Source organism: Neptunicoccus cionae, from assembly GCF_014643735.1.
Classification (GTDB): domain Bacteria; phylum Pseudomonadota; class Alphaproteobacteria; order Rhodobacterales; family Rhodobacteraceae; genus Amylibacter; species Amylibacter cionae.
On sequence record NZ_BMKA01000002.1, the window covers coordinates 620,841 to 736,183 of the forward strand.

Below are 115,343 nucleotides of genomic sequence, written 5' to 3' on the forward strand. Positions count from 1 at the left end.
GCTGGGTGTTCTGGAAAAACCGCTGCCACAACCTGAAACCATCGAAGCTGATTTCGATGCCCATTATCCGCCAAAAGACGCCAAAGCGTCTGCGGCCGAATAAGAGAGCTAAGGAGAGACAAAATGAAAAAGATACTTCTTTCCATCGCTGTCGCATTTGGCCTGTCCAGCGGCGCAGCCTTTGCCGCTGGCGACAGTGGCGGCCACATCGAGAACATCCCGTTCTCGTTTGATGGTCCGTTCGGCAAGTTCGACCAGAACCAGCTGCAACGGGGCCTTCAGGTTTACACCGAAGTCTGCGCAGCTTGTCACGGCCTACGTCAGGTGGCGTTCCGCACACTGGCGGATGAGGGTGGTCCTCACTATTCTGAAGATCAGGTCAAAGCCTATGCGTCCAACTATGACGTGTTTGATCCGGAACTGGACGACACCCGCTCTGCCATTCCTTCGGACAAGTTCCCAGCGAACACTGCTGTTGGCGCACCGGATCTGTCCCTGATGGCCAAAGCACGTGCCGGTTTTCACGGCCCGTCCGGTCTTGGGATCAACCAGCTGCTCTACGGCATCGGGGGCCCTGAATACATCGTGGCGGTCCTGACCGGCTACACCGGCGAAGAGAAAACCCAAGCCGGCGTGACGCTCTATGAAAACACCGCCTTCCCGGGTGGCTGGATTTCTATGGGGCCACCCCTGGAAGACGGCCTGCTGGAATTTGCAGACGGTCATCAGAACGACACGCAACATATGTCCGAGGACGTTGCCGCCTTCCTGATGTGGGCTGCAGAACCCAAGATGATGGCACGGAAATGGCTGGGCTTTGTGTCCTTGTTCTTCCTCGGCCTGCTGGCGGTGCTGCTGTACCTGACCAACAAAAAACTCTGGGCGCCGATCAAGCGCAAAGAAAAGACGGTCTGATCGGGCTGACCACAGATAGAAAAAGGGCGGGGATTTCCCCGCCCTTTTTTTGTTTGAATTCGTGGCCGGCTTAAGCGTCTTTTGGCATCGTTTCTACCATCGACTCGCGCTTGGCAAACTCTGCTTCCCATGCGGCCAGCCCGTCGCGACCCTTGCGCCAGTCGCGGTTCCCGTGACGGAAATCAAGATAGGCCAGCGCACAGCCGACAGCGATCTGGGCCGCATCCAGCGGGCCGGACAGATGGCTTAGCCAGCGGGCCTCCAGCGCATCCAGCGCCCGTTCAACTTTGGCCCATTGCGCCTCTACCCAATCCGGAAAACGCAGTTCTTCGGGGCGCACACGACCTTCGTAAATCATAAGGATCGCCGCCTCCATGATGCCATCGGCGGTTGCTTCCAGCGTCAGCACCTCCCAGTTGCGCGCTACCGGATACAGCGAGCCGCCGCCCTGCGCGTTAATAAACTGGGTGATGACGCGGCTGTCATAAAGTGCTGGACCGTCGGCCCGCTCCAGTGTGGGGATCTTTCCAAGCGGATTTTGTTCAAGCGGCATATTGTCGGTCATCAGGGGCGTGCCCCCCCGTGCGATCAATTCCAGTTCAACGCCGGTCTCTTTTGCACAAACGAGGCATTTGCGAGCGAAAGGACTGGCCGAGGCCCAATGCAATTTCATGTCTAAGTCTTTCCTTTGGTGCACAGGGCCGCAGCCCTCGCACGGGTTGATCCCACAGGCCGGTGCCTGCTTGGGCTAAGCCTTGCGCAGTGCGGCAGTTGCGTCAACCGTTCTTCGGAAACGTGCCTAGCAGGGCGGCTCTTTCATCAAGCCAGCCAGCGCACCGATTTCCTGACCGAGGCCGTGATCTGCGACCTGACCGGCGGCAGCGACGCGTACATCTTCGGGCTTGTTCTGGCCCAACTTCCACGTTCCGTCTACCCGCGTTACATCCATCGCAACGGGTGCAATCATCCGCATCATTCGCTCTGCAATGCCTTCGCCCATCTTGTCCATGGTCCAAACAGGTTTCGGAGCCAGACGCATCTCCATCGCCGCCGAGAGCCGTCGCAGTATGCCTTCCAGCTCCTCCTGCGGTAAAGCTCGCAATGTGCCCCTCAGATGCACCGCCACATAATTCCAAGTGGGCACCTGATCGTCGATCCCGTACCAGTCGGACGAGATGTAGCTGTCAGCCCCGCCAACGGCGATTACCGCTTGCTGCGACCCCTCTTGCAGCAAGCGCCACACAGGGTTGGAGCGCACCAGATGGGCCTCCAACCGCGTTCCATCTTCGGACAGTTGAAAAGGAATATGCGCCAGCAAAGGCCCATCAGGACCGTTTACCGCCAACGCCCCGAAACTGCGCTGCCGTGCGAAGGCGAGATTGGCGTCTTGGTCCGCTTTACGAAAAGCCGGATTGGGATGCATTGCTAAGACCTTTCAGGTTAGGAAACGGGGAACAGCGTTTCGGCATCCCCTTCCTCCCATTTGGGGTATTTGTTCATGATGGACTGGAACCGGTCGCTATTGATGAAACCATCCAGCCAGCGGATCAGGTTCGGCCAGTCCTGCCCGTCAAACCATGCGCGATCCGTATTGGCAAACTGGCGCACAAACGGGGCAATGCCAATATCCGCAAAGCCGATCCGCTCGCCAAACAGATATTCCTGCCCGTCAAGCCGCCGATCCAGTTCCCGCAGATAGACCGAGGCCAGTTTGCGTTCCTCTTCGCGGTCCACATCGTCATAGCGCACAGCGTATTTGAACCGGTCGAGATGGCCCTTGAACTCGGACTCGCAACGCAGCACCAGTTCCCGCGCCTCTGGTCCGGCATAGAGCAAACCCTGCGGGTCGCTCTGGCCCAGTGCCCACTCCATCACATCAAGCGATTCTTCGATCACAGTGTCCCCGTTGACCACCACCGGCACTGTCCCCTTAGGAGAGGCCGCCAGAAACGCGGGTGCCTTGTCACGGAGCAGGATTTCCCGCAGCTCTACCTGCAAGCCGCTGGCAACAATCGACAGCCGCGCGCGCATGGCATAGGGGCATCGGCGGAAGGAATATAGGATAGGTCGTGTCATGGGGGTAATGAAGCGCCCGATGCGGGCAGGGTCAAGGCCGATACGCCCTGCCCTAGCCTGCAAGCAGGGTTTTCTCGGTGTGACCGGTGATTGTCGCTGAAACGATCTGGCCTTCGGGCTGGTCACTATCAAAGACGACTTCAGTGAAGCCTTCGGTCCGCCCCATACGCGGGTTCTCCATCAGGATCGCATGGGTCTTGCCAAGCTGGGCCGCCAAATGGTCCTGCACTCGCTGTGTTCCGGCCTCGCGCAGACGTTTGGCCCGCGCCTTGATCACGCTCTTCTCAAGCTGGGGCATCCGCGCGGCCGGAGTGCCGTGACGGGGCGAGAATGGAAACACATGCAGCCACGTCAGGCCGCAATCCTCGACCAGTTTAAGCGAGTTCTCAAACATCTCTTCGGTTTCAGTCGGAAAGCCTGCGATAATATCCGCGCCGTAAACAATATCAGGCCGCGCCTTGCGCATATCACTGCAAAAGGCGATGGCATCCTCGCGCAGATGGCGGCGTTTCATCCGCTTCAGAATCATGTTGTCACCCGCCTGTAAGGACAGATGCAGATGGGGCATCAAACGGTGTTCATCCGCAATGGCATCCACCAGCGCGCTGTCAGCTTCAACCGAATCGATGCTGGAAATCCGCAGGCGCGGCAGGTCCGGCACCAGTTTCAGGATACGCTGTACCAGATCACCGAGCGGCGGGTTCCCCGGCAAGTCATCGCCCCAGCTGGTGATGTCCACGCCCGTTAGAACCACTTCGTTATAGCCGCTGGTCACAAGGCGTTTGATCTGCTCCACCACCACTCCTGCAGGGACAGATCGGGAATTGCCACGACCATAGGGGATAATGCAGAAAGTGCAGCGGTGGTCACAGCCGTTTTGCACCTGCACATAGGCGCGGCTGCGGCTGCCGAACCCGTCGATCAGATGTCCGGCAGTCTGTTTCACCGACATGATGTCATCCACCAGCACGCCTTCGGTCTCACCGATGAAATCCGCGCCCTGCCCCAGCTTCTGCCAGGTCTCGGCCTGCATCTTTTCGGTGTTGCCCATCACCAGATCCACCTCATCCATTGCGGAGTATGTGGCTGGTTCGGTTTGGGCGGCGCACCCTGTCACGATGATGCGCGCTTCGGGATGTTCGCGGCGCAGCTTGCGAATGGATTGCTTGGACTGGCGCACAGCTTCGGCGGTCACAGCGCAGGTGTTCACCACCACAGCGTTTTCCAGACCGCCCGCAGCGGTCAGCTCTTTCATGGCCTCTGTTTCATAGGTGTTCAACCGACAGCCGAAAGTGGCGAACACGGGAGGTTTGCTCATTTGATTTTGTCCAGAAAATCGGTGGATAACACACCGGAAAACACCAGTTGGGTCGGGCCTGTCATCCAGACGCCATCATCGCGCCAGTCGATTTGCAGATCGCCACCGTCCAGTTTGATCGTCACATTCCGTTCGGTCAGCCCTTTACGATGGGCCACAACCGCACTGGCACAGGCACCCGACCCGCAGGCAAGGGTCGGCAACCCGCCCCGCTCCCACACGCGCATTCGCATTGTGTTGCGGTCGATGATTTGTAGAAACTCTACATTGGTGCGTTCGGGGTAAAGTTCATGATGTTCGTAAATCGGGCCAAGCTTGTGCAGATCGAGCGATTCGACATCTTCAACCACAAACACACAATGAGGATTGCCCATACCCGCAGCCCCCGGCGCGCCTTCGATCGGCAGCTCCACAAGGTCCACTTCCCGTGCAAGCGGCACATCCTGCCAGTCCAGTTGCGGTTGGCCCATGTTCACACTGACCAGACCGCCGCCTGCTTCAGTGACAGACAAAAGCCCCCGTCCGGTGCGCAGGGTAAGGTCGGTTTTACCCGTCTCGTCCAAAATGAGCCTTGCAACACAACGGGTTGCATTACCACACGCCCCCGCGGTGGAGCCATCCGTGTTCCAGAACGTGATATCAACATCCGCATCATCGCAGTCCGCCAGCACAACAAGCTGGTCAAAGCCCACACCAAAATAGCGGTGCCCGATGGCCTGCGCCATCGCCGCTGTCATGGGTACATCCGCCTTACGTGCATCCAGAATGACGAAATCATTCCCCAGCCCGTGCATCTTCAGAAACGGCAACCCGTTATCAAGTGAGTCCAAGATTTTCATCCCCGCCATATAGCCCTTCATGCACAATCATTCCAGCCGTGTCATTATTTCGAAATTTCTCTCTTGACCATGCCCGCCAGCAGCCTTAAGACGCCCCCACAGCACGGTGAGGGCCCTTAGCTCAGCTGGTAGAGCAACTGACTTTTAATCAGTAGGTCGATGGTTCGAACCCATCAGGGCTCACCAAAATTCCAAAAGGTCTGGCAGTATTGCCAGACCTTTTTGGTTTTTAGCCCACAATGCCCGAAACACGGAACACAGACACGTGCCCACTGTCGGAATTTGCGCTTTGAATCTGGCGATTCCCACTCCGCAACGCGCGGGTCAAAAAAATATCGACAATTTGGAAGGAAAAGTGACCAAATTATGTCAATTCAGTGTGGCATTTCTGCACGATAAAAATGCAACCCAAGGATGCATTGGCGAAATTTTATTCTATTTTAATACGTTATGATTTTGCGCCTCAGTCACACGTTGATCCGTTTCAAAAACACACTGTCAACAAATTCAATCAATATTTTAAGGGGGTGAACAACAAATTTGGCGTCAAGAATATCAATTTAAGATCAATACCCAACTGACGCCGAGTGTGACTAAGTAAAGGGAAAAATGATGAAACGTTTTAACAAATTCATTAGCGCAGCAACAGTCGGCCTGGCAATTGTGGCATCACCGGTGGTCTCTGCTACAAAATCAGCAGTTCTTGCAGTCTCCGCAACTGTGGACGATACCTGCATTATCGCCGCCGCTCCGGGGCTGGGCTTTGGCACGGTAGACGGCGCAACAGTTACGAACGAAACCGTGGCAGGTGAAATCACGGTGTCCTGTACGACTGCTAAGACCGGTCTGACACTTACGATGGGTGGCAGCGTCAACAAAGACGGTACACAGCGCCGTATGTACAACGGCGTCTCCGGTTATCTGCCTTACAACATCCACACCGATAGCGGCCACACAACCGAAGTGGGAATCGACGAACAGTTCGGCGATGCATTCAATGTATTGGCAGGCGCACCACAAAGCTTCAGCGTCTACGGCCAGGTTCCGGCAGGTAGCTATGTACAGGGCGTCTATGCGGACACCATCACCGTAACTTTGACATATTAAACCCGGGTTAACCGGTGCAAACAGCGAGCAGTAAAATGATAAAATCAAACCTGATACTGGCGGGGGCGTTTGCCGCGCTTCTGCCGGGGATCGTCGCGGCACAATCGCTGTCCGTTTCCCCAACCAAACTGGAGGTTGCCAATGGTGCCCGCCAGACCACACTGACTGTTAAAGCCAACAGCCGTGGAAGCTCTGTCCTGCAAATGCGCGTAATGGCTTGGAAAGAAGGCAGCGATCCGTCACGGCTAAAGGCGACCCGTGACGTGGTAATCAGTCCACCTGCGGCCAAGCTCAGACCCCGACAAGAACTGACAGTCCGGATCGTGCGGACCAAGAAGCGCGCCGTTCGCAAGCGGGAATGCTACCGCGTGCTTGTGGATCGCCTGCCCGACCGCAAAGCCAAGGGCCAAGTGGTCAAACTACAGGTGCGCCACTCGCTTCCGTTGTGTTTCTCCTCCTAGACGGAACACAACGCCATTTGTCACCTCAATATAGGATGGCTCTTACCCCGATATGCAACTTTTGCGTAAATTGTTACTGACCGGCGTAGCCCTGAGTTTTTCAGGGGGCTTTGCAATGACCCAGCAGATTTCAGCGGACATCGAAGTGTCAGCAGAGATCAGTGCGTCCAAAGCCCCTTACGAACTGGTGCCGCCGGTACAGGACACTCCTCTGTTTCTTGAGGTCTATGTTAACAGCAAGACCACCCAACTTATCGCAGAGTTCACCCATCACACCGACAACCGTTTCTCCTCTCCCCGTTCGGAACTGGAAGAGATCGGCATCCGCCCTCCGCTTGGTGTGTCCAAGACTGTTTACCTTGACACCATCGAAGGCCTGACCTTCCGGTACAACATGGAAGCGCAAGCCATCTACATAAGTGCGCCATTCAGATCGCTGTTGCCAATCGTGTCTTCCGCCCGCCGCAAACCCGAGATGATAGCGCCCGAACGCAGCTTTGGTGCAGTGGTAAACTATGCCTTAACCGCAAATCTGGGCCCGAACTCCAGCGGTTCCGGTATGCACTTCAGGGGGTATTCCGGGTCGTTAAACGGTTGGGTCTTTGCCCCCTTCGGCGCCCTGTCCAGTTCCGGCTTTTTCAATTCGCCCGGCGGTTCGCTTGGCACGCCAGATTTCATTCGGCAGGAAACCAAATTGGAATTCAACAACACCAAACACGCACTCAGCCTGTCATTCGGCGATTTGCAAAGTTCCTCGGTATCATGGAGCCGCCCGATCCGGATGGGCGGCATCCAGTTCCGCCGCGACTTTAGCCTGCGGTCCGATATTGTCACAGAGCAGCTTTTCTCTTTCGAAGGCGCCGCAGCTGTGCCGTCCACCGTCGATGTATTCATTGAAAACAACCGTGCGTATTCAGGCACGGTGGATCAGGGACGCTTCCGGTTAGAGGATGTGCCCTTCTTTACCGGCTCCGGTGATGCCGTAGTGGTCATCCGCGATGCAAACGGCAACGAACGCCTGCAGGAAATCTCTTTTTTTGCGGCGCAGAACCTCCTTAAGGCAGGCACTTTCGACTTTTCTGTAGAAGTGGGAAAACCGCGGGAAGCTTATGGCTTGCAAAGCAACGAATACTCGTCAGACACTGCATATTCCGGCAGTTTCAAATACGGGCTGAACCAAAAACTGACCCTCGAAGCCCATCTGGAAGGTAAAAGCGATCTGATCATGGGGGGGATCGGGTTTACCACGGTTCCTTTCGATCTGGCAGAGTTCAGCCTGTCCGCAGGACTAAGCCGGTACAAAAACAACACCGCCGCCTTTGCCCAGACCAGCCTGCGTACGAAAATTCGCAACGTGGACGTGCACCTTAACGTTTTGCGCTCTGAACCGGGGTTTGCGGATCTGGCCTATGCCACAGGAGTTGATTATCTGGGCGCAAGCACCATCGCCACAGGGGCTTCGCTGCTGGAGTTCCCGATCGCAAGCGAAGTGCTGTCTCTTGGCATGCCTTTGTTCAACACGGATCAAGACATCGGGCTAAGCCTCGTGCGTTCGGAACGGGCCAGTTCGGAGGATCTGATTGTGTCCGCGTCTTACGCCCGCAGTCTGGATTTCAACGACAGTTCGATCAGTCTATTCGGGTCCCATAACGTTAAAAACGATAGGACGCGGCTTGCGATAAATTTCGCCATGCCGCTGCACAAAAAGAACCAGATCCGCACCTCTGCTGTCAGCGATTCCGATGGCGACCTGAACATGGCAGTTTCCCTGTCACGTCCGCTTGGCGACCGTGTGGGCGATTACGGGTATCAGGCCCAGATCGACGACAACGGCGACAACCGGTTTGCCAATGTGCGCGGATCCTACAGAACACGGTTCGCCAAGGTCAGCGGAGAGCTTTTCCGAACCGGCTCCTCTGATTTTGCACGGTTTACCGCCGAAGGCTCTTTGGTACTGGCAGACGGGAAAGTGGCTGCAGGCAATGTCATCAACGACAGTTTCGCCATCGTCGATGTTGGCGTGCCGAATGTGGATGTAAACCTGCAGAACCGTCCGGTGACAAAAACCGGTCGCTTCGGTCGGGCGCTGGTAACGGGACTGGCGTCGTACCGGCGCAACCGCGTTTCTGTGGACACAGAGCACCTGCCCCAAGATGCAGTGCTCAATGCCTCCGCTATGGAAGTGGTTCCGGCCCGACGCTCGGGCACTTTGGTCAGTTTTGCCAGTGGTGGGGGTGACGCGGCGCTGATCACGTTGGTCGATCAAGCAGGCCGTTACGTGACTGCTGGGTCCGCAGCCTATCTGAACGGGTCAAAATCCGAGTATTACGTTGGCTACGACGGGCTGGTCTGGGTCGAAAACATCAAATCCAGTAACAGACTGCGCGTCACGACCGAAGGGCGCGATTGCACCGTTGCCTTTGACTATCAACCCACCGATGCGGTGCAACAGTCGCTCGGTCCGTTCAGGTGTCAATGATGCTGCGTTTCAACATGAAAACCTTAGCGCTACTGGTCGGGCTCTTACTCCAGACAACCACCGCCAATGCCGCGACTTGCAGCGCTGCAATCTCGGACATTAACTTTGGATCGATCTCTGTGCGTGCAGGCGCTGCGAACGAAACGTCCGGTTCTGTAAATATCACCTGTAGCGGTGTCGTCGGCGCGCTGATCGGTGTTTGTATCAAGATCGGTCCGGGCGGTGGTGGTGCCGCTTCAAGCAATTCCCCCCGGTACATGCGCAATGGCTTGGGTGGGAACCTGAACTATGAACTACGCCCGATCGGAAGCAGCGCAACCAACGGAACCTGGAACGAGGTCTACGTTAATATTCCCGTTGTGCTAGGCAGCGCGACGGTTAGCATCCCGATCTATGCCAGCATCACTTCCAACAGCGTCGCTGTGGACACCGGCGCCTATTCCTCCGTCTTTTCCGGCGTATCGGATGCGTCGATCACCTATGGTCTTTTGTCCTGCGGGTTGCTCGGGACCGAAGTGGATATTCCTGAGTTCGAAGTCGCCGCCGAAGTGGTGCCAAGCTGCGAGCTTGATGTGACGGCGATGGATTTCGGCAGCTTGCCCACACCAATGGCAACTGCTGTCGACGAAACAGCAACCGTAAACGTGCGCTGCACCAACAGCACCAATTATTCGGTTACTTTAGATCAGGGATTGAACGGGGGCAGCGGTCCGGCGGACCGGCGGATGAAAAATAGCAGTTATGAATTAAGCTACGGGCTTTACCGTGATGTTGCCCGCTCGGCACCTTGGGGGGCTTTGGCGACAAACGATGTGGATTCCACAGGCATCGGCGCAAACCAGTCCTTCACGATTTACGGCCGCATCCCTGCGGGTCAATCCGCCTATTACGGTACCTACTCCGACAGTGTTGTGGTTACAGTGAACTATTAGGGCGGTTTTCGGCCCCGCCTTGGTAATCCCGCGGACGCAACCCATGACGCGCTAAACGGTCGTAAAGTGTCTTTCGCGGCAGGCCAAGGTATTCGGCAGCCACCGCGGCCTTACCCTGAAAGTTACGAAGCGTGGTTTCCAGAACCAGCCTTTCATGCGCCTCCATCTGCGCCGCCAGCGTGCGGCTGGCCAAAGCGCCGTCTTGGGGATCGTCCATAAATCTGTTCGCATAGTCGCGCAGCTCTGCCAGATTGCCGGGCCACTCCCGCGCCTTGATCTCTGCCAGCGTGGCAGCGGGGATATCCGGCATTTCGGCATTGGCGTAGCGCACCGCATGACGCAAGAGCACCTCAAAGATCACCCCGAGATCGTTACGCCGTGCCGCCAGATCAGGCACCGCCACGGTGATACAGTTCAACCGGTCCGCCACCTCGGGAACCGCATATTCGGCGGACCCGATGAACCGCAATTCGGGGCGTTGTTCCACCTGAGAGATTACACAGTCCAGCTGGCTACCAGAGGCCAGATGCACCCGTTTCACCGACAGATCCACCGCGCCCTGCTCAATCACAAATCCCTCCGGATCAATTTCCGGCGTGCGCACCAGCACAAAGGAATCGCGCCCCTCGGACATAGCAAAAATCGTGTGTGCGGCCAGTTTTTTGCCCGCCCCTTCCGGCCCGATCAGCAAGATGTGGCGGCCACTGTCCGCCGCACGGCGCAGCGCTTCGCGGAAATCACGGCTTGCGGGGCTGTCGCCTGGAAAATGCACCGAGGCCGGATCGCTGCGGCGCATTTTCTGTTCCATCCGCCGCGTGTGCAGAACCAGTTCGCGGTGCGCGAGCGCACGGTTTAGAACGCCTACTAGATGGGAGGTTTCACACGGTTTTTCCAGAAAGTCGTAAGCCCCCTCTTTCATCGCGCGAATGGCCATCGGCACATCACCTTCGCCGGTCAGCATCACCACTGGCAAATCCGCGTCGATGCTTTGGGCGAGCGCAAGAATTTCGAACCCGTCCTTATCAGGCATGCGAATATCCGTCAGGACCACGCCGGCGAAGTTAGCGCGCAGAGTGCGACGGGCTTGCACAAAATGGGCGGTAGAGATCACATCAATCCCCTCCAGATCCAACGTCTGCGCCAAAGAGGCCCGCAGCGCATCGTCGTCCTCGATCAACAGAACCTGACGTTTCATCCCGCCCCCTCAGCCTTTTTTAATTCCACACAAAATTCCGCCCCGCCTTCTGGGCGGTTCCGGCAGCTCAGCTCTCCGCCAAAGGTGCCGACGATCCCGTAGGAAATCGAAAGGCCCAACCCGAGCCCCTTGCTCGCGCCCACATCTTTGGTGGTGTAAAACGGTTCAAACACACGGTCCGGTTCTTTCAGTCCGGTGCCGCTATCTGCCACCTTCAGGCGCACCCGATCACTGCCGTCATCGGGATCAATTTTCAGCGACAGGTGTTTTTTGGGCTGGTCACGCATGGCATCCATCGCGTTGCCCATCAGGTTCACGATGACCTGCTGCAAGCGCACCGGACCACCCGAGACCATCACCGGATGTTCCGGCAGATCAAGCGCGACCGTTATGCCTTCATCGCGTAAACGCCGTTCTGCCAGCCTCAGGGCGTCCTGCACCACAGCGACCAGATCAACTGGCTCCACAGGTTCGGATTCGTTACGGGCAAAGCCGCGCAGGTTCTTGATAATCCGGTTGATCCGGTCCACCTGCACGGTGATTTGGTCCAGATTGTCCTGCGCCTCTGGCACACGATCCCGTTCGATCAGCTTGATCCCGTTGGCGGCGAAATTGCGGATCGCGGCGAGCGGCTGATTCACTTCGTGGCTGATCCCCGCTGACATTTGGCCAAGCGCCGTCAGCTTGCCCGCCTGCACCAGTTGGTCCTGCGCCTGTCGCAACTGAGCGGTGCGTTCTTCCACCCGCGCCTCCAACCGCGCGTTGGCGGCAGCCTCAACCACCAACCGTTCTGCCAGCCTGCGCCGCCGCTGGCCAAGCGCGATCAACCCCGCGCCGATTAATCCCATGATCGCCAACGCCAGATACCCGAGCACACGGGCGTTCTGGGCTGCATCTTTCACGTTCAGATACACCCGCGTGGTCAAATCCAGTCGGGGCAGGAACTCCGACAGCACCATCGCCTGTTCCGGCATCACGCCAGTCGTGCCAAAGCGCTGCAACCGGTGCCCGAACCAGTTGTTTTCCTTGTAGTCGTAAAAGGGATGCACCACGGAGCGGGGGTATATCCGCGCAGCCGACGGCGGAAACTCTCCCTGCCCGTCACGGCGCAACACTAGTTCTACGCGGTTGGACAGAAAGACCACATTGTAAGCGTCCAGAAACGCCACAACGGTTTCATCCACTTCCCACTCGAACTCCAGCTGTTCGACATCTGCGCGCACGACCACCACGCCGCTGGGCGGTGCCGTGCCGTTAATGATGCCACGGGCAAAGAAAAAGTCCCGTCCGCCGTCTTTGGGTTCAAACGCATGATCCACGCCAAGCCCGCCCGTCAACGCACGGCGCACATGGGCGGTCTGGCCAAGATCATCCCCGACCCGCGCGCCGTTTTCCTCCAGATCGGAGGCGGCGAGCACCCTTCCCGCTTGATCGAGCACAAGGATTTCCTCAGCGCCGACCGTCAGCGCGGTTGTCTCCAGAAAGTCATGGGCCCGCGCCGGATCGGTCTCGCCCGTCAGCACGCCCACAACCACCGGATGGCGGGCCAGAAGGTTGGGCAGTTGCTGGAACCGCGCCAATTGCGCCAGCACGCGGTCCGATGCCTGATCAAGCTGCACCGCCCCCGTGCGCGACAGTTGGTTCAGGTTCGCACGGTAAGCCAGCGTAAACACGCCAGCCGCCACAAGGACCGCGACGACGCAGAACGCCAGCACCGGAAATAATCGTCTCAAAGCGGACCTCTTGATTGGCGTTTACAGGTTGATGAATCGCCACCCCTGACGCGCCGCACGGTAAAACCGGCGCAGCGCGAGGCTGTCCGAAATTTCGCACAAATCCACAGACAGTCAAAGCGTTAATTCGCAACCCCCTAAAAATAAAACATTTTTCAGGTACTAAAAAAAACCTTTGCGCAAACATCCGCTGATCGTTTCTTTACTGTTGGCCGGATCACGGTCCGAAAAATATCCATTGGGAGGAAACCATGAAGACTTTCTTGAAAGCGGCCTGCATTGCAGCCGTTGCTTTTGTGCCATCCATCGCCGCCGCTGCCTGCGAAGAGGGCGAAGTGGTCGTAAAATTTGCACACGTCACCAACAGTGACAAACACCCAAAGGGGATCGCCGCATCCCTTCTGGAAAAACGTGTGAACGAAGAAATGAACGGCAAAATGTGTATGGAGGTCTTCCCGAACTCCACGCTCTATGATGACAACAAGGTGCTTGAGGCGATGCTTCAGGGCGATGTGCAACTTGCTGCTCCGTCCCTGTCCAAGTTTGAGAAATTCACCAAACAGTTCCGCATTTTCGATCTGCCCTTCATGTTTAACGACATGAACGCTGTGAACGCCTATCAGGCGTCTGATGCTGGTCAGGCAATGCTTGATTCCATGCAAAAGCGCGGCCTGCAAGGTCTGGCGTACTGGCACAACGGCATGAAACAGATGTCCGCAAGCAAGCCACTGCTGCTGCCGACAGATGCAAACGGGCTGAAATTCCGCGTGCAATCTTCTGACGTTCTGGTTGCGCAAATGGAGGCCATCGGTGGCTCCCCACAGAAGATGAAATTCGCCGAGGTTTACGGCGCGCTGCAAACCGGCGTTGTGGACGGTCAGGAAAACACCTGGTCCAACATCTATGGCAAAAAGTTCTTTGAGGTTCAGGACGGTATTACCGAGACCAACCACGGCATCATCGACTATCTGCTGGTGGCATCCGTTGACTGGCTGGATGGTCTGGACGCCGAAGTGCGCGACCAGTTCCTAAGCATCGTTGGAGAAGTGACCGAAGCCCGCAACTCCGAAGCCTATGCAGTGAACCAAGGCGCAAAACAGTCCGTGATTGATGCCGGTGGCACCGTACGCGAACTGACAGCCGAGCAACGCGCAGCATGGGTTGAAGCGATGAAGCCGGTTTGGACCAAGTTCGAAGGCGACGTGGGTGCGGATAACATCGAAGCTGCACAAAAAATCAACATGTCCATGAGCAACTAAGCTCTGGTTTGGGACGGACCAGCACAGGTCCGTCCCCCCTTTTCCTAAAAATCGCGGGAGGATTTGCAAATGTCACAGAAGGCAGAAAGCTGGACGGACCGCCTGGAGGAGACGCTGATCGCGTCGATCCTTGGCCTTATGACAGTGGTGACATTTGCTAATGTTGTCGCGCGCTACGGGTTCAATTCAAACATCTTATGGGCGGTGGAATTTACCGTCTTCCTGTTCGGCTGGATGGTGCTGCTGGGCGCGTCCTATGCGGTGAAAATCAACGCCCATCTGGGGGTTGATGCGATCCTGAACATTGTGTCCCCAAAATCAAGCAAGACCCTTGGCATGATTTCTGTGGCGGTCTGCATTATCTTTTCGTTTCTCCTGCTGAAAGGCGCTTGGGACTACTGGGCCAATTTCGCCAACCTCCCTGCCACCACAGGCCGCTGGTTCCCCACGGGGTTTGAAGAAAACTTCCGCGGCAAGGGCTGGTATGAAACGGACGATGTGCCGATGCCCGCAATTCTGGGGTTTATGGAAGGCATGTTCAACGACGGCGACGAATACGAAAAACTGCCACGCCTGCTGCCGTATATGGTGCTGCCGATCTCGATGGCACTGCTGTTGTTCCGCTTTTGTCAGGCCGGTCTCAAACTCTGGCGGGGTGAGATTTCAATGCTGATCGTCAGCCACGAAGCCGAGGATTCTATCGAAGAAGCTGCCCAATACGTGAAGGATAATTAATCATGGAAGTCATCCTTCTTTTTGCCATGGTGATTGGCCTTTTGCTGATCGGCGTGCCAATCGCTGTGTCTCTCGGGTTTTCGTCAGTGCTGTTCCTGTTGTGGTTCTCTGACAGCTCTCTCGCCTCGGTCGCGCAGACGTTGTTCAACGCCTTTGAAGGGCATTACACGCTGCTTGCGATTCCCTTCTTCATCCTTGCTTCATCCTTCATGTCGACGGGCGGTGTGGCGCGGCGGATCATCCGGTTCTCCATTGCCTGTGTCGGGCATTTCCACGGCGGTCTGGCCATTGCGGGTGTGTTTGCCTGCATGATGTTCGCCGCCCTCTCCGGTTCTTCGCCTGCAACTGTGGTTGCCATTGGGTCAATCGTGATCGCAGGGATGCGGCAGGTGGGCTACACCAAGGAATTCGCCGCTGGCGTGATCTGTAATGCTGGCACGCTTGGCATCCTAATCCCGCCCTCTATCGTGATGGTGGTCTATGCCGCCGCGGTAGAGGTATCGGTCGGCCGCATGTTCCTCGCCGGTGTTATTCCCGGCCTGTTGGCAGGCACGATGCTGATGATCGGCATCTACGTTATGGCCCGTGTTAAGGGCCTGCCCAAGGGCGACCGCGCTCCGTGGTCCGAACGCTTTGCCGCCGCGCGAGAAGCCGGCTGGGGCCTGTTCCTGATCGTTATCATTCTTGGCGGCATCTACGGTGGTATCTTCACCCCGACCGAGGCCGCAGCCGTCGCCGCAATCTACGCATGGTTTATCGCAAGCTTTGTGTACCGTGACATGGGACCACTGGCCACGGCTGAAGGGCAAAGCAACACCTCGATATTGAAGAAACCGCAGGCGCTGTTCACGGCAATCTGGCACAGGGATACGGTGGATACGCTGTTTGAAGCGGGAAAACTGACCGTTACGCTGCTGTTTGTGATCGCCTGTGCGCTGATCCTGAAACACGTCCTGACCGATGAACAAATCCCCCAGCAGATCACCAAAGCGATGTTGGCCGCTGGCCTTGGTCCAATCGCCTTCCTTGTGGTGGTTAACGTCATCCTGCTGATCGGGGGCCAGTTCATGGAACCCTCCGGCCTGCTGGTGATCGTGGCGCCGCTGGTGTTCCCGATTGCAATCGAGCTTGGCATCGACCCGATCCACCTGGGAATCATCATGGTGGTGAATATGGAAATCGGCATGATCACACCGCCTGTGGGGCTCAACCTGTTTGTGACCTCTGGTGTAGCTGGCATGCCGATGATGGCCGTGGTGCGGGCTGCGCTGCCGTTCCTTGCCATCCTCTTTGTGTTCCTGATCATGATCACCTACATCCCGATCATATCCACCTTCCTGCCCAACATGATAATGGGGCCGGAGATGATCACAAAATAGCTGCCGCGACGGCAAGCTTGCCCAAACGCGCCCTGCGCGGCTAAGCCTCCGGCCACCCAAACCGGAGGCTTAATCATGTCCGCAGTCCTGCAAGAGTTTTTGGAACACCTGTCCCCCCGCGTCACCGGCACCCTGCACGGCAGCGCAAAACTGGTGATCCGTGACCACGGCAGCGTCCATCTGACAGATCAGGGCGCGACCCTGTCTGACGATGAAGCAGACGTTACACTGACCGCCACCGAACAGACCTTTCGCAATATCCTTGATGGCAGCCAGAACCCTGCGATGGCGTTCATGTCGGGTAAGCTGAAAGTGGACGGATCGAATATGCGTGCGCTGAAAGTCTCCGAAATCCTGACCAAAGCCTGAAACCTTCCGGCTCCATTCCCCCCAAATATCCCCGCGCGGAGCGCATTTCCGCGCATGCCGCATCAAAACCTGTCCATTTGGTCAGAAAAACTGAAAATAATACTAGAGATGCTGCATCAAACCCGCTAGCGTTGCTCTTTATCTTCGATCCAACTGGGACAATACCAAAATAAATGATCCTGAATTTCGGCTCTATAAACCTCGATCTCGTCTACCGTGTGCCCCATCTTCCGGCTGCGGGAGAGACGCTCGCCTCCAGTTCGTTTGAGAAATACCTCGGCGGCAAAGGCATCAACCAGTCCATCGCAGCGCACCGCTCTGGGGCGCAGACCCTGCATCTGGGGTGTGTTGGACCGGACGGGGACTGGCTGCGCGAACAGATCGCCGGTTTTGGCCTGTCCCTCGACGGGTTGCGCACCGTCACGACACCCACAGGCCATGCGGTCATTTTTGTGGATGACAGCGCGGAAAACCAGATTGTTCTGTTTGGTGGGTCTAATCAGGCCTTCACAACGGACCAGTTCGAAGCCGCGCTGGCGCAGGCCGATCCCGCGACAGACTGGGTCTTGTGCCAGAATGAAACCAACAATGTGCCGAAAATGGCACAACTGGCCAAAGCCAAAGGGCTGCGCGTGGCCTATTCCGCAGCGCCGTTTGATGCGGATCACGCGATTCCGTTGCTGGATCATATTGACCTGCTTGCAGTCAACGAAGGTGAAGCCGCCGCACTGCAATCTGCGCTTGGCAAAGACATCCAAAGCCTCGGCTTGCCCTATCTGCTGATCACCAAAGGCAGCAAGGGCGCGACGCTTTATGCGGGGGGACAGCAGTTCGATCAGGACAGTTTCACCGTCACTCCAAAAGATACGACGGGTGCAGGGGATACATTCCTCGGGGCATTTGTGGCTGAACTCTCTGCCAGTGACGATCCCGCCAAAGCCCTGCAATTCGCCGCCGCCGCCGCCGCGGTTCAGGTAACGCGGGCTGGCGCCGCCCCTGCAATCCCAACCCGCGAAGACACCCTGTCCTTCCTGAAAGCCAATACATGACCCACAAGCTGATCATCGACACGGACCCCGGCATCGACGATGCCATGGCGATCTTTTACGCAGCCCTGCACCCCGAGATCGAGATCCTCGGCATGACCAGTGTATTTGGCAATGTCACCACCGAAATCGCCGCCCGCAATGCGATTGTGCTGGCGGAACGGGCCGGACAGACTATTCCCGTTGCCAAAGGCGCAGCCAAACCGCTGGTGCAACCGCCCAATCCGGTGTCCGATTACGTCCACGGTATCGAAGGCTTCGGCGACGTTCCAGCACAGGACACGATCGCGCGGCCAGTCGATGAACCCGCCCATGAATTTATCTGCCGCCTGATCAATGAGAATCCGGGCGAAATCACGCTCTGCCCCATCGGCCCGCTGACCAATATAGCGTTGGCGCTGCGCCACGATCCGTCGATTGCCGGTAAGGTTAAGTCCGTGGTGATCATGGGGGGCGGTCTGGAACGGGGCAATGTGACGGCCCATGCCGAAGCCAACATCTGGAACGACCCCCATTCTGCGGACGAGGTCTTTGCCGCAGAATGGGAGGTCACGATGGTCGGGCTGGATGTCACCACACAGGTTGTCTGCCAGTCACAGGATTTTGCGCGCATCGCCGAGACCAATCCGAAACTTGGCGGCTTTTTGAACGATGCGGTTCAGTATTACCTCAAATTCTACGAGACCCACGTCGGGGTTCAGGGTTCCCAGATGCATGACCCTACGGCAGTGATTGCCATTACAGACCCCCAGTATTTTACCATTGAAAACCACGCGCTAGAAGTTATCGTGGAGGGTGATCGCATAGGCCAGACAATACGTTCTACCGATCCGTCCCGACCAAAACACAAAGTGCCTATGGGCGTGGATATTGATGGTGTGAAACGCCGGTTCATAACAATGTTTGAAACCGGCTCTTAAAACAGGAGAACTCCCATGACAGAATTCGCCGTACTCGCCGTCAGCCCGTCCGATCCGGATGCACCGGAAAAATTCGCCAAATCCCTGCGCGAAACCGGTTTTGCAGTGATCAAGGACCATGACATCGACATGTCCGAGATCGAAGCCATGTATGACGTCTGGCCCGATTATTTCGCCAGCGAAGACAAACAGAACGACGCAACCGATATGGGCGATCCGTCCGGTTACTTCGGCTATAAATCCGAAAACGCCAAAGGCGCGGCCCAAAAGGATCTTAAGGAATTTTACCACGTTTACCAAAAGAACGACCTGCCGGAAGGCGTGTCCGAGGTAACGAAGAATTTCCACAACAAGATGGTCGGCATGGGCAAGATGCTGCTCGGCTGGTTGGATCAGGTCACACCGGACGATGTGAAAGACCAGCTTTCCATGCCGTTTCAGGATATGATCAAAGACAGCGACAGCCACCTTTTGCGGGTTCTGCACTATCCGCCCCTGCCCGATGATGTGCAACCGGGCGAAGTGCGCGCGGCGGCCCATGGCGACATTAACCTGATTACCCTGCTGGTGACAGGATCGGAGCCCGGCCTTCAGGCGCAGGATGTGAACGGCAACTGGCACGACATTCCCTGTGGCACCGGCTATATCAATGTGAATGCGGGCGATATGCTGGAGCGGGCGTCCCGCCAATATTACCCCTCTACCATCCACCGCGTGGTAAACCCGCCGAAACAGGAAAACAAATCCCGTTACTCCCTGCCCCTGTTCATGCACCCGCGCCCAGACGTGCAGCTTGATCACCAGACAGCCGGAGAGTTTCTGGAGGAAAGACTAAAAGAGATCGGCCAGCGCGGTTAACCCCGCGCCCAAGGCCGTTACAAACCCAAAGGCACCTCTGCGGTGCCGCCAACAAGGAGACTTCAATGAAAAAAGTACTTACTACGGTACTGGCTGGTGCATTCACAGCCGTATCCTCTTTCGCAGTGGCCGAAAGCCACAGTGATTTCAAACCAGCTGTTATCTACGATATGGGCGGTAAATTCGACAAATCCTTCAACGAAGGCGTTTATGCCGGCATCAAAAAGTTTCAGGACGAAACCGGCGTTGAAGTGATGGAATTTGAAGTCACCAACGAAGCCCAGCGCCAGCAAGCAATGGAAAAAATGGTCCAGCGCGGCGCGACAATCGTTTTGGGTGTAGGCTTTGCACAGGCTGATGCGATTTCTGCTGTGGCCGAAGCAAACCCTGATGTGAACTTCTCGATCATCGACGTATCATGGCTCGATCACCCGAACCTGCGCCAATACGCATTTAAAGAGCAAGAAGGCTCTTATCTGGTTGGTGTTGCAGCGGCGATGGCCTCTGAAACCGGCACAGTCGGCTTTGTCGGCGGCATGGACATCCCCCTGATCCGCGCTTTTGCATGTGGGTATGAACAAGGCGTTATGGCCACCAAAGACGATGCAAAAGTTCTGCAAAACATGACCGGCACAACACCTGCCGCTTGGAATGACCCGACCAAAGGGTCCGAACTGACCCAAGCCCAGATTGACCGTGGTGCGGATGTTGTCTTCCAAGCTGCTGGCGGCACTGGCGTTGGCGTTATCCAAGCTGCTGCGGATGCCGGTAAGATGGCCATCGGCGTTGACTCCAACCAGAACTACATGGCGCCTGGCAACGTTCTGACCTCCATGCTGAAACGTGTGGATGTGGCTGCTTACGAAACCATGAAAGACGCGATGTCTGGTGATTTTGAAACCGGCGTTCGTCTGCTGGGCGTTGCTGAAGGTGGCGTTGGCTGGGCACTGGACGAATACAATGCCGATCTGATCACACCGGAAATGAAATCCGCGATTGATCAAGCCGCTGCACGGATCACTTCGGGTGAAATCGAAGTCCACGACTACCGTTCCGACAACAGCTGCAAGATGTAATCTGACAGTAAATCCGGGGGTGGCCCAAGGGCCGCCCCTTCCCCGTTGCAGGTTTCCGTTTAAGCTTTGACGTCAAAGCCTAAACGCAAGTCGGGCAAAACAACGATCCGGACCAACAACAGGCCTTCAACAGGGTGAGGGACACACATGAACACTGCGCTGGAACTGAAAAACGTCAGCAAGTCATTCGGCTTGGTAAAAGCCAACAAGAACATCAATCTTGCTGTCGAGGCCGGTTCCATTCACGGCATCATCGGTGAAAACGGCGCGGGCAAATCTACGCTGATGAACATCATCTACGGGATGCACCGTGCGGACAGTGGCGAAATCCACTTTGGCGGGCAGAAAGTTGACGTGCGCTCTTCGGCGGATGCTATCGAACACGGCATCGGCATGGTGCATCAGCACTTTATGCTGGTTCCCACCTTTACGGTTCTCGAAAATGTCATGCTTGGCACCGAGGGTGGTTTGATGCTGCGCGACGGTCGAGGCGCAGCGCTCGAACGGTTGCTGCATCTTTCCGAAACCTACAATCTGCAAGTGAACCCCCACGCGCTGGTCTCTGATCTGAACGTGGGCCAGCGCCAGCGGGTAGAGATCATCAAGGCGCTGAAAGGCGGCGCCAAGGTTTTGATCCTTGATGAACCGACCGGCGTTCTGACACCACAAGAAGCGGACCAGCTGTTCGAAATCCTCAAGGTCCTGCGCGATGACGGGGTTTCTGTCCTGCTGATCACCCACAAACTGTCCGAGATCATGGACATCACGGACACCGTGTCCATCATGCGTCAGGGTGAGATGGTCGGGCATCGCAAGACGTCCGAAACCTCTCCGCAGGAACTGGCCGAACTGATGGTTGGACGCGAAGTGCTGCTGGAAGTGGACCGAAAACCCGCAACGCCAGCCGAAGTGCGGTTCTCGGCCACTAACCTTGGCTACACCAACGCGCAGGGCGTGTTGGAACTGGACGACATCAACTTTGAAGTCCGTGCCGGTGAAATCCTCGGGGTGGCGGGTGTGTCTGGCAATGGACAAACCCAACTGATGGAGACCCTTGCAGGGATGCGCCACCTGACCAGCGGCAGCCTGAACATCCTTGGCACCGAAGTGACCGCAGCCGATCAGACCGACCCGCGCATCATCCGCGATTTGGGCGTTGGTCATATCCCCGAAGACCGCCACACCCACGGGCTGGTCCTGAATTTCGAAGCGCGGGAGAACATGATCCTCGGCTTTCATGATACCGAACTGGCTGGCAGCGGGACCCTGTTTGACTACAAGGCGATCCAGCAGAACTGCGAAGACAAGATGGCACATTACGATGTGCGCCCCGCAAATCCGCGCCTGAACGCCAAGAACTTCTCCGGCGGGAACCAACAGAAAATCGTCATCGCGCGGGAATTTTCCGCCAACCCCGGTGTGCTTCTGGTGGGCCAACCGACCCGCGGCGTCGATGTGGGTGCGATCGAATTTATCCACAAACAGCTTCTGGAACTGCGAGACGCGGGCTGCGCGATCCTGCTGGTGTCCGTTGAACTGGACGAGATTATGTCCCTGTCAGACCGCATTATGGTGCTGTGTGGCGGACAGAACGTCGGCATTATCGACAGCGCAGACGCTGACAGACAAACCCTTGGCCTGATGATGGCCGGTCAACGACAAGAGGCCGCCGCATGAGCACGCCAACTCCCCCCCTTCCCCGCTGGGCAGACCTTATCCTGCTTCCGATTATCAACCTCTTCGCCGCGTTCTTTATCTGCGGGTTGATCGTACTCGCCATCGGGGAAAACCCGATAGAGGCGATGGGCGTGATGATCAAAGGCGCATTCGTCTACTCCGGCGGGCTGGGCTATACGCTGTTTTACACCACGAACTACATCTTCACCGGCCTCGCCGTGGCGCTGGCTTTCCACTGCATGATGTTCAACATCGGCGGCGAAGGGCAGGCCCTGATCGGTGGCCTTGGCGCGGCGCTGGCCTCTTTTGGCATCGGGCTTTATCTGCCTGCACCACTGGCCATTCCGCTCGCAGTGCTCGGCGCTTTCATCGCAGGGGGCATCTGGGGGGTGATACCGGGGTATCTACAGGCGAAACGAGGCAGCCATATCGTGATTACCACGATCATGTTCAACTTCCTCGCAGCATCCCTGATGGTCTACCTGCTGGCCGGTCCCATGCTGGAAGCCGGACAACAGTCCCCACAAACCGCCAAACTGGCCGAGAGCACGCTGCTCCCTAAAATGGCAGATATCCTAAGCCCTTTGGGTTTTGACATCGCCAGCACGCCGCTGAACGCCTCTTTCCTGATCGCCCTTGGCGCGATGGCGGTGTTTTATGTGCTGGTCTGGCACACGCGACTTGGGTTTAACATCCGCTCCGTCGGGCAAAATCAGGAAGCCGCCCATTATGCTGGGATCAACGTGGCGCGGACGATCATCATCACAATGGCCATTTCCGGCGGCTTTGCCGGATTGCTCGCCACCAATGAAATCCTCGGGTTTAATCACAAGGTGGTGCTGAACTTCACGGCAGGTTACGGGTTCACTGGCATCGCCGTAGCCTTGATGGGCCGCAACCACCCCATCGGCATCTTCCTTGCAGCCCTGCTGTTTGGCGCGCTGACACAGGGCGGCGGCGAGCTGGACTTTGAATTCCAGTCCATAACCCGCGAAATGGTGTTGCTGATACAGGGGATGATCATCCTGTTTTCCGGTGCGCTGGCCTATATGTTCAACCCGCCACTGGCGCGGATGATTGCGAAATTTGTTGCACCGAAGGATCCTGCAAATGGCTGATTTCCTGTACCAACTGCTGCTCTCCTTTGACGCAACCCTGCGGATTGCAACGCCCCTGATGCTCTGCGCGATGGCAGGGATATTCTCTGAACGCTCCGGCATCGTGGACATCTCGCTCGAAGGCAAATTGCTCTCCGGTGCCTTTGTTGCCGCCGCCGTCGCTGCGGTGACCGGATCTGCATGGCTGGGCCTCGGCTGTGCCATGCTGGCGGGGATTTTCATGTCCCTGATCCACGGTTTTGCCTGTATCACCCACAAGGGCGATCAGGTGGTGTCCGGTGTCGCCATCAACATCTTGGCCAGCGGGTTAACCATTGTGCTGGGCATTGCGCTGTTCAAACGGGGTGGACAGACGCCCTCCCTGCCGCGCGATGACCGTTTCACCCCGATTGAATGGTGGGGCGTGGATATGATGGACAGCGTTCCTGTTATCGGCACCATCTACCGGCAACTGATTTCGGGCCACAACATGCTGGTCTATGTGGCACTGCTCGCCGTGCCGTTGACTGCTTTTATCCTCTACCGCTCCCGCTTTGGCCTGCGCCTGCGCGCCGTTGGCGAAGTTCCCGAGGCTGTGGATTCCGCTGGTATTTCCGTCACATGGCTGCGCTACCGTGCCTTGATCGTAGGCGGCGCCCTCTGCGGTATTGCCGGCGCGTATCTGTCCATCGCACAGGGCGGCAATTTTGTACGCGAGATGTCCGCAGGCAAAGGCTATATCGCGCTGGCTGCTGTTATCTTTGGCAACTGGAAACCGCTCAGCGCCTTTATGGCCTGCCTGATGTTCGGCTTCCTAGAGGCCGCGACAACCCGTCTGGAAGGCGTAGACCTGCCCCTGATCGGCGAAGTGCCGACGCAACTGATGCTCGCGATGCCCTATGTGCTGACCGTGCTTTTGCTGGCAGGTTTCATCGGCAAACCGCGCCCGCCTGCGGCCATCGGCAAGCCCTACCACAAATAGGCCGCGACCTGCGGCCTATCCCTTCATCCTTGCGCGGGTCTTTTCATCAAGCAACGGCCGCAGCGTCTGTAACAACGGGTGGCCGTCCATATAGCGCTGCCCGTACTTCAGATTAAAGCCATAGTCGAAATCCGCCGGATTGCGCCCCTGCGTGTGCTGTAAAATCGTCTCCAGCTTATCGAGCCCTTTGATAAGACGCGCCTCGGGACTGGCGGCGTTTTCGTATTCGTCCCACAGCTCCAGCAAGCCGTCGATCTGTTCGCGCGGCAACCCTTCCAGCAGACTGACAAAATCTGCCCGCTCCCCGGCCCCTTTATCGCTGGTTTGTTCAGTCGCGGGAATATCGCCCGAAACGGCTTCGCCCAGATCATGCAGCACCGACAGCTTCAGCAGTCGCGCGATATCCAGCCCGTCGCATTGATCCTCAAACACCAGAACCCAAAGACACAACCGCCAAGTATGGGCAGCCGTGCTTTCCGGCCGCCCCTTCGCGGTAAAGCCCGAACGGAACACATCCTTCAGCGCCTCCGCCCGCTCCAGTACCGCCAACCGCGCCTCTGCTTCAATGTTCCACAAATACTCAGACATGCCGGACATTCGGATCAATCGGCCCCTTTGGCAGGTTCAAAGCCCGCTCCAGCGCCAAGCCAACCTGCAACACCAAAGCATCCCCTTTGGGCGGCCCAACCAGTTGAATTCCAATCGGCATACCGGATTTGGTAAAGCCTGCAGGCATCGCCAGCGCAGGCAAGGCTGCGGTGGTGGCGAGGAAAGAAAAACGCAGCCAATCGACATAATCTGTCAGTTCCTGACCGTCGACGACCGTTGGGTATTCCTGCTCTACCAGCGTTGGCTCCAATCCGACAACCGGAATGGCCAGCACGTCATGGTCCTGTAGGAACTCGCGCATCTGGTGATAAACCTCGGTACGCCCGCGCTGTGCCAGATAGATGTCATGGCTGGACTGGTTTACGCCCACCGCGATGTTTTCTTGCAAGGTGCGTTTGAAATGTTTCTTCACCTCGTCAGGCACAAAGTTGTTCACAGCGCCATAGTGCATCCCCCGCAAAGCCACGTAACTGTCATAGAGCGCGGGTGTTTCCGGACAGCCTTCCTCCACCCGCATACCAGCCCTTTCGGCCGTTTTCATCGCGCCCTCCAGAATATCGCGGATCTCTCGCTCTACCGGTGCAAAGCCCCCCTGATCGGCACTGAACGCGATACGGATGTCATTCTTTTCCTGCTTTACGGCCTCCTGAAAAGAAACTTCCGGCGCATGAAGGCTGATCGGCATGCGCGGGTCAAACCCAGTCATCGCATCCAGAAACAGCGCCACATCTTCTACATCCCGCGCCATCGGCCCGTTGATCCCTTCGTTCAGGAAACCCGCAGGACCCGGACCACCGCCCGCCCGTCCCGGTGTCGGGCGAAACCCGCAAACACCACAGTACCCCGCAGGGGTGCGCAGCGAACCGGCCAGATCAGACCCCGAACTCAGCCATGTTTCCCCCGCTGCCAAGGATGCCGCCGCACCGCCGGATGAGCCACCTGCATTCTTGCGCGTGTCCCACGGGTTGCGGGTATAGCCGAACACCTCGTTGAAGGTATTCCCACCCGCCCCAAATTCTGGCGTGTTGGTCTTGCCGGTAATCACCGCGCCGCGGTTTTCCATCATTTCAACCAGCGGGCTGCTGACAGGCGAAACATAATCCTTCATCCCCAAGGATCCCATCGTGGTCACAACGCCGCCCACTTCGTTCAAATCCTTGATCCCCACGGGCAAACCACCCAGCCAACCCGGATCGCTTTGATCTGCGTTGCTGGCGGTTTCGGCCTGCGCATACGCCCGCCCGCGGCACTGGGTTACGGTGGCATTGATCGCTGGCCCCACCGCATCTATCCGCGTGTAGGCCGCGTCGAGCAGTTCTTTTGAAGATACCTCCCTACGCTTCAACAGGCCCACCACCTCGCGTGCGGTTTTTCCACAAAGCTCCGGTCCGGTAAATTCAGCCATAGTTCGTTCCTTTCAATTGTTTTGACCAACTGTGCGAAGCCTGATGAAACCTGTCCACCGCAAAATGCGATTTCCCGTCTGAGTGGACTTACAGCCCGCAATCTGCATTCGATTGCATTATTCTTTTGCCCTTACGGGCCGACCCGCCGTAGGCTCGGTTGCGAACCTAAGGTCCGACTACGAAAAGTCCGGCGCAGAAAGGAGCGAACATGCGACACACCCCAAAATCCATGTGGTCCCTTGAAACACTAGGGCGCACGCGGCTGTCCCGTTATTTTTTCCTGCGCGATTTCATGCATTCCGAAATCAGTGCGTTTCACGGCATTCCCAATATTCCGGATAATCCCGATGCCGTGATCACGGCGGGTCAGGCACTGGCGCAAAACCTGCTTGATCCCCTAGTGGAAACATTCGGGCCCATCACGATCCGCTCCGGCTACCGCTCTGCGCTTTTGAATAAATTCGGTAACGACAACAAGCTGAATTGCTCGCGCAATGAAGTCAACGGCGCCTCGCGGATTTGGGAGCGAACCGACCCACACGGCAACAGCGGCGCTTGTGCAACGATCGTGATCCCTTGGTTTGCCGATCAATACGATCAGGGCCGTGACTGGCGCGATATGGCTTATTGGATCCACGATCATCTGGACTATCACGAACAGTATTTCTTCCCCAAACTCGCCGCCCTGAACCTGACGTGGCGGGACAACCCTGCGCGCCGCGTTCTCAGCTACATTTCCCCCAAAGGCACACTGGTGGCCAGCGGTGCAGAGCCTTCAGAGACGCTCAACGAACGGCGCAACCGTTACGCCGACTTTCCTCCATTCCGCGCTATAAAATATCCGCCTCTGCCAGCGCTACTAAACCGATCGACCTAAAGAAGGATCACCCGATGACATTGCCCCGCACCCCGTGCTTCCGTCTTGACGGCAAACGCGCCCTTGTCACGGGCGGCACCTCCGGCATCGGGCTCGGCTGCGCTGTAGCACTCGCCGAGCACGGCGCGGAAGTAACTCTTGGCGCGCGAGATGCCGCACGAATGGAAGGTGCCGCGGCTGAAATGCGTGCGCACGACTGGCAGGTTAAGACCCTGTCACTGGATGTGTCAGACGTCGCAACGACCCAAGCGCAAGTTGCAGAGCACGGCCCGTTTGACATACTGGTGAACTCCGCCGGTTTCGCACGCCATGCCCCCGCACTCGATACAACCGAAGCGGATTTCGACGCGATGACAGACCTGAACGCGAAGGGGGCCTATTTTCTGGCGCAAGCCGTCGCAAAGGGATTAATCGCCGCCGGAAAACCCGGCTCCATCATCCAGATCTCATCGCAAATGGCCCATGTGGGTGGACAGGAACGGGCGGTCTATTGCGGTTCGAAACATGCGGTCGAAGGGTACACCAAGGCGCAAGCGATCGAATGGGGCCCCCATGGTATCCGCGTCAATACCATCTGTCCGACCTTCATCCGCACCCCGCTCACCGAACAAACTTTCAAAAGACCCGAGCTGGTCGCATGGATCGAAGACAAAATCAAACTTGGCAGGATCGGCGAAGTGGAAGACATCATGGGCGCTACCGTTTTCCTCGCCTCCGAAGCTTCCGCCCTGATCACCGGCAGTTCCTTGTTGATAGACGGGGGCTGGACCGCCGACTGACCTGCACGCTTCAATGTTCCACAAATACTCATAAAGAGGTCCGCGCATGCCAAACGACAAGATTACATCCCTTGATGTCGCAAAACGTGCCGGCGTGTCCCAATCCGCCGTCAGCCGCGTGTTTACCAAAGGGGCTTCGGCCAGCCAGAAGACGATTGATAAGGTCAGGAAGGCGGCCAAGGAACTGGGGTACCGCCCCAATGTTCTGGCACGTTCGCTGATTACTGGTCGCTCGCGGATCATCGGGCTGGTGGTCGCCTATCTGGATAACTATTTCTATCCCGTCGCGCTGCAAAAACTGTCCAACGCACTGAAGGAGGAAGGCTATCACGTGATGGTTTTCATGGCCTCTGACACCACTAAGGATATTGAACGGGTGGTGGATGAAATGCTGGATTATCAGGTGGATGCCATCGTCGCAGCCTCGGTTCCTTTGTCATCGGATCTTGCGGGGCGCTGCCGCGATGAAGGCATCCCGCTGGTATTTTTCAACCGCTCGCAAGACGGCGACAACTTGACCAGCGTTACTGCGGACAATTTCGCCGGAGGCCGAGAGATTGCAAGGTTTCTGGCAGCCCACCGGCCTGAACGGATCGGCTATATTGCAGGGTTTGAAGGGGCCTCGACACAACGGGACCGCGAAGCCGGTTTTCTGCGCGGTCTGGAGGAAGCCGGACGCGAGGTATCGAGCCGGACCGTTGGTAATTTCTGCTCGGACGGGGCGCGGGCGGCGGCGCTGGCGATGTTTTCAGCACCCCAACATCCCGACGCTGTTTTTGTGGCGAATGACCACATGGCTTTCGCGGTGATGGACGTGTTGCGGAGCGATTTGCACCTTTCCGTTCCCGGGGATGTGATCCTTGTAAGCTACGACGATGTGCCCCCGGCGGTTTGGGCGGGTTACAGTCTGACCACAGTACGCCAAAGGACGAGCCGTATGGTTGAGGAGACAGTCAGGGTACTGATGAATGCCATCGAAACCGGAGAAGCGCCTCCGGTGAACATCAAGATCGCGGGCCCCTTGATTGTCCGAGGGTCTGCCCCTGCACCGCTTGGATGGACAAATTGGGCGCAGGTTTAGCGCGCAAGCGAAAACCTTTCCAAATCCTTAACCTTGAAGCTTCATATATCACGCGTCTTGTATGACGCTTCATATTTGCAGGGTCATCGCTTTTACCGTTTCCATTCAGACCCTTGCAAAATCCCATCTCACTCCACCATCCAACTCACACAAAAAAGACGCCCCGAATTCCTTCGGAGCGTCTTTAATCTTTAACGGCTTTTAACCATTAATGCCGTGATCAGTTCGGGGAACCAGCCAACGGAGTGTTCAGGTACGGGAACACATTCTGCAATTCCGCAGCACTGATCGGTGCTCCATCCGTAAACGGAGCGTTTCCGACAGGCGCATCTTCCGGATCACACAGACCCAGATTGATCAGATCGCTTTCTTCGTCTTCAACCGCGCCATCGACGCCCAATTCGGCACCCAGCGGCACAGGATGACACAAGGCACCCATCACCACGCGCAGCGCGATATCCACGACATCGTCGCCAGGGCGACGGCCATTTGGAAAGCCAGCCAGATCCTCGGCAACAACACCGTAAGGATGCTGACGGTTCCGCCATGTCGGCTCTACTGCTGTGTTCAGACGCAGCATTTCGGACCCGACGACGCCCGCAGGTTGGTTAAAACCCGGAAAACCTGTCAAGAAAGCGGTTACCAGATCCTGACGTGGGAAATTCGACGGCGCAATGTCACTATCCGCACCGACTGCATCGCGAAACAATGCGTCCAGCAGATAGGGCAAGGACGGATTGGTCACGTATTTCGCAAACTGGCTGTCGTGCTTGGGTTTGGAACCGTTGAATTTGTCCTTGTCCGGCAGGCCGATTACTACTTCGTTAACCAGCGGGTTGGACAGACGGGATACCTGCTGCATGTTCCCTTTGCCTTTACCCTTGCCGTTGCCTGGAACGCTGGCAGTGGTCCAGGCGCCGATCACCACTTCGTCGTCAGTCGTGATACATTTGGTAGGCAGTTCAATCGCCAGGGACGTCACGTTCGCCTTGCCGACCAGATCATCGTTTTCACGGGACTGCTCGATACCACCAGGAAACGCGTCTCCGTCCAGCGGAACAAGGTTCACCAGATCAAAAATCTCACCCAAATTCACCGCGAAGGCTTCAGCACGTTGACCGGCAAACACCCGGCCATCCTGCTTGCAGCCCGGAATTTTTACGTCGTAAATGTAGCTGTTCGCATAGGCTGCATAATCGGGAATTGTCTTGTTCCCCACATTATCCAGCGGCTTGGTGAACTCGGTCATCCCAGAGGCAGAGCGCAGCGTTTTGGTTTTACCGCCGTTGCGATGCCCTTTCTTAAGGGTCAGGGAATAAGCTTCGTGTTCGCCCAGATTGCTTGTGCTTGCAGCACTGATTGGCCCAACCGCCCGCAAAGGTACGGCGATTTTCTTGTCACCGACTGGCACACGGATATGCTTGCCATTCTTGACCAACGTATTGGTAAAGCGGAACTGAAAGCTCAGGTCTTCCTTGGCGTCGCCGTCGTTGTCGATGTGAATTTCATAAACAGCATCTTCATCCATTGTGAAGTAATTTGGGCCTCCGTAGGGCGCTTGCAACGGCTGGTAGTTGGCTATGAATGTCACATAGTCCTTGCGACCACGCTCATAGGAACGGAACACATAGAAATCTGTGGCGTCCACTTTGGGCATCTTCGCGATCTGCGGCGCCTCTCTGTGGGAAGCAGCATTTACGCCGAACCCGACAGAAGCTGCAAGTGCCGTTGCGGCCAGCCCCTTAGCAATTAGGTATGTATTGAATTTCATTTTTCCCTCCCAAATCTCACCTCCCCGGAAGTAGGAAGGTGGCGGCGCGGCGAGCTAACTCTACGTCAACCGCATGAGAGAGATACGGGGCATGGATCAAATCGGATCAAATCGGTTCCATCACGAAACCGTGACCCATGTAATCCAGCACATTCTGCCTGTGCCGCGGACCGATCGCAAGAGAGGCAACTTTCGCTGCCTCCCCTGCTTCACTACCGTCGTTACAGCGGGTTAAGCGCCACCATATCCACCCGGTGTCGGGGTTGTCACGATCACCGCCTCACCCGATTTCAACACAGTCTGGTCACAGCCGTTCAGCACCTCGATGCTGCCATCCTGACGGCGCACTTCGGTTCTGCCGCTTAGACCGTCCTCGCCGCCTTCGATGCCTTTGGGACGGTTCTGCCGATTGCCCGACAGGATCGCCATTTCCATTTCTTCAAGGAAACGCACCGTGCGGCGTGTCCCGCTGCCGCCGTTCCATTTGCCCTTGCCACCAGTGCCTTCGCGAATGACAAATTCCTCCAGATGCACAGGGAAGCGGAACTCCAGAATTTCGGGATCAGTCATCCGGCTGTTGGTCATATGAACCTGCACTGCATCCGTACCGTTGAACCCATCCCCCGCAGGCGCGCCCGAACAGATGGTTTCGTAGTACTGGTATTCGTCGTTGCCAAAGGTCAGATTGTTCATCGTCCCCTGACTGTTGGACATCACGCCAAGTGCAGCCATCAGCGTGTTTGTCACCCCTTGCGAGGTTTCCACATTCCCAGCCACCACAGCCGCCGGATATTTCGGGCGCAGCATACAGTTGTCTGGAATGATGATGTTGATAGGGCGCAGACAGCCCGCGTTCATCGGAATGTTGCCCTGCACCATCACGCGGAAAGCATATAGCACCGCCGCACGGGTCACAGGTTCCGGCGCGTTAAAGTTGGTGCATTGTTGGGGGGAGGTTCCGGTGAAATCCACCGTGGCCTCGCGCTTTTCCTTATCAACGGAGATCGCCACTTTGATCACCGCACCCTGATCGGTGTGGGTTTCAAAACTGCTGTCATGCAGCGCGTCGATCACACGGCGCACGCTTTCCTCGGCATTGTCCTGCACGTGCTTCATATAGGCCTGCACCACGTCCAAACCAAAGTGTTTCACCATCTTGCGCAATTCCCGCGCGCCCATCTGTTCGGACGCAATCTGCGCCTTCAGGTCGGCCACGTTCTGATAGGGATTGCGGCAGGGGTATTTGTGATCCGTCAGCAGATGCAGCAAAGCCTCTTCGCGGAATTCGCCCTGATCCACGATCAGGAAGTTGTCGAACAACACGCCTTCCTCATCCACATTGGTGGCGAGCGGTGTCATGGAACCGGGTGCTGTGCCCCCCACATCCGCGTGATGCCCGCGCGAGGCTGTGTAGAACAGGATTTCCTTGCCCGCGTCGTCAAACACCGGCGTCACTGTGGTGATGTCAGGCAAGTGCGTGCCGCCATTGTAGGGCGCGTTCAGGCAGAACACATCGCCGGGGCGAATCTTGCCTTTGTTCTGTTTGATGATGCTTTCAACCGAACGATCCATCGACCCCAGATGCACAGGCATATGGGGCGCGTTGGCCACCAGTGACCCGTCCGCTGCAAACACCGCGCAAGAAAAGTCGAGCCGTTCCTTGATGTTCACCGAATACGCGGTGTTTTGCAGAGTCAGCCCCATTTGTTCGGCAATGGACATGAACAGGTTGTTGAACACTTCCAACATCACTGGATCAGCGGTGGTGCCGATGGCATGGGCTGACGGCAGCGCCTCCACCCGTTTCAGCACGATGTGATCGTGACGGGTGATCCGCCCTTCCCAACCGGGTTCGACGACGATGGTCTGGTGCGGTTCCACAATAAGCGCCGGACCGGGAATAACCTGCCCCGGCTTCAGCGCGGCGCGGTCTTTATAGACGCCCGCATCATGCCAATCCGCGCCCGAAAACAGCCGTGTCTGGCCGCTGGCGTCAGCCTGCGCTTTTGTTTCTTGCTGTGCAGGTTCGTCAATCGCGGCCCCGCCACCAGCACTTTCCACTTCGATCGCCTCAACCACGATTTGCTTGTCAGGATACACAAAACCGAACTGGGATTTATGAGCCGCTTCAAATTCGGCCTTCATGGACTCCACATCGCCCAGCAATGCCTGCAACGGCGTGTCGGTCCCGTCATAACGCAGATGCACGCGCTTTACCGTCTCGGGCGCATCCACGCCCTGATCGCGCAACTCCGCCTCAGTCGCTGTGGCCAGTGCCTCGGCTTCGGCCTGCACCGCACCCAAATTTTCCGCCAGCATCGGCTTCACGATAGAAGCCGTGCGCGTGCTGCGAATATCCGCCAGCCCCATACCATAGGCGCTGAGAATGCCGGAATGGGGATGCACATGCACGGTTGTCATGCCGAGCGCATCCGCTACGGAACAGGCATGCTGTCCGCCCGCACCACCAAAACAGGTCAGCGCATAGGGCGTCACGTCATAGCCACGCTGTACCGAAATTTTCTTGATCGCATTGGCCATGTTTTCCACTGCAATCGCCAGAAACCCAGCGGCGACCTCTTCGGCACTGCGGCCGTCACCGATTTCTTCGGTCAGAGCGGTGAACTTTTGCTTCACCACATCCACGTCCAGCGGTTGATCCTGTTTCGGACCAAAGATCGCGGGGAAGTTCTGTGCTTGCAGCTTACCCACCATTACGTTGGCATCGGTCACCGTCAGCGGCCCGCCACGGCGGTAACACGCAGGGCCGGGGTTCGCGCCTGCGCTGTCCGGCCCCACAACATAGCGGTTGTTTTCATAGTGCAGGATAGAGCCGCCGCCCGCTGCAACCGTATGAATCCGCATCATCGGGGCGCGCATCCGCACGCCTGCGACCTCTGTATCAAAGGCCCGTTCCAGATCACCCGCATAGTGGGACACGTCGGTCGAAGTGCCGCCCATGTCAAAGCCGATGATCTCGTTAAATCCGGCAAGGCGCGAGGTTTCAACCGCGCCGACCACGCCACCCGCAGGACCGGACAGAATGGCGTCTTTACCCTGAAAACGATCCGCCGCTGTCAGCCCGCCAGAGGACATCATAAACATCAGACGTGTCTCGCTGGTCTCATCCAGCCCCAGTTCATCCGCCACCTGCTGCACATAGCGACGCAGGATCGGGGACAGATAGGCATCGACCACAGTAGTATCGCCGCGCCCGACGAATTTCATCAGCGGTGAGACTTCGTGGCTGGTGGACACTTGGGTAAAACCAACCTCACGCGCGATTTTCGCGGCCTGCTCTTCGTGCTGGGGATAGGCATAGGCGTGCATGAACACAATCGCCACAGCGCGGATGCCACTGTCATAAATCTTTTGCAGGGCGGCGCGAATATCGTCATCCTGCGCGGCGGTTTCAACTGTACCGTCTGCGCGAATACGTTCGTTCACCTCTTCCACTTGGGTATAGAGCAGTTCGGGTTTGATGATGTTCTGCGCAAAAATATCCTTGCGGCCCTGATCCCCGATGGCCAGCGCATCACGAAAGCCTTTGGTCGTCAGCAGACCCGTTGCATCGCCCTTACGCTCCAGCAGGGCGTTGGTGGCAACGGTCGTTCCCATCTTTACGGTGTTGATCTTTTCGTTGGGGATACGCTCCCCCTGCGACACATCCAGAAAATCGCGGATGCCCTGAATCGCCGCATCAGGGTAGGCTTCGGGGTTTTCCGACAACAGTTTGTGGGTGGAGATCACACCTTCGGGGTTGCGTGCCACCAGATCGGTAAAGGTGCCGCCGCGATCAATCCAGAAATCCCATTTACCTTGTGTCATTTCGAAACCCTTTTTGATTCTGCAAATTATAAACTTGCAAAACATCAACATTTTGTAGATAATTTGTCAACGTTATTTAAGAGTGTCCCCATGTCAAACCTCGGCCCCGTCGTATCTTCCGCCCACCTCGCCCAAGGCAGCTTCCCCGAACTGTCAGAGCTGGAGTTCGGCCTGACCATCGCCAGCAACGCCTTTCAACGCTGGGCCGTGCGCGGCATGGCAGCAGCAGGGACACCCGATCTATCGCCCCTTGAGGTGCAGGTGCTGCACTCCGTCCACCACCGCGAGCGGCCTAAAACGCTGGCCGATATTTGTTTGGTGCTGAACATCGAAGACACCCACACCGTGAATTATGCGATCAAGAAACTGGCCAAGGCCGGACTGGTGCGGGCCGGAAAGCAAGGCAAAGAAAAGACGGTGGAAGCAACAGACCAAGGGGCAGAGGCCTGTCGCGAATACGCCAAGACCCGCGAAAAACTGTTGCTGACAGCCCTGCAGGATTTGGGGATCGAACCGGATCAAATCAGCCGTCTGGCCGCGTTGTTACGCCTGATGTCAGGCCATTACGATCAGGCCGCCCGCGCCGCAGCCGCCTATTAAGGCGCCTCTGCCAGCCCCAATATATGCACGCAGGTATCACCGTATTTGCGCATGTCGTATTGTTCGAACCCGTCTGGCGTAGGCTGCGGGGCGTTTTCTTCCCAGACGATCAACGCCTCTGGTGCGATCCAGCCACCGTCCAGCGCAGCTGACAACGCCTTTTGCCCCATCGCCTTGCCATAGGGCGGGTCCAGAAACACCAGATCAAAAGGCGCACCTTCCAACGGACCCAGCTTGCGGGCATCGCGGCGGTAGAGCTTCGTTTCCGATTGCACCCGCAACAACGAGATGTTGTCACGGATCAGCCGTTGCGCTTTGGTGCCGTCATCCACGAACTGGGCAAAGGCTGCACCGCGGGACAAGGCCTCTAGCCCGAGCGCACCGGTGCCCGCAAACAGGTCAAGCACCCTTGCACCCGTTATAGGGTCACCGTAGCCACCGTTGACCAGCAGGTTAAAGATGCTCTCGCGCACGCGGTCCGTGGTGGGGCGCAAATGCGCGCCCGCGTCCCCCTTACCAACCGAGGTTAGCGCCGTGCCTTTGAACCGCCCCGAAACGATTCTCATTTCAGCAGGGTTTTTAACGCAACCTCAGTATCTGCGATAAGGTCTTTTGAGGGGGATTTCCCAGCCTCGATCAGGCGCTTGCCGACCATAAAGGCACGAGGCTCGTTGGCGGCGTCCACTGCCAGCAATTCATCCCCTTTATAATACCAGTAAGACGCATCGCCTTCCTTGTCGCCCGCGCGGGTGATCACACTGTCATAGCCCACGTTCAGGCCCGCGATCTGAAGTTTTACAGTGTATTGATCGGACCAGAACCACGGCTTTGCCACGTAATCCTTGTCCGCGCCCATAATATTTTCCGCCACCAATTCTGCCTGATCGATGGCATTTGGCACGCTCTCCAGCCTGATGCGTCCGCCGCGATACGGAAAGGATGCGCAATCCCCTGCGGCCCAGATGCCGTCCACACTGGTACGCCCCTGCGCATCGGTGCTGATCCCGTTATCGATGGTGCATCCCGCCATTTCAGCAAGCTCTGTCGCGGGGGTGATCCCGACCCCGACAATGGCAAAATCCACTTCCAGTTCGCGCCCGTCGGTCAGTAAAGCACCGGTGACACGATCCTCGCCCGTCAAACGATCAAGCCCGACGCCCTCGACAATATCGACGCCGTGGGATTGGTGCAGCTTGCGGAAAAAATCCGAGGTCTCGGGGCAGGCGACCCGTTGCAGGATGCGGTCGGCCATCTCAACCAGTGTGACCTGCAAGCCCTTCTTGGCGGCGACTGCGGCGGCTTCCAGCCCGATATAGCCGCCACCGATAATCAGCACGCGCTTTCCTTCGTCAAATTCGGGCGCCATGCTGTCCACATCTTTAAGGGTACGGACCACATAGACACCGCCCAATTCGCCGCCGACACTGGCAGGCAGACGCCGCGGATGTGATCCGGTGGCAAGCACCAGATCGTCATAGGCCAGATCATCGCCATTTACCGAGATCGTCTTCGCCGTTGGATTAACCGCCTCAACGGTTGCGCCAAGTTTCACGTCGATATTCTGATCTTGGTAGAAAGACAGCGGACGCAGATAGAGCCGGTCCAGTTCCATCTCTCCGAGCAGATAGGCTTTGGACAAGGGCGGGCGTTGATAGGGCGGTGCGGTTTCAGACCCGATGAGTGTGATGCGGCCCTCAAACCCCGAATTCCGCAACTTGGCCACACAGGAACTGCCCGCCTGCCCCGCACCCACTACAACCACATGACTCATGACAAACCTCCAAATCGGGCTGGCACCTTGGCGCCACCGCTCTATAGTCAGATCAAAGATAAACCGAACTGGAAAGGAAACTGCAATGGCTATCGGACCCGGAGATACACTTCCCGAAGCAAAACTGGCCAAGATGGGCGCAGATGGACCCGAGGTGGTTGACCTGAACGAAATGGGCAAGGGTAAGAAACTGGTGGTGTTCGCACTGCCCGGCGCCTTTACCGGAACTTGTTCAACTGCCCACGTGCCAAGCTTCATTCGCACGATCGGTGATTTGAAAGCCAAAGGCGTGGACGAAGTGGTTTGCGTCGCGGTAAACGATGTGTTCGTCATGCAGGCTTGGGGTGAACAAACCGGCGCAACCGAGGCAGGCATCAAGATGCTCGTCGATGGGGACGGATCATTTACAGAAGCGATGGGCCGCCAATTTACCGCAGCACCCGTCGGGCTGGTCAACCGTTCCAAACGCTACGCGATGGTGGTTGATGACGGCAAGATCGTGACCTTGCAGGAAGAAGATAACCCGGGCGAGTGTGACGTATCCGGCGGTGAGGCTATTCTCGCCACGCTTTAAAACAAAAACGCGCGCGTTTTATATATTATTGAAAAGGCCCCGCCGGATGGACGGGGCCTTTCTTAATTTCATAGCCTCCGGCGGGGATATTTCACCCAAAAAGAGCAGCGCTTTTAATTGGATTAATTCTCTGCCTGCACGATGGTTCGGGTTGGGAAAGGAATGTCGATACCGGCTTCATCAAAGGCATCTTTTGCTTTACGTGTGAGATCAAATTTTACATCCCAGAAATCTGCCGCATCCGTCCAGGCGCGGATGGTGAAATCAACCGAACTATCGCCGAGGTTGGTGACTTTGACGAAGGGGGCCGGAAGATCGTTGATCCGCTCGTCAGCTTCCACCAGTCCTTTGATCACGCTCTCTGCCTTCTTCAGGTCGGTATTATAAGACACCCCGAGCACCAGATCCACGCGCCGTGTATCGTGATAAGAATAGTTCTTGATCGCCGTGCCAAACACCTCGCCATTGGGGAGGATGATCTGCACATTGTCCGTGGTGGCCAGTTCGGTTGTGAACAGGCTGACATCTACCACAGTACCGGAGAACCCGCCAATTTCCACGAAATCTCCAATTTTAAAGGGCCGGAACACTACCAGCATCACACCGGCGGCAAGATTGGCGAGCGTCCCTTGCAGCGCCAGACCGATCGCAAGACCGGCGGCACCGATAACAGCGACAAGCGAGGCCGTCTGGATACCAAACCGTGCCAACACAAAGATAACTGCGAAGGCCAGCAACGCATAGCGCGCCACGCTTCCCAGAAACGAGAACAACATATCGTCGATTTTCTCGTGTTTCTTGGCATAACTAGCGATGTAGCGCTGGAGCACTCCGCCAAACCAAATGGCCGCTGCCAGAATAAGCCCCGCGTAGAGCACGTTCAGCAGCAGTGCGACAATCCATTCCATAGTCTTACCTCATTTTCATTCGCCAGCGAGGGCATTCATCTTCCGCGCGAGCTTTACATCCAGATCGGACAGCCCGTCCACATCATGTGTCGTCAAAGTTACGTCAACTCGATTGTAGACATTGAACCATTCCGGATGGTGGTTCCATTTCTCGGCCCACATAGCCGCACGCGTCATGAAACCGAAGGCTTCAATGAAGTTCTTGAACTTAAATGTTTTTGCAATCGCCTCGCGGGAGTCATCTTTCGACCAACCGGTGTCAAACAGCTCTGCGAGAGGGGCGTCGTCTTGCAGCTTCTCAGCCATTGTACTCTCCTTTTTCTTTACGAAACGGCCCGTAAGCCGTCATTACTTCGATTTCCTCGTCAATGGCATCCCGCTCTGCATCCAGATAGCGCGCCACCGCGTCCTTAAAGCCCGGATCCGCGATCCAGTGCAGGGAGTTAACCTGCGTTGGCAGATATCCCCTTGCCAGCTTGTGTGGCCCCTGCGCACCTGCTTCTACCCGCACCAGCCCGTGCTGGATGGCATAGTCGATGGCGCGGTAATAGCACACTTCGAAATGCAGGCAGGGGTGGTCTTCAAGGCAGCCCCAATAGCGGCCATAAAGCGTGTCACGCCCGATGAAGTTCAGCGCACCCGCAACCCAGCGCCCGTCCCGTTCGCACATTATCAGCAGAATGTCGTTGCGCAGGTGTTCCTGCGCGAGGTCAAAAAAGCCGCGTGTCAGATAGGGCGTTCCCCATTTCCGCATGCCGGTGTCCTGATAGAACCTCCAAAACGCGTCCCAATGTTCCGGTTGGATCTGGTCACCGGTGAAACTGTGGATGGTGCCGCCGAAACCCTGCGCGGTGCGGCGTTCCTTGCGGATGTTCTTGCGCTTGCGGGACGACAGCGCGGCGAGAAAGCCGTCAAAATCATCGTAGCTGTCATTGTACCAGTGAAATTGCTGGCCCGTGCGACGCAGCAAGCCCATCTGCTCCCCTGCAAGGGCTTCCTCTTCAGTGCAAAAGGTCACGTGAAGCGAGGACAGATCATTCTGCGCGGCCAGTTGAACCGCACCTTGGACCAGCGCCCCCATTCCCAGATCATCCTGCCCCGGCGCCGTCAGAAACCGGCGTCCAGTCACAGGCGTGAACGGCACAGCCGCCTGTAGCTTGGGATAATAAGCACCACCGGCGTTTTCGTAGGCATGGGCCCAATTGTAATCAAAGATATATTCACCCTGACTGTGGGTCTTGGCATAAGCGGGCATCACCCCGATCAGCTCCCCCCGTTGGCGGGCGATCAGATGGCGGGGCATCCAGCCGCTGTCTTCACCCACTGATCCGCTTTGTTCCAGCGCCAATAAAAACCGGTGGCTGGTGAACGGATCGAGCGGACGCTGGCCTGCCCCATCGGGGTTGGCGCAGCTGTCCCACTCTTCCGCCGCGATCTGGTCGAGACCGGAGACAACGCTAATCTCTACCGGTGCGGGGTCTGTTGTGTCATCTGAGGGTGTCTGATTGTCCATATCAGCATCCACATGGGTGCCAGCGCCGACAGGTCAAGCCAGATACCCCTCAAAGGTGATGTTCTGCGCCACTTTGCGCGCCTCGCGCTCCTGCGCGGCGGATTTGACGGTCCAGCACAGCACGGTAGCGCCCTGCGCAATCAGATTTTGCAAGGCTGCATTATGAAGATCACTGACCTGATGGGACACGAAACAGGCGCCGACCCGCGCGTAATCAGGAATTGTAGCAAGCTCTGCACAGCGCTCTATCGGCACATCGGGCCACTCCGCAGGATCGAAAGGGTCCGTCACCAGCCCACGAGGTATATCCGGCGCATATTCAGCACATTTCGCCACGGAATGGGGATTGAAAGACATCAAAGCCACCGGCCCCTGATAGCTTTTCAAAATCTCACAAACCGAACGCTCGATTTCGCCGGTCTCCGGCCCGAGCGCGCCGTCCTGATCTTTAATCTCAACCAGCAGAGGCACCTGCCCTGCAACCACTTCCAGAAATTGTTCCAACGTGGGAACCGGCTCGTCCCCGTGGGTAAGCCGCATGGCCCCCAACTCGGCAGCGGTGTGTTCACGCAGCGCCCCGAAATGGCGGGTCAATCGTTGCAGATGATCGTCGTGAAACACCATCGGCACGCCGTCAGAGGACAATTGCAGATCGATCTCAATCCCGTACCCCGCCGCAATCGCAGCACGGGCACCAATGAGCGAATTTTCAGGCCGGCCCGCGCGCACATCATGCAACGTGCGGTGGGCCAGCGGAGCTTTCAGAAATGCGTCCAGCATCAGGAAATCTGAAAGATGCCTTCGATCTCCACCGCCACGTTGAACGGCAAAGAAGAAGTTCCCACGGCCGCCCGCGCGTGGGTACCGGCCTCTCCGAACACTGCGCCCATGAAATCAGAGGCGCCGTTGATCACTGCCGGATGGTCTTCAAAATCGGGCGTGCAATTCACAAAGCCGCCCAGCTTGACCACCCGTGTTACCCGGTCGAGATCACCGTCACAGGCCGCTTTCAACTGGGCAATCAGATTTAGCGCACAGGTTTTTGCCGCATCCTGACCCGCCGCAACGTCCAGATCCGCGCCCAGTTTACCACAGATCAGCCCATCGGGGCCTTTGGCAATCTGACCGGACACATAAACCATGTCGCCCACAACAACATAGGGCACATAATTGGCCGCAGGGGCCGGTGCTTCGGGCAAGGTCTCGCCAAGGTCCGCCAGAACCGCGTCTATTTTTCCAACCATCTTAATCTCCAAAACAGGTTGCTGCCAAGCTACCTCACAGAAACGCACCCGCAACAGGAAAGATGCCTGTTGCGCTTCAATGTTCCAAAAATACTCAACCGCGCTGCCGGTTTACTCCCGGAAGGCGCGGTTGAAATAATCGGTAAAGGGCTTGGTCAGATAGCTGATCGGCGAACGCTCTTCGGTTTTGATGAAAGCTTCTACAGGCATACCGGGCAAAAGCTCTACATCGCCCAGCCTGTCCATTTCGCCTTCGTTCGGAACGATTTCGGCCGAATAATAAGACATGCCGGTGGTGTCATCCTGAAACACATCAGCCGAAACTTTGGCTACGGTGCCGAAAATTTCCGGCGTGGTGCGTTGATCAAAGGTAGAAAACCGCAGGCTGGCGTCCTGCCCCACATGAACCTGATCCACATTGATTGCTGAAATACGGGTCGTGATAACCAGCGGGCTGTCTGTCGGCACAACGTAAAGGATCGCATCGGCCGGACGCACCACAGAGCGGATGGCGTGGACGGTCAGACCGTGAATCACACCCGACATTGGCGCGCGCACATCCATCCGGCTAAGCGTTTCACGCAAGCTCAGCTTGCGTTCCATCATCTCGATTTCCGAATAGCTGAGATCGCGCAGCGTAGAGATTGCCTCCTCGCGGCGCTGGTTGCGCAGTTGAAGGATCTGGATGTCCGTCTCGACAATCTGTGCCCCGCCCCGTGCAGCAGAGCTTTCAAGCTCCCCGATGGATCCCTTCAGCCGCGCGGCTTCCCGTTCCAGCGACAGCACACGACTCGCCTGCGCCAGCCCTTTTGCCAACAGACCCTGCTGGTCAATCAGTTCTTTGGTGATCAGCTCCACCTGTTGTTTAGAGGATTCCAGTTGTGCCTCCACACCGCGGATCTGGAGTTTGATCTGCTGCTTGCGTTCATTCAACTGTTCGACCTGCTTGTCGAGCGACTCTCGCCGAGCCTCGAACAGACGGGATTGCCCTTCGATCAGAGCCGTCACATCCGGCGAGGTTTTCGCCACCTCCAGCAAATCGGGATCAAAGGTCAGCGTTTCGGCATCGTCCCGCTCTGCGATCAGTCGCGCGCGACGGGACTGGATTTCGTTCAACTGCCCGTTCACCGTCGACAGTTCGGACCGGAGCAATGTATCGTCGAAACGGATCAGAACATCGCCCGCTTCAACGCGGTCGCCCTCTTTCACCATGATCTGGCCCACAACGCCCCCTTGGGGGTGCTGCACCACCTGACGCAGACTTTCGACCTGTATCATACCACTGGAAATCACCGCGCCAGAGATCGTTGCGAAGCTGCCCCAGACGCCAAGCACACCCACCAGCACAGCCACCGCCAGCATCCCAAGGAACAGCGGTTTTCTGGCTGACCAATGCGCCCGCGCAGGTGCAGGGGCCACGCCGCCGGGCATTCCGGCCATCGATAATTGTTGCACGCTCATGAAGCCCGTCCTTTTTGCAGCGCATCTGTAATTTGCGCGACATTACGCACCTGTTCTTTTAGGACCTCGTCGCGCGGACCAAAGGCCTTGCGCATACCGTTCTCCAGAACCAGCAGATTTTCACATTCCGCAATCGCAGCGGGGCGGTGTGCCATAATAATCACCGATTTACCCTCGGCTTTCATTGTTCGGATCGCATCGTTCAGCGCGTTAGAGCCGACCGAGTCCAGATTGGAGTTCGGTTCGTCCAGCACAAGGATCAGAGGATCACCATAAAGCGCACGGGCCAGGCCAAGCCGTTGCCGCTGCCCACCAGATAAACGCCCGCCGAAATTGCCAATCGGCGTATCGTAACCTTCGGGTTGTTCGAGGATCATTTCATGCGCCCCGGCCTTTTTCGCCGCAGACACCACAGCCGCCGCATCGGGGGTTTCTGACATGCGGGCGATGTTTTCAGCAATCGTCGCATCAAAGAGCGTCACCGTTTGCGGCAGATAGCCGATATACTGCCCCAGCACATCCGGGTCGTAATTATCCAGCGATGCACCGTCCAGACGGATACGCCCGGAGGCCGGTTTCCAGATGCCACAGATCACCCGGGCCAAAGAGGATTTGCCCGCCGCGCTTGGCCCGATCACGCCAAGGGCTGTACCCGGCTGCACTTCAAAGCTGACCATCTTAAGGCTGGCTTGGGATTCACCGGGTGGAACCGCTGTCAGATTTTGCGCGCTCAGGTGCGCTTTGGGCCGTGGCAGCGCAGTGCGCGGGGTTTCGTCCGGCACAATTTCCAGCAGTTTGGACAGATTGAACCAGCCGCTGCTGGCCCGCTGCACCAGTGGCCACTGACCGATAGCCATTTCGATTGGCGCCAGCGCGCGGCCCATCAAGATGGAACCGGCAATCATTGCACCCGGTGTCAGTTCGTTTTGCAGCACCAAATAGGCACCAAGCGCCAGCATCGCAGATTGCAGGAACAGGCGGAACGCTTTGGTAAAGGACGAAAACGCGCCGGTCACATCGCTGGACTGCATATTCGAGGACAGGGATTTATTGCGCGTTTTGCGCCAGCGCGACATCACCGCACCGCGCATCCCCAGCCCCTGAACCACTTCGCGGTCGTCACGCACGTTTTCGGCAAAGCTGTCGGCCCGTGTGCTTTGAATTTGGGCGTCGATCACGCCTTTTTTTGACACCTTCTGGTTGATGATGGTGGTGATAATCAACAGCCCCCCACCCGCAAGGGCAAGATAACCCAGCATCGGGTGGAAAAGGAAAATCGCACAGGCAAAGATCGGGGTCCAAGGCATGTCGCAAATCGCGAACAACGCCGGAGACGTCATCAGTTTTTGCACCGATTCCAGATCCCGAAGTCCGCTCTGGATTTTGTCGCCACGCCCCGGTTGGGACGGCACCTTCAACAGGGCCTTGAACACCCGCTCATCCAGATCGGACTGAAATTGCGCACCTGCCCGCGCCAATACGCGGCCCCGCGCCCAATCAAGCACGCCAAAGAGAATATACAGCAACGCCACCAGCACCGAGAGCGCAACCAGTGTCGCCTCGGAACGGCTGCCGAGCACGCGGTCATACACCTGCAGCATGAACAATGGGCCAGTCAGCATAAGCAGGTTTACGAAAATACTGAAGAACCCCACGGACAAGAACAATCCACGACTGCGGCTGCGCACATCGCGCAATTCCGCCAGCCCGACAGGATAGTGCATTTTTTCGCCGGCCATTGTTAAATCCCAATCTTTTTTGCGCCAATCAATTATCCAAATACTTATAAACGACTTAGGATTAAAAAAAACATTAAAGCATGTGTCGCTAACCAAATGTTTGATGTAAATATGTTCCAATTGACACACGCATTCTAAAGACTAAGTGCTCAAAAAGCACAAACACGCCGATTTTACTCACCTTTGGTCGACACTCCGAAGGGATGCCCGTAAAAGACCCACTCGACTGAATGATCCTTAACTTGTTGATAAATTCGATATGAAAATTCGTATGCCACTCAGCCTCCTTCCCCTGATCGGCGCTGTTGCCCTGACAGCCTGCACGGCGGGGCCACCGGATCAGGAAATCTACGATCCGGACGAGGCCGCAAACCGCAAGGTTCACGCCTTCAACAAAGCGCTTGACCGCAACCTTGTGGCCCCTGTCGCACGGGGCTATGGCAAGGCTGTTCCGGTGCGCGCGGACAAGGCGATTAATAACCTTGCGAACCATCTCGCGATTCCGGGTGAAATCGTGAACAGCACCCTGCAACTGAACTTTGAAGACGTGGTGATCAACACGATCCGTTTCGCCACAAACACGGTTTTCGGTCTTGGCGGCCTGTTCGACTTTGCAACCGCTGCGGGCATGGAAGAAGACGTGGACACGGATTTCGGCAAGACACTTGCGGTCTATGGCATTCCGGAAGGACGCTACCTCGAAGTGCCGGTTTTCGGGCCGCGCACCGAACGGGAGACCTACGGGATTGTCGTGGACTATCTGCTTGATCCGCTCGGCAGCTTCCTGCCTGCAAGCGCGCAGAAAGTGACCTACCCGCTCTATGTTGTGGACAAGCTTGGCGACCGAAACGAGTATGACGATGCAATCAGCGGTGTGCTGTATGAATCCGAAGACAGCTACGCCACGGCGCGTTCCATCTACCTGCAAAACCGCAGATTTGACATCGGCGGCACCGTAAATCTAGACGATCTGGAGGATCCTTATGCGAATTAAATCTCTACTCTCCCGTCGCAGCCTTCTCGGCTTGATCGTCGGCCTGTTTCTGGCCGGCCCCGCTGCGGCCCTGTCTCAGGCGCAAGCTGAAAAACTGATTGGCGCTCTGACCAATGATATTTTCCGCACGATCAACTCGGGCAAGTCCGAAGGGGCGATGTATCGCGATTTTGAGAAAATTTTCTCGAAATACGCTGATGTTCCAACCATCGCCAGCTCTTCGCTCGGCGTGGCACGACGCAGTGCATCACCCGCCCAAATGAAAGCCTACACCAGTGCATTTCAGGGCTACGTCTCGCGCAAGTACGGCCAACGTTTCCGCGAGTTTATCGGAGCCAAAATTGAGGTTAAGGGCGCGCGCAAAACCAAACGCGGTTACCTTGTCAGCAGCGATGTAACCTTCAAGGGTAAGAAACCTTTCGTCGTTGAATGGCAGGTGTCCGACGCCTCCGGTCGCGACAAAATGTTCGACATTATCATCGAAGGCATTTCCATGCTGCGGCTGGAACGCGAAGAAATCGGTTCCATGCTGGACCGGCGCGGCGGCAATATCGACAAACTGATCGCCCATCTGAAAACGGCGTCCTGATCGGGCGCCAATAAGGCCGAAACACAGAAAAACGGCACCGGATCCACATCCGGTGCCGTTTTTTGTGGGGTTGTACCACGCTGCCTGCTTTTGTGGGGGCCGGTTTGCCCCGCTTATCGCTGGCCGCCGGTCCTACTAGTTCCTGCCGCCAAAGATACCCGTTATCACTTTCTTAAGCACGTTCTCCGCCTCTTTATCGAGCCGTTTGACGTCCCTTTCAATCTGCTCCGCCAGATCCCGCAGCGTGTCATTTCCTCTGCGCTGCTTATTCTCTTGGGCCACTTGCGGGGCAACCGGTTGTTTTGCAGGCACATCCATCGGCAGCGGTGCCGGCACCTTGCCATCAAGAACGCGCACCATCGTTTCGCGCCAGATTTCTGCGGGCAGACCGCCACCAGTCACGCCGGTCAGTTTGGAATTGTCGTCATACCCCATCCACACGCCAATCACGTAATCAGAGTTGAACCCGATATACCACGCATCCCGCGCCCCTTGGGTCGTGCCGGTTTTCCCTGCGTTTTCCACACCCTCAATCCGCGAACGCCCGCCGGTGCCCCCTTCAACCACTTGGTTCATCATATAGATCAACTGACGCGCGGCTTTCGGCGATATCACCTGTTTAGGTTCCTCGTCAGTCTTTACAAACAGAGGCTTGCTGTCGCCCTGAAGGGTCAGCTCCTCAATTCCGTAGGGCTCCACAGCGACGCCCTGATTGAGAATACCCGCGTAGGCTCCGGTCATTTCCAGCAGGGTTGATTCCGAAGCACCCAGCGCCATAGCCGGACCATTTGACAGTTCATTTTGAATGCCAAACCCGCGGGCCGTTTCGCGCACCCGCTCCAGCCCGACCGCCACAGCGACTTTTACCGCGACAGTATTAATCGACTTGGACAGCGCGGTTGTCAGTGAAATCTCTCCAAGGTGGTTTTTGGTGTAGTTCTTTGGCGTGTAAGGCCCCGAACCAGGCACGTTAATGGTAAACTGTTCATCCACAACACGGGTATCCCAGCGCCAACCGTCCTGTAGCGCGGTGGCATAAACGAAGGGCTTGAAAGAAGATCCAGTTTGCCGGATCGCCTGTGTTGCACGGTTAAATTCACCTGCATTGCCGGATTTCTTTCCCCCGACAATGGCCCGCACAGCCCCGTTCGGTGACAATACAATAATTGCAGCTTGCGCTTTAGAACCTTCACGCACCTTGGTTTCAAACACATTGGTCAGCGCATCTTCTGCCGCCTTTTGCACCTGTTTATCAAAGGTTGTCCGGATCACCAGATCTTCGGTGCTGTCTTTCAGGATGAACTCCGGTCCGCTTTCCATGATCCAGTCCGCGAAGTAACCACCCGCCCGTGCTTTGGCCACTTCAGACAGTTGCGCCGGATTGGCGTGGGCCTGTGCTGCTTCCTGATCGGTCAAATATCCCTGATCTTTCATTAGATCGATAATCAGGTCTGCACGATCCTGCGCCCGCCCGATACTACGGGTTGGCGCGTTGGCTGAAGGTGCTTTTAGCAGCCCTGCCAGCATCGCGGCTTCCGGCACGCTGACTTCTGCCGCGGATTTGCTGAAATAGCGCTGGCTGGCGGCTTCGAAACCGTGACTGCCCGCCCCGAGATAGGCGCGATTCATGTAGATCGTCATGATCTCGTCTTTGGTGTATTTGATCTCCATCGCCAGCGACATGGGGACTTCTTTCAGCTTGCGCTCGATTGAGCCCATCTCTGAGAAGAACACCCGTTTGGCCACCTGCTGCGTAATGGTAGAGCCGCCGTGCCCCTTCAATGGATGCCGCCCCTCGCGCATATTGGTGCGGATCGCCCCAAGGATACCCCGTGGCGACAGCCCGAAGTGGCGGTAAAAACGTTTATCCTCGGTCGCGATAACAGCATTGCGCAGCTGTGGCGCAACGGATTTCGCATGCACCAGCCCGCCGAACTGATCCCCGCGCCATGCAAACACCTGCCCTGTGTCGTCTTCCAGTGTCACAGAGCCCTTTTGCCGGTCGTCCATCAGCGCGGTCGCATCGGGCAGCTTGGCGTAATAAAACATCGTGGTTGTGCCGATAATAATCCCAAGCACGACGGCCACGCGGAACGTGATCCACCAGATAATCCGCAGGATACCGCCAACGACCCATTTTACGGCACGAGTCAGGATATTACCCGTGGGTTTCTTGCGCGGTGCTTTGATTTTGGGTTTGGACCTGCGGAACGAAGGCAAAAGCCCCGTCAGAAATCCGGACTTTGCCCCAGACGCCTTGCTGGTCGCCTTGCCAGACCTTGCTTTGGCAGGTTTTGCCTTTGCAGGTTTGTAATCCCGTTTGGGCGCCACCAAAGGACGCCTTTTACCATTATCCGCCATAACCGCTCGTGCCTGTTTTAGGTCATTCCCTGCAAGATAGTGTGGTTAATGCCATTTGTGGAGAGCCAAGACACTTCAAGGACCAGATTCTTTTTCGCCTATATTTAGGTCAGACATCGTTACGTGATTAAATTTTAAGCATATCTCACTTTTTCTGCACCGCAGAAATTGCCTAAACTTGTATCACCCCGACAGAAACGGCTTGTCTGAGCCAACGGCCGGGCGATCCGGTTGATACAACCTACGAGGGACAGATGAAGCTTATTATAGCGACAATTAAACCTTTCAAACTGGAAGAAGTCCGCACTGCGCTGACCGAAATCGGCGTGAAAGGTATGATGGTCACGGAAATCAAGGGCTACGGCGTTCAATCCGGCCACACAGAGATTTATCGCGGCGCGGAATACGCAATTAACTACGTGCCCAAGATGAAACTGGAAATCGTTGTCACAGCCGATATGGCCGAACAAGCCGTCAGTGCGATCGAAGACAGCGCCAAGACCGGCAAGATCGGCGACGGCAAGATCTTCGTACTGGACGTAGAACAAGCGGTTCGCGTGCGCACCGGTGAAATTGGCGACGACGCGATTTAATCGCCGCAAAATGATGATGAACGAGGATAAAGTCATGACCTATTCCCTGAAAACCCCGCTTCTGGCGCTGGCGGCAACCGCCCTGCCGGTGGCCGCGATGGCCCAAGACGCCACGCCGACCGCTGTACCCACCGAAGTTAATTTCATCCTGACCACGCTGCTGTTTCTGATCGGCGGCTTTCTGGTGTTCTTTATGGCAGCCGGTTTTGCCATGCTGGAGGCGGGTCTTGTCCGCTCCAAGAACGTGACCATGCAGCTGACCAAGAACATGGCGTTGTTCGGTCTGGCCTGTATCTTTTACTACCTGATCGGCTTTAACCTGATGTACCCGGGCGACGCCTGGATCGTGCCGAACGTCATCGGCGCGCTGAGCCCGACAAGCCTTGAGCCAGTTGGCCTTGCCGCAGCAGATGCTGATCTGTCTTATGCTTCTGTTGGCTCGGACTTCTTCTTCCAGCTGATGTTCTGTGCTGCAACAGCTTCCATCGTATCCGGCGCGCTCGCCGAACGGATCAAACTCTGGCCGTTCCTGATCTTCGTTGTCATCCTGACAGCCGTAATCTATCCGGTTCAGGCTTCGTGGAAATGGGGCGCAGGCTTCCTTGACCAAGCAGGTTTCCTTGATTTTGCAGGTTCCACAGTTGTTCACTCCGTCGGCGGCTGGGCTGCTCTGACAGGCGCGATCATACTTGGCCCACGGATCGGCAAATACCGCGATGGTCGCGTCACACCGATGCTCGGCTCCAACCTGACACTTGCAACTCTGGGGACTTTCATCCTGTGGCTCGGCTGGTTCGGCTTCAACGGTGGTTCGCAACTGGCAATGGGTACTGTTGGCGATGTTGCTGATGTCTCCCGCATCTTTGTGAACACAAATGCTGCCGCTGCCGGTGGTGTGGTTGTCGCGCTAATCCTGACACAGGTGCTTTATAAAAAGCCTGACCTGACCATGATCCTGAACGGCGCACTTGCCGGTCTTGTCTCCATCACAGCCGAGCCGCTGACACCTTCCATCGGTGCAGCAACCCTGATCGGTGCTGTGGGCGGTGTAATCGTTGTCTTCACGGTTCCCCTGCTGGACAAATTCCGCATCGACGATGTGGTTGGCGCCATCCCTGTACACCTTGTTGCGGGTATCTGGGGCACAATCGCAGTGATCTTCACCAACAGCGACGCATCCCTTGGCGCACAGCTTTACGGGATCATCACAGTCGCCATTTTCGTGATCGTCAGCTCCGCTGTGGTCTGGTTCATCCTGAAAGCCATCATGGGGATCCGCGTTCCGCAAGAAGCCGAAGTCACCGGTCTCGACATGAGCGAGCTGGGCATGGAAGCTTACCCCGAATTTGCGCAAAACTAAGACCATGCAATTCTACACATTTTGAAAGCCGGGCCTTCGGGTCCGGCTTTTTCTTTGCGCTTGGGGCTGGTCAGCGCCGCATTTTCCCGCCACCTTGCGGCGAAACCGATGAAAGGATCAGACATGAACGCCCCGCAGCCGAACGCCACCAATATGGATCACTGGGACGCCCGCGTAGATCTCGCCGCCGCCTTTCGCTGGACAGAGCGGCTGAATTTCCACGAGGCCGTGGCGAACCATTTCTCCTATGCCGTGAACGACGATGGCACACAGTTTCTGATGAACCCCAACCAGATGCATTTCGCACGGATCAAGGCAAGCGACCTTCTGCTGCTGGATGCCAACGACCCCGATGTGCTGTCCAAACCGGGCGCACCGGACCCGACCGCATGGGGCCTGCACGGTGCCTTGCACCGCCACTGCCCCCACGCCCGCTGCGCCATGCACGTCCATTCCGTCCACGCAACGGTGCTGGCCAGCCTAAAAGACAGCCGCCTGCTGCCGATTGATCAAAACACCGCGACGTTCTTCAACCGCTATGTGATTGACGACAACTACGGCGGTCTGGCCTTTGAGGAAGAGGGCGAACGCTGCGCGCAGCTGTTCAGCGACCCCAAAGTCAAAGTGATGATCATGGGCAATCACGGGGTGATGATCATTGGCGACACAGTCGCGGATACATTTAACCGCCTGTACTATTTCGAACGCTCTGCGGAGACCTATATCCGAGCGTTGCAAACAGGTCAGGAACTGCGGGTGCTATCCGATGAAATCGCAGAAAAAACCGCGCGGGAGCTGGAAGATTATCCCGAGCAAGCGGATCGCCACTTGGAAGAACTGAAGCTAATCCTTGATGAGGAAGGCTCCACCTACGCGGGCTAGGCCGTTTTGCCCTCCCCTGCGCGCAAGGCTCGGGGGGAGGTGTCAAACTCTATCCGAAACGCCCGTGTCATGGCAGTGGCGTCACGGTACCCACACCGCACGGCGATTTCCGCGATGCCCAGTTCGGTATCCTGAACCAGATTACGGGCCACCACCATCCGCTGACGCCGGTAAACCTGCTGCGGCGTCGCGCCAAGCGCGGCCTTCACTCGCGCCTCAAGTGTTTTTTGCGAAACCCCGAGCCGCCGCGCCAGTTCCTTAACCGTCAACGGGCTTTCCACATGGGCCTGCATCAGGTCAAGCGCCCGCCCCACCAGCCGGTCCCGCGCCCGCCCAAACCCGCTCTCGGCGCGGGCATCAGACATGAACAGGGTCGCCACATCTTGACGCAGCGCCTCTCCATGTGTCGCACCAATTAGATGCATCGCCAGATCAAAGGCCGCAATCGCCCCCGTGCAGGTGATCCGGTCCCCGTCAATCACATAACGCTCCCGCAGGACGTCTATATCGGGGAAGGTTTCGGCAAAAGCATCCAGTTCTTCCCAATGGATCGTCGCCCGCCGCCCCTGCAACAAACCCGCTACGGCCATCAGCCACGCGCCAGTGTCAAATCCCGCGATTTTGTCAAACCTGATCGCCGCCGCCCGCAACCCGACCCGCGTGGCCGCACCCGTGTGGCTGTGATGGGCATAACTTGGCATCACAAAAAGCATATCCCCGTCGCTGCCCTCAAGCCGCCCCTGTGGAGTAATCTGCAATCCGCTGGAACTAGTGACAGGCGCTCCGTCAAGCGACAGGAACCGCCAGTCGAACAGCGACGCCCCTGCCAGATCATTGGCCGCGCGCAGCGGTTCGATGGCATTGGCAAGACAATGGTTCGAGAAATGATCAAACAGAAGCACACCGACCCGTAGCCCGCCAGAGGATGATTTTTTCCAATCCGGCATGGTCAAGGCATACTTGTGCAAGGTCTGTTTTGGCAAGGCCCATAGACTCGGGGCAACATCAAAAGGATTCCGACATGCAATACGGCCTGACCGAAGAACAGGAAATGATCGCCTCCACCGTGCGGTCTTTCGTTGAAAAAGAGATTTATCCCCACGAAGAACTGGTCGAACGCACTGGCGAAGTCCCCATGGAAATCGCGGATGAAATCAAGCGCAAGACGCTGGAATTGGGGTTTTATGGTTGTAACTTTCCTGAAGAAGTCGGTGGCGCAGGCCTGAACCACCGCGAATTTGCGTTGGTGGAGCGGGAACTGGGGCGTGGTTCTATGGCGCTAAACCACTTCTTCGGCCGCCCGCAGAACATCCTGATGGCCTGCAACGCCGAACAGCGGGAGCGGTACCTGATGCCTGCCATGCGCGGCGAACGGATGGACGCGCTGGCCATGACCGAGCCAGGTGCAGGATCGGACGTGCGTGGCATGAAATGTTCCGCCGTACGCGATGGGGGCGACTGGGTTGTGAACGGGACCAAACACTTCATTTCTGGCGCGGATCACGCAGATTTCATCATCGTCTTCATCGCCACCGGCGAAGACGACACACCGAAGGGCCCGAAGAAACGGATCACCACCTTCCTTGTGGATCGCGGCACACCCGGTTTTACCATCCGCGACGGCTATAAATCTGTCTCCCATCGCGGCTACAAGAATATGATCCTAGAATTTGACGATTGCCGCCTGCCAGACGCACAAGTGCTTGGCGAGGTTGATGGCGGCTTTGAAGTCATGAACGAGTGGCTTTACGCCACACGGATCACAGTGGCCACCATGTCCGTTGGCCGCGCCCGCCGAGTGTTTGACTACGCGCTGAATTACGCCGCCGAGCGGGAACAGTTCGGCCAGCCCATCGGCAAGTTCCAAGGCGTCAGTTTCCAGATCGCCGATATGATCACCGAAATCGACGCCGCCGACCTGCTGACCCTTGCAGCCGCGGACCGGTTGGACAAAGGACTGCCCGCCAACCGTGAAATCGCCAGCGCAAAGCTTTACGCTTCTGAAATGCTATCCCGAGTCACGGACACAGCAATCCAGATCCACGGCGGCATGGGCCTGATGGACGACTACCCGCTGGAACGGTTCTGGCGCGATGCCCGTGTGGAACGGATCTGGGACGGCACCTCCGAAATCCAGCGCCACATCATCAGCCGCGAGCTTTTGCGCGCATTGGGCGCGTAGGCCATGCGCTCCGCGCGGGGGTATTTCAGGCCAGAAGAAGGGCGCGGCGGGGTGGAAACAGCCCCCTGCGCCTTTGACAGCGGCAGAGGGCCTTCTCCTGGCGCGGTCATCGGCTTCCCAGCCTGTACCGCAAACCTGTTAAAGCCGATTCCCGTTAACAAATCCTTGCTTCTTCTGGCGAAAAATATCCTCGCCGAAGGCTGTAAAACTTTTAGCCCGAGGCTCCCGGCGTCATGATACTACAAAGACTCTTTTCCCCGAAATCCATTGCCATCATCGGTGGCGGTGCCTGGTGCGAAGCGGTGGCAGATCAGGCGCAGCGTTTGGGCTTCCAGGGGGCGATTTATCCTGTCCATCCCAAAGGCAAGCCCCTTGGTGGGCTGGCGAGTTACACCAGTCTTCAGGATTTGCCCGAACCACCGGACGCCTGCTTTATCGGGGTCAACCGCCATGCAACGCTTGATATTGTAGCGGAGCTTTCTGCCTTAGATGCCGGCGGAGCCATTTGCTTTGCCTCGGGGTTTTCCGAAGCGGATCATGAAGATGCGGCGGGGTCTGATCTACAGGCACAACTTGTTGCGGCAGCGGGACGAATGCCGGTACTCGGGCCGAATTGCTACGGGATGATAAACTACCTCGACAGTGCGATCTTGTGGCCGGACCAGCATGGCGGCGGGCCGGTGGACAGCGGCGTGGCGATTGTCATGCAATCGTCCAACATGGCGGTGAACATCACCATGCAGCAACGCGGCCTGCCCGTGGCGGCTGTGGCCTGTGCGGGAAATCAGGCGCAAACCGGCATGGCCGAGATCGGCGCGCATTTTCTAGAAGATCCACGGATCACCGCCCTTGGCCTGCATATCGAAGGGTTTAATGACATCCGCGCCTATGAAGCGCTGGCGCAAAGGGCAGCGGCCTTGGGCAAGCCGATTGTAGCGCTGAAGGTGGGCAAGTCCGATCAGGCCAAAGCCGCAACCATTTCGCACACGGCCTCGCTCGCTGGTGAAGACGCAGGGGCCACCGCGCTGTTAAAGCGTCTTAATATCGCGCGGGTGGACAGCCTGCCGGCCTTTCTTGAGACCTTGAAGTTGCTGCACTTCACAGGCCCGCTGCCCTGTGCCGACATCGCGTCGATCAGCTGTTCGGGCGGCGAGGCGAGCCTTGCGGCAGACACTGCCCACGGTACGCCTGTCAGCTTTCCGCCTTTGACAAAAAGCCAGACCAAAAACCTGCGCGCGGCTTTGGGGCCGATGGTCGCGCTGGCCAATCCGCTGGACTACCACACCTATATCTGGCGCGATACGCAAGCTATGGCCAAGGCTTGGGGCGCGATGATGGAACCGCATCTGGCGTTAACCCTTCTGGTGGTGGATTTCCCCCGTGCGGACAAATGTTCGGATGCAGATTGGGACTGCGCCATTGATGCTGCTGGACTGGCCAAGGCACAAACCGGCGCGGCCGTCGCGGTCGTGACCACCCTGCCGGAAAACCTGTCGGAAACGATCGCGGCGCGATTGGTGGCAAAAGGTGTGATCCCGATGCTTGGCCTGCGGGAAACAGTAGAGGCTGTTGCCGCGGCGGCGAGCTATGCCCTGCCTTCTGACCAGCCGGTTCTGCTGCCGACAGCCTCTGCGGTGGCACATACCTTGACCGAGGCCGAGGCCAAACAGGCGCTAAAAGATCACGGGTTGCGCATTCCAAAGGCGTTACAAGCGCGTTCCTGCGACGAAGCGGCGGCGCAGGCCGAGACGATCGGCTTTCCAGTGGTGCTGAAAGGCGTGGGTATCGCCCATAAATCCGAAGCGGGCGCAGTGGCGTTGAACCTGACTGACGCGGCCTCTGTGCGCGGGGCCGCAGATGCGATGCCGTGCGACAGTTTTCTGGTGGAAGAAATGGTCACTGGCACCGTGGCCGAACTGCTGGTCGGAGTGGTCAAGGATCCTGCCCACGGGTTTGTCCTGACCCTTGGTGCGGGGGGGATTTTGACCGAACTTCTGGAAGACAGCGCTTCCCTGCTGATCCCGTCCACACGGGCGGAAATGGCCGAAGCACTCGACACCCTCAAGATCAGTAAAATGCTGCGCGGTTTCCGCAATGCGCCTGCTGCGGATATGACCGCGCTTTTAGATGCGGTGGAGGCGGTTCAGAACTACGTGCTTGCCAATGCGCAAGGCTTGGAAGAAGTTGAAATCAACCCGTTGATCTGTACGCCCACCGATGCCATCGCTGCTGATGCCCTGCTGCGCCGGCAGGTTTGCACGGCGACAGACAATACGACACAGACACAAACAGACGAGAAGGCCCTGACATGACAGACCCGATTAAAACACGCCGCGAAGGTGGCATTTTGGAAGTGACGCTCGACCGCCCCAAGGCCAACGCGATTGATCTGGCCACCAGCCGGATCATGGGCGAGGTCTTTGCAGACTTCCGCGATGATCCGGAATTGCGCGTGGCGATTATCACCGGCGGTGGCGAGAAATTCTTCTGCCCTGGCTGGGATCTGAAAGCCGCCGCTGACGGGGACGCCGTTGATGGAAACTACGGTGTCGGCGGGTTTGGTGGCCTGCAAGAGTTGCGCGGGATGAACAAGCCGGTCATCGCTGCTGTGAACGGTATTTGCTGTGGCGGCGGGCTGGAACTGGCGCTGTCGGCAGATATCATTCTGGCGGCGGATCATGCCTCATTTGCCCTGCCGGAAATCCGCTCCGGCACTGTTGCAGACGCGGCAAGCATCAAACTGCCCAAGCGCATTCCCTATCACATCGCGATGGAAATGTTGCTGACTGGTCGCTGGCTGGATGCCGAGGAAGCGCATCGCTGGGGGTTCGTGAACCAGATACATTCGGGCGGTGATCTGTTGGAGAAAGCGTGGGATATGGCCCGAATGCTCGAAAGCGGTCCGCCACTGGTTTATGCCGCCATCAAAGAAGTCGTGCGCGATGCCGAGGACAGCAAGTTTCAGGATGCCATGTCGCGGATCACCCAGCGCCAGCTTGAAAGCGTCGACAAGCTTTATTCTTCAGAGGACCAATTGGAAGGCGCCCGCGCCTTTGCCGAAGGGCGTGATCCGGTCTGGAAAGGCCGATAACCGCGACAAGTACACCCCTAGCAAACAGGACCACGCCCTACCTATCATTCCAGACATAACATTTAAGGACATACCATGCTGACAGATAAAGGCCAGAACGATGCAGAAGCCCATTTGCGCGCTTTGGATCAACGCCACACGCTCCACCCGTGGACCCATTTCGACAGTTTCGAAAGGGAAGGTGCCATGGTCGTGGAGAGCGGCGAAGGCTGTTATCTGAAAGACGCCAACGGCAAATCCTATCTGGATGCGGTGGGCGGCATGTGGTGTACCAACATCGGTCTGGGCCGCAAGGAAATGGCGCAGACCATTGCCGAGCAGGTGGAAAAACTGGCTTATTCATCGACGTTCGTGGATATGACCAACGGTCCGAGCGCGCTGCTGGCAGAAAAGCTGGCCAGCCTGACACCGGGTGATCTGAACCGGATGCATTTTACCACCGGCGGCTCTACGGCGGTGGATTCAGCCTATCGGCTGGTGGGGTTTTATAACTACTGTCGTGGCAAGCCGGAAAAGACCCATATCATCGCACGGGATCAAGCCTATCACGGGTCTACTTTTGTCACCATGTCCATCGGTAACAAGGCCGCCGATAAGGTGACGGAGTTCCAATATCTGCGGGACGGCATCCATCATATTTCGGCGCCGCACCACTACCGCGCGGAGGGTAATCCGTCCGAGGAAAACTTTACAGACCAGTTGATCGCCGAATTTGAAGCCAAGATCGCAGAGATTGGCGCGGATAAGGTCGGGGCGTTCTTTGCAGAACCGATCCAAGCCTCCGGCGGTGTGCTTGTGCCGCCCAAGGGCTATCTGAAACGGATGTGGGAGGTTTGTCAGAAGCACGACATCCTGTTCCTCGCGGATGAAGTCGTCACCGCCTTCGGACGGCTTGGCCATTTCTTTGCCAGTGAGGACGAATTTGGCGTTGTGCCTGACATTATCACCACAGCCAAAGGTCTGTCGTCAGGCTATCTGCCGATGGGCGCGATGATCTATTCGGATCGCATCCACGATGTGATTTCCCAAGGTGACGAAAACCGATGGTTCACCAGTGGCTATACCTACAGCGGCCATCCGGTTTGCTGTGCGGCGGCGCTGAAAAACATCGAGATCATGGAGCGTGAGGACCTCATGCAGAACGCGACCGAAGTGGGCGCGTATTTTGAGGAACAGCTTAACACGCTGAACGATCTGGAGATTGTCGGCAACGTGCGCGGGCGCAAGCTGATGATGTGCGTGGAGAACGTCAAGGACAAGGCCAGCAAGGAACTGTTCCCTGACGAAGTGGACATCGGCAAGCGGATCGCGATCACGGCAGAAGGGCTTGGCCTGCTGGTGCGCCCGATCGGTCATCTGAACGTGATGTCACCGCCCCTGACCCTGACCCGCAAGGATGTGGATTTTCTGGTAGAGACCTTGCGGGCCTCTATCGTAGAAGTCACAAAACAACTGCGCGCAGAGGGGCATCTGTAGCGTTTTCGCTTGCTCTGGACCGAATTTCGACGTTCCAATAGAACGAAGCAAAAGGGACAAAATGCGAAGTGGTTACAATCGAATGAACCTAGGCTCGATCGCATGAGCGGGTTTGCCAAATGGCGCCGCTCGGAGGAAGCTTCGGGCTGGCTGCTGGTCAGCCCCACGCTGGTCTATTCCATCCTGCTGCTGGCGGCACCACTCGCGATGGTGATCGCCCTCAGCTTCTGGACGCAGGACTATCTCGACCTTGATAAAACCTTCACGCTAAAAAACTATATAGAGGCGTGGTCAGAACCGATCTACCAGACACTGATGGCACGGTCCCTGAAAATCTCCGCGTTCGTTACGGCGCTGACAATTCTGCTGGCCTTTCCAGTCGCCTATTACGTCAGCTTCTACGTCCCACAAAAACGTAAACCGCTGTGGATCTTTCTGATCACCATTCCGTTTTGGACAAGCTACCTGATGCGGATTTTTCTGTGGAAGGTGATCCTCGGGTATAATGGTGTGGTGAACGGATCGCTGCTGGGATTGGGGGTGATCGAACAGCCGCTGTCCTTTATCCTGTACAATCAAAACGCCGTGGTTGTGACGCTGGCCCACGCTTGGGTGCCTTTTGCGATCCTGCCGATCTTTGTCGCGTTGGAAAAAATCGACCGCTCCCTGCTGGAAGCCGCCGAAGATCTGGGCGACGGTCCGCTGCGCCGCTTTATCCGTGTTACCCTACCGCTGGCGATGCCCGGCGTGGTGGCGGCGACGGTAATTGTGTTCATCCCCACCATCGGCGATTACGTCACGCCGCGACTGGTGGGCGGGCCAAACGGATTGATGATTTCCAACATGATTGAATTGCAGTTCAAAAAGGCCAACAACGCCCCCTTGGGCGCGGCACTGGCGCTTTCGGCCATGTTCCTTGTCTCTGTGGTGTCGCTGGTCTTTGTGTGGATGAACCGCAAATATCTGGTGGGGCAGAAATGAAATCTGGTACATGGTTCAAACTTTATATCGGTGTGTTTCTGATCTTTCTGTATGCCCCTGCCCTTTTGCTGCCGGTGTTTGCATTTAATGACAGCTCGATCGTGTCCTTCCCGCTGAAAGGCTTTACGCTGAACTGGTTCAATGTGCTTTGGGAAACCGAAGCGCTGCACACGGCGACCAAGAACAGTCTGCTGATCGCTGTTAGCACCGCCATTATCGCGACGAGCCTTGGCATTCTGGCGGCGCGCGCGTCGTCCCGTTACAAGTTTCGCGGACAAAAAGCCGTGATGGGCTTTATCATGGTCCCGCTGGTGCTGCCCGAGATTATCGTCGGGGTGTCGCTGCTGGTGGTGATCCTGCAAATGGGGTTTGACCTGTCGCTCTGGACGATTGTGCTGGGTCATGTGCTGATCTGCACGCCGTTTTGCGTGGCGATCCTGTCGTCTGCCTTCCTGAGCCTTGATCAAAGCCTTGAAGAAGCTTCCTTCGATCTGGGGCGAAGCAAACTGGCGACCTTCTGGCTGGTGACAATGCCACTGGTGCTGCCCGGCGTGGTCTCTGCGATGCTGATTTCTTTCACCATATCGCTCGATGAATTTATCATCGCCTTCTTTCTGGCCGGAACCGAACCCACATTACCGGTCTATATCTGGGGGCAGTTACGCTTTCCCCAAAAGCTGCCCAGCCTGATGGCCCTTGGCACGATCCTTCTGATCCTGTCCCTAACCCTGCTGGCCACCGCCGAATATTTCCGCCGCCGTAGCGCAAGAAAAACAGGCATTGAAGATGCCGGAGGATTCCTATGACCGACCCGATCATCCGCCTGAGCGGCATCGACAAATTCTACGGCGACTTTCAGGCACTATATAATGTGAACGCCGAAATCCGCACCGGAGAGTTCTTTTCCCTGCTCGGGCCATCGGGCTGTGGCAAGACCACCTTGCTGCGCACCATCGCAGGGTTTGAAGATGTGTCCGCAGGCCACGTAGAGATCGCCGGACAGTCCATGGACAACGTCCCCGCCAACCGCCGCCCCACAAATATGGTGTTCCAGAGCTATGCGATTTTTCCCCATATGTCCGTGGCTGAAAACGTGGCTTACGGGCTGAAGGCGCGCAAGATGCCCAAGGAGCAGATTAAAACTGCCGTGGAGGCTGCGCTGAAACAGGTCGGGCTGGCGGGTTACGGGGACCGTGCCTCTCATGCTATGTCCGGCGGGCAGAGACAGCGCGTGGCGCTCGCCCGTGCGTTGGTGCTCAAACCCAAGGTACTGCTGCTGGACGAACCTTTGTCCGCGCTCGACAAGAAAATGCGCGAGCAGATGCAATCCGAACTGCGCCACCTACAACGGGCGGTGGGGATCACCTTTATTCTTGTGACCCACGATCAGGAGGAAGCCCTGACCATGTCCGACCGGATCGCGGTGATGTTTGAGGGCAGGATCGGTCAGCTTGCCTCTCCTCAGGAACTCTACCGTCGTCCGGTCAACCGCGAGGTAGCGGAATTTATCGGCGTTATGAACTTCCTGAACGTGTCCGTTACCAACGGCGCGGGCGGCACCTTTGACTGCGAAATTGCGGGACTTGGAAAGGCCACCATTCCCGCCGAACAAGCCCCCGGCGGCGTAGATGCCAGCGTTACAGCGGGTGTGCGCCCCGAAATGCTAACAATTCTCTCCGACGAAAATTCCCGCTCCGAACGGGAGGCATCGGGCATTGTGCAGGATGTTTATTACTACGGGGATATGACCTATTACGATGTGCAACTGGACGGCGTGGACCACCCCGTTACCATTTCTATGCGCAACACCGCCGGGCGCACAGTCCTGTCCCGCAAAGACCGCGCCCGCGTAGGTTGGGGCGCGGAGAGTGTTCTGCTTTTGAAGTAAACAGCGCCTACGAAATCTCTGCGAACTTCCTGTGCTGCTGGAATTTCCTATTTTATTAAAGCCGACAGCTACGCGATGTAGCGCATAACATTGAACGCCTTAAAAAGCCGGTCTTCAACCTCAGCGATGCCTTCCGGCCAATGGATCCGAATCTCGGAAGGCTCCAAAGTCAACGCAACTGGACGGGCGGATCGGGTTGTGCCATCCAAGCTTCTCAGCGCAGAAATGCGTGATTGCCTAACATTTATTTCAATTTGTCTACAGTTCATAATCTTTCCTTCGATAAAGTTTTACTAAATCAAAGATAAAGGAAGAAATTTTAGATGCATGCTGGGAATGGAATAGGAAGCGCGCGATTTAGCGACAACTTTCTATTCTTTAGGATAGAAAAAGGGCGCCCGAATGAGCGCCCTTCGTCAATTAAGGTCTTCACTTTTAGAAACCGGCTTTGATTTTCTCAAACTCTGCGATCATCTTTTCACGCAGCTGTTGATCCATCGGGATCTGCGCCAAGATTGGCACGTCGATCTCGCCCAGACCAACGCCATTGAGAGTCTCTGTCCCCATAGAGGCCATTTGCGTTTCGTTGCCGCTGCCGTAGCCCCATTCGTTCACGATATACTGGGTGGTTTCAGGCGACAGCCATGTATTGAAGAAATCATACACCAGCGCTTCGTCGTTGGGGCCGTCTTTCAGGTTCACATAGCCGCAGAACCAAGTGGAAGAGCCTTCCTTGGTTTCACGGTTGGCTTTCACCGCGACACCTTCCCCAGCCAGCGTGGTCGGAGTCTCGTTCCATGCCCAAGCGACGATCACCTCGCCGCTGGTCAGCAATTGGGCCAGCTCCGCACCGTCCGCCCAATAAGCCCGCACCATCGGGTGTACTGCGCGCAGCCATTCATTGGCCTTGGCGAAATCTTCATCTGTGGCCTTGGACCAGTCCTGAGTTCCGGTCGCTAGATAAGCCAGCGCATAGACGTCATCCACGTTGTCAGGCAGGGATATCCGCCCCCCGTATTTGGGATCCTTGAACACTTCCAACGTGTTCATAGCTGCCGGATCAACCATATCACTGCGGTATGTCAGGGCCGTAGTGCCCCAGTCCGACGGAATCAGGTAATATTCGCCATCAAACTTGAAGGCCTCTTTCATCTCGGCGTTAACTTCGTCCCAAAGATCGATCTTCGACGGATCAATCGGTTCGATAAGACCGGCATCATGCCATTTGGAAACCGACTGGCTGCAAGGATGGGAAACATCTGCTTTGAAACCGGATCGCAGTTTCTGGAAGGCCTCTTCTTCTTCCCCGAAGAAAGAGTATGTCGGCGGGCCGCCGTGTTTTTCGATGTAGCTTTGCAAAAAGCCCTCATCTTCATAGCCGGACCAATCCAGCACGACCAGTTCTTGCGCGCCAGCCCCCGAGGCCGCGAGGAATCCGGACAGGACAGTCCCTGTCATCAGCGTATTAAACTTCATATTAGCTCCCGATTGGTTAAAGCGCCTTGAATCGTTGTCCAAGCGCCGTGTTGGTCCCTGAAACCTAGTGCAGCTGCGCGGCTTGGTCTACAGTTTCCCCCGCCCCACGTGACAGTTTACACAATAAATCAGTCACGTTCGGAGCGCCACTACCAGCCTGTGCCACTCTCTTTTTGAAACGCGCCATACAGCGACAGTACCCCTAAGGTTGCATAATTAATCACGGTCTCCGGCATAAAAACAATTGTCCCAGCGGTACAGTGTCTGACACAAAGAACAGAACCCGTTCCCTCCAGTTGAGCTTTGTCAGGTTGGATTCCCCCGTATTGGCTGAACCCAAACTTTACAAAATGTAGACCTAAACTTTACAAATATTCGCAAATATCCGGCGTGAATAGCCCGTCCAAACGGTCGGTTTCTATCTGAATTTGCAAATAAAGATCACGAAAACCCGATTCTTATCAAAAGTTAATATTTTATTGTGAAATGGGGTGTTCCGGCAGCTCAACCAAATTTCGTGACAAGTTTGCACCGTTTTTAACGGGTTTTTCGCCAGTTTTCCCTAACTCCGTACCAGTGTTAACAACAATGCGTCACAAACACGCCACAATATTTATGAATACTACCACAAGATGTAACCAATCCCTGACGCTTGGTAGAAACCTGGGAGCGCGTCTTGTGAACTAGAAAGACATGGTGGGGCCAATGAAGATTCTCGCGGTTGATGACGACGAAATCATCCTGGAGCTGTTGAAAGAAGTCGTAGGTGCGGCAGGTTTTCCCGATATCACGCTGGTGACTTCGGGTGCTGAGGCCTTGCATACTATTCAGAACAGCCCGACCCGCTTTGACTGTTTCCTCCTGGATATACAGATGCCGGAAATGGACGGGATCGAATTGTGCCATCTCATTCGTAAATTTCCCGCCTACCGCTCTGCTCCGATCCTGATGATCACCGCTATGGCCGACCGCCAGTACATCGACCGCGCTTTTACCGCGGGTGCGTCGGATTATGTCACCAAACCTTTCGACGTTCTGGAGTTGGGCACCCGAGTGAATCTCGCCGCGCGTCTGGTTCAGGAACACGCCGCAGCCGAGGACAAGAGCTTTGCGCTTGAGGCTTTGCGCGACCAGATTGAAACAAAAAGCCCTGTCGCTATCTCCGAAGAGATCCGGATTGAAGGCGTGGCAGGTGTGATCGACAAGCTGGCGTTTGAAAACTACCTTTTGCAACTGACACGGGGCGGACTGTTCGGGTCTTGCATCGTGGCTTTTCAGGTCGCGAATATCGCCACTATCCACCAGCATAGCTCGGGCACCGATTTCTCAAATACGATTATCGATATTGCCGAAGCGATCTCTGACAACCTGCGCCGCAGCGAGTTCTTTCTAAGTTATCGGGGCAACGGCCAGTTCGTCGCCATTTGCCACAAGGTGGTGATGGATACATTCAACGACTTGCCCGGCGAAATTTCCATGTCGATCCGTGATATGGAACTTGTCTATGACAACGGCGCGAAGATGGACGTGCAACTGGTGATGGGGCAGCCCGTCAAATGCGGCTTCTTTAGCAGCAAAAGCACGCTTGAACCGCTGTATAAGGCTGTGGATTCCGCCGAAGGTGCTGTACAATCTCTGCGCCGTCTTCCCAACAATAGTGGCTGGTCCAGCAAGATTGACACCATTCGCAATCGTCTGAAGCACCCCTCGGCCAAAAACGTCTCTAAATTGGAAATGGGTTTCTGATGAACGCTGGCCTGTCCGGCAAGCTGCTGGAAATTCGTGGGAAGTTCGTGAACAGCCTGCCCGAGCGGAAGGAACGTCTTATAGCGCTCCACTCCAAGCTTACGGCAGGCACTTGTACGGCAAACGACATGGACGAATTGCGCTTCATCGTCCATAAAATCCACGGGCTGGCCGGAACATTGGGGTTCACCACGCTGGGCAGCTTTGCGGCAAGCCTGGAATTGGAAGTGAACGCAACCATCGAAAAAGGCGGTTACAGCAACACGTTTTGTGATGGTGTAGTAACCCTCATAGGTCACGTTCAGGACGCCATCGACGCTTGATCTTCTTAGGGGCGTCAGAAGCCCCCCACCAACAGCCCCGCAGCCTTACAGTGCGCTCCAGATCGCGCGTATATCATCGGCGAGCGTTGTCGGGTCGAACGGCTTAACAATTACCGCGACAGCCCCCTGCTCCAGCAAAGCCTGCTTTTCCTTTTGATGAGCTTTGGCCGTCATAAACACCGCAGGCACCCCGTCGAGCGCCGGAATTTTGCGCAGTTCGCGCAGGGTTTCCTCCCCCCCGATCACCGGCATCATCACATCCAGCAATATTAGATCCGGTGCGTATTCCTCGGCTATTGCGATCGCATCATGCCCCGAAGCGCATTGGTGAACGTCAAATTCTCCAATCATCTCCAAAGCAATTTTAGCTATTTCCCGGATATCCGCGTCATCTTCGACGTGGAGGATTTTTTCAAGTGCGGACATTGTAAAGTATTCTCTAAGATAGGGTGATTTTGTTTTTCATGGTATCCATGATCTCTGCAAGGATTTTCTCGTTTGTGACGTGGGATTTCAACAATACCGAGGAGATATTCTCGTCCCGCAGATCGGTACTTTCATCTCCTGAAAATACAATGATCGGCATCTTGCTCGCATTGTGGTTTTTGAGCGTCTTCAACAAATCCAACCCGTTGCCATCGGGCAGGTTCAGGTCCAGCAGCAATAGATCATAGCTTCCCGCTTCCAGCATCCCCCGCGCAGAGCCAATGGATGGAGCAGCGTCAACATCGGCAGCGTCGGCCATGATGTTCTTCACAACTTCGCGGGTGCCCTCATCGTCTTCGACGTGAAGGATTCGCGGGCGGGCGGCTTCTGCGTCTTCGGTTACGGCTTGCAGCAAAGAAATCAGCTCGTGGCTGTTAGGGGGCTTGCGGAACAGCCCTTTGAGGTTCCCAGGCACCGGCTCCCCCACTTCGATCTGGCTGCCTGTGATGATAATCACCGGCAAATCAGCGTGTTCATCCGTGTTGCGCAGTTCTTGCAAAAGATCCATTCCATTGCCGTCTGGCAGCCCCAGGTCGAGCGTCATAGCGTCAAAATTCATGTGGTTCAGCCGGTCCCGCGCGCTAGAGGCATCCGGTGAAATGGTGACATTGAAGCCCTCGAACTCCAGCACGTTTTTCAGGGTCAACGCCACGTCCCGATCATCTTCGCACACCAGAACCTGTGGCAGAGCGGGGGCAAGAGTGCTGTTCGGCAACAGCTTGACCGCTTCCAGTAGCTCCAGTTCGAACCAGAAGTCGGTGCCAACGTCAGGAACACTGCGGAAGCTCAACTCGCCACCATGTTTTTCCACGATCATTTTAGAGATGCTCAACCCCAGACCGGTGCCGCCTTTTTTGCGAACGTCTGAAGAATCCGCCTGTGTAAACTTGTCAAAGATCGTTGGCTGGGCACTGAGCGGAATACCCGCGCCCCGATCCGAAACAGTCACCCGCATCCTTTCCCCAAAGGCCTCAAGCTTGATATCCACAGTGCTGCCGCTGTTGGAGAATTTTGCGGCATTGGACATAAGGTTGGCCATGACCTGCAACAAACGCCCCGCGTCGCCGTGGGTGTAAATCGGAGCGTCCGGCGTAACCACGTTGAAGCTGATGCCCAATTCTTCGCCGTAGGAACTGTTGGATTCCATTGCATCCGTAAGCAGCTGGGTCATATCCAACCGCTCCATCTGGAAGTCCATTTTGCCCGCTTCGATCTTTTCAATATCCAGAATGTCGTTGATCAATCGGACCAGACGCTCACAGTTGTTATAGGCGATTTCGATCATAGCCTTGGGTTTGTCCGGCAAAACCCCCATTGCGCCGGTGCGCACCAGACCAAGCGACCCCTTAATAGACGTCAGTGGCGTGCGCAGTTCGTGGCTGACTGTGGCCACAAATTCGGATTTCGCCTTATCAGCCGCCTTTGTTTTCGTCAGATCACGGATTATCGCAAGGAAGTACGGCCGGTGATATTTGGGCTCGATATATTGAAGGTTCACCTCAACCGGCATGACCGACCCGTCTGACAGGTAGTGTTCTGTCTCGTAGACCTGCGAAGACACCTCTCCGCTGATCAACCGATCCAGACGCTTTTGCAGCATTTCGCGGGTCAAAGACGGATTTGTGTCCAGCGGCCCGTGGTTAAGGAATTCTTCAAAGCTGTCGCCAGAGCGGCGCAACGCCTCTTCGTTGCCATAAAAGTAGCGCAGGGTCTCTGGCCAGAACATGTGGACCGCATCGGTACTAAGGTCGAGCGCGGTCTTGAACCGCCGGATTTCCCGTTCCGCTGTCGCCCGCTCTGTAATGTCGCGCACGATTGCTACGAATTGCTCTCCTTTGTCGCTCATCCGCAGTTTTTGAACCGTAACCTCGGTGGGTCGGCGATGCAGGGAACGGCGCTCGAATGTGACGGCGGTTTTATTGCCCTCGCGCAGCGGAGCCACCCGTTTTTCAAAGCTTTCGCGGTCGAACTGTTCGTCGTCGTCAACCGGTGATCTGCCGCGGTATTCGCCTTCACCCCAGCCAACCGTACGCAGAGCGGCCTTATTCAGGTAGGTATAATCCAGCGTGGTGGCGTCCATCATATAGACTTCGTATTCCGCCAGATCGAGAACAGTGCGCATATTTGCGACTTCCCTCTTTGACCGCGCGGCCTCGGTCACGTCACGAATAATCGCCACATAACGCGGGTTTTCGTTCTGTGGTGTCACATACTGGACGGTAATCTCGATCACACGCTTGCCTGCAGGCATCTCGAAGCTGGCCTGACCGGTGCGCGTATGCTTCAAGGTTTCCAGAAGTTTTTCAAACGGGCCCCGTTCAATCGGAATGTAAACGTCGAAAACTGTCTTCGCGCGGTAATCTTGTTCGGACCACCCGTTCTGTTCCCGCGCCGCTTTGTTCATATAAACAAGTTGGAGCGTATCCGGCCAGAACATCGCCACTTCGTCTTTCAACAGATCAAGCGAAGAGGTCAGCTGCCGCTTCGCTTCAGCCATTTTATTCGCAGTCACATCCGTGCGGATCGACGTGGTGTTGACGTAATTTCCATCAGCGTCAAAAAATGGCACCATCGTCGCCTGCGCCCAGAAAAAGTTGCCGTTCTTCTTCTTGGTCGGGATTTCACCGGACCACGGCTCCCGACGGTCCAGCGCCAGCAGGAGGTCTTTCATCGTGTCGTCAAGCTTGCGCTCCGCCCAGAGAACCTTGACATCCTGCCCAAGGATTTCTTCTTCAGCGTAGCCAGTGACCCGTTTGAAGTTCTCGTTCACATAGCTGATGATCCCTTCACTGTTCGCGATACTAACAATCGCGTGGTGATCCATCGCCTGTTTTTGAAACTCAAGCTCGGCACCCTGTGCAATGATGGTGTGGCGGCGGTGGCGCAGAAGATGGATGTTGCGAATAGTGACAGCAACAAGCGCCAGCAAAAGGGACATGAACAACATAGAGCCGGACATGACGTACCAGTAATACTCTGCGATAAACTGCGCCATCAAACTGCTTTCCGGACCTGCAACAGTCTGCGCAACACCGGCATTTGGCAGAAGGAACAGGCCTGCGGCGCCACAGGCCACAGTTTTTAAAGCAGACAGCTTACCAGAGCCGCGCACAGCAATTGGAGATGGATTTTGAACCATGTGTTAGCCTGCCTGCTTTGTCTTCGGTCGCCTTAGAGCCGTTCGTCTTAGGGTAGAAAGGCACAGCAACGCGATTTTTTCCATCAAACTAACATACTCCAGACTCTGCCCAAACAGCTATATACAGAAATGCGGTTTATATTTGGCAAAGACACCCAAACTTAGCAATTTTGCAACGTTTAACGCCCCCTCCACCTCCGCTGTTCAGGTAGATTAGCAACGCACTGCCGGCCGGAAATCGGGCCGCACGGTACTGAGCTTAAAACGCGGTTCGCTGATCGGTTCGCTAAATCAGATGCGCACCAGATGGTTGTCCCAATGCAACTTGGGATAGATGTTCGGCGTTGATGCCAAGCCGCCGATTACTTGCCCTGCACCAGTTGTGACCATCCGCCCAAAAGGGCCAAACGCCACGCCACAAACATCGGGATAGACGTCGATGGACGTGTCTTGCACACGCCCGCGCAGCTCTGCGGTCAGCACCAGTCCGCCGCGCGGTGAGGTCGCGGCGATCTGGCGCCCCGTATGATCGATGCCAATGCTGCCCACATAACCGTTCATCCGGCGGTAAAGCGCGGGCGCAAGATCCAGAACACCCGCCGCTTTCCCCTGTTTATGGGTGAAAATCAACGGCACCACCTGCCCCTTATCCCCCTGCCACTGCATCCCAGCGGCAACCAGCCCATCGTCTGAAACATCCAGATGACGGATCGAGTTCTTGTGAAGGGCAGGATCGAGTCGAACAGTCTCAATCACAGACCCTTGGGTGGAAAGATAGCTCAGGTTCGACTGCATCGTGGGAATGTTCAGCTTGGCCCGCCCAGCGTCCGGATGGGTCTCTATCCCGCCATTCGCCACCACCAAATCACCGGATGGTAGGGTCTTGATCTCATGCGGTCCAACCCCGCCAGAGCCAAACTCCCCCACGCGCCGATAGTCCTTTGCGCTGTCCCAGACGCCGATAACGCCCTGTCCGGCCTCATAATCGTTTTCTGTCGTGAACAGGTATCGCCCATCCTGACTAAAGCTTCCATGCCCATAGAAATGGCGGCCGTTCGGCGCATCGAGCGTTGCCAGCACCGCGCCGTTTACGCAGTTCAAAATGACTGCGAACCGCCCCGGTCGTCGAGCAAAGGCAACCGCTTCGGCGCGGTGCGGATGGGCGGCGGCGGCATGGCCGCGATCCGGTAGCGGTATGTCAAACAAGACTTCTCCGGCAGCCGACAATCCGCAGAGCACATAAGCCCCTGTATCAGTGCGTGCCGCTGCCAGAAGAGCCGGCGCGCCTGCGCTGGCCCATGTGGTACGCGGTGCCAACCCAGCGGCAGCCAGCCCTGCCAGAAACCCCCGACGACTTGTCATCGTTAGTCCCCATCCAGCGCGTTAAACCCTTCGGCCACCCCGAGATGAGGCCCCAAACCGCCGAGCGTATATTCCAGCAACCGGTCCACGGCCTGTTGCACAACTTCTACCTTCACGCGGCTTTGTGGGTCCGAAACGCCCGCAAATACGGGGCTTTCCAGTTTGGCAACGGCGGTGGTGAAGTAATGTTCCAATTCGTCATAGCGGCTTTGGAGAGCATCTTCGCCCTGCCCCAGTTGGCGGGCCAGATCCAGCGAAGCATCCGTAGCCAACACCACATTGCGCAAGGATCGTCCGGAACGCCGCGCCTCTGCGCGTTTCGGGCGCGGTTTGTCAAAGGTGCCAAGGGGCCGGCCAATGCGGGTGTCTTTGGTAAACTGGAAGCCGGTCAAAGCAGCCTTGAACAGCTCTTGCACCGCCTCTTTGTCTGTCTGGTAGCGCTCGTTTTGCCCCGCAGACAGCATCAGCGCGGCATAATCCGGCTGCCAGTCGTCCAAAATGGCCTGACTGAGCATGGCTGTGTCCTTTGTCATCGCCTGAAACAGTGCGCATTGGTAATCCGGATGGCCCAACGCCCGCGTCGGTTCATCAAACAGCACATATTCCATCGCATAAAACCCGCGCACCGCAATTGATGCTTGCGCATAGTTTTCCGGCAACTGGATCACCGGATCTTCGCTGGAGATCATCTGGTGCAGCGCTTTGGTGGTCTTGCTACGCGGGTCCGGCCAGAACGCCAGCGCAAAGGCGCGGTCGTCGACTTCGGTGGGACCAAACCGCAGGTGGCTGACACTCACCCACGCATCAAAGGCAGCATGATAATCAGATACCACTTGCCCGTTATCAAGATCACAGGTCTGTGCTGCCGTTTCCGCCAGTTGCGCGGTGGTTTGCGCCAGCGTTCGGAAGCGTGGAATCACATGGTTGCTAATCACGCGATCCACCAATGCGCTATCGGCGCTGGCCGAAACGGGCAAAATCAAAGCGATGATAAGGGTGCAAATTTTCTTCATGGATTACAGACTTTCAAGGAAGCGGATCAGAGCAACCCGATCGGCAGGGGTCATTTTGATAACAGTGTCGCGGGATGCTTGGGCCTCGCCGCCGTGCCACAACACGGCCTCCAACAAGGAGCGCGCCCGACCGTCGTGCAGGAACTGGGTGTGACCGCTGACATCCTTGGTCAGACCGATCCCCCAAAGCGGCGGCGTGCGCCATTCAGTACCGCTGGCACGGGCTTCGGGTGCATGATCGGCCAGTCCCTCGCCCATGTCGTGCAGCAACATATCGGTATAGGGCCAGATCAGCTGAAAGCTTTGTTCCGGCTGGTCTTTCAAACGGTTGGTCACGAAATTCGGCGTATGACAGCCAGTGCATCCGGTTTCGTAAAACACCTGCTTGCCGCGCAAGACCTGTGGGTCGTCTACATCACGGCGCTTTGGCACGCCCAGATTGCGGCTGTAAAAAGTCACGAGATCGAGCGTCTCGTCGTCCACTTCAAACACCCGCGCGTCCTGATCACCGTGAAGCGCTGAAACACAGACATCCTGCGCCGTGGTGCAATCCCCAAAGGCGGCGTCGTGCAGGGACGACGAAATCCCGATGTCCCCCAAAAATGCTGCTGCGGTTTGTTCGCGAACGCTCGGCTGGCCCGCTTTCAGGCCGAAGCGACCCAGCATTGGACGTTGAAATTGCGCCGACCAGACAATATTGGCGCGTCCCGAAATCCCGTCCCCATCCGTATCCTCTGCGTCTTCTTTGGCTAAAATATCAGCCGCCGGAATCGCCTCTAGCAGACCAAGACCGATCATCTGCGGTGCGACACGCGGGCTGATGACCGCCCCGTCTGCCAGCGGACCATAGCCAAGATCAGCCAGCGCGAAGGCGGGTTTGCGCAGGGATGCTGTCTCGTTCCCCGAAAGGGCAATCTCGGTTTCACTGTAGCGCACATCAATTCGCGCTTCTGCGTTATGTCCTGCAAGACCTTCATCCTGAATCTGCCCGCCATAAACCGGATCGGGACGGGTGCTGAGGTAACTTTTCAGATCGGATGTCACACGTTCCGGTGTTGGGACGGAAATCCGCATCAGAAAAGACACCGCATTTTCGCCGCCCGGTTCGGGGGGATGACCGCGCCCGTCCTTCAGGTGACAGCGCTGGCAAGAGCGTGCGTTGAACAGCGGACCAAGCCCGTCAGATGCCAGTGTGGAACTTGGCGAGGACACCCAGAGCTTGCGAAAAAATCCGTTGCCGACCTTGAAATCCAGCTCACGGGCGAACGGCATATTACCGGACATATCTGAAAACGCATCGCGACTGTCGCGCACCCGAACACTGGCGGCTCCAGCGCTGTTTTCTTCAAACTTCTGGGGCTGGCTAAAGTCGGTGGGCGGGGCTGTGACCGCCGCGATCCGCGCCTTTTCCGCATCGGTTCTGGGAACCACATCAAGGTGGCTGTCATCCGGTTGCAATGTTTGGGCGAACCCGGCCACAGGCAGGAACGCAATCATCGCAGAACAGGACAGGCTGCGGAAGGTTTTGTTTATGTCCATATACTTACTCTCTGGCGAAAGGCTGGAGAACCGGAGCATTGGCCACGGCGCATAACCGTCATAGCCAGAAATCCGATGCCGCCTTGCAACCTCTGGGCACAGCCCGACGGCGGGGTGATACCAGTTTGAAAACTTTAGTCCAGCCCGCTTCGGACCGGATTCGGGCAAGGCTCTGCCGATCGGAAAGCGCTGCAGCAGAAAACCGGTGGCAGACATTCAGCCTGCCACCCGAAAGGCGCTTATTCGAAGACGGCGCCCGGATTATCGAGACTGTCAGACCCTTCAAACGCGATGCCGTTCAGGCCCAGTTCAGTCACGATGCGTTCAATGGTGCGGGTCTGGTCGATCAAGCCGTCAACGCCGCCCATGACCAGTGCTTCACCCGCCTGATTGCCCTGCTCCAGCATCTGATCGTATGCAAAGCCAGCCTCGGCTGCGGATTTGATCCGGCCCAGCGCCATCATGGTTGTGGACAGTTTACCCTGCATCTGCCCGTCGAGCGCTGCATCTTTCGCCGCAACCAGATCCGCCAGTGAAGGGCCGCTGACAAGGGTGCCGTCGATACGGACATAATCGCCAAGGTACACATTCTGCACGCCCAGACCGTCATAATAGTGGCTGTTGTGGGTGTTGTCCGAGAAACAGTCATGTTCTTCTTCGGGATCGTTCAACATCAGACCAAGCCGCATCCGCTCGCCCGCTTGTTCGCCGTAGGACAGCGACCCCATGCCGGTCAGCATCGCGGAAAGCCCTGCGATTTCATCACCGCTGATCGCCTGACGGGCTTCGCCTTCGGCCCCCCATTGTGCTGTCATCCAGTCAAGATCACTGATCAGCAGATCGGTAGCGGCTTGCAAATAATCGCCGCGCCGGTCGCAGTTGCCATTTGTGCAGTCTTCGCCCTTGGCATAATCGGTCCACGGACGGTTACCGTTTCCGGCCTTGTGCCCGTTCAGATCCTGCCCCCAGAGCAGGAATTCAATGGCGTGATACCCCGTTGCCACGTTTGCCTCAACGCCATCCGCTTCCTGCAGGGTATCTTCCAGCAGGGCGGGCGTGATGGTTGTGGCATCTACTTCCGTGCCACCCAGTTTGAACGTCGGATTGGCCACAACATTCAGCGCGGCCGCCGCGTTTTCATCCGTAGCACCGCCGTAAGAGGCATCCACATAGTCGATCAGTCCTTCGTCCAGCGGCCATGCATTCACCTTGCCTTCCCAATCGTCCACAATCGGATTGCCGAACCGGAAGACTTCGCTTTGTTGGTAAGGGACACGCGCGGCCAGCCATGCGGTTTTGGCAGCTTGCAAGGCTTCGGCGGACGGGTCCGTCACCAGATGTGCTACAGCCGCTTGCAGGGTCTTGGCAGCTTGCAGGCTGTCGCCGTAGGTTGCTTCTGCGATATCCGCATAATTCGCGATTACGGCTGCCTTCTCCGGCGCTGTTTCTGCAAGCGCAGGTGCGGTAAGGGCCGTGGTTGCGGCCAACAAGCCCGCCAGTTGCGTAAGGGTCTTCATGGTAGGGTCTTTCTGCTTAGTGAAGAGTATTTGTTCGAGGTTCGGGCGGAACGCAGGCTGCGTTGCCCATCAATCTAAGGCCAAGCCCGAAGTCTCTGGCGGTTGTGACAAGGTTCAAAGCGATGTCAGGGCGCACAATGTTTGATGCGAAAAGAAACGCATCCTCCCGCGCGCCTTCGGTTGCAGCTGCGATGAAGTTGGCAAAGCAGCTTTCATCGCCACCAAGACAGGTGCAATCCACATGATGCCGCATTAAAGGGCGGCGCCCGTGGAGCGAGCAGGCCTGACAAATCTGCGCCAGCGCCGCCGCGACACGGCTGCCGTTGTCCGGACCGAGCATGGCTTCAAAATCGCTGACAGCGCGGGCTTGTGTCTGCGCACTGCTACACCAGAGGCGCAGGTAAACCACCGCAGCAGCCTCTAGCGGGCCCAGTTCTGACAGGAACCCTACCGGCGCACCTCCGCGCTGGGGTTTGGGGTCTGTATCTTGCGGGGTCATTTGGTCAGGATCAACTTATTCGCGCGGGTGATGCGCAGGGTGTAAACCTGATCAAGGTGACGGATATAAGCGGTTGGGCCTTCCCCTGTCAGCTCGGCGGCAGAATGTACCGGCGTCTGGTTGGCGGAAGTTGAAAACCCGTTGGCCGCGATCTGCGCCCCGGCTGCCTGAATATCCTTATGCACTATGCCCATGTCACGATCCCCCCGATTTCGGCGTGACGCTTTGCAATCGGATTTTCTGCGTGCGTGGTCTTTATAGTGCGTGCGCTAAAGCGCCGCGCATTCAGGGTGGTCGGGTCAGCCATCATCAGCCCCTTTTCCTTGTCGGTTTTGCATGCTGGCTGCCCGATGGATTTACTGTCGAGTGGCTATGCTTTATTACCTGACAAAATAAGTCGGAGAAGTCAACACAGGCACGCTACTCTTTTTTGCTACCAAAACAGACAGAGTCTTTAGGCTCGGTGCCCTGCCTACTTCTGTGTTGCGACTTCTGAAAAAAACTACATGTTCACAAAAGCTTCAAGAAACTGACAACCGCTCGTTTCAAAGCCCGTCTATTCCCCGCCGTGACAGAACATCGGGTGACATATGCTATTTCAGCTTTCAGGGCTTACCAAAAAATTCGCGACATCTACGGCGGTCGATCAGGTCGATTTGTCAGTGGAGCGCAGCCAGTTCATTGGCATCATCGGTGCATCGGGCGCGGGTAAATCCACACTGTTGCGGATGCTGAACCGGCTGAACGATCCGACCAGCGGCACGATCCGGTTTCGCGGGCAAGAGATCTCTTCCCTGACAGGGGCCGAGAAGCGGGCGTGGCAATCCCGATGCGCCATGATTTTTCAGCAGTTCAATTTGGTGCCTCGTATGGATGTGGTCTCCAACGTGCTGCACGGCACGCTGAACCGGCGCAACACGCTGGCAACGATGTTCAACATCTACCCCGAAAAGGACATCCACCATGCGATTGATATTCTCGAACGTCTGGGTATTTCTGAGCACGCCGCGAAACGGGCGCAAGCGCTCTCGGGTGGGCAGCAACAGCGCGTGGCCATTGCTCGGGCCTTGATGCAGGACCCGCAGATCGTGCTAGCGGATGAGCCGATTGCATCGCTTGATCCGATGAACGCGCAGATCGTTATGGACAGCCTGCGGTCCATTCATGATCAGGACGGCAAGCTGGTCATCTGCAATCTGCACACCCTTGATACCGCGCGGCGCTATTGTGACCGGATCATCGGAATGCGGGCGGGCCGTGTGGTGTTTGACGGCACCGGCGACGAACTGACCCTCAGCGCGGCGCGCGACATCTACGGCGCGGACAGCAGCTTTAGCGAAGCGGCCACATCCACCAGCGTAGACGTTTTGGCGGACCACAAGATGCCCGAACTGGCCATTGCCTGACAATTAATCCTATTCCCGCCAATACCGGCGGGGTTATCGACTGGAGAAAGACCAATGAAAAAACTGATCGCAGCGATCCTTGCAACATCCGCGCTGTGCGGTGCTGCACAAGCCCAAGAGATCACCGAATTCCGCATCGGCATTCTGGGCGGAGAGAACGCACAGGACCGGATGAACAGCTATCAGTGTCTGGCTGACAAAACCACCGAACTGCTGGGCGTTGAAACCAAGCTGTTCGCCCCTGCCGACTACAACGGCGTCATTCAGGGTCTGCTGGGAGGCACCATCGACATGGCATGGCTTGGCGCATCCGGTTATGCAAAAACCTACCTGTCCGATCCCGAAGCGGTTGAACCGGTTCTGGTGAAATACAACGAAGACGGCGGTTACGGTTACTATTCGATCGGTTTTGCGCGCAAGGACAGCGGCATCACGTCGCTGGAAGACATGAAAGACAAAGTTTTCGGCTTTGGTGATCCGAACTCCACTTCAGGCTTCCTGATCCCGTCCATTGAAATTCCTGCGGCAACCGGTGCATCTATGGACTCCGGCGACTACTTCGGTGAAGTGAAATTCACCGGTGGCCACGAGCAAACCATCGTTGCCGTTGCCAACGGTGACATCGACGCGGGCGTGACATGGGCCGATGGTCTGGGCGAATGGGAAGACGGCTACAACTCCGGCGCGCTGCGCAAGGCGGTTGATGCAGGTCTGGTGGACATGAACGAGATGGTAAAAATCTGGCAGTCCAAAACCATTCCCGAAGGCCCCATTGTCTTGCGCAAATCCCTGCCTGCAGACGTAAAGATCAAGATGACAGGTCTGGTAGGATCATTGCACGCTATGGATCCTGATTGCGCCTATGGTGTAGCCAACGGCGAGGCCAAAGCCTTCGCGCCGATCACCCATGATGCTTATGAAGTCATCATCAAAGCCCGCGAACTGAAATCCAACTAAAAACATTTCAAACTGCATCTGGCCGAGCTGAACGCCCCCCGTTCTGCTCGGTCAATTTTTTCAGACTCCTCAGGAAAATAGAATGCCACAGAGCGCACTGGATACCCGCGCCAGCTATCTGGCCCAAACCCACCGAAAAAGACTTTATAGCGGCGTGATGCTGGTCCTTCTGGTGGCCATGCTTTGCGGCGGGTTCATGACCGCAGACGACAGGAATGCCGGTGGATTCTGGAACGGGCTGCCCCATGTGCTGGACTTCCCCGCCGAAGTTCTGGGCGAAGCCGCGCAGAAGATTACCCTGCTGCCCGCCCATCTGGTCACCTTCTTCCCGAGCCTACTGGAAACCATCAACATCGCTGCTGCCGCTACTCTGGCTGGCGCGATCATGGCTATTTTTCTGGCGCTACTGTCAACCCGTGGTCTGGCCCGCTGGCCCCGCCTGATCCCGCTGTTTCGCCGCCTGTCCGACATCATGCGCGCGATCCCTGAAATCGTTATCGCCCTCGTGTTGATTTTCATCCTCGGCGGTGGCCCCGTGCCTGCCATGATTGCGATCGCGTTTCACACGGTCGGGGCGCTTGGCAAACTTTTCTCCGAAGTCACCGAAAACGCCGACCTAAAGCCGGTAGAGGGTCTTGCCTCGGTCGGAGCGGGCTGGATGCAGCGCATGTGGCTGGGGATTATCCCGCAGGTTTCTCCTAATTTCATCAGCTATGCTCTGCTGCGTTTTGAAATCAACATACGCGCTTCGGCCATCCTTGGCTTCGTTGGTGCTGGTGGCATCGGCTATGACCTGCGCAACGCGATCAGTTGGGGGCAGGGCAAATACGACGAGGCCGCAGCAATCTTCATCCTGTTGTTCCTTGCCATCGTCGCCGTGGACCAGCTGTCCGGCCTTCTGCGCAACAAACTGGTGGGAGACACCAAATGAACACTGCTACCCTTAAATCCGGCGCGGTCCGGCAGGTGAATGGTAAAAAGACCCTTTCCTACGCATTGCTGGCGGCAGTTATCGCCTATTTTGCCTATATCTTCTTTGCCTTTGACATCGCAGGTCTCGGCCAACGTGCAAGTCTGGAGAACGCCCGCACGCTTGTAGCGGACAGTTATTCTTACAAAACGCACATCACCAAATCGAACCGTGGCGCTGGCACCCTGACCGCCGCAATCGAAGGTGAAAAGAAGGGTCGTTACCCCGATGGCAGCTATCCGGAATGGGTCGATGGCAATGGCACGGATGCTTTTGTGACCCTGCGCGACGGAACCGTGGTCGAATTGACAGGCAAGGTGGTCTATTATGATGTGCCCGATTACGGCCCGATCAAGATCACCACGCGCAACAGCGGCATCGACCTTGAACTGCCCACAGCGGATGTCCCCCCGTTCATCTCTGCCTCGCGCAACCGCGTGGCCATCACTGTGCCGGGGGGTCGGATTAATGTCACGAAATCCAAAACCGAAATCTTCCGCTACTTTACAGGATGGGAGATGTTCTTCTTCACACTCGACAGTCCGTTTTACGGCAAAAGCCCTGCGCAACTGGCCTATCTGGCCAGCACTGCCCCACGGATCGACCCGAATAGCAGCAACCTTGCGCTGATGTGGGACGGGTTCTGGAACAACGCTATGTGGCGGCATGCTGATGTGGCTTGGGCGATATTTGAGACCATTCTGATGGCCTTCCTAGGCACTATTGGAGCGGCGCTGATTGCCTTGCCGCTGGCGTTTCTCTCAGCACAGAATTTCACTAAAAATATGGTGGCGCGGTTCTCCATGCGGCGGGCCTTTGACTTTCTACGGGGTGTGGACGGTTTGATCTGGACGATCATCCTGTCCCGCGCTTTTGGCCCCGGTCCGCTGACAGGTGCGCTGGCGATCCTGCTGACGGACACTGGAACCTTTGGCAAGATGTTCTCCGAGACGCTGGAAAACGTGGACGAGAAACAGATCGAGGGTATTCGTTCGACCGGTGCGAAACCGCTCCAGCGCTACCGTTTTGGCGTGTTACCGCAGATCACCCCCGTCTTCATCAGTCAGGTGCTATACTATCTGGAATCCAACACCCGCAGTGCCACAGTTATCGGCGCGATTGTCGGGGGCGGTATCGGATTGTTGCTGACGCAGGCGATTATCACCGGCAAAGACTGGGAGGAAGTGACCTATTACATCGTTCTGATCGTTTTAATGGTGATGATGATGGACTCCCTTTCAGGCTGGCTGCGCAGCAAGCTTATCGGCAACAAAGGCTCTTGATCTCGCGCTGTCAGATGTTGGTGTCCGAACCATCTATGGTCAGCTCGATATGGTTGCCGGAAAACCATGTGCGACCGTATTCGACAGGCTGCCCGTCCAGATCTACATCTACGTTGGTGCTGCGCAGCAGGGCAGTACCAACCTTCAGGTTTAACAAAGTGGCCGAAGTGGCATTTGCATTCACTGCCGCCAGTCGCGTTTCCTGACGGGTATAATCCTGCACCCCGCAAGCGGCAAAAGCAGCTGTGATCGAATTTAGCGTCTGCAAATGTGCCAGCAGGTCGGGAAATCGCGCTGCCGGAAAAACGGATATGAAATGCGCCACCGGCGTTTCATCCACCCGCGCCAGACCTTCAACCACATGCACCTGAACGCCCTTGCGCCGGCCCAAAGCGCGCGCCTCTTCTGCATCCGCAGGGCGCGTTGTCATCGACAGGAGCTCTTTTGACCCCTGATGCCCCGCCTCTGCCACAGATTGGTGAAAGCGCACCCTTTTGCCCACGGAATAGCGCACCGGATCAGCCGCAACAAAGGCACCTGCCCCGCGTCTGGTGTAGACCAGACCTTCCTCTACCAGCGCCGAGATTGCGTGTCGCACGGTGTGGCGGTTGACCCCGAACCGTGTCCCATAGGCCACTTCGGTTGGCAGTTTCTCCCCCGCTTTATGATGCCCCTTGGCAATATCTCGGGTGATGCGTTCGGCAATATCTTTCCAGATCGCTTGTTTGGCCACGTCACAAAACCTTCACAAAATTCATCTGGCAACGCCACCTTATCCGCGCTACCACTTGTCTAGTTGTATAGTATTATAGACACATCAGGAAATTGTCTAGATGGATGACCAAACGAAACGTAAAAACTGGATGGGGTTGCTGGCAAAATCCGCGCCACCGACCATGGAAGAACTTTGCGCACCCCTGTCTGCAACCCACAGTTTTGACTGGCTGCGCCAGCCCGAAACCGGCGGTGTCATGGTGCGCGGTCGCACGGGCGGCACCGGATCTGCCTTTAACATGGGAGAGGTCACAGTGACCCGTTGTTCCCTGCGACTGAAGTGCGGCGCAGTGGGTCACGCCTATGTGCAGGGCCGCGACAAAGCCCATGCGACACAAGCCGCCTTGGTCGATGCGCTGATGCAGACCGCACAGGCCGAACACGTCGAACAAGACATTCTGCAACCCCTGCGACAGCAACGGATGCAGCAGCAAGCCGCCATTCAGGGCCGCGCAAATGCCACCAAGGTGGACTTCTTCACAATGGTCAGAGGAGACGACTGATGGAGCTCTCAGCCCTGTCCGGCGGTTTTGACAACGCCGCCCACCAATCTGCCACCGCCTTTCGTGCTATTATGAACGTTACGGCCCGCCCCGGTGTGATCGAAACCGTCAGCGGCGCAATGCCGCCAAAGGGACTTTCCATCGCCGCAGGCAGCCTGTTGCTGACCCTGTGTGACCCCGAAACAAAGCTGTATCTTGCAGGGGGGGTAGACTCTCAACCGATCCGCGACTGGTTGACGTTCCACACAGGCGCGCCATTAGTGCCAGCAGCGCAGGCCGATTTCGCCCTTGGTGCGTGGGAGGAGCTGTTGCCCCTGACGCAATACGCCATCGGTACAGATCAATATCCCGACCGCTCTGCCACGCTGATTGTCGAGATGCCGGAACTGTCGCAATCCGGCGCCACCCTGACGGGACCGGGGATAAAAGACAGCGCACAACTGTCCCTGCCCTCGCTTGAACCGTTCCAGTTGAACGCGGCACTCTTCCCGCTCGGGTGTGATTTCTTCTTCACCGCAGGCGACAAAATCGCCGCCCTCCCCCGCACCACGAAACCGGAGTCCGTCACATGTATGTAGCTGTAAAAGGCGGCGAAAAGGCCATTGACGCCGCCCATGACTGGCTGGCCGAGGTGCGCCGTGGCGACCCTGCGGTGGCTGAGCTTTCGCTGGCGCAAATTCGCGAACAGATGTCTTTGGCGGTGGATCGGGTGATGTCCGAAGGGTCTTTGCATGATCCTGATCTGGCTGCGCTGGCGATCAAACAATCCCGCGGTGATCTGATCGAGGCGATCTTTCTGATCCGCGCCTACCGCACCACCCTGCCCCGCTTTGGCGCATCCCATCCGATTAAAACCGATACCATGCAATGCCAGCGCCGTGTCTCGGCCACGTTTAAGGACGTGCCGGGTGGGCAGATTCTCGGGCCGACTTTCGATTACACCCATCGCTTGCTGGATTTCAAACTGGCAGCCGAGGGGGCCGTGCCGGATGCACCGGTTGAAGACGATCCTGACCTGCTGGCCGAACGCAAGCCCCATGTGATGGGCTTTCTGAACAAGGACAGCTTGATCGAAACCGCTGAACCGGACGATGAAACACCGCCCGACCTGACGCGCGCGCCCATGGAACTGCCCGCAAACCGTGCTTTGCGATTGCAGAACCTCACCCGTGCGGATGAGGGCTTCCTGCTTGGGCTCGCCTATTCCACCCAGCGTGGATATGCGCGCAATCATGCGTTTGTCGGTGAACTGCGCATTGGCAAAGTGGCAGTGGAGATGGACATTCCCGAACTGGGTTTCGCGGTAGAGATCGGGGAAATAACAGTTACGGAATGTGAAACCGTGAACCAGTTCAAAGGCTCCAAGACAGAGCCGCCGCAGTTCACACGGGGCTACGGGCTGGTGTTTGGCCAATGCGAACGCAAGGCTATTTCGATGGCGCTGGTAGACCGCGCCCTACGCTGGAAAGAACTCGGCGAGGATAACGCAGGCGCACCCGCCCAAGACGAAGAATTCGTCCTCAGTCATTCCGACAACATTCAAGCCACCGGCTTTCTGGAGCATATCAAACTTCCCCATTACGTGGATTTCCAGTCTGAACTGGAACTGATCCGATCCATTCGTGCGGCGGCAAATGCGGCGCAACAAGACACTAAAATTACGGCGGAATGACTATGACCAACCAAGACATAAGGACCAGTGATATGAGCGACTATAACTTCGCCTATCTGGACGAACAGACCAAACGCATGATCCGCCGCGCGATCCTCAAGGGGCTGGCGATACCGGGTTATCAGGTGCCTTTTGCCAGCCGCGAAATGCCGATGCCTTATGGCTGGGGCACGGGCGGTGTGCAAGTAACGGCGGCCTGTTTGACGCCGGACGATACGTTAAAGGTGATCGACCAAGGTGCGGATGACACCACAAATGCAGTGTCGATAAGACGGTTCTTTGAGAAGACCGCCGCCGTGGCAGTGACCCAATCCACCAAGCGGGCCAGCGTCATCCAGACCCGCCACCGCATCCCCGAAGAGCCGCTGAGCGAAGATCAGATACTGGTCTATCAGGTCCCGATCCCCGAACCCCTGCGTTTTCTGGAACCCCGTGAAACAGAGACCCGCAAGATGCACGCGCTGGAAGAATACGGATTGATGCACGTCAAACTGTTCGAGGATATTTCCCAACACGGCCAGATCGCCACCGCCTATGCCTATCCGGTCATGGTGGAAGGGCGCTATGTGATGGATCCCTCCCCGATCCCGCGCTTTGACAACCCCAAGATGGAAATGGCCGCGATCCAGCTGTTCGGTGCGGGCCGCGAGCAGCGCATCTACGCGATCCCGCCCTATACGCAGGTGGTGAGCCTCGATTTTGAGGACTACCCGTTTGAGGCCAGCAAGGCCGAAGGCGCCTGCGCGCTTTGCGGGGCGGATCATACCTATCTGGACGAGGTGATTGTGGATGATGACGGCGGGCGGATGTTTGTTTGTTCGGACACAGATTACTGCGAAAGCCGCCGTCAGGCGGGGCACCTCGGGGTTGAAGGCACCCCGTACAGAAAGGATGCGGCATGACCCCTTTACTGGACGTACAGACCCTGTCGAAAAACTATGGCCAGCGGATCGGTTGCAAGGACGTGTCCTTTGATCTGTATCCCGGCGAAGTCATGGGCATTGTCGGGGAAAGCGGGTCGGGCAAATCCACGTTGCTGAACTGTCTGGCAGGGCATCTGGAACCGGATCACGGCAAGGTTCTGTTTGATACCAAGACCGATGGTTTGAAAGACACGGTAACCATGTCCGAACCCGAGCGCCGCATGCTGGGGCGCACCGACTGGGCCTTTGTTCACCAACACGCCCGCGACGGGCTGCGCATGAGTGTCAGTGCCGGTGGCAATGTGGGCGAGCGGCTGATGGCTGTGGGCGCGCGGCACTACGGCGACATTCGTGCGCAAGCCACGGACTGGCTGGGCCGCGTCGAAATCCGCGAGGATCGTATCGACGACCGTCCCACCGCCTTTTCTGGTGGAATGCAACAACGGCTTCAAATCGCCCGCAATCTGGTGACAGGACCGCGGCTGGTATTCATGGATGAACCCACCGGCGGTTTGGATGTTTCGGTACAGGCCCGCTTGCTGGACATGATCCGCGAGCTGGTCCGCGATCTGGGTCTGTCCGCCATCATCGTAACCCATGACCTTGCCGTGGTGCGCCTGCTGGCGGATCGGCTGATGGTTATGAAAGATGGGCATGTGGTGGAAACCGGCCTGACGGATCAGGTGCTGGATGATCCACAGCACAGCTACAGCCAACTTCTCGTTTCTTCGGTTCTACAGGTGTGACTATGATTTCAGTAAAAAACGCGACCAAATCTTTCGTGCTCCACAATCAGGGCGGCGCGGTGATCCCCGTAATGGGGAATGGCAATCTGACCGTTAATGCCGGCGAATGTGTCGGGCTGACTGGGGCATCAGGCGCGGGCAAATCCACCCTGATGCGGATGATCTATGGCAACTATCTGACCCAAAGTGGCGAGGTTCGTGTCGGCGGTCTGAACGTGGCACAGGCCGAACCGCGCGAGATATTGCAGATGCGCAAACACACGCTTGGCTATGTCAGCCAGTTTCTGCGGGTCGTGCCACGGGTGCCAACGCTGAACGTAGTGGCCGAACCGCTGTTACAACTGGGCACCCCCCGTGATCAGGCACTGAAACGCGCTAGTGAGCTGTTGTCTGTGCTGCGCATCCCGGAACGGCTGTGGGATCTGTCGCCGCTGACCTTTTCGGGGGGCGAACAACAGCGTGTGAACATCGCGCGGGGCTTTGCCTATGACTATCCCGCGTTGTTGCTGGATGAACCCACGGCCAGCCTTGACGGGCGCAACCGTGAAACCGTGCTCGGGCTGATCGAAACGGCTAAGGAACGAGGGACCGCGATTGTCGGCATTTTTCACGACGAGTCCGCCCGCAAACAAGTCTGCACCCGCGAAATCGACGTGATCGAATTCGCACCAAAGGCAGCAGCGTAATGGCGGGACGGTTGTTTACGATTGTCGGCCCGTCTGGGGCGGGCAAGGATACGGTTCTGGACGCTGCATTGCTGCGCTGCTCCAATGTAGAGCGGGTCCAGCGGGTTATCACACGCGCAGGTGATGCAGGCGGTGAAGCGATCGACGGCGTCAGTCGCGCGACCTTTCAGGCCATGCAGGTCCGCGGTGAATTTGCCTTGTGGTGGGCCGCCCATAACACCTGCTATGGCATCCCTGTCGCGATGGATCACGCGCTGGCAGCGGACCGCGATGTGGTCTTCAACGGCTCTCGTGCGGCAATACCCGAAATTCTACGGAAGTACCCGAATGTCACGGTGATTTCACTGATCGTAACACCTGATGTCTTACGCCAGCGCCTGATCGTTAGAGGCCGCGAAACACTTTTGGACATCGAGGCCCGTTTGCGGCGCTCAAATCTTGGGTTCACCACACCCGCGCGCACCATAGAAATCGACAACTCCGGCCCGCTTGAGCTCGCGGTGGACCACATGGTCGCGGCCCTTACCCCCGCAGAGGAACCCGTTCGATGATCTGGAAACACCCGTTTTCCAACTGCCCGCACAGGCAAAGCGCGTTCAGCATGAAGGGTCTTTTCAGGTGGGGTTCAAGAGTCTTCTCCAGCACCGCGCGTGTCTGCGCTTGCTGGTTATCGCTCAGACTTCCTGAAAGCGTCACATGAAACCGGAATTCGTCCAGCACATAAGGATAGCCCCAAAGCCGCAGCAACTCGTCCTGCCGAGGCGACAGGTTCGTGCCTCGGCGGCGTTGCAGTTCTTGAGGGTCCATCGGCGCGCGGAACCGGTCCAGCGCCATTACAACATCCCCCACCAGCGCAACAAAGGCTGGATCGGGATCGGCAGGGCGCAGGGCGATAAACTGCTTAATGCTGTCCAGCTTCAGCAGGCCGATTTCGACCGGCCCCTGCTGGCTGCCGTATTCCCGCACAGCGTGCAGCAGATCCTCTGCCGAAAAATCCGGATGCAACACAAAGGGCGCTTTCAACGTGCCGTGCAACCCGTACCGCCGCGGCGTGGCCGTGATCTGGTCCACCGGCAGCGGCAACCCGTCAAGCCGCGGATGCGCTGCGGGTTCGCCCTTGGCTATATCCCAACCGAGCCACCCCGCCCCGAATGCGGCGAGGGGATGGTCGGTCGGCGGTGTGAAATAGACGGCATAACGCTGGTGCATGGTCGCTCGGGCTCCTTTTGCTCTGGGCCGGATATAAGACATCAAGATGTTACACCCTCATGACATTAGACTCTAAAATCGCAACTAAAACTGGTAGTAGAATTATGAAAGACACTGATCGCGCGGCCGAGGCCCTCAACGGTGTGTCCCTGACCCTCACCAACGCGCGCATCGTTTTGAAAGACGATGTGATCAACGGAACACTGCGCGTCGAAGACGGGATCATCACAGCCATCGATACCGGCAACAGCGCACTTAACGGGGCGATTGATCTGGGGGGCGATTTCCTGTCACCGGGTCTGGTCGAGCTGCACACCGACAATCTGGAACGGCACATGCAGCCGCGCCCCGGTGTGAAATGGCCAACCAAAGCAGCAGCAATCGCCCATGATGCAGAGCTGGCCTCGGTCGGGATCACCACGGTATTTGATGCGCTGCGGGTTGGATCTTCGGTCAGCCAGACAACCACGAACTATCGCAAATACGCCCGCGAACTGGCCAATGATATTCTGGACCTGCAAAACAGCGGTGCCATGCGGATCAGCCACTTTCTGCATCTGCGCGCCGAGATTTGCTCTGAGACACTGATCGCGGAAATGGAAGAATTCAGCCGCGCGGATCGGGTGGGGATTGTCAGCCTTATGGATCACACCCCAGGCCAGCGGCAGTTCCGCGACCTAAGCAAAATGGACGAATACCTGCGGGGCAAATACGGGATGACACCGACAGAGATCAGCGCCCATTACGAAATGCTCTACGCCATTCACGAAAAATACGGCGCCGTTCACGAAGAAGGCGCAGCACGGATCGGGCGAGACCTGGGCGCCGTGCTTGCCAGTCATGATGACACAACGGTTTCGGATGTGGATATGTCGATTGGCAAAGGCGTGCGGGTGGCAGAATTTCCCACGACCCTTGAAGCTGCGAAGGCCTGTCAGGACGCCGATATCCGCGTGATGATGGGCGCACCCAACCTGCTGCGCGGGGGCAGTCATTCCGGCAATGTTGCCGCGCAGGAACTGGTGCAGGACGGGGTTCTGGATGTGCTGAGTTCGGATTACGCGCCGTCGTCCCTGCTGATGGGAGCGGTGCGTCTGGGGCTGGAACAGGGCAATATGGCCACCGGCCTGCGCACCGTGACACACCAGCCTGCGCACGCGGTGGATTTGCAGGATCGTGGCGAAATCGCTGTCGGGAAGCGGGCCGATCTGTTGGCGTTCTCCCTGTCCTATCATCTGCCCTGCATCAAAGGCGTGTGGAGCAACGGGCAGCGCGTCGGCTAGATTGCAAGCGTTCAAAGTTCAGGTGCAGGCAGTGCTCAGATTGCCTGCGCCTCTTGCAGTTCGATTTTCAGACGGGCCTCTTGCGCTGCCTTTGGCGTCGAAAACCGTGCCAGCAGAAGATAGGCTACTGGGGTCAGAAACAGGGTCGATACTGTCGCCAGTCCCAGCCCGCCCACGATCACCCAGCCCAGCGCTTCACGGGCTTCGGCCCCCGCACCTGATGACAGGATCAGAGGCACGCCGCCGATCACGGTTGAGGTCATCGTCATCATCACCGGACGCAACCGCACGGTGGAGGCTTCCAGAATGGCGCTGTAGACATCCTGCCCGCGATCGCGCAACTGGTTGGCAAATTCCACGATCAGGATACCGTTCTTGGCCATGATCCCGATCAGCATCACCAAACCAATCTGGCTGTAGACGTTCAGGCTCAGCCCCGTCAGCACCAGCGCAAAAACCGCGCAGGCCAGTCCGATTGGCACGGTAGACATGACAACCACCGCAGAAATAAAGCTTTCAAACTGGGCCGAAAGCACCAGAAACACCACCAGAATGGCAAAGCCGAAGGTCACGAACAGGCCAGCGTTCGTCTGATCCAGTGTCGCAGCTTCGGCCAGCGGCACGATGAAGTTTTCCTCGGAGAGAACTTCCTCGCCCAACCGTTCGACACTTGCCAGCGCATCGCCAAGCGACAAGTCCGGTGTCAGGCCAGCCGTGATCTCGACCGAGCGTTTCTGCCCCTCGCGGTCCAGTTCCGGTGCCACGGCCCGTTCCTCCAGTGTCACAAAGCTCGACATGGGCACCATCTGGCCGTCGCCTGTCTGCACAAAGATGTTTTCCAGATCGCCCGGATCATTTACAGGATCAGCGGTGGACAACATCTGCACGTCGTAGCTGGTGTCATCAATAAACACCGAGCCCACCTTGCGCCCGTCCAGAACCGCCTGCAACGCTTCGCCCAAACCAGTGATGTCGATCCCCAGATCAGACGCCCGCGTGCGGTCGATCTGCACGAAAAGCTGTGGCTGGGTGGTTTCGTATTGCAACTGCACCTTGCCCATGCCCGGCACTTCGTTCATCCGGTCCACCAGAGTCTCGGCCACGTCCGCCAGCTGCCCGTAATTATCCCCCGTGATGGCAAAGGCCAGCCCGCGCCCAGCGCCCCGGATGCCCAGCGAATTGGGCTGGATCGCAAAGGCCCGCACGCCGACAATATCCCGCAGACCGCGATTGATCTGGGACACAATCTCCTGTTGCGAGCGCTCTCTTTCATCCCATTTGGCAAGGGTGAACACCATGAACCCGCGATTGTCTGCGCCAAATCCGGTGATGGAGAACACATTTGTGATCTCACCGCTTTGCCGCAGAGGTTCGACCGCATCCTCGATCTGCTGCATCTTGCTTTGTGTGTAGGACAGGGACACCCCTTGGGATGCTGTCAAGCTCAGCAGGGCAACGGCGCGGTCTTCGCGCGGGGTCAGTTCCTGCCGGATGCCCCCCGCCATGAACGCGGCCGTCACAGTGAACAGCACCGCCACTAGTACAACGGCAAAGGGCACGGCCAGAACCGCACGCAGGGCAGTGGCGTAGCTGCGCGACAGGACACCCCCCAGCCAGATCATCGGTCCCTTCTGGTCCGTTGATTGTGGCTTGCGCGTTAGCAGACGGCTGGCGAGAACCGGACAGAAAGTCAGCGCCACAACCGAGGATAACATCACCGCAATCGCCAGTGTAAAGCCGAATTCGCGGAACAACCCGCCCACCTGTCCGGGTAGGAAGGACAGCGGAATAAACACCGCTGCCAGAGTGGCTGTCGTGGTCACAACCGCAAAGAACACCTGCTGCGTGCCCAGCACCGCCGCCGCCCGTGGTCCCATGCCCTGACTGCGCAGCCGCACGATATTTTCCAGCACAACGATGGCATCATCGACCACCATCCCCGTCGCCAGCACCAACGCCAGAAGGGTGAGGATATTGATAGAGAACCCCACCAGATAGATCGCCGCCAGCGCCCCGATCAGCGCCACCGGAAGGGTCAGCGCGGGTATAAGTGTGGCGCGAAAATCCCGCAGAAAGATGAAGATCACAATCACCACAATCGACACTGCCAGAAGAAGGGTCTTCACCACTTCGGTGATAGAGCCTTCGATAAAGACCGCATCATCGGAGGTAACAAAAATGCTGACATCTTCGGGCAGTGTCGCGTCCAGTTCGGCCACCACAGCGCGGACATTCTTGGAAATTTCCAACGTGTTGGATGTGGCCTGCCGGATGACCCCGATGCCAAGGCCGGATTGTCCGTTCGCCCGCAAAACGGTCTCACCCGGTGCTGGCCCAAGGGTCACACGGGCCACATCGCCAAGGACCACGTTGGTGCGAATTTCCAGCGCTTCAAAGGCCGCCGCCGTGGCTACACTCGCCGTGGTACGCACATTAATGGACTGGCTGTCGCCGGCGAGATCACCCGATGGGGAGTCATAGGCCACATCCGCCAGACTGTTGCGCACATCCGCCAGTGTCAGCCCGCGACTGGCCAGTTCCAACTGGTCGATGTCCACACGAAACACCGGATCGCGGTCGCCGTAGACCTGTAAATCCGCCACCCCGTCCACCGAGATCAGGCGGTCCTCGACCCGATCCTGCACGATCCGTGTCAGGTCCTGCGGAGAGCGCCCAGAAGACGTTACAGCAATCCGCATCACAGCCTGCGCGTTGGCATCTGCTTTGACGATCTGGGGCTGTTCAGCCGTGTCGGGCAGCTGGTTCACGATCCGCGCCACCGCATCACGCACATCTGTCGCGGCTATGTCGATGTTTACCTTGTCGTCAAATTCCAGCGTTACGCGGCTGCGCCCGAAACGGGAGTTGGACGAGATGGATCGCACACCTGCAACACGCCCGACAGCGCCTTCGATCCGGCCTGTGACCTCTTGATCTACTGTTTCAGGGGCCGCGCCAGAAAACTGTGTGGTAACGGTGACCACGGGGCGGTCCACATTCGGCAGTTCGCGGATTTCCGCACCGAAGAACCCTGCAATTCCGGCAAGTACGATCAGCGCGTTCAGCACAAAGGCGAGGATCGGGCGGCGCACAAAAAGGGCTGTCCCCGACGCCAAACCTTCCGGAGCCGTTTCTTCAGCTGGCGCAGTCATGTGCGATCCCCGATGCCTTTCTGAACAGCTGCGGCCTTTTTAGACAGCACAACCTCGGCCCCTCCGCGTAGTGTCTGCACGCCTTCGGTGACGATCTCGTCGCCCGGTTTCAGAAAATCACTGTCCACAAGGATGCTGTCACTGTTGCGCTGCCGGATTTCCAGCGCGGCGCGGTGGACCTTGCCATCGCGCAGCACCCAGACGAACGCTCCGTCGCTGGACCATTGCAACGCCAGCGGCGCGATAGACAGCAGCGTTTCCCCCGGAAAGCTCAGACCGACCGAAAAGGCCATGCCCGCGCGCAATTGATCCGCCTCATTGTCGAGCTGCCCCTGCACCCGCAAGGTCCGGCTGGTGCGCTCCACGATGGTATCAACCGCGCTGATCTCTCCGGTCATTTCCACATTCCGCAGACCCAGCGGGGTAGCTGTGAACGGTTGTCCGGTTTTAATCTTGCCAATCACCCGTTCGGGGACGCGAAAATCTATCAGGATTTGCGAGCGGTCGGTGATCGTGACCAGAACATCCTGCGCGTTAACACGGTCCCCCACCGCAATGTCGATGATCCCTGTATAACCGGAGACCGGCGCTTCGATCTTGCGTTGTTCCAGATTGTATTCTGCCTGTCGCAAGGCCAGTTCCGCATTGCGCAAGGACAGTTGCGTTTCCCGCAGGCGCACCTCGGTTACAGCCCCTGTAGTTTCCAGCCGCGCAATACGCTCTGCTGCGGCCTGAGCATCCTCCAGCCTGACGCGGGCCTGCTCTACTGCAATGGTTTCGGCTTCATCCTCAAGACGGGCAATCACCTGCCCCTTCTCAACATAGCCGCCCGCCGACAAGGGCAGTTCGGTAATCAACCCCACCGCCTTGGCGCGTACCGCGATAGAGTGCAGCGCCCGCCCGTCCCCGATCGCACTGATCCGGTCGGCAAGGGTCTGTTCGCTGACCAATGCTGTCACCACCTGTGCCGGCCCCCGTTGGAACCTACCGCGCCCCGCACCAGTGTCTTCAGGCTGCGCAATTTCGATGCCGAGTTTGGCGAGAAAAGGGGCTGCCGAAGGCACGTAGGTGGCCCAGATATAAAGCGCCGCAGCAAGGGCCGTTGCACAGAGGATAATCTGGCGCAAGACGTTCATCGGTTTTGTCCTTGTCGGTTCTGTCTGGCCTTTCCGGCCCGTTCAATTGTGCAGAGTATTACACAAGTCGGCCCCCGCAGAACGCGGAAGACAGAGGATTTCAATGAAATCTACGTTACCCGACAAAAAAGGTAAAAGCCAAGTCGTTACAGGAAGGTCTCTTTCAGGGTCCGCTTCAAAACCTTGCCATTCGCGTTGCGCGGCAGGGGCGTTTCAGAGATCGAATAGCTCTCGGGGACTTTGTAGTCGCTCAGGTTCGCAGCACATAGGGCGTTGAGCGCGGTTTCGTCCAGCTGTCCGGATTTGGGGCAGATCACTGCGTGAACCCTCTCACCCAATACAGCGCAGGGTTTGGCGATGATCGCAGCTTCTGCCACATCGGGATGGGTCATCAACACGCTTTCCACCTCGGAACTGAACACCTTGTAGCCGCCGCGATTAACCACATCTTTGATCCGGTCGAATATCCGCACATACCCCTGTTCATCCATCGCCCCCATATCACCGGAACGCCAGAACCCGCCGACAAATTCGGATGCGGTAGCATCGGGGCGGTTCCAGTAACCAGCCACAACCATCGGGCCGCGAATCCAGATTTCCCCGACCGTCCCCGTGGGACATTCGCGCATGTCATCACCCATGATCAGGGTTTCACCACAGGCCACAGGTTTGCCGATAGTGTCAAACGCCGAGCGGTCCGCATCCAGTGGCATGATCGTTGAAGGAGAGGTGGTTTCAGTGGCGCCATAGGCGTTTACCAAGGTCAGGTCGGGCACCAGTTCCGCCAGCTTTTCAATCGTCGGCACCGGCATCGGCGCACCGCCATAGGCACCGATGCGCAAAGAGCTGAGGTCAAACTGCGTCAGATCCTCGCGCAGGAGGATCAGGTTATACATAGCCGGAACCATCACCGAATAGCTGATCCTTTCGGATTGGGTCACGTCCAGCACGGCGCGGGTGTTGAATGCCTCTTGCATGACCAGTTTGGACCCAACCCCGAGACTGGTCATCACCAGCGCAATCAGCCCTGTCACGTGGGTTGCAGGCACCACCAGAAGGGCCGCATCCTGTTCATCCAGTTCCAGATGATGGGCGAAATGCAGCATCGAATGAATAATCCCGAGATGGGTCAGCATCGCGCCTTTGGGTTTTCCGGTGGTGCCAGAGGTGTAAAGGATACAGGCCAGATCGTCTTCATCCATCGCAGGCGCAGCCGGATCAAATCCGTCGGGGGCGCTGCGTTCGATACTGTCGATGTCCAGACGCCATTTCAGATCTGGCACATCGTCTTTCGCCGGAATGGCAGCATCATGGGCGGGGTCGTAGATCAGACCGGCCGCACCGCAGTCGTTCAGGATAAAGGCGGTTTCGGGTGCAGCTTCACGCACGTTCATCGGCACCGGAACCGCCCCGAGCCGCCAGATAGCAAGCAAGGAAACCACAAACTCCAACCGATTGGACAGGATCAACCCGACACGGCTCTCGCCCGACAGGCCGAGCTTTTGCAACTGCGCGGCGCATCCGTCCACCCGATCCGACAACTGCTTGTAGCTAAGCCTCTCACGTTCATCCACAACGGCCGTGCGGTCTGCAAAACGGGTGATGATGCCGTCGATCTGCTCCATCACCTGCTTGGCCCGATCCTCAAAACAGGTCACTGCGCGGTCTTTGAAGTGAACTTCCTTGCGGGTGGTGGGCGTCAGGGTCATATCTGAACTTTCTTGAAGGGACTTTCAGGCCGCTGGTGCGGTTTTGCGAAGGCTAGGTCCGGCGACGATGCGTTACAATAACGACGTTACTGCACAATCACCCGATGGCCTGTTGCGCCTTATCACCAGACAACAGCGTTTCGGCAAGCAGTGCAAACTCCGGCGCCATTGCGCCCACGGCAACCGCATCATCATGGGCCGCCTGCCCTGCCTGCGCCCGCGCGGTGATACCGGCGAGGATTACAGACATGCGATACATGGCAAAGGCGCGGTGAAAGCTTGTCAGGGGAACATCACACCCACCGCTGGCGCGGTACTGATCCAGAAACGCGGCACCATCAGGTATCCCGAGCGTCGAAAGATCGAGTCCCGCCAAGCCTCCCATCTGGTCGGGTGACAGGTCGTAAAACATCATCCAATGGGCAAGGTCCGACAGGGGATCACCCAGCGTCGAAAGCTCCCAATCGAGCACGGCCTCGATTCGTGCAGGTTTGGTGCCGTACATCAGATTGCCGATCCGGTAATCCCCGTGGACCAGCGTCGTCGGGCTTTCTGCGGGGATGTTTTCTGCAAACCAGCCGGCCAGCGCGTCGATCCGGTTGCTGAACGCCGCCTCCATACCAGCGTCTTTCGCCGTGTCCCATTGACGCGCCCAGCGGCGGACCTGACGGGGGTAATAATCGCGTGTCTTGCCGTAATCCGAAAGCCCAGCAGCCTGCCAGTCCACACTATGAACCGCGGCAAGAACCCGCGCAGCGTCGTGAAACACCGCCCCCCGCTCCTCTGACGAAAGAGCTGGCAGATCACTGGTTTCCGACACTTGACCGTAAAGCCGCTCCATCAAATAGAACGGCGTTCCGATGACCGCCGGATCATCCTCAAACATCACCATCTCTGGCACCGGCACATCGCTACCCGCGAGCGCTGACATCGCGCGGTGCTCCCGATCTACCGCATGGGCGCTGGAGGCTATGACGCCTGCCGGTTTCTTGCGCAGAACCAGTTCTCGTGTCGGGGTGCTGACGAACCACGTCGGGTTGGACTGCCCGCTTGTCACCGGAGCGAGCGTCACAGGCTCTCCCAATATGGTTCCGAGTATACGGGGGTCGAAATCTGGTTGGATTGCCATGAGTCTAGGTGTCTCGTCGTTGTGGTGATTTGCGCATTTAGTGTGTGACAATAGGACATAAATAGCAGAACCCACAGGGTCAACGGTTTTCCCACCGACGCAAAATAACCTTACGGCGCGAGGGCGAGATCGGTCTGGGAACCCGCGCAACCTTGGCATAGCATAAAGGCTTACTGCGCCGGTTTCCGTCCTCCGTAGCGTCAGGCGACAATCATATTGACAGGGGCAGCGTTTCTTATCAGTGTATTACTGTCCGACACTAAAAGAGCTTTCCCACTATGCGCCCAACGGCCTGTTCCAGATGTAGCAGAACAACAATTCGCCCGCTCGGCGGCCCAGCAGCGTTGTGCCAGTTCGGGAGGCAGGGGTGACTTTCTCGACTATTCAAACGGATATTTCCGACAACGTCATGACGTTGACCTTGAACCGGCCCGAAAAGCTGAATGCGTTCAACGACACCATGATGGACGAAATGATTGCGGCGCTCGATATCGCTGATGCAGTTGATGATGTGCGCGCCATAGTCGTGACGGGTGCAGGGCGCGGCTTTTGTGCCGGTGCCGATCTGGATGATGCAGATGCGTTTTCGTCGGCGGATCTGGACCCGAAATCCACCGATCCGACCACATGGAACAACCCGCAAAACCGCGATTCCGGCGGGATGCTAGCCTTGCGCCTGTTTCGATGCCTCAAGCCGGTGATCGCGGCGGTGAACGGGCCGTCTGTCGGGATCGGCAGCACCATGCAACTGCCGATGGACATCCGTATCGCGTCTGACACCGCCAAGTTCGGCTTTGTGTTTACCCGACGCGGGATCGTGCCCGAAGCCGCTTCAAGCTGGTTCCTGTCCCGCGCTGTTGGCCTGTCCACCGCGTTGGAGTGGTGCTACTCGGGCCGTGTCTTTGGCGCCGAGGAAGCGTTGGAGGCGGGATTGATCCGATCCATTCATGCGCCGGACGACCTGCTGCCAGCGGCCTATGCCATCGCGCGCGAGATTGCCGATAACGCCGCGCCGGTTTCTGTGGCCATGACCCGTCAGATGTTGTGGCAAATGGCCGGAGCGCCCCATCCGATGATGGCCCACCAGATCGACAGCCGCGCCGTTGCTGCACGCAATGCACAGGGTGATGCCGCCGAGGGTATCTCCAGCTTCTTTGAAAAACGACAAGCCGAATTTCCGGACCGTGTCAGCACTGACATGCCCGGATTCTATCCTTGGTGGAACGAGCCCCCTTGGGCCTGAAATATCAGTAAAGTGTTGGGAGGACACGAAATGACTGACAAGATTTTGGTAGAGCGCAAGGACGGGGTGACCACCCTGCGTCTGAACGATCCCAAAGCGATGAACGCTATGACAGCGGATATGGCCGGTGCCTTGCGCGACCTGCTGATCAGCGAGTCAAAAACCGCGCGGTCAATTGTTCTGGCAGGCAGCGAGCGGGCCTTTTCCGCAGGCGCCAATCTAAACGCGGCTATGCCGGATGACACCACCGGCTTTGACGTGGGCGAGACGCTGGAAAAAGAATACAATCCCCTGATGCTGACGATCCGCGATCTGGAGGTGCCAGTGATTAGCGCCGTTCGCGGTGCGGCGGCGGGGGTCGGTGCGTCTATTGCGCTGGCCTGTGATATTATCGTGGCCGGTAAAAGCGCTTATTTCCTAGAGGCTTTCGCCCGTATCGGCCTTATCCCTGATGGCGGTGCGACATGGCTTTTGACCAAAGCCGTCGGGCGGGTCCGTGCAATGGAAATGATGCTACTGGCAGAAAAGATCCCCGCTGAACAAGCGCTTGACTGGGGCTTGATCACACGGGTGACAGATGACGGCGCGGTCGAAGCCACCGCGTTGGACATTGCTGCACGGCTGGCACAGGGGCCGTCCCAAAGCTACAGCCTGATCCGCAAAGCCGCGTGGAGCGCAGCTGACAGCGACTTTGCCGGTGCCCTTTCCACAGAACGCAAACTTCAAAAAGAAGCTGGTGAAACCCGTGATTTTGCCGAGGGTCTGGCCGCGTTCAAAGAAAAACGCGCGCCGCGCTTCCAGTCGTAACCGCGCGCTGAAAACACCCCCGAACGCGAGCGACGTCCGGTGCGGAGATCCCCTCCGAAGGATCACAAGACAGTCCACCCCGAGAGGAACGGGGCAGGAAACATTCGTTCAACCGACCGTTCCGGCATCCGGAACACAAACAGGAGGAAACACACTATGAAACGCATGATCAAATCAGTCCTCGCAGGGGCATCCCTGCTGGCGCTGGCACCGGCTGTTCAGGCCGACCAGCTGAGCTTTGCTGGCGGCTGGCCACCAAATTCCAAACCGACTGCGGTTCTGGAATCCTACGCAGACGCGATCGAAGAAAACTCCGGCGGCGAACTGACAATGCGGGTATTCCCGCTGTCCCTGCTTTCTTTTGCAGAAGGCAACGCCGGTGTTCGGGATGGTCTGGCGGACACCGCTGCGATCCTGACACCGTATTTTCCGGCTGAATTTCCGAACCTGAATATGATCTCGGAGTTCTCGCAGCTTGTGGAACTGGAAGAATTCTCAGGCGAAACAAGTTCTGCCGCATTTGCAGGTGCGCTTAGCGAATATGTCCTGTTGAACTGCCCTGATTGTATCAGCGAAACAGCCAAGCAGAACCAAGTTTATCTTGGCGCAGGCATGACCACATCCTACGCGTTGCAATGTGTTGTGCCGCTGAACTCTCCAGAAGACCTGAAAGGCAAGCGTATCCGCACCGCCGGTGCGTATTGGTCCCGTTGGGCGGAAACTGTGGGCGCTGTTCCGGTTTCCATGTCCGTGAACGAAACATTCGAGGCGCTCAATCAGGGTGTTCTGGACTGTACGGCATCAAACACGGCCGACTTTGTAAACTTCAGCTTCATCGAAGTGGTGAAATACCTCTACACCGGTCTGCCAGGTGGCCAGTTCACTGTTCCGACAATGATGAACAAGGAACGCTGGAACGGTCTGTCTGAAAACGGCAAATCCGCAGTTATGAAGGCCAGCGCCAAGCTCGCGTCTGAAATGACTTGGGTGTATCTGGAAGAAGCCCGTGCAGGTAAGGCAAAATCGCCGGAACTGGGGATTGAATACGGTCCGGCATCTGACAGCCTTGTTGCAATGAACCGCGACTTTATCGCCAATGACGTCAAGAATGTTGCAACTGTCTATAAAGACCGCTTCAATCTGGAAACCGGCGCAGCAGCAGCGGACAAGCTGCGCGAACTACTGGGACGTTGGACCGAGCTGACGGCCGATGTGGACTCCGCTGACGCATTGACCGAGCTCTACTGGAACGAAATCTACTCTAAAGTGGACCTCAGCAGCTACGGCAAATAACCAATCACGGGTGCCAGCGTCACACGTTGGCACCCGCGCAAAATTTAGGGGGGAAATCGTATGGTTCATGTGGGGAAAGCCCTGTCAGGACTGACAAAGATCGGATCGTTGCTCGGGACGATATGTATCGTTTTGATGATGCTGCATGTGACAGCGGATGTGGTGGGCAGGTATCTGTTTAACGCGCCACTGACCGGTACGATTGTGATCGTTGGCCATTACTACATGATTATCGTCGTGTTTATCGCCCTTGGGGTTGCCGAAGAAAAGAACTCCCACATCTCGGTAGAGTTCCTGACAGATATGATGCCCCGCACATTTCAGGGCTGGCTGTCGGTGTTTTCCGGCCTCTTCACCCTGTTCGTTTTCGGCCTGCTGGCCATCAGCGGGTTTACCGAAGCGATGAAAAAAACCAACTCCGGCGCTTCGATGGAGCAAGGATCAAGCCTGATCGCAATCTGGCCGAGCTATTGGGCTATCCCGCTGGGTGCAGGTCTGATCTGCCTGATCGCCGCCTATAAAGTGCTGGTTCGGGTGTTCAAAACACCCAACGGCCTTCACGAAACACTCGAAGATGATGAGATAGTCCATGACTGATGTTGCAATTGGCCTGACCGGTCTTGGTTCCCTTATGGCCTTGATTGCCCTGCGGGTGCCCATCGGGGTGTCCCTGATCGGGGTGTCGTTTATCGGGTTGTGGTCCCTTATGGGGTCTCGTGTGGCTTGGGGCGCACTTGGGGTTATTCCCTACCAGTTCACTGCAAACTGGGTGCTTAGCTCTATTCCGATGTTCCTGTTTCTGGGGTTCATCAGCTATCATACACAACTGACCAAAGGCATGTTCAACGCCGCGCGGATTTGGTTGTCTGCCATTCCGGGCGGGTTGGCGATTGCCGCGATTTTCGGCTCGGCGGGTTTTGCCGCTGTGTCAGGGTCGTCCATCGCTTGTTCCGCTGCGATGGGACGGATCGCCATTCCTGAAATGATGAAGCACAAATACCACCCCGAACTGGCCACCGGCACGGTCGCGGTGGCAGGCACTATCGGCGCGTTGATCCCGCCGTCCATCATCCTGATCCTGTACGGCGTGATCGCGCAGGTCTCTATCGCCAAACTGTTTCTGGGCGGCATCAGCGCCGGTATCCTGACCACCGTAGGCTATATCATTGTGGTGCTGGTGCGGGTCAAACTGAACCCCGAACTGGCTCCGGAACGGGACGAGAAAACCAGCCTGTCCGAACGCATCCTTGCGCTGAAAGACACTTGGCCGATCTTCCTGATTATGATTGGCATCTTTGGTGGCCTATTCGGTGGCATCTTCACCCCCACCGAAGCTGGCGCGGTCGGTGCGTTTCTGGCCTGTATCGTAGCGCTGATCAGCGGAGAGCTGACACTGGAACGGTTTCTGAAAGCGGCGCGCGAAACCACCATGACCACCGCGTCCTTGCTGATCATCGCCATCGGCGCGAGCCTTCTGACACGGTTCCTCGCCCTGTCGGGTGCGGGGGATTATCTGTCTTCGGGCATCATGTCAGTGGCCTCCAACCCTGCACTGCTGATGCTTGGTATTGTGCTGGTTTATCTGCTGATGGGCATGTTCCTTGAACCCATTGGCGCCATGTTGCTGACTCTGCCGATCATCCTGCCCGTGGTGGACAATTCGGGGTGGAGCCTGCTGTGGTTCGGCATCGTGCTGACCAAACTGCTGGAGATCGGGATGATCACGCCGCCCATTGGCATGAACGTATTTGTTATAAAAAGCGTGGTGGGCGATTTGGTGAAAACCTCTGCGATCTTCCGCGGGGTGATGTGGTTCATCGTGATGGACCTTGCCATCGTGGCCCTGCTGTCGGCCTTTCCGGCGCTGGTCCTGTTCCTGCCCGAACTGCTACAATAAACCTGTAAGGACAACACGATATGACTCATGCAAATATTTCGCTGGTCCGGCGGGCCCGCAGCCAGCAACTCGGCGATCTGCTGCACCGTTCAGCGGCACGCACGCCTGACAAAACCGCGCTGAAGTTTCGCGGCACTTCGGAAACCTTTGCCGAGCTGAACCGCGCGGTGAACCGTGCTGCCAACGGGCTGAAAGCCAAAGACATCAAGAAAGGCGACCGCGTTGCCCTTCTTAGCCATAACAACCGCGCCTTTGTGGTGCTGCGCTTTGCGCTCGCACGGCTCGGGGCGGTGACAACGCCGGTGAACTTTATGCTGAATGCCGAGGACGTAGCCTATATCCTCGACCATTCCGGCGCCTGTGCGATTATCGCCGAAGACGCCCTTTGTGCCACCGCTGACACAGCGCTGGCGGCGCTCGACAAGGCGGATATGCAGCGGTTCTCCATCCCTCATGCGGACGTGGCCGCGCCGGATCCATGGGAACCGGTTGCCACTCTGCTGGAGCATTCGAACGACAGCGAGGTCTGGGTCGATGTGGACCCCGACGACCCGATCCAGATGATGTACACCAGCGGCACGGAATCCCGTCCCAAAGGTGCGCTTCTAACCTCCAGCGCGCTTTATGCCCAATACGTCAGCTGCGTCGCGGACGGCAAGATGACAGGCGAGGCCATTTCCCTGCACTGCTTGCCCCTGTTCCACTGCGCACAGCTTGACTGCTTCCTGTCGCCGGACCTGTACCTTGGCGCGACCAGCATCCTGCATGACAAGGCCGATCCCGCCGAAATGCTGGCGGCGATTGAAGCGGAAGGCGTGACCAAACTGTTCTGCCCGCCCACCGTCTGGATCGCCCTGCTGCGCCACCCCGACTTTGACAAACGGGACCTTAGCAGCCTTGACGCGGGGTATTACGGCGCCTCCATCATGCCCACCGCGATCATCGAGGAACTGATGCAGCGCCTGCCAAACATGCGGCTTTGGAACTTCTACGGGCAGACGGAAATGGCCCCGATTGCCACCATCCTGCAACCCGAAGACCAGTTGACCAAACTCGGCTCTGCGGGGCGGCCTGCGCTTAACGTGGAAACCCGCGTGGTGGATGACAAAGACCAACCCGTGGCCGTGGGCGAAGTGGGCGAGATCGTCCACCGCAGCCCCCATCTGATCCTTGAATACTACAAAGACACCGAAAAAACCGCCGAGGCCTTTGCCAACGGTTGGTTCCACAGCGGCGATCTGGGCCGGTTTGACGCGGACGGATACCTCTACGTGGTGGACCGCAAGAAAGACATGATCAAAACCGGCGGTGAAAATGTGGCCAGCCGAGAGGTGGAAGAAGTCATCTTCCACCACCCCGACGTGGCCGAGGTTGCCGTGTTCGGCATCCCCCACCCCACATGGATCGAAGCGGTGACAGCCATCGTGGTGGCCAAAGACGGATCATCGGTAACACGGGAGCAAATGATGGACTACTGCCGCGAAAATCTGGCCGGGTTCAAATCCCCCAAACACATCGAGATCGTCAAGCAACTCCCTAAAAACGCGAGCGGTAAGATCCTGAAGAAAGACCTGCGAGTGGAGTATGAGGGAGTGTTTGACGGGGGATGAGTTTGAGTGGTTCCATTGGGGAGGACTTACTGCCGATATTTTATGGGAGCAAATGCGAGTGGTACAAAGGCGGCTTTTTGCTGCGGATCAAGGATCCGGATCAGAAAATGCCAAAAACGAGTAAAGATACGATGGTAATATACTGGAAATTGACCCTTTAATAACCTTTTTGTGATTATCATCCATCAAGTGTTGCCTTGCGTTGGCCTTGATTGCGACACATTGAGGCTACATATTTTATAGATGACCATGAAAAACTGTGTATAGTGTCCTTAAAAACGTGGGACCGGCACGGGGTTGTCGATGGGAGAAAACAATGACCATACCAACTACGTTGAATAAAGTTGTTGAAGAACAAATTACTAGAGTAATTCGCGAAAAATTTAATCTGGATTCAAACTCAGTAATTGAAGTTTCATCTATCGAAGTCGATCAGAACGAACATAAAATTCGAATTGAAGTCTTGATCACCACTACTGAACGACCCGAAGAACTGGCCAGAGGGTACTTTGGATTAACAGGAAAGGTTCGCGATGCTTTGGGTGCTGATTGGTCCGGTTTTTTTCCAGTGATCACACCACAAATAAACTCAGGCATGCATGCCTGACGCGAAACTTGCGGATGGCCATCTGGCGGTTGCCAAACGTTTGGCTAGTACAAAAAGGCCATCACAAGCCGAAATTCGACGTTCAATAAGTTCCAGTTATTATGCATTGTTCCATGCCTTAGCGCGAACTTGTGCGAATTCGCTGGTTGGAAGAACTCCAAGTCAGCGGCCAAACAAAGCTTGGGTGGAAGTTTATCGCGGTTTAACTCATGGCATTTGTCGGAAAGCATGTGAAGATGCCCATAAAGTTGCATTCCCAGACTGTATTCAAAAATTTGCAGACGAATTTCATCAGCTGCAAGAGCTTCGTCACAAAGCCGACTATGATCCTGATATCAAATTCAGCAAAGCAGATGCACAAACGATGCACGTGAATGCCCAGATGAGCATGGAAAGTCTGAGATCCGCCAGCAACAATGACAAGAAGGCCTTTTCGGCCTGGGTACTGATTTCGTCACAGGGTGCAAAAAACGCACGTAAGACAAACAACGCAAATTAATGTGGCAAATCCTTGCCGATCACAATCCCAACTTGTATTAATGTGTTGTGCCCATCGCACGCCCTCTTAGAACCAAGTGCCTCCTATAGGTGGACCGCATGAGGTGATCCGCGAGTGTCGAACTGTATTTCGACGTTAGCTATAGAGGTGCTTTTTATGGCATACTGTACTTGGCCTATGCCGGTAAGTGTTCGCGCTTATCTGAGATTTAGGTTTGGCAAGTGGGAAACTGTCGTTTCCCACTGCCGTTCGACTCCTTCGCGGTAAGGGAATACAGGCCCTGCGAAGGTGATGTGTGATAAAGCGATGGGCACAACCATAATTAGTACCACCCAACCTTCAACTAAATTGATCGCCGCCACATTGAGCTTCGACAAATCGAGTCAAAATTACAACAATTTTCGTACGAGCTTGGTCGGATACTGAGGTACGATGGTCAATATCGAATTAGGGGCTGCATGAGAAGATACCGATGGTGCAAAGGAAAGTTCACCTTGAACCGTTCGCATAACTTAACACCACCCCAACCTCACTTCATTCTGTTCTCTTTCGAAATGGACGGTTCGTCCTGTAGCCCTGCAATCTGGATGCCGCGCCAGAAGTCTTGGATGTGGCGGTGGGCCCAGTTTCGGGCGCGCTCGGGGTCTTTGGCTTCGATTGCGTCTACGATCTGGCTGTGGGCGACGATCTGGCGTTCGATGGCTTGGGGGACGGAGGGGGTGATCTGGATGAACCCCTGATAGAGCAGCAGTGTCAGCGGTTCGCGCACGAGGCAGAGCACGCGGTTTTGGCTCATCTCGGCCACTTGGGTGTGGAACAGCGTATCAAGCCGCGTGGTTTCGGCCACGTCATCCTTGGCGGCCACCAGACGGGCGTGGATGTCTTTCAACTCGGCCAGCGCCTCGGGGGGGCCTTGCCGTGCGGCCAGTTCTGCGGCCAGTGGTTCGGTTTCCAGCGCCACCTGCCACAGCTCTCGGAAGGTGACATTCATCAGCACCATCGCACGGCTGGACCGACTGGCGAGCTTGTCGGTTTGGGGCAATGCCACTTCCAGACGGCGGGGGGTGGGACGGTGGACCAACCCTTCGCTTTCCAGCTGGCGCAGTCCTTCGCGCACGGTGGATCGGGTGACGCCGAACAGTTGCGCCAGTTCCACTTCGCCGGGCAGACGCTCGCCGGGTTTCAGGGTGCCCTGCATGATCTGCGCTTCGATTTCATCGGCAAACTGGCGATAGGCGTAATTCACCTTTAGATGCTGGCTGCGCAAACTCATGTCTTCAACTCCAATGCTCGCAGGCGATGGGCCAACCTGACCGTGCCGCTGCTTCGATTAAACAGCAAGCCGCCCAGTTTGTGAACAGGAAGGCGGCCCGTGGGTGGGTGGTTTACCTTTCGTCAAGACAGTGCCGATGCCCCGTTTCTGACCCTGCGTCCCAAGCGGCAGAAGCGTGTTTCGGCTTCCCATCCCAATTCCTCTATGTTACACCATTAGTGTATGACAATACGTCACTAAATTTTCAATTTCAATGGGGCAATCCAGTGCAGCGCCGCGCGTTCCGCAGACGCAGACCTGCCCCGCCCTAAACGAGCGAGCCTGATATGATCCCTGAAAAATCCGATAAAACCCGCGCTCTCGAAGCCCGCCTGAAGGACTTCATGGAGCAGCACATCTATCCGAACGAGCCCCGCTTCTATCGTGAATCCGAGGATATCGGTCCTTGGGGGGTGCATCCGATCGTAGAGGAACTGAAAACCGTCGCGAAAGAGGCCGGTCTGTGGAATCTGTTCCTTCCCGACTCTGACAGGGGCGCGGGGCTGAACAATCTGGAATACGCCGCATTGTGCGAAATCATGGGGCGCAGCCATCTCGCACCGGAAGTGTTCAACTGCTCTGCGCCGGATACCGGCAATATGGAGGTGCTGGAACGCTATGGCACGCAAGACCACAAACAGCAGTGGCTCGAGCCGCTTTTGAGGGGTGAAATCCGTTCCAGCTTTGCGATGACCGAACCGGCTGTTGCTTCTTCGGACGCGCGTAATATCGAAAGCGCGATTGTGCGGGACGGCGACGATTATGTGATTAACGGGCACAAATGGTACACCACAGGGGCCACCGATCCGCGCTGTAAGGTAATCATCTTCATGGGTAAATCAGACCCGAACGCGGAAACCTACCGTCAGCAATCCATGATCCTTGTACCAAAGGACACACCGGGTGTGACGGTCAAACGTTCCATACCCGTGTTCGGCTTTTATGGTGTGCCGGATCGCGCATCCGAAGTGATCTTTGAAAACGTCCGCGTGCCAGCGTCCAATATGCTGCTGGGGGAAGGCTGCGGTTTTGAAATCGCACAGGGGCGCCTAGGGCCCGGCCGCATCCATCACTGTATGCGCCTGATCGGTCTGGCGGAACGCACGCTTGAAAAAATGTGCGCCCGCGCCGCAGAGCGCACCACATTTGGAAAGGTGTTGTCCGAGCAATCCGTCACCCGCGAGCGGATTGCCCAATCCCGCATCCTGATCGAGCAGTCCCGTCTGCTGACTCTGCGCGCGGCCCATATGATGGACACCGTTGGCAATAAAGAGGCCAAGGCCGAGATTGCCATGATCAAAGTTGCCGTGCCCAATATGGCCTGTCAGGTCATCGATTGGGCCATCCAGCTGTTCGGCGGTGGCGGCACAAGCAATGATTTCGGACTGGCAACCGCCTATGCCACTGCGCGGATGCTGCGGCTTGCGGATGGTCCGGATGAGGTCCACCGCGACCAGATCGCGCGGTTGGAGTATAAAAAACAGGCCAAAGCGGCGGCGGATCGCCCCAACGTGAAACTGTCGGATCAGGAACCCGCAGTCAGCAATGTCGCACTGGGGCTGACACTAGAAAGTGACCCGCGTTAGCCCTGTTCTGCGATCCGCAGTTCCAGACCTTTTAGCAGGCCCTCAAAGGCAGTGTCGGGCCGACGGTCCGTCACGACAAAATCGCCAGACTTTAGCAAGGGCTGGCGCACTGCAGGGCGGCGGTCCTGCGGTGCGAACTTGGACTGATCCACCGCCATAATTACCTTGCCAGCATTGCGCAGCATGGCGGTCGCGATCTCTACTTCGCATTGTTCATGCACCAGAAAGCCCTTGACCGCATCCACCATCGAGGCGGACAAAAGCGCGTAATCCACCTGCATCCGTTCGATCACATCAAAGGCGGAGCGATCAAAGGCTGCCCCGTCATGATCGCGCAACTGGGTTCCGGCCATGAACACCTTATTGCCCGGAATAATCGCCAGCGTGCTGGCCACGAAGGCCGAATTTGTAACGACCGTCAGTTCCTTTCGCGCCCGCAATGCCTGCGCGATAAACCCCGAGGTAGAGCCTGTGTCGATGGCTAGGCTCGCCCCGTCCGCAATGATCTCGGCGGCTTCCTTGGCGATGGCCACTTTTGCAGCACGGTTCAGATTCATCCGCGCCAGATACGGCGGGTCGGTGGCAATCCGGTTGGAGACCAGCGCACCGTGGACTTTATCCAGACGCCCGCTCGCCACCAGAGGCTGGGTGACACGGCGGATGGTCTGGTCGGACACGCCAAGCATTTGCGAAAGCTCCACAACCGAGAGCGTTCCGCGCATATCAACCGCGTGTAGAATCTGTGCTTCATATTTCGACATTTGCGACACCTATACCCGGAAACCAGCCAAACGATAGCCCGCACTTGTTGATTTTGCGGAGTATATCAACAAAAATCAACAAAATCGTTGCCATGATGTTGATATTAATTACTGTGACGGGTGTTAAACCCTCATCGGACGGCACTATGGCACAACACGCAGCGAAACATCTGATCATTGGCGGGGGCATTCTGGGCTGCTCTATCGCCTATCACCTCACCCGTATGGGAGAGAAAAACGTGGTGCTGCTGGAACGGGCCGATCTGACCGAAGGGGCCACATGGCACGCGGCGGGACTGGTGGGGCAGTTGCGCTCTTCACGCAATACCACGCGGATGCTGAAGAAATCGGTCGAAATGTACGACCGGTTGCAGAACGAAGAAGGGATGCAGTTCGACTGGAAGAAGACCGGATCCCTGCGTCTGGCGGCCACCAAGGAACGGATGCTGGAAGCAAAGCGGCTGGCCACAATGGCGCGCAGTTTTGATCTGGAAATGCAGATCATTAGCCCGTCAGAGGCCAAGGACCTGTTCCCGCTGATCGACGAAAAAGGTCTGGAAGGCGCGGCGTTTATTCCGTCTGACGGTTACGTCGACCCTGCCTCGCTGTGTCAGGCCGTGGCCGGGGCTGCGCGCAAACAGGGTGCCGATATTCGCCAGAATGTAGAGGTTCTGGACTTTAACATCACAGACGGGCGGATCACTTCTGTTGAAACCACCCAAGGGCGTTGGGAGGCGGATACGATCATCCTCGCCACAGGGATGTGGAGCCGCGAAATCGCCGCGAAACTTGGCATCAGGGTCCCGGCCTGTGCGGTGGAACATCAGTATATCATCACCGAATCCACCGGCAGCGAAATCGGCCATTACCCGACCCTGCGCGATCCTGAACGGTTGGTTTATTACAAACCGGATGTGGGCGGACGGCTGGTGGTCGGCGGTTATGAAGAAGACACGCTGCCCTTTGGCAACAAGGGTATTCCGGGCAAGTTCGTGCGCCAGTTGCTGCCCGAAAATCTGGACCGTTTCCTGCCACTTGCGGAACTGGCGGGCAAGGTCACGCCCATCATCAACGAAGTCGGCATTAGGCAGGTGATCAACGGGCCGATCCCCTATTCTGCGGACGGTGATTTTGTGATGGGCTGGCAGCCGGATTACAAAAACCTGATGATGGCCACGGGGTTTCTCTACGGGATTGCAGCAGGGGGCGGTGCCGGAGAGATGATCGCGGAATGGGTCGTGGACGGGCAACCCTCGCTTGATCTGTGGCCGCTGGATGTGCGCCGCTTCGGGCCCCATCACGGCACCCGCGCCTTTATGTATCCTCGCGCTGTCGAACATTACGCCCACCATTACAAGATGCGCTATCCGGGGCAAGAACATGAAACAGCCCGCCAGTTGCGCCTGTCCCCGCTCTATCAAAAGCTGAAAGATCAGGGGGCGGTTTACGGATCTAAGAACGGCTGGGAGCGTCCGTTGTGGTTCGCCCCTGAAGGCGTGCCAGCAGTGGATCAATTGGACTTTCTCAACCCCGGCTGGAAGCAATATGCAGCGCAGGAACATGCAGCGGTACGCGAGCGTGTGGCCCTGATCGACCAGACCAGTTTTGCCAAGTTTGAAATCCTCGGACGAGGAGCGCTGGAACTGCTTCAAAGGCTCTGTGTCTCTAATATGGACAAGCCCGTTGGCAGCGTGATCTACACCCAGATGTGCAACGCCAAGGGCGGGACAGAGGCGGACGTCACCTTTATCCGGCTCGGCGCGGAACGGTTCTATATGGTCACAGGCTCGGGCTTTGGGGTGCATGACAGCAACTGGATCAAGCGGCACCTGCCCGATGACGGCTCGGTCCACTTGATCGAAGTCACAAGCGGGATTGCGGTGGTGAATATCGTTGGCCCGAAGGCCCGCGATGTACTGGCTGCCGCCTCCGAAAGCGATGTGTCAGGCGATGCCATCCCGTTTTCTACTGCCAAGGAGATCATCATCGGCGCAGCCCCTGTGCGTGCAGCACGGATCGGATACGTCGGGGAGCTGGGATATGAGTTGCACATCCCAACCGAGTTTGCGGCCCATGTCTATGACACCCTTTGGCAGGCAGGTCAGAACCACGGCATTGCAAATGTGGGCTACCGCGCGATTGAAAGCCTGCGGATGGAGAAGGGCTATGTCTACTGGTCGGGGGATGTGACGCCCGACTATACCCCGATTGAAGCGGGTCTCGGCTTTCGGGTGCATCTGAAATCGAAGGGTGATTTCATCGGCCGCCAAGTGCTGGAAGCACAGAAAACCAAAGGCGTTTCACGGCAGCTTTGTACCTTTGTCACTGATGAAAACCTGCCGTTAACAGGCGGTGAGGCGATCCTGATTGGCGAAGAACTGGTCTCGCTCGCGACTTCTGTGGGCTTTGGCCATACTGTGGGGCAGACGATCTTGCGAGGGTATCTCGATCAGGAACACTGGGACCGTCAAGACTTCACGCTAGAGGTTTTTGGCGATCGCCATGCCATCCGGCAAACCGACGGACCGCTTTATGATCCCACCAACAGTGCTTTAAAAGGATAACGGCTTATGACAGATCATTCGGACACAGTTCTGCAAGCCCTGCGACAGGCCCCTGCCTTTGCCGATGTGCAACAGGTGGACAGTATCACGCGGCTCGGCGGGATGACCAATCTGGTCTATCGAGTGGAATTTCAAGGCACCTCGGTCATTGTGCGGATACCGGGCGAAGGCACGGAAGATTACATCGATCGCGCGGTAGAGGATCACAACGCGCGGGCGGCTGCGCGGGCCGGTGTTTCACCGGAGGTGCTTTTTGCCCGCCCCGAAACCGGCCTGATGATTTCGCGCACAGTGCCCGATATTGAAACCATGACCCCCGCCCTGTTTCAAAGCCGCGCCGGATCACCGGCACGGGCGGGCAAAGCGCTGGCAAAACTGCATGGGTCGGGGGAGCAGTTTCAGTTCCGCTTCGAACTGTTCTCCATGATCGACGATTACCTTAAAATCCTTGCGACCAAAGACGTAAATCTGCCGGAAGGCTACCACGATGTGGTTGCCGCCGCTGATCCCGTGAAACAGGCGCTCGCCTCTGCTGTTCTGCCGCTGGCGCCGTGCCACTGCGATCCTCTGTGTGAGAATTTTCTCGATGATGGCACGATCATGTGGATCGTTGATTGGGAATACTCCGGCATGAATGATCCGCTCTGGGATGTGGGCGATCTGTCGGTAGAGGCGGGTTTGAACGAGGCGCAGGACGCTGAGCTGATGGAAGCCTATTTCGGCCGCCCGCCTACCGCCGCCGAAACCGGCCGTATGGTGATTTATAAAGCCATGTGCGATCTGCTCTGGACGCTTTGGGGGTTGATCCAGCACGCAGATGACAATCCGGCCGAAGATTTCTGGGCCTACGCCACAGAACGGTTCGCGCGGTGCAAGGCGCTGATGCAGGACCCTGCCTTTGGAGCGCATGTGGCCGCTGTCAAAAAGGGCTAACCGTTCACCAGTTCCAACGATGCGCAGTGCGGGGCCGTCAATCACACCGGCCACGACACGCTTTGCGTCTGCATCATTAAAGCCGTTTCCAAGGCATCCCGATCAGCACATTTGCAATTCCTGACGTAAAACTACATTTAATACGCAATTTTGTTGATTTTTGTTGATATTGATTTCGAATCTGATTGTATAGTTGGATCATTACCGGCGATCCGCGGGCGTTTGACCCGATCCAAGACCGGACGCCCCGATCCAACACAGGGAGTTTTAGAATGAAGTATATTTCCGTAGCGGCGGCCGCGTTTATGGCTGTAACACCGGCGCTGGCACAAGAATCCTCGGACCCGATCAAGCTGACACTGCACGACTGGTCCGGACAGCTCATCACCACCACGCTGATGGGCGAGGTGCTGGAAGAGGCTGGTTATAATGTCGAATATGTTCAGGCCGATTACATCGCGCAATTTGCAGGGCTGAAAACCGGCGACCTGCATGTGGCAATGGAACTGTGGGAAACAACAGCCCGCGAAGCGATGGACGAAGCCTTTGCCACAGGAAACGTGGTTAATCTGGGTGAAACCGGCATGATGGCGATCGAGGAATGGTGGTATCCTTCTTATATGGAGGAAAAATGCCCCGGCCTGCCAAATTGGGAAGCACTGAAAGATTGCGCCGATGCTTTCTCCACCGCAGAAACAGCGCCGATGGGCCGCTATCTGGGTGGTCCGGTCACGTGGGGCGGGTTTGATGACGAACGGGTTGAAGCACTGGAACTGGATTTCGAAGTGGTTCACGCTGGCACCGATGCGGCCCTGTTTGCCGAACTGGAAGCCGCGTATCAGCGCAAGGACCCGATCATGCTCTGGCTTTATTCCCCCCATTGGGCACCCGCCAAGTTTGATGGCAAATATGTGGAATTTCCAGCCTATTCCCCCGAATGCTACAATGATCCCTCTGTCGGCGTGAACCCCGATGCAGCCTATGACTGTGGCAAGCCGACCGGCCCGATCTGGAAAGCTGCATGGGCCGGTGTTGCGGAAAAATGGCCAAACGCCGAGAAAGCAATCAAGAACTTCAAAATCTCCAACGAAGACATGGGCGCAATGGTGGCCGATGTGGACCTGAATGGAAAATCCGTTGATGAAGTTGTTGCGGCTTGGATGACCGAGAACAAAGACGCTTGGTCCTCTTGGATCGTTAAGTAATCCTACCTTTGAGCGGGCGCGTCATACAAAGGCGCGCCCGTTCACGACCCCGCCCCCATTAGCACGACACATGCTCCGGCCGCGCGCCCCGCCTGCGCCCGCCGACCCGAGGACCGAATGAATCAATCAGTCATATTAGAATGCCGCGACGTCTGGAAACTTTACGGACCAAACGCCGGAACATTCCTGAAAAACACGCCTGTTCCCAAGAAAGGCGATCTCGGTCGGGCCGGACTGATCGGCGCAGTACGGGCCGCAAATGTGCAGATTTTCAAGGGTGAGATATTTGTGATCATGGGGCTGTCAGGCTCTGGCAAATCGACACTGGTGCGCTGCCTGTCGCGTCTTGTGGAGCCGACAGCGGGTGAAATTCACTTTGAGGGCGAAAACCTTCTGAACAAATCCGACAAGGAATTGATCCAGATCCGGCGCAGCAAGATGGGCATGGTGTTCCAGCAGTTCGCGCTGCTGCCCCATCTGACCGTTCTGGAAAACGCCGCCTTTCCGCTGGACGTGCAGGGCGTTCCCAAGGCCGAAAGACTGGCACGTGCGCAAGAAGTTGTGGAACTGGTCGGGCTAAAAGGGCGTGAAGGTTACTACCCGCGTGAACTGTCGGGTGGCCAGCAACAACGGGTCGGCATCGCAAGATCGCTCGCGGTGGAGCCGGACTTGTGGTTTCTGGATGAACCGTTTTCCGCACTCGACCCGCTGATCCGGCGTGAAATGCAGGACGAGTTCATCCGCCTGCAAAACATGCTGCACAAGACCATTGTCTTCATCACCCATGATTTTGACGAAGCAATCCGCCTTGCAGATCGTATCGCTGTTATGAAGGATGGCGCGATCCAGCAGGTGGCCAAGCCCGAGGAGCTGGTGCTGAACCCCGCCACCGACTATGTGGCAGAATTCACCCGCCATGTGAACCGCGCCAAAGTCATCACCGCAGCCGCGCTCGCCGAGCCATTGAGCGGCGACAGTTTTTCCGGCACCGTTCCCGCCAGTGCCACAATCGAAAGCATCGGGGATCGTGTTGAGGCCGCAGAGCACCCGTTTCACGTGGAACAGGATGGTAAGATCATCGGACAAATCACCCGCAGTGCCGTGATTGACGTTCTGGTGGGGCGGCGCTGAATGGGACGCTGGCTTACATCCGGCAGGGTCTTCTGGCTTGGCCTGTTTGCGGTGACATGGGTGTTGTCGCAATTTTCCTTCCAGATCTACAAGGCGCTCGATGCCCGCTGGATCATCCGCTACCCCAAAAAATGGCAACTGCCGCTGGAAGACAGCATCAGCAGTTTCCTCGATTGGCTGGTGGAATCCGCGAACGTCTATTTCTTCACCTTCCGCGAATTCACCCGCGCGATTGCAGCCCTTCTGGAAGCGCCCTACCAGTTCTTGCGAAACCTTCTGATCGAAGGCTTCAATACGGGATACGGCGACAGTGCTGTGCAACTTGCACCGTCGCTCGGCTGGGTCGCTGTGGTGGTCTGCGCGATTGCCATTGGACATTATGCTCGCAACTGGGCGCTGGCGGCCCTTGTCGGGGCCTGTTTCCTATACCTTGCAGTGTTCGGGCAATGGCACAGTGCGATGATCACGCTGGCTTCTGTTCTGATCGCAGTGCCAATCGGGGCTGTGGGCGGGTTGTTTCTGGGGATCGCGGCTTACCGCGCGCCTTGGTTTAACCGCTTGCTGCAACCGGTTCTGGACCTGATGCAGACGGTTCCGGTCTTTGCCTATCTGGTGCCGATCCTGATCCTGTTCGGCTTTGGCCCTGTTGCCGCACTTGTGGCCACCGTGGTCTACGCCATGCCGCCGATGGTGCGGATTACAATACTGTCGCTGCATTCCGTCCCCGAAGAAATACAAGAAGCCGGTCGCATGGCAGGCTGCACCAAGCGGCAGATCATGTGGAAGGTTCTGGTGCCATCGGCCACGCCTTCGCTGATGGTGGGGGTCAATCAGGTGATTATGCTCTCGCTCAATATGGTGATTATCGCCTCGATGATCGGCGCGGGTGGCCTTGGGTTTGACGTACTGGCCTCGTTGCGGCGGCTCGACATTGGCGCGGGGATTGAGGCGGGTCTCGCCATCGTCGTCATGGCCATTGCGCTCGACCGTGCCAGTCAGGCCTTTGCCGAACGCAGCCAGCGAAGCCTGCCCGAAGGCAACCTGCTGCAACGCCACCCGTGGAGCAGCACGGTGCTGCTGGTCATCCTCGCCAATCTGGTTCTGGGCCGGTTCATCCCTGCCCTGCAAACCTACCCTGACAGTCTGACTCTGACCACCGGCCCGTTCTGGAGCGACGCGATGGAGTGGGTCAACGTCAACTTTTTTGATACATTCGAGGCGATCAAAGTCGTTGTGTTGCAAGGGCTTCTGCTGCCAGTCAAAAAGTTCTTCAGCGGAATTCCATGGGCTTGGGGCATCATCGCCACCGGACTGATTTCATGGCGTATTGGCGGCTGGAAGCTGGGTATTATGGCGGCACTGATGATGGCCTTCATCGCGGCCAGCGGGCTTTGGGGCAAGGCGATGATTACCATCTACCTGTGCGGCGTGTCGGTGCTGATCGCCACTGTAATCGGTATTCCGCTTGGCATTTGGGCCGCCGAGAAACCGAACGCGGGGCGTGTGATCCTCGGGCTGATGGACACGCTGCAAACCTTGCCGAGCTTTGTCTATCTGATCCCTGTAGTGATGCTGTTCCGCGTTGGAGATTTCAGCGCGATGATTGCGGTGGTGCTGTACGCGCTGGCCCCTGCGGTACGCTATGCCGCCCACGGGCTGCGCGATGTGCCCGAACAGATGATCGAGGCCGGCGTCATGTCCGGCTGCACCAAACGTCAGCTGCTGTGGCGCGTGAAGCTGCCACTGGCCACGCCGCAACTGCTGTTGGGGTTGAACCAGACTATCATGCTGGCGATTTCCATGCTGGTGATCACCGCTTTGGTCGGCACCCGTGATCTGGGCCAAGAGGTCTATATCGCCCTGACCAAAGCCAACGCAGGTCAGGGCATTGTGGCCGGTCTGTCCGTGGCCTTCATCGCCATCGTCGCGGACCGGATCGTGAACGCACTGGCCGAAGGACAACGCAGGAGGTTGGGCTTATGACAGAAAACGCGATTGAACGGACAGCCGCCCTGTCCTGCTTTAGTGACCCGCAGGATATAAAACCGCTGAGTGGCGGGATCACGAATGTGAACCTGACAGTCACCGATCAGGGCCGCAAATACGTGGTGCGAATCGGGGCAGACATCGAAGAACACGGGGTGATGCGCTGGAACGAACTGGCACTGTCCCAAGCGGCTGCCAAAGGCGGATTTTCACCCGAAGTGATCCACCATGAAGACGGCGTTCTGGTGCTGGAGTATCTGGACGCTTCGACCTTTGCTGAAGAAGACGTGCGCAAGCCTGAAAACCTGCACCGGATCGTCGCGCTGATCTACGACGTACATACACAAATGGGCCAGCACCTGATCAAACCGGCCCTTGCCTTCTGGCCTTATCAGGTCAACCGGACCTATATCACCCGCCTGCTGGCCGCCGGTTCAAAATATCAGGGCATGTTCGACAGGTTGACCAAACAAAGCGAGATGCTGGAACAAGCCACCGGACCGGTCGACCTCGTGATCGGTCATAACGATCTGCTGGCGGCAAATATTCTGGATGACGGGGAAAAGCTGTGGCTGATCGACTGGGAATACGGCGGCTTTAACGCGCCTTTGTTTGATCTGGCGGGGTTGGCCTCTAACAACGGGCTGTCTGAGGCGCAGGAGCGGCTGATGCTGGAGCAATATTTCGCCACCTCCCCCGATCAGCACTGGCGCCCCTATCAGGCAATGAAATGCGCGTCTTTGATGCGTGAAACGCTCTGGTCCATGACCTCGGAAATCCATTCGGCGCTGGACTTTGACTATGCGCAATACACCACCGAAAACCTCGACAGGCTGAACGCAGCGCTGTCCGACTTTGCAAACACGTAAGGCAAGATATGACACTCCCTTCCTCTTCGAAAATTATTGTCGTCGGTGGCGGCATCATCGGATGCTCTACCGCGTACCATCTGGCGCAAATGGGTCAGGAAGTGCTGCTGCTGGAAAAAGCGCAGCTGACCTCCGGTTCCACATGGCACGCGGCCGGATTGGTGGGGCAATTGCGCTCTAACGCGAATATCACGCGATTGCTGGGCTATTCCATTGATCTGTACAAAAATCTTGAGGCCGAGACAGGCCTTGCAACCGGCTGGAAGATGAACGGCGGGCTGCGGCTGGCGTGTAATCAGGAACGCTGGACCGAGGTAAAGCGTCAGGCCACCACCGCCCATAGTTTCGGGCTGGATATGCAGCTTTTGACCCCGCAAGAGACACAAGACCTGTGGCCGCTGATGGACATCGGTGATGTGGTCGGCGCGGCCTTCCTGCCGACCGACGGGCAGGCCAATCCCGCCGACATCACGCAGGCACTGGCAAAGGGCGCGCGTGCCAAGGGCGCGAAACTGGTGGAACATGCACCCGTAACGGAAATTCTGACGGAAGGCGGCAAGATCACCGGCGTGCGTACTCCGCAAGGGGATGTGACCTGCGAAAAGCTGGTGCTGTGTTGCGGTCAATGGACCCGAGAGCTGGCCAAAACCGTTGGCGTAACAGTGCCGCTGGTATCGGTCGAGCATCAGTATATGGTCACCGAACCCTTTGACGTGCCGTCCGACCTGCCCACCCTGCGCGATCCTGACCGGCTGACCTACTACAAAGAAGAAGTGGGCGGTCTGGTTATGGGCGGCTACGAACCAAACGGCATCCCGTGGGCGCAAAATGGCATCCCCGACCCTTTTGACTTCCAACTGCTGGAGTCCAATTTTGATCACTTCGAACAGTTGGTCGAACTCGCCCTGCCCCGTGTGCCTGCTTTGCAAACAGCGGGAATTAAACAGCTGATCAACGGGCCGGAAAGCTTCACACCGGATGGGAACTTCATCCTTGGCGAAGCACCTGAGATGGCCAACGTCTTTATCGGCGCAGGCTTCAACGCCTTTGGCATCGCTTCGGGCGGTGGGGCAGGTATGGCGCTGGCGGAATGGGTCGCCAACGGTGCGCCACCCTATGACATGTGGCCGGTGGACATCCGCCGCTTTGGCCGCCCCCACGGGGATGAAGACTGGGTCCGCACCCGCACGCTGGAAGCTTACGGTAAGCATTACACGATGGCCTGGCCGTCCGAAGAACACGACAGTGGCCGCCCGTGCCGCCGCTCTCCGCTCTATGACACTCTGCTAAACAGCGGTGCTGTCTTTGGTGAAAAACTGGGCTGGGAACGCCCCAACTGGTTTGCCGAAGAAGGCGAGGAAGCCCGTGACATCTACACTTTCGAACGCCCC

General features: G+C 57.1%; 104 protein-coding genes and 1 tRNA gene (2 of these 105 cut by a window edge). 65 read left to right on the top strand and 40 right to left on the bottom strand.

Annotated elements, in window-relative coordinates:
- A protein-coding gene (locus IEX10_RS08290) for a cytochrome b (protein WP_188673238.1) crosses the window boundary here: on the top strand, positions 1-103 show its final stretch. The gene continues 1,196 nt to the left of window position 1, outside the view; the window shows 103 of its 1,299 coding nt (coding positions 1,197-1,299); its start codon lies off the left edge, out of view; it ends in the stop codon at positions 101-103.
- A 20-nt stretch (positions 104-123) separates the two neighbouring features.
- Positions 124-915 (top strand): cytochrome c1, encoded by a 792-nt coding sequence (locus tag IEX10_RS08295; protein ID WP_188673241.1) that lies wholly within the window; start codon positions 124-126, stop codon positions 913-915.
- 70 nt (positions 916-985) lie between these two features.
- Here the strand turns inward: IEX10_RS08295 and IEX10_RS08300 are convergent, their stop codons facing one another.
- The 5 genes from IEX10_RS08300 to dapF all read right to left on the bottom strand — a co-directional run bounded on the left by IEX10_RS08300 (position 986) and on the right by dapF (position 5,148).
- Positions 986-1,588, bottom strand: coding sequence for a glutathione S-transferase family protein (locus IEX10_RS08300; RefSeq protein WP_188673244.1), 603 nt, complete (start codon positions 1,586-1,588; stop codon positions 986-988).
- 126 nt (positions 1,589-1,714) lie between these two features.
- Positions 1,715-2,338, bottom strand: a complete 624-nt coding sequence (locus IEX10_RS08305; protein WP_188673247.1) for an FMN-binding negative transcriptional regulator — start codon at positions 2,336-2,338, stop codon at positions 1,715-1,717.
- Between the two features lie 17 nt (positions 2,339-2,355).
- The gene (locus IEX10_RS08310; RefSeq protein WP_188673250.1) at positions 2,356-2,991 is read right to left on the bottom strand and encodes a glutathione S-transferase; all 636 of its coding nucleotides are present in this window, start codon (positions 2,989-2,991) and stop codon (positions 2,356-2,358) included.
- A gap of 52 nt (positions 2,992-3,043) precedes the next feature.
- Positions 3,044-4,309 (bottom strand): tRNA (N(6)-L-threonylcarbamoyladenosine(37)-C(2))-methylthiotransferase MtaB, encoded by a 1,266-nt coding sequence (gene mtaB / locus IEX10_RS08315; protein WP_188673253.1) that lies wholly within the window; start codon positions 4,307-4,309, stop codon positions 3,044-3,046.
- Positions 4,306-5,148, bottom strand: a complete 843-nt coding sequence (gene dapF / locus IEX10_RS08320; protein ID WP_229678476.1) for a diaminopimelate epimerase — start codon at positions 5,146-5,148, stop codon at positions 4,306-4,308. The genes mtaB and dapF overlap by 4 nt, the downstream gene beginning before the upstream one ends.
- 110 nt (positions 5,149-5,258) lie before the next feature.
- On the opposite strand from dapF, the gene IEX10_RS08325 reads away from it, so the two are divergent.
- The 5 genes from IEX10_RS08325 to IEX10_RS08345 all read left to right on the top strand — a co-directional run bounded on the left by IEX10_RS08325 (position 5,259) and on the right by IEX10_RS08345 (position 10,127).
- Positions 5,259-5,334: transfer RNA gene (locus IEX10_RS08325), tRNA-Lys, on the top strand.
- A gap of 426 nt (positions 5,335-5,760) precedes the next feature.
- Positions 5,761-6,255 carry a Csu type fimbrial protein gene (locus tag IEX10_RS08330; protein WP_188673255.1) on the top strand — a complete coding sequence of 165 codons (495 nt, stop codon included), beginning with the start codon at positions 5,761-5,763 and terminating at the stop codon, positions 6,253-6,255.
- Positions 6,256-6,290: 35 nt separating this feature from the next.
- The gene (locus IEX10_RS08335) at positions 6,291-6,716 is read left to right on the top strand and encodes a fimbrial biogenesis chaperone (RefSeq protein ID WP_188673257.1); all 426 of its coding nucleotides are present in this window, start codon (positions 6,291-6,293) and stop codon (positions 6,714-6,716) included.
- A 115-nt stretch (positions 6,717-6,831) separates the two neighbouring features.
- A complete protein-coding gene (locus IEX10_RS08340) occupies positions 6,832-9,195 on the top strand; it encodes a fimbria/pilus outer membrane usher protein (RefSeq protein WP_188673259.1) in 2,364 nt (787 codons plus the stop codon).
- Complete coding sequence (locus IEX10_RS08345) at positions 9,195-10,127, top strand: Csu type fimbrial protein (protein WP_188673260.1); 933 nt, start codon at positions 9,195-9,197, stop codon at positions 10,125-10,127. Before IEX10_RS08340 ends, IEX10_RS08345 begins: the two co-directional genes overlap by 1 nt.
- Here IEX10_RS08345 and IEX10_RS08350 read toward each other — a convergent pair.
- Positions 10,111-11,322 (bottom strand): sigma-54-dependent transcriptional regulator, encoded by a 1,212-nt coding sequence (locus IEX10_RS08350; protein ID WP_188673262.1) that lies wholly within the window; start codon positions 11,320-11,322, stop codon positions 10,111-10,113. The genes IEX10_RS08345 and IEX10_RS08350 overlap by 17 nt on opposite strands.
- Positions 11,319-13,055 (bottom strand): sensor histidine kinase, encoded by a 1,737-nt coding sequence (locus tag IEX10_RS08355; protein WP_188673264.1) that lies wholly within the window; start codon positions 13,053-13,055, stop codon positions 11,319-11,321. Before IEX10_RS08355 ends, IEX10_RS08350 begins: the two co-directional genes overlap by 4 nt.
- 251 nt (positions 13,056-13,306) lie before the next feature.
- On the opposite strand from IEX10_RS08355, the gene IEX10_RS08360 reads away from it, so the two are divergent.
- The 11 genes from IEX10_RS08360 (at position 13,307) to IEX10_RS08410 (ending at position 24,453) form a co-directional block, all read left to right on the top strand.
- Complete coding sequence (locus tag IEX10_RS08360) at positions 13,307-14,314, top strand: DctP family TRAP transporter solute-binding subunit (protein ID WP_188673267.1); 1,008 nt, start codon at positions 13,307-13,309, stop codon at positions 14,312-14,314.
- A 69-nt stretch (positions 14,315-14,383) separates the two neighbouring features.
- On the top strand, positions 14,384-15,049 hold the full coding sequence (locus IEX10_RS08365) for a TRAP transporter small permease (RefSeq protein WP_188673269.1): 666 nt from the start codon (positions 14,384-14,386) through the stop codon (positions 15,047-15,049).
- Positions 15,050-15,051: 2 nt separating this feature from the next.
- Positions 15,052-16,428, top strand: a complete 1,377-nt coding sequence (locus tag IEX10_RS08370; protein WP_188673271.1) for a TRAP transporter large permease — start codon at positions 15,052-15,054, stop codon at positions 16,426-16,428.
- Positions 16,429-16,503: 75 nt separating this feature from the next.
- The gene (locus IEX10_RS08375) at positions 16,504-16,797 is read left to right on the top strand and encodes an SCP2 sterol-binding domain-containing protein (RefSeq protein ID WP_188673273.1); all 294 of its coding nucleotides are present in this window, start codon (positions 16,504-16,506) and stop codon (positions 16,795-16,797) included.
- Positions 16,798-16,970: 173 nt separating this feature from the next.
- A complete protein-coding gene (locus IEX10_RS08380) occupies positions 16,971-17,846 on the top strand; it encodes a ribokinase (RefSeq protein WP_188673275.1) in 876 nt (291 codons plus the stop codon).
- The gene (locus IEX10_RS08385; RefSeq protein ID WP_188673277.1) at positions 17,843-18,763 is read left to right on the top strand and encodes a nucleoside hydrolase; all 921 of its coding nucleotides are present in this window, start codon (positions 17,843-17,845) and stop codon (positions 18,761-18,763) included. Before IEX10_RS08380 ends, IEX10_RS08385 begins: the two co-directional genes overlap by 4 nt.
- A gap of 15 nt (positions 18,764-18,778) precedes the next feature.
- A complete protein-coding gene (locus tag IEX10_RS08390) occupies positions 18,779-19,621 on the top strand; it encodes an isopenicillin N synthase family dioxygenase (RefSeq protein ID WP_188673279.1) in 843 nt (280 codons plus the stop codon).
- Positions 19,622-19,686: 65 nt separating this feature from the next.
- Positions 19,687-20,697, top strand: a complete 1,011-nt coding sequence (locus IEX10_RS08395) for a BMP family lipoprotein (protein ID WP_188673282.1) — start codon at positions 19,687-19,689, stop codon at positions 20,695-20,697.
- A gap of 147 nt (positions 20,698-20,844) precedes the next feature.
- A complete protein-coding gene (locus IEX10_RS08400) occupies positions 20,845-22,374 on the top strand; it encodes an ABC transporter ATP-binding protein (protein WP_188673285.1) in 1,530 nt (509 codons plus the stop codon).
- Positions 22,371-23,492, top strand: a complete 1,122-nt coding sequence (locus IEX10_RS08405) for an ABC transporter permease (RefSeq protein ID WP_188673286.1) — start codon at positions 22,371-22,373, stop codon at positions 23,490-23,492. The genes IEX10_RS08400 and IEX10_RS08405 overlap by 4 nt, the downstream gene beginning before the upstream one ends.
- Positions 23,485-24,453: an ABC transporter permease gene (locus tag IEX10_RS08410; RefSeq protein ID WP_188673289.1), complete on the top strand. Its 969-nt coding sequence runs from the start codon at positions 23,485-23,487 to the stop codon at positions 24,451-24,453. The genes IEX10_RS08405 and IEX10_RS08410 overlap by 8 nt, the downstream gene beginning before the upstream one ends.
- A 15-nt stretch (positions 24,454-24,468) precedes the next feature.
- Here IEX10_RS08410 and IEX10_RS08415 read toward each other — a convergent pair whose 3' ends face one another.
- Both IEX10_RS08415 and IEX10_RS08420 read right to left on the bottom strand, forming a co-directional pair.
- Positions 24,469-25,050, bottom strand: coding sequence for an HD domain-containing protein (locus IEX10_RS08415; RefSeq protein ID WP_229678477.1), 582 nt, complete (start codon positions 25,048-25,050; stop codon positions 24,469-24,471).
- On the bottom strand, positions 25,034-26,467 hold the full coding sequence (locus tag IEX10_RS08420; RefSeq protein WP_188673291.1) for an amidase: 1,434 nt from the start codon (positions 26,465-26,467) through the stop codon (positions 25,034-25,036). The genes IEX10_RS08415 and IEX10_RS08420 overlap by 17 nt, the downstream gene beginning before the upstream one ends.
- A 230-nt stretch (positions 26,468-26,697) precedes the next feature.
- Between IEX10_RS08420 and IEX10_RS08425 the strand changes: the two genes are divergently transcribed.
- The 3 genes from IEX10_RS08425 to IEX10_RS08435 are packed head-to-tail and all read left to right on the top strand — an operon-like array spanning position 26,698 to position 29,205.
- A complete protein-coding gene (locus IEX10_RS08425) occupies positions 26,698-27,345 on the top strand; it encodes a hypothetical protein (RefSeq protein WP_188674676.1) in 648 nt (215 codons plus the stop codon).
- Positions 27,346-27,359: 14 nt separating this feature from the next.
- Positions 27,360-28,124, top strand: coding sequence for an SDR family NAD(P)-dependent oxidoreductase (locus IEX10_RS08430; protein ID WP_188673293.1), 765 nt, complete (start codon positions 27,360-27,362; stop codon positions 28,122-28,124).
- A 46-nt stretch (positions 28,125-28,170) separates the two neighbouring features.
- Positions 28,171-29,205: a LacI family DNA-binding transcriptional regulator gene (locus tag IEX10_RS08435; RefSeq protein WP_188673295.1), complete on the top strand. Its 1,035-nt coding sequence runs from the start codon at positions 28,171-28,173 to the stop codon at positions 29,203-29,205.
- Positions 29,206-29,425: 220 nt separating this feature from the next.
- Here IEX10_RS08435 and IEX10_RS08440 read toward each other — a convergent pair whose 3' ends face one another.
- On the bottom strand, positions 29,426-30,976 hold the full coding sequence (locus tag IEX10_RS08440) for a DUF4331 domain-containing protein (RefSeq protein ID WP_188673297.1): 1,551 nt from the start codon (positions 30,974-30,976) through the stop codon (positions 29,426-29,428).
- A 231-nt stretch (positions 30,977-31,207) separates the two neighbouring features.
- Positions 31,208-34,804 carry a hydantoinase B/oxoprolinase family protein gene (locus IEX10_RS08445; protein ID WP_188673299.1) on the bottom strand — a complete coding sequence of 1,199 codons (3,597 nt, stop codon included), beginning with the start codon at positions 34,802-34,804 and terminating at the stop codon, positions 31,208-31,210.
- Between the two features lie 90 nt (positions 34,805-34,894).
- On the opposite strand from IEX10_RS08445, the gene IEX10_RS08450 reads away from it, so the two are divergent.
- Positions 34,895-35,404 carry a winged helix DNA-binding protein gene (locus IEX10_RS08450; RefSeq protein WP_188673301.1) on the top strand — a complete coding sequence of 170 codons (510 nt, stop codon included), beginning with the start codon at positions 34,895-34,897 and terminating at the stop codon, positions 35,402-35,404.
- On the opposite strand, the gene rsmD is transcribed toward IEX10_RS08450, so the two are convergent.
- Both rsmD and IEX10_RS08460 read right to left on the bottom strand, forming a co-directional pair.
- Positions 35,401-35,970, bottom strand: a complete 570-nt coding sequence (rsmD, locus tag IEX10_RS08455; protein ID WP_188673303.1) for a 16S rRNA (guanine(966)-N(2))-methyltransferase RsmD — start codon at positions 35,968-35,970, stop codon at positions 35,401-35,403. The two genes, IEX10_RS08450 and rsmD, sit on opposite strands and share 4 nt — an antisense overlap.
- Positions 35,967-37,175 carry an NAD(P)/FAD-dependent oxidoreductase gene (locus IEX10_RS08460; RefSeq protein ID WP_188673304.1) on the bottom strand — a complete coding sequence of 403 codons (1,209 nt, stop codon included), beginning with the start codon at positions 37,173-37,175 and terminating at the stop codon, positions 35,967-35,969. The genes rsmD and IEX10_RS08460 overlap by 4 nt, the downstream gene beginning before the upstream one ends.
- An 85-nt stretch (positions 37,176-37,260) precedes the next feature.
- Between IEX10_RS08460 and IEX10_RS08465 the strand changes: the two genes are divergently transcribed.
- Complete coding sequence (locus IEX10_RS08465) at positions 37,261-37,749, top strand: peroxiredoxin (RefSeq protein WP_188673307.1); 489 nt, start codon at positions 37,261-37,263, stop codon at positions 37,747-37,749.
- 122 nt (positions 37,750-37,871) lie between these two features.
- Here the strand turns inward: IEX10_RS08465 and IEX10_RS08470 are convergent, their stop codons facing one another.
- From IEX10_RS08470 to IEX10_RS08500, 7 genes are all read right to left on the bottom strand, one after another.
- Complete coding sequence (locus IEX10_RS08470) at positions 37,872-38,657, bottom strand: mechanosensitive ion channel family protein (protein WP_188673324.1); 786 nt, start codon at positions 38,655-38,657, stop codon at positions 37,872-37,874.
- Between the two features lie 15 nt (positions 38,658-38,672).
- Positions 38,673-38,963, bottom strand: coding sequence for a 4a-hydroxytetrahydrobiopterin dehydratase (locus IEX10_RS08475; protein ID WP_188673327.1), 291 nt, complete (start codon positions 38,961-38,963; stop codon positions 38,673-38,675).
- Positions 38,956-40,170: a GNAT family N-acetyltransferase gene (locus IEX10_RS08480; RefSeq protein ID WP_188673331.1), complete on the bottom strand. Its 1,215-nt coding sequence runs from the start codon at positions 40,168-40,170 to the stop codon at positions 38,956-38,958. Before IEX10_RS08480 ends, IEX10_RS08475 begins: the two co-directional genes overlap by 8 nt.
- A gap of 33 nt (positions 40,171-40,203) precedes the next feature.
- Positions 40,204-40,950: a glycerophosphodiester phosphodiesterase family protein gene (locus IEX10_RS08485; RefSeq protein WP_188673334.1), complete on the bottom strand. Its 747-nt coding sequence runs from the start codon at positions 40,948-40,950 to the stop codon at positions 40,204-40,206.
- Positions 40,950-41,414 carry a RidA family protein gene (locus tag IEX10_RS08490; protein ID WP_188673337.1) on the bottom strand — a complete coding sequence of 155 codons (465 nt, stop codon included), beginning with the start codon at positions 41,412-41,414 and terminating at the stop codon, positions 40,950-40,952. Before IEX10_RS08490 ends, IEX10_RS08485 begins: the two co-directional genes overlap by 1 nt.
- Positions 41,415-41,525: 111 nt before the next feature.
- Entirely contained in the window at positions 41,526-42,875 is a 1,350-nt protein-coding gene (locus IEX10_RS08495) for an HlyD family type I secretion periplasmic adaptor subunit (RefSeq protein ID WP_229678479.1), read from the bottom strand.
- Positions 42,872-44,614: a type I secretion system permease/ATPase gene (locus IEX10_RS08500; protein WP_188673340.1), complete on the bottom strand. Its 1,743-nt coding sequence runs from the start codon at positions 44,612-44,614 to the stop codon at positions 42,872-42,874. Before IEX10_RS08500 ends, IEX10_RS08495 begins: the two co-directional genes overlap by 4 nt.
- A 271-nt stretch (positions 44,615-44,885) precedes the next feature.
- Between IEX10_RS08500 and IEX10_RS08505 the strand changes: the two genes are divergently transcribed.
- Positions 44,886-45,608, top strand: coding sequence for an MlaA family lipoprotein (locus IEX10_RS08505; RefSeq protein WP_188673343.1), 723 nt, complete (start codon positions 44,886-44,888; stop codon positions 45,606-45,608).
- Positions 45,598-46,197 carry an MlaC/ttg2D family ABC transporter substrate-binding protein gene (locus tag IEX10_RS08510; RefSeq protein ID WP_188673345.1) on the top strand — a complete coding sequence of 200 codons (600 nt, stop codon included), beginning with the start codon at positions 45,598-45,600 and terminating at the stop codon, positions 46,195-46,197. Before IEX10_RS08505 ends, IEX10_RS08510 begins: the two co-directional genes overlap by 11 nt.
- A gap of 135 nt (positions 46,198-46,332) precedes the next feature.
- Here IEX10_RS08510 and IEX10_RS08515 read toward each other — a convergent pair whose 3' ends face one another.
- On the bottom strand, positions 46,333-48,558 hold the full coding sequence (locus IEX10_RS08515) for a transglycosylase domain-containing protein (protein WP_188673348.1): 2,226 nt from the start codon (positions 48,556-48,558) through the stop codon (positions 46,333-46,335).
- A gap of 254 nt (positions 48,559-48,812) precedes the next feature.
- Here IEX10_RS08515 and IEX10_RS08520 point away from each other — a divergent pair, with 254 nt between their 5' ends.
- The 3 genes from IEX10_RS08520 to IEX10_RS08530 all read left to right on the top strand — a co-directional run bounded on the left by IEX10_RS08520 (position 48,813) and on the right by IEX10_RS08530 (position 51,393).
- Positions 48,813-49,151 (top strand): P-II family nitrogen regulator, encoded by a 339-nt coding sequence (locus tag IEX10_RS08520; RefSeq protein WP_188673351.1) that lies wholly within the window; start codon positions 48,813-48,815, stop codon positions 49,149-49,151.
- A 34-nt stretch (positions 49,152-49,185) separates the two neighbouring features.
- The gene (gene amtB, locus IEX10_RS08525) at positions 49,186-50,511 is read left to right on the top strand and encodes an ammonium transporter AmtB (protein WP_188673354.1); all 1,326 of its coding nucleotides are present in this window, start codon (positions 49,186-49,188) and stop codon (positions 50,509-50,511) included.
- 123 nt (positions 50,512-50,634) lie between these two features.
- Positions 50,635-51,393 carry a class II aldolase and adducin N-terminal domain-containing protein gene (locus tag IEX10_RS08530; protein ID WP_229678480.1) on the top strand — a complete coding sequence of 253 codons (759 nt, stop codon included), beginning with the start codon at positions 50,635-50,637 and terminating at the stop codon, positions 51,391-51,393.
- On the opposite strand, the gene IEX10_RS08535 is transcribed toward IEX10_RS08530, so the two are convergent.
- Positions 51,390-52,340 (bottom strand): GlxA family transcriptional regulator, encoded by a 951-nt coding sequence (locus tag IEX10_RS08535; protein WP_188673360.1) that lies wholly within the window; start codon positions 52,338-52,340, stop codon positions 51,390-51,392. The genes IEX10_RS08530 and IEX10_RS08535 overlap by 4 nt on opposite strands.
- 74 nt (positions 52,341-52,414) lie before the next feature.
- Here IEX10_RS08535 and IEX10_RS08540 point away from each other — a divergent pair, with 74 nt between their 5' ends.
- From IEX10_RS08540 to IEX10_RS08570, 7 genes are all read left to right on the top strand, one after another.
- Positions 52,415-53,575 (top strand): acyl-CoA dehydrogenase family protein, encoded by a 1,161-nt coding sequence (locus IEX10_RS08540; RefSeq protein ID WP_188673363.1) that lies wholly within the window; start codon positions 52,415-52,417, stop codon positions 53,573-53,575.
- A gap of 233 nt (positions 53,576-53,808) precedes the next feature.
- Positions 53,809-55,887 carry an acetate--CoA ligase family protein gene (locus IEX10_RS08545; RefSeq protein ID WP_188673365.1) on the top strand — a complete coding sequence of 693 codons (2,079 nt, stop codon included), beginning with the start codon at positions 53,809-53,811 and terminating at the stop codon, positions 55,885-55,887.
- The gene (locus IEX10_RS08550) at positions 55,884-56,666 is read left to right on the top strand and encodes a carnitinyl-CoA dehydratase (RefSeq protein WP_188673368.1); all 783 of its coding nucleotides are present in this window, start codon (positions 55,884-55,886) and stop codon (positions 56,664-56,666) included. Before IEX10_RS08545 ends, IEX10_RS08550 begins: the two co-directional genes overlap by 4 nt.
- A 75-nt stretch (positions 56,667-56,741) precedes the next feature.
- Positions 56,742-58,142 (top strand): aminotransferase, encoded by a 1,401-nt coding sequence (locus IEX10_RS08555; protein ID WP_188673371.1) that lies wholly within the window; start codon positions 56,742-56,744, stop codon positions 58,140-58,142.
- Positions 58,143-58,244: 102 nt separating this feature from the next.
- The gene (locus tag IEX10_RS08560) at positions 58,245-59,123 is read left to right on the top strand and encodes an ABC transporter permease (protein ID WP_188673374.1); all 879 of its coding nucleotides are present in this window, start codon (positions 58,245-58,247) and stop codon (positions 59,121-59,123) included.
- Positions 59,120-59,929 carry an ABC transporter permease gene (locus tag IEX10_RS08565; protein ID WP_188673377.1) on the top strand — a complete coding sequence of 270 codons (810 nt, stop codon included), beginning with the start codon at positions 59,120-59,122 and terminating at the stop codon, positions 59,927-59,929. The genes IEX10_RS08560 and IEX10_RS08565 overlap by 4 nt, the downstream gene beginning before the upstream one ends.
- Positions 59,926-61,011 carry an ABC transporter ATP-binding protein gene (locus IEX10_RS08570; RefSeq protein ID WP_188673380.1) on the top strand — a complete coding sequence of 362 codons (1,086 nt, stop codon included), beginning with the start codon at positions 59,926-59,928 and terminating at the stop codon, positions 61,009-61,011. Before IEX10_RS08565 ends, IEX10_RS08570 begins: the two co-directional genes overlap by 4 nt.
- A 435-nt stretch (positions 61,012-61,446) precedes the next feature.
- Here IEX10_RS08570 and IEX10_RS08575 read toward each other — a convergent pair whose 3' ends face one another.
- A complete protein-coding gene (locus IEX10_RS08575) occupies positions 61,447-62,487 on the bottom strand; it encodes an extracellular solute-binding protein (RefSeq protein ID WP_188673382.1) in 1,041 nt (346 codons plus the stop codon).
- A 705-nt stretch (positions 62,488-63,192) separates the two neighbouring features.
- Between IEX10_RS08575 and IEX10_RS08580 the strand changes: the two genes are divergently transcribed.
- Both IEX10_RS08580 and IEX10_RS08585 read left to right on the top strand, forming a co-directional pair.
- Positions 63,193-64,233, top strand: a complete 1,041-nt coding sequence (locus IEX10_RS08580; RefSeq protein WP_188673385.1) for a response regulator — start codon at positions 63,193-63,195, stop codon at positions 64,231-64,233.
- On the top strand, positions 64,233-64,556 hold the full coding sequence (locus IEX10_RS08585; protein ID WP_188673387.1) for an Hpt domain-containing protein: 324 nt from the start codon (positions 64,233-64,235) through the stop codon (positions 64,554-64,556). Before IEX10_RS08580 ends, IEX10_RS08585 begins: the two co-directional genes overlap by 1 nt.
- 45 nt (positions 64,557-64,601) lie before the next feature.
- On the opposite strand, the gene IEX10_RS08590 is transcribed toward IEX10_RS08585, so the two are convergent.
- From IEX10_RS08590 to IEX10_RS20100, 9 genes are all read right to left on the bottom strand, one after another.
- A complete protein-coding gene (locus IEX10_RS08590) occupies positions 64,602-64,982 on the bottom strand; it encodes a response regulator (protein ID WP_188673391.1) in 381 nt (126 codons plus the stop codon).
- Positions 64,983-64,995: 13 nt separating this feature from the next.
- The gene (locus IEX10_RS08595) at positions 64,996-68,181 is read right to left on the bottom strand and encodes a PAS domain S-box protein (protein ID WP_188673393.1); all 3,186 of its coding nucleotides are present in this window, start codon (positions 68,179-68,181) and stop codon (positions 64,996-64,998) included.
- 291 nt (positions 68,182-68,472) lie between these two features.
- A complete protein-coding gene (locus tag IEX10_RS08600; protein WP_188673396.1) occupies positions 68,473-69,543 on the bottom strand; it encodes a DUF1513 domain-containing protein in 1,071 nt (356 codons plus the stop codon).
- 2 nt (positions 69,544-69,545) lie between these two features.
- Positions 69,546-70,556, bottom strand: a complete 1,011-nt coding sequence (locus IEX10_RS08605; RefSeq protein WP_188673399.1) for an imelysin family protein — start codon at positions 70,554-70,556, stop codon at positions 69,546-69,548.
- 3 nt (positions 70,557-70,559) lie between these two features.
- On the bottom strand, positions 70,560-72,053 hold the full coding sequence (locus IEX10_RS08610) for a di-heme oxidoreductase family protein (RefSeq protein ID WP_188674682.1): 1,494 nt from the start codon (positions 72,051-72,053) through the stop codon (positions 70,560-70,562).
- A 281-nt stretch (positions 72,054-72,334) separates the two neighbouring features.
- Complete coding sequence (locus IEX10_RS08615) at positions 72,335-73,612, bottom strand: imelysin family protein (protein ID WP_188673402.1); 1,278 nt, start codon at positions 73,610-73,612, stop codon at positions 72,335-72,337.
- Between the two features lie 16 nt (positions 73,613-73,628).
- Positions 73,629-74,111, bottom strand: coding sequence for a hypothetical protein (locus IEX10_RS08620; protein WP_188673405.1), 483 nt, complete (start codon positions 74,109-74,111; stop codon positions 73,629-73,631).
- A complete protein-coding gene (gene hemP / locus IEX10_RS08625; RefSeq protein WP_188673408.1) occupies positions 74,108-74,305 on the bottom strand; it encodes a hemin uptake protein HemP in 198 nt (65 codons plus the stop codon). Before hemP ends, IEX10_RS08620 begins: the two co-directional genes overlap by 4 nt.
- Complete coding sequence (locus IEX10_RS20100) at positions 74,296-74,418, bottom strand: hypothetical protein (RefSeq protein WP_268237039.1); 123 nt, start codon at positions 74,416-74,418, stop codon at positions 74,296-74,298. Before IEX10_RS20100 ends, hemP begins: the two co-directional genes overlap by 10 nt.
- Before the next feature lie 283 nt (positions 74,419-74,701).
- Here IEX10_RS20100 and phnC point away from each other — a divergent pair, with 283 nt between their 5' ends.
- From phnC to phnE (IEX10_RS08645), 4 genes are all read left to right on the top strand, one after another.
- Positions 74,702-75,517 (top strand): phosphonate ABC transporter ATP-binding protein, encoded by an 816-nt coding sequence (phnC, locus tag IEX10_RS08630; protein WP_188673411.1) that lies wholly within the window; start codon positions 74,702-74,704, stop codon positions 75,515-75,517.
- 54 nt (positions 75,518-75,571) lie between these two features.
- Positions 75,572-76,474 (top strand): phosphonate ABC transporter substrate-binding protein, encoded by a 903-nt coding sequence (gene phnD / locus IEX10_RS08635; RefSeq protein ID WP_188673414.1) that lies wholly within the window; start codon positions 75,572-75,574, stop codon positions 76,472-76,474.
- A gap of 82 nt (positions 76,475-76,556) precedes the next feature.
- A complete protein-coding gene (gene phnE, locus IEX10_RS08640; protein ID WP_188673415.1) occupies positions 76,557-77,405 on the top strand; it encodes a phosphonate ABC transporter, permease protein PhnE in 849 nt (282 codons plus the stop codon).
- On the top strand, positions 77,402-78,727 hold the full coding sequence (gene phnE / locus IEX10_RS08645) for a phosphonate ABC transporter, permease protein PhnE (protein WP_188673418.1): 1,326 nt from the start codon (positions 77,402-77,404) through the stop codon (positions 78,725-78,727). Before phnE (IEX10_RS08640) ends, phnE (IEX10_RS08645) begins: the two co-directional genes overlap by 4 nt.
- Before the next feature lie 10 nt (positions 78,728-78,737).
- Here the strand turns inward: phnE (IEX10_RS08645) and phnF are convergent, their stop codons facing one another.
- Positions 78,738-79,460 (bottom strand): phosphonate metabolism transcriptional regulator PhnF, encoded by a 723-nt coding sequence (phnF, locus tag IEX10_RS08650; protein WP_188673421.1) that lies wholly within the window; start codon positions 79,458-79,460, stop codon positions 78,738-78,740.
- 100 nt (positions 79,461-79,560) lie between these two features.
- On the opposite strand from phnF, the gene phnG reads away from it, so the two are divergent.
- Genes phnG through phnN form a run of 7 tightly spaced genes read left to right on the top strand, consistent with a single transcriptional unit; the run spans position 79,561 to position 84,582 of the window.
- Positions 79,561-80,004 carry a phosphonate C-P lyase system protein PhnG gene (phnG, locus tag IEX10_RS08655; protein WP_188673424.1) on the top strand — a complete coding sequence of 148 codons (444 nt, stop codon included), beginning with the start codon at positions 79,561-79,563 and terminating at the stop codon, positions 80,002-80,004.
- A complete protein-coding gene (gene phnH, locus IEX10_RS08660; protein WP_188673427.1) occupies positions 80,004-80,582 on the top strand; it encodes a phosphonate C-P lyase system protein PhnH in 579 nt (192 codons plus the stop codon). The genes phnG and phnH overlap by 1 nt, the downstream gene beginning before the upstream one ends.
- Positions 80,573-81,676: a carbon-phosphorus lyase complex subunit gene (locus IEX10_RS08665; protein ID WP_188673430.1), complete on the top strand. Its 1,104-nt coding sequence runs from the start codon at positions 80,573-80,575 to the stop codon at positions 81,674-81,676. Before phnH ends, IEX10_RS08665 begins: the two co-directional genes overlap by 10 nt.
- Before the next feature lie 32 nt (positions 81,677-81,708).
- Complete coding sequence (locus tag IEX10_RS08670) at positions 81,709-82,578, top strand: alpha-D-ribose 1-methylphosphonate 5-phosphate C-P-lyase PhnJ (RefSeq protein WP_188673432.1); 870 nt, start codon at positions 81,709-81,711, stop codon at positions 82,576-82,578.
- Positions 82,575-83,345, top strand: a complete 771-nt coding sequence (phnK, locus tag IEX10_RS08675; protein ID WP_188673435.1) for a phosphonate C-P lyase system protein PhnK — start codon at positions 82,575-82,577, stop codon at positions 83,343-83,345. The genes IEX10_RS08670 and phnK overlap by 4 nt, the downstream gene beginning before the upstream one ends.
- 2 nt (positions 83,346-83,347) lie before the next feature.
- The gene (gene phnL, locus IEX10_RS08680; RefSeq protein WP_188673437.1) at positions 83,348-84,031 is read left to right on the top strand and encodes a phosphonate C-P lyase system protein PhnL; all 684 of its coding nucleotides are present in this window, start codon (positions 83,348-83,350) and stop codon (positions 84,029-84,031) included.
- The gene (phnN, locus tag IEX10_RS08685) at positions 84,031-84,582 is read left to right on the top strand and encodes a phosphonate metabolism protein/1,5-bisphosphokinase (PRPP-forming) PhnN (RefSeq protein WP_188673440.1); all 552 of its coding nucleotides are present in this window, start codon (positions 84,031-84,033) and stop codon (positions 84,580-84,582) included. Before phnL ends, phnN begins: the two co-directional genes overlap by 1 nt.
- On the opposite strand, the gene IEX10_RS08690 is transcribed toward phnN, so the two are convergent.
- Complete coding sequence (locus IEX10_RS08690) at positions 84,554-85,240, bottom strand: DUF1045 domain-containing protein (protein WP_188673442.1); 687 nt, start codon at positions 85,238-85,240, stop codon at positions 84,554-84,556. The genes phnN and IEX10_RS08690 overlap by 29 nt on opposite strands.
- A gap of 104 nt (positions 85,241-85,344) precedes the next feature.
- Between IEX10_RS08690 and IEX10_RS08695 the strand changes: the two genes are divergently transcribed.
- Entirely contained in the window at positions 85,345-86,523 is a 1,179-nt protein-coding gene (locus tag IEX10_RS08695) for an alpha-D-ribose 1-methylphosphonate 5-triphosphate diphosphatase (RefSeq protein WP_188673445.1), read from the top strand.
- A 35-nt stretch (positions 86,524-86,558) separates the two neighbouring features.
- Here the strand turns inward: IEX10_RS08695 and IEX10_RS08700 are convergent, their stop codons facing one another.
- The 4 genes from IEX10_RS08700 to IEX10_RS08715 form a co-directional block, all read right to left on the bottom strand.
- A complete protein-coding gene (locus IEX10_RS08700; RefSeq protein WP_188673448.1) occupies positions 86,559-89,675 on the bottom strand; it encodes an efflux RND transporter permease subunit in 3,117 nt (1,038 codons plus the stop codon).
- The gene (locus IEX10_RS08705) at positions 89,672-90,811 is read right to left on the bottom strand and encodes an efflux RND transporter periplasmic adaptor subunit (RefSeq protein WP_188673451.1); all 1,140 of its coding nucleotides are present in this window, start codon (positions 90,809-90,811) and stop codon (positions 89,672-89,674) included. The genes IEX10_RS08700 and IEX10_RS08705 overlap by 4 nt, the downstream gene beginning before the upstream one ends.
- A gap of 146 nt (positions 90,812-90,957) precedes the next feature.
- Positions 90,958-92,520 (bottom strand): class I adenylate-forming enzyme family protein, encoded by a 1,563-nt coding sequence (locus IEX10_RS08710; RefSeq protein WP_188673454.1) that lies wholly within the window; start codon positions 92,518-92,520, stop codon positions 90,958-90,960.
- A 97-nt stretch (positions 92,521-92,617) separates the two neighbouring features.
- On the bottom strand, positions 92,618-93,649 hold the full coding sequence (locus IEX10_RS08715; RefSeq protein WP_188673458.1) for a phosphotransferase family protein: 1,032 nt from the start codon (positions 93,647-93,649) through the stop codon (positions 92,618-92,620).
- Positions 93,650-94,016: 367 nt separating this feature from the next.
- Here IEX10_RS08715 and IEX10_RS08720 point away from each other — a divergent pair, with 367 nt between their 5' ends.
- The 8 genes from IEX10_RS08720 (at position 94,017) to IEX10_RS08755 (ending at position 101,605) form a co-directional block, all read left to right on the top strand.
- Entirely contained in the window at positions 94,017-94,892 is an 876-nt protein-coding gene (locus IEX10_RS08720) for a crotonase/enoyl-CoA hydratase family protein (RefSeq protein ID WP_188673461.1), read from the top strand.
- Between the two features lie 30 nt (positions 94,893-94,922).
- Positions 94,923-95,699, top strand: coding sequence for an enoyl-CoA hydratase-related protein (locus IEX10_RS08725; protein ID WP_188673464.1), 777 nt, complete (start codon positions 94,923-94,925; stop codon positions 95,697-95,699).
- A 156-nt stretch (positions 95,700-95,855) separates the two neighbouring features.
- A complete protein-coding gene (locus IEX10_RS08730) occupies positions 95,856-96,992 on the top strand; it encodes a C4-dicarboxylate TRAP transporter substrate-binding protein (protein WP_188673467.1) in 1,137 nt (378 codons plus the stop codon).
- Between the two features lie 60 nt (positions 96,993-97,052).
- Positions 97,053-97,589, top strand: a complete 537-nt coding sequence (locus IEX10_RS08735) for a TRAP transporter small permease (RefSeq protein WP_188673470.1) — start codon at positions 97,053-97,055, stop codon at positions 97,587-97,589.
- Entirely contained in the window at positions 97,582-98,889 is a 1,308-nt protein-coding gene (locus tag IEX10_RS08740) for a TRAP transporter large permease (protein ID WP_188673473.1), read from the top strand. The genes IEX10_RS08735 and IEX10_RS08740 overlap by 8 nt, the downstream gene beginning before the upstream one ends.
- A 20-nt stretch (positions 98,890-98,909) precedes the next feature.
- Complete coding sequence (locus IEX10_RS08745; protein ID WP_188673476.1) at positions 98,910-100,499, top strand: fatty acyl-CoA synthetase; 1,590 nt, start codon at positions 98,910-98,912, stop codon at positions 100,497-100,499.
- Positions 100,500-100,815: 316 nt separating this feature from the next.
- Positions 100,816-101,106 (top strand): hypothetical protein, encoded by a 291-nt coding sequence (locus tag IEX10_RS08750; protein ID WP_188673479.1) that lies wholly within the window; start codon positions 100,816-100,818, stop codon positions 101,104-101,106.
- Entirely contained in the window at positions 101,099-101,605 is a 507-nt protein-coding gene (locus IEX10_RS08755; RefSeq protein WP_188673482.1) for a hypothetical protein, read from the top strand. Before IEX10_RS08750 ends, IEX10_RS08755 begins: the two co-directional genes overlap by 8 nt.
- Positions 101,606-102,134: 529 nt before the next feature.
- On the opposite strand, the gene IEX10_RS08760 is transcribed toward IEX10_RS08755, so the two are convergent.
- The gene (locus IEX10_RS08760; protein ID WP_188673483.1) at positions 102,135-102,878 is read right to left on the bottom strand and encodes a FadR/GntR family transcriptional regulator; all 744 of its coding nucleotides are present in this window, start codon (positions 102,876-102,878) and stop codon (positions 102,135-102,137) included.
- 326 nt (positions 102,879-103,204) lie between these two features.
- Between IEX10_RS08760 and IEX10_RS08765 the strand changes: the two genes are divergently transcribed.
- Positions 103,205-104,503 carry an acyl-CoA dehydrogenase family protein gene (locus IEX10_RS08765; protein ID WP_188673486.1) on the top strand — a complete coding sequence of 433 codons (1,299 nt, stop codon included), beginning with the start codon at positions 103,205-103,207 and terminating at the stop codon, positions 104,501-104,503.
- Here the strand turns inward: IEX10_RS08765 and IEX10_RS08770 are convergent.
- A complete protein-coding gene (locus IEX10_RS08770; RefSeq protein ID WP_188673489.1) occupies positions 104,500-105,264 on the bottom strand; it encodes a DeoR/GlpR family DNA-binding transcription regulator in 765 nt (254 codons plus the stop codon). The genes IEX10_RS08765 and IEX10_RS08770 overlap by 4 nt on opposite strands.
- A 146-nt stretch (positions 105,265-105,410) precedes the next feature.
- Here IEX10_RS08770 and IEX10_RS08775 point away from each other — a divergent pair, with 146 nt between their 5' ends.
- From IEX10_RS08775 to IEX10_RS08805, 7 genes are all read left to right on the top strand, one after another.
- On the top strand, positions 105,411-107,828 hold the full coding sequence (locus IEX10_RS08775; protein WP_188673492.1) for a GcvT family protein: 2,418 nt from the start codon (positions 105,411-105,413) through the stop codon (positions 107,826-107,828).
- Between the two features lie 6 nt (positions 107,829-107,834).
- Positions 107,835-108,761, top strand: coding sequence for a choline/ethanolamine kinase family protein (locus IEX10_RS08780; RefSeq protein WP_188673494.1), 927 nt, complete (start codon positions 107,835-107,837; stop codon positions 108,759-108,761).
- A 272-nt stretch (positions 108,762-109,033) separates the two neighbouring features.
- Positions 109,034-109,966 (top strand): ABC transporter substrate-binding protein, encoded by a 933-nt coding sequence (locus IEX10_RS08785; RefSeq protein ID WP_229678481.1) that lies wholly within the window; start codon positions 109,034-109,036, stop codon positions 109,964-109,966.
- Positions 109,967-110,083: 117 nt separating this feature from the next.
- On the top strand, positions 110,084-111,097 hold the full coding sequence (locus IEX10_RS08790; RefSeq protein WP_188673498.1) for a quaternary amine ABC transporter ATP-binding protein: 1,014 nt from the start codon (positions 110,084-110,086) through the stop codon (positions 111,095-111,097).
- On the top strand, positions 111,098-113,080 hold the full coding sequence (locus IEX10_RS08795; protein WP_188673500.1) for an ABC transporter permease: 1,983 nt from the start codon (positions 111,098-111,100) through the stop codon (positions 113,078-113,080). It abuts the gene before it with no gap.
- Complete coding sequence (locus IEX10_RS08800) at positions 113,077-113,952, top strand: choline kinase family protein (protein ID WP_188673503.1); 876 nt, start codon at positions 113,077-113,079, stop codon at positions 113,950-113,952. The genes IEX10_RS08795 and IEX10_RS08800 overlap by 4 nt, the downstream gene beginning before the upstream one ends.
- Before the next feature lie 8 nt (positions 113,953-113,960).
- Positions 113,961-115,343: the 5' portion of a GcvT family protein gene (locus IEX10_RS08805; protein WP_188673505.1), read on the top strand. 1,050 nt of this gene lie beyond the right edge of the window; the window shows 1,383 of its 2,433 coding nt (coding positions 1-1,383); it begins with the start codon at positions 113,961-113,963; the stop codon falls past the right edge of the window.

Bases quoted from the DNA above. Each gene is read 5' to 3' on its own strand.
- IEX10_RS08295 (WP_188673241.1), top strand. From the start codon at position 124: ATGAAAAAGATACTTCTTTCCATCGCTGTCGCATTTGGCCTGTCCAGC.
- IEX10_RS08300 (WP_188673244.1), bottom strand. From the start codon at position 1,588: ATGAAATTGCATTGGGCCTCGGCCAGTCCTTTCGCTCGCAAATGCCTC.
- IEX10_RS08305 (WP_188673247.1), bottom strand. From the start codon at position 2,338: ATGCATCCCAATCCGGCTTTTCGTAAAGCGGACCAAGACGCCAATCTC.
- IEX10_RS08310 (WP_188673250.1), bottom strand. From the start codon at position 2,991: ATGACACGACCTATCCTATATTCCTTCCGCCGATGCCCCTATGCCATG.
- mtaB (WP_188673253.1), bottom strand. From the start codon at position 4,309: ATGAGCAAACCTCCCGTGTTCGCCACTTTCGGCTGTCGGTTGAACACC.
- dapF (WP_229678476.1), bottom strand. From the start codon at position 5,148: ATGAAAATCTTGGACTCACTTGATAACGGGTTGCCGTTTCTGAAGATG.
- IEX10_RS08330 (WP_188673255.1), top strand. From the start codon at position 5,761: ATGAAACGTTTTAACAAATTCATTAGCGCAGCAACAGTCGGCCTGGCA.
- IEX10_RS08335 (WP_188673257.1), top strand. From the start codon at position 6,291: ATGATAAAATCAAACCTGATACTGGCGGGGGCGTTTGCCGCGCTTCTG.
- IEX10_RS08340 (WP_188673259.1), top strand. From the start codon at position 6,832: ATGACCCAGCAGATTTCAGCGGACATCGAAGTGTCAGCAGAGATCAGT.
- IEX10_RS08345 (WP_188673260.1), top strand. From the start codon at position 9,195: ATGCTGCGTTTCAACATGAAAACCTTAGCGCTACTGGTCGGGCTCTTA.
- IEX10_RS08350 (WP_188673262.1), bottom strand. From the start codon at position 11,322: ATGAAACGTCAGGTTCTGTTGATCGAGGACGACGATGCGCTGCGGGCC.
- IEX10_RS08360 (WP_188673267.1), top strand. From the start codon at position 13,307: ATGAAGACTTTCTTGAAAGCGGCCTGCATTGCAGCCGTTGCTTTTGTG.
- IEX10_RS08365 (WP_188673269.1), top strand. From the start codon at position 14,384: ATGTCACAGAAGGCAGAAAGCTGGACGGACCGCCTGGAGGAGACGCTG.
- IEX10_RS08370 (WP_188673271.1), top strand. From the start codon at position 15,052: ATGGAAGTCATCCTTCTTTTTGCCATGGTGATTGGCCTTTTGCTGATC.
- IEX10_RS08375 (WP_188673273.1), top strand. From the start codon at position 16,504: ATGTCCGCAGTCCTGCAAGAGTTTTTGGAACACCTGTCCCCCCGCGTC.
- IEX10_RS08380 (WP_188673275.1), top strand. From the start codon at position 16,971: ATGATCCTGAATTTCGGCTCTATAAACCTCGATCTCGTCTACCGTGTG.
- IEX10_RS08385 (WP_188673277.1), top strand. From the start codon at position 17,843: ATGACCCACAAGCTGATCATCGACACGGACCCCGGCATCGACGATGCC.
- IEX10_RS08390 (WP_188673279.1), top strand. From the start codon at position 18,779: ATGACAGAATTCGCCGTACTCGCCGTCAGCCCGTCCGATCCGGATGCA.
- IEX10_RS08395 (WP_188673282.1), top strand. From the start codon at position 19,687: ATGAAAAAAGTACTTACTACGGTACTGGCTGGTGCATTCACAGCCGTA.
- IEX10_RS08400 (WP_188673285.1), top strand. From the start codon at position 20,845: ATGAACACTGCGCTGGAACTGAAAAACGTCAGCAAGTCATTCGGCTTG.
- IEX10_RS08405 (WP_188673286.1), top strand. From the start codon at position 22,371: ATGAGCACGCCAACTCCCCCCCTTCCCCGCTGGGCAGACCTTATCCTG.
- IEX10_RS08410 (WP_188673289.1), top strand. From the start codon at position 23,485: ATGGCTGATTTCCTGTACCAACTGCTGCTCTCCTTTGACGCAACCCTG.
- IEX10_RS08415 (WP_229678477.1), bottom strand. From the start codon at position 25,050: ATGTCCGGCATGTCTGAGTATTTGTGGAACATTGAAGCAGAGGCGCGG.
- IEX10_RS08420 (WP_188673291.1), bottom strand. From the start codon at position 26,467: ATGGCTGAATTTACCGGACCGGAGCTTTGTGGAAAAACCGCACGCGAG.
- IEX10_RS08425 (WP_188674676.1), top strand. From the start codon at position 26,698: ATGTGGTCCCTTGAAACACTAGGGCGCACGCGGCTGTCCCGTTATTTT.
- IEX10_RS08430 (WP_188673293.1), top strand. From the start codon at position 27,360: ATGACATTGCCCCGCACCCCGTGCTTCCGTCTTGACGGCAAACGCGCC.
- IEX10_RS08435 (WP_188673295.1), top strand. From the start codon at position 28,171: ATGCCAAACGACAAGATTACATCCCTTGATGTCGCAAAACGTGCCGGC.
- IEX10_RS08440 (WP_188673297.1), bottom strand. From the start codon at position 30,976: ATGAAATTCAATACATACCTAATTGCTAAGGGGCTGGCCGCAACGGCA.
- IEX10_RS08445 (WP_188673299.1), bottom strand. From the start codon at position 34,804: ATGACACAAGGTAAATGGGATTTCTGGATTGATCGCGGCGGCACCTTT.
- IEX10_RS08450 (WP_188673301.1), top strand. From the start codon at position 34,895: ATGTCAAACCTCGGCCCCGTCGTATCTTCCGCCCACCTCGCCCAAGGC.
- rsmD (WP_188673303.1), bottom strand. From the start codon at position 35,970: ATGAGAATCGTTTCGGGGCGGTTCAAAGGCACGGCGCTAACCTCGGTT.
- IEX10_RS08460 (WP_188673304.1), bottom strand. From the start codon at position 37,175: ATGAGTCATGTGGTTGTAGTGGGTGCGGGGCAGGCGGGCAGTTCCTGT.
- IEX10_RS08465 (WP_188673307.1), top strand. From the start codon at position 37,261: ATGGCTATCGGACCCGGAGATACACTTCCCGAAGCAAAACTGGCCAAG.
- IEX10_RS08470 (WP_188673324.1), bottom strand. From the start codon at position 38,657: ATGGAATGGATTGTCGCACTGCTGCTGAACGTGCTCTACGCGGGGCTT.
- IEX10_RS08475 (WP_188673327.1), bottom strand. From the start codon at position 38,963: ATGGCTGAGAAGCTGCAAGACGACGCCCCTCTCGCAGAGCTGTTTGAC.
- IEX10_RS08480 (WP_188673331.1), bottom strand. From the start codon at position 40,170: ATGGACAATCAGACACCCTCAGATGACACAACAGACCCCGCACCGGTA.
- IEX10_RS08485 (WP_188673334.1), bottom strand. From the start codon at position 40,950: ATGCTGGACGCATTTCTGAAAGCTCCGCTGGCCCACCGCACGTTGCAT.
- IEX10_RS08490 (WP_188673337.1), bottom strand. From the start codon at position 41,414: ATGGTTGGAAAAATAGACGCGGTTCTGGCGGACCTTGGCGAGACCTTG.
- IEX10_RS08495 (WP_229678479.1), bottom strand. From the start codon at position 42,875: ATGAGCGTGCAACAATTATCGATGGCCGGAATGCCCGGCGGCGTGGCC.
- IEX10_RS08500 (WP_188673340.1), bottom strand. From the start codon at position 44,614: ATGGCCGGCGAAAAAATGCACTATCCTGTCGGGCTGGCGGAATTGCGC.
- IEX10_RS08505 (WP_188673343.1), top strand. From the start codon at position 44,886: ATGCCACTCAGCCTCCTTCCCCTGATCGGCGCTGTTGCCCTGACAGCC.
- IEX10_RS08510 (WP_188673345.1), top strand. From the start codon at position 45,598: ATGCGAATTAAATCTCTACTCTCCCGTCGCAGCCTTCTCGGCTTGATC.
- IEX10_RS08515 (WP_188673348.1), bottom strand. From the start codon at position 48,558: ATGGCGGATAATGGTAAAAGGCGTCCTTTGGTGGCGCCCAAACGGGAT.
- IEX10_RS08520 (WP_188673351.1), top strand. From the start codon at position 48,813: ATGAAGCTTATTATAGCGACAATTAAACCTTTCAAACTGGAAGAAGTC.
- amtB (WP_188673354.1), top strand. From the start codon at position 49,186: ATGACCTATTCCCTGAAAACCCCGCTTCTGGCGCTGGCGGCAACCGCC.
- IEX10_RS08530 (WP_229678480.1), top strand. From the start codon at position 50,635: ATGAACGCCCCGCAGCCGAACGCCACCAATATGGATCACTGGGACGCC.
- IEX10_RS08535 (WP_188673360.1), bottom strand. From the start codon at position 52,340: ATGCCGGATTGGAAAAAATCATCCTCTGGCGGGCTACGGGTCGGTGTG.
- IEX10_RS08540 (WP_188673363.1), top strand. From the start codon at position 52,415: ATGCAATACGGCCTGACCGAAGAACAGGAAATGATCGCCTCCACCGTG.
- IEX10_RS08545 (WP_188673365.1), top strand. From the start codon at position 53,809: ATGATACTACAAAGACTCTTTTCCCCGAAATCCATTGCCATCATCGGT.
- IEX10_RS08550 (WP_188673368.1), top strand. From the start codon at position 55,884: ATGACAGACCCGATTAAAACACGCCGCGAAGGTGGCATTTTGGAAGTG.
- IEX10_RS08555 (WP_188673371.1), top strand. From the start codon at position 56,742: ATGCTGACAGATAAAGGCCAGAACGATGCAGAAGCCCATTTGCGCGCT.
- IEX10_RS08560 (WP_188673374.1), top strand. From the start codon at position 58,245: ATGAGCGGGTTTGCCAAATGGCGCCGCTCGGAGGAAGCTTCGGGCTGG.
- IEX10_RS08565 (WP_188673377.1), top strand. From the start codon at position 59,120: ATGAAATCTGGTACATGGTTCAAACTTTATATCGGTGTGTTTCTGATC.
- IEX10_RS08570 (WP_188673380.1), top strand. From the start codon at position 59,926: ATGACCGACCCGATCATCCGCCTGAGCGGCATCGACAAATTCTACGGC.
- IEX10_RS08575 (WP_188673382.1), bottom strand. From the start codon at position 62,487: ATGAAGTTTAATACGCTGATGACAGGGACTGTCCTGTCCGGATTCCTC.
- IEX10_RS08580 (WP_188673385.1), top strand. From the start codon at position 63,193: ATGAAGATTCTCGCGGTTGATGACGACGAAATCATCCTGGAGCTGTTG.
- IEX10_RS08585 (WP_188673387.1), top strand. From the start codon at position 64,233: ATGAACGCTGGCCTGTCCGGCAAGCTGCTGGAAATTCGTGGGAAGTTC.
- IEX10_RS08590 (WP_188673391.1), bottom strand. From the start codon at position 64,982: ATGTCCGCACTTGAAAAAATCCTCCACGTCGAAGATGACGCGGATATC.
- IEX10_RS08595 (WP_188673393.1), bottom strand. From the start codon at position 68,181: ATGGTTCAAAATCCATCTCCAATTGCTGTGCGCGGCTCTGGTAAGCTG.
- IEX10_RS08600 (WP_188673396.1), bottom strand. From the start codon at position 69,543: ATGACAAGTCGTCGGGGGTTTCTGGCAGGGCTGGCTGCCGCTGGGTTG.
- IEX10_RS08605 (WP_188673399.1), bottom strand. From the start codon at position 70,556: ATGAAGAAAATTTGCACCCTTATCATCGCTTTGATTTTGCCCGTTTCG.
- IEX10_RS08610 (WP_188674682.1), bottom strand. From the start codon at position 72,053: ATGATTGCGTTCCTGCCTGTGGCCGGGTTCGCCCAAACATTGCAACCG.
- IEX10_RS08615 (WP_188673402.1), bottom strand. From the start codon at position 73,612: ATGAAGACCCTTACGCAACTGGCGGGCTTGTTGGCCGCAACCACGGCC.
- IEX10_RS08620 (WP_188673405.1), bottom strand. From the start codon at position 74,111: ATGACCCCGCAAGATACAGACCCCAAACCCCAGCGCGGAGGTGCGCCG.
- hemP (WP_188673408.1), bottom strand. From the start codon at position 74,305: ATGGGCATAGTGCATAAGGATATTCAGGCAGCCGGGGCGCAGATCGCG.
- IEX10_RS20100 (WP_268237039.1), bottom strand. From the start codon at position 74,418: ATGGCTGACCCGACCACCCTGAATGCGCGGCGCTTTAGCGCACGCACT.
- phnC (WP_188673411.1), top strand. From the start codon at position 74,702: ATGCTATTTCAGCTTTCAGGGCTTACCAAAAAATTCGCGACATCTACG.
- phnD (WP_188673414.1), top strand. From the start codon at position 75,572: ATGAAAAAACTGATCGCAGCGATCCTTGCAACATCCGCGCTGTGCGGT.
- phnE (WP_188673415.1), top strand. From the start codon at position 76,557: ATGCCACAGAGCGCACTGGATACCCGCGCCAGCTATCTGGCCCAAACC.
- phnE (WP_188673418.1), top strand. From the start codon at position 77,402: ATGAACACTGCTACCCTTAAATCCGGCGCGGTCCGGCAGGTGAATGGT.
- phnG (WP_188673424.1), top strand. From the start codon at position 79,561: ATGGATGACCAAACGAAACGTAAAAACTGGATGGGGTTGCTGGCAAAA.
- phnH (WP_188673427.1), top strand. From the start codon at position 80,004: ATGGAGCTCTCAGCCCTGTCCGGCGGTTTTGACAACGCCGCCCACCAA.
- IEX10_RS08665 (WP_188673430.1), top strand. From the start codon at position 80,573: ATGTATGTAGCTGTAAAAGGCGGCGAAAAGGCCATTGACGCCGCCCAT.
- IEX10_RS08670 (WP_188673432.1), top strand. From the start codon at position 81,709: ATGAGCGACTATAACTTCGCCTATCTGGACGAACAGACCAAACGCATG.
- phnK (WP_188673435.1), top strand. From the start codon at position 82,575: ATGACCCCTTTACTGGACGTACAGACCCTGTCGAAAAACTATGGCCAG.
- phnL (WP_188673437.1), top strand. From the start codon at position 83,348: ATGATTTCAGTAAAAAACGCGACCAAATCTTTCGTGCTCCACAATCAG.
- phnN (WP_188673440.1), top strand. From the start codon at position 84,031: ATGGCGGGACGGTTGTTTACGATTGTCGGCCCGTCTGGGGCGGGCAAG.
- IEX10_RS08690 (WP_188673442.1), bottom strand. From the start codon at position 85,240: ATGCACCAGCGTTATGCCGTCTATTTCACACCGCCGACCGACCATCCC.
- IEX10_RS08695 (WP_188673445.1), top strand. From the start codon at position 85,345: ATGAAAGACACTGATCGCGCGGCCGAGGCCCTCAACGGTGTGTCCCTG.
- IEX10_RS08700 (WP_188673448.1), bottom strand. From the start codon at position 89,675: ATGACTGCGCCAGCTGAAGAAACGGCTCCGGAAGGTTTGGCGTCGGGG.
- IEX10_RS08705 (WP_188673451.1), bottom strand. From the start codon at position 90,811: ATGAACGTCTTGCGCCAGATTATCCTCTGTGCAACGGCCCTTGCTGCG.
- IEX10_RS08710 (WP_188673454.1), bottom strand. From the start codon at position 92,520: ATGACCCTGACGCCCACCACCCGCAAGGAAGTTCACTTCAAAGACCGC.
- IEX10_RS08715 (WP_188673458.1), bottom strand. From the start codon at position 93,649: ATGGCAATCCAACCAGATTTCGACCCCCGTATACTCGGAACCATATTG.
- IEX10_RS08725 (WP_188673464.1), top strand. From the start codon at position 94,923: ATGACTGACAAGATTTTGGTAGAGCGCAAGGACGGGGTGACCACCCTG.
- IEX10_RS08730 (WP_188673467.1), top strand. From the start codon at position 95,856: ATGAAACGCATGATCAAATCAGTCCTCGCAGGGGCATCCCTGCTGGCG.
- IEX10_RS08735 (WP_188673470.1), top strand. From the start codon at position 97,053: ATGGTTCATGTGGGGAAAGCCCTGTCAGGACTGACAAAGATCGGATCG.
- IEX10_RS08740 (WP_188673473.1), top strand. From the start codon at position 97,582: ATGACTGATGTTGCAATTGGCCTGACCGGTCTTGGTTCCCTTATGGCC.
- IEX10_RS08745 (WP_188673476.1), top strand. From the start codon at position 98,910: ATGACTCATGCAAATATTTCGCTGGTCCGGCGGGCCCGCAGCCAGCAA.
- IEX10_RS08750 (WP_188673479.1), top strand. From the start codon at position 100,816: ATGACCATACCAACTACGTTGAATAAAGTTGTTGAAGAACAAATTACT.
- IEX10_RS08755 (WP_188673482.1), top strand. From the start codon at position 101,099: ATGCCTGACGCGAAACTTGCGGATGGCCATCTGGCGGTTGCCAAACGT.
- IEX10_RS08760 (WP_188673483.1), bottom strand. From the start codon at position 102,878: ATGAGTTTGCGCAGCCAGCATCTAAAGGTGAATTACGCCTATCGCCAG.
- IEX10_RS08765 (WP_188673486.1), top strand. From the start codon at position 103,205: ATGATCCCTGAAAAATCCGATAAAACCCGCGCTCTCGAAGCCCGCCTG.
- IEX10_RS08770 (WP_188673489.1), bottom strand. From the start codon at position 105,264: ATGTCGAAATATGAAGCACAGATTCTACACGCGGTTGATATGCGCGGA.
- IEX10_RS08775 (WP_188673492.1), top strand. From the start codon at position 105,411: ATGGCACAACACGCAGCGAAACATCTGATCATTGGCGGGGGCATTCTG.
- IEX10_RS08780 (WP_188673494.1), top strand. From the start codon at position 107,835: ATGACAGATCATTCGGACACAGTTCTGCAAGCCCTGCGACAGGCCCCT.
- IEX10_RS08785 (WP_229678481.1), top strand. From the start codon at position 109,034: ATGAAGTATATTTCCGTAGCGGCGGCCGCGTTTATGGCTGTAACACCG.
- IEX10_RS08790 (WP_188673498.1), top strand. From the start codon at position 110,084: ATGAATCAATCAGTCATATTAGAATGCCGCGACGTCTGGAAACTTTAC.
- IEX10_RS08795 (WP_188673500.1), top strand. From the start codon at position 111,098: ATGGGACGCTGGCTTACATCCGGCAGGGTCTTCTGGCTTGGCCTGTTT.
- IEX10_RS08800 (WP_188673503.1), top strand. From the start codon at position 113,077: ATGACAGAAAACGCGATTGAACGGACAGCCGCCCTGTCCTGCTTTAGT.